This is a genomic window from Sphingomonas sp. 2378, from assembly GCF_038084995.1.
Taxonomy (GTDB): Bacteria; Pseudomonadota; Alphaproteobacteria; order Sphingomonadales; family Sphingomonadaceae; genus Sphingomonas.
The window spans coordinates 55,945-171,016 of the sequence record NZ_JAXCMJ010000001.1 but is presented as its reverse complement, the minus strand read 5'-3'; the positions used below and the strand labels follow the sequence as shown (position 1 = coordinate 171,016).

Genomic DNA, 115,072 nt, shown 5'->3' with positions numbered 1-115,072 from the left:
CGCGCACGCGACCTGTCCCATCGGCCATGTCATGCAAAACCCGAACAGGATCAGCCCGAGCGCGCTCGCCGCATGGCCCGCAGCGAGCAGCCGCGCCTTGCCGAAGCGATGCGCCAGCGCGGTCCAGGCGAGTACGCCGCAAAATTGCCCCGCTGTCATCGCCGTCAACAGCAGGGAGACGGCGCCCGGCCGCGCGACGACATAGCTGCCGACATAGATCAGCATCCGGCCGAAGCACGGCATCGCGAACCCGGTGACCAGCGCCAGCGCCGCCATGCCCAGCACCATGGAATCGCGCAGCGGCACCCTGATCCCGTCGCCCTTCAAATCCTTCGTCGCGGTGGGCCCGTCACGCCCGCCCGACGCCCACACGCACAGCGCCATAGTCAGCGCGAAGGCGAGGCCGACCGCGATCCCCGTGCCCGCCAGGGCGGTGAAATGCCGCGTCCGACCGGCCTGCTGCACCATCGGCGTCAAGACGGTCGCGATGACCAGCGCGCTGGCGGTGCTGAAGAACAGCCGGTATCCCGAAACCCGCCCGCGCGCGCGGCTGTCGCGGCTGACCTGCGTCATCAAGGCGTTGTGCGGCACATCGACGACCGCATAGGCGCTGCGGAAGATAAGGATCGTGGCCGCCACCATCCAGATCCGGTGCGCGCCCAATCTCGGCATCGCATAGATCAGCGCGAACGCGGCCCCGCATGGCAGCGCCGCCATGGCGATGGTCCAGCGATAGCCTCGCCCCGCCGCGCGACAGCGGAGAACCAGCCGCGCCGCAAGCAGGTCGAACACCAGATCGCCCAACGCCGCGAACAGCAGCATCCCCGCCGCCCGCGCGCCGCTCAGGCCGAGCACGTCCGTCAGGAGATAAAGGATCGTCAGGTCGGCGCCACCGAACACCAGCGCCTTGCCGAAGTTGCCGGACGAATAGGCGATCATCCGGATTTCGCTGCCGATGGTCGTGGTCGGCGATGTCGTTCTGGCGAGGAAAATGGGAAATTACATCCTGTTGTCGCGTCCGCCGCCGAGCGTTATTCCGCGATCATGTCATCCTGGCGACAGTGGTCGGCAACGGCAATGGATGCGCCGGAGGATGGAGGCGAGGGGACTTCCGGAGAGGGGCCTTCATCGCTTGCCCGTGTAGCGATAGAGTTCGGCGGGGCGGAAGGATGCGCCGGTCTCGCGCTCGCCGGTGGCAGCGATCCGGCCGCTGTCGATCAGGCGGCGGCGGAAGGCGGGCTTATTGAGCGGACGGCCGAGGATCGCCTCATGCACGTCCTGAAGCGCGCGCAGCGTGAAGCGTTCGGGCAGCAGCGCGAAGGCGACCGGCGACCAGTCGAGCTTGCCCCGCAGCCGCCGGATCGCAAGGTCGAGCATCGCGTCATGGTCGAAGGCGAGGGGGACCGGCGTACCATCGACCGATGCCGTTATGGGACCATCCTCGGGCGCCGAGACACGGGCGAGCGTCAGGCCGGGTGCGGCGGTGAAGCGTTCGGCGGGAAGCAGCGCAAAATAGGCGACGCTGATGATCCGCATGCGCGGGTCGCGGTCCACCGCGCCGAAGCTATAGAGCTGTTCGAGATAGGCTTGGTCCATCTGCGCCTTGGCACCCAGCACCCGCCGCGCCGCATCGTCCAGGCTTTCTCCGATGCCGACGAACCCACCGGGCAGGGCCCATGCACCTTCATGGGGGCGCTCGGTGCGCCGATGAAGCAGTACCGCCGGGGCGCCGTCCACAACGCTGGTCAGGATCAGATCGACGGCAACGGAGGGCCGCTCGAACGTCCCCGGATCATAGCGGTCGAGGAACAGAAATTCGTCCATCAACCGGACCTTATATGCATTATGCACTTTACCTATGCGTAACATACGCCTATGTCAATGGATGAGAGGAGACGTCGGATGCGTTTCGTGGTCGTCGTGGACATGCAGCGGGATTTCGTCGCCTCGGACGGCGCCTTGCCGGTGGCGGGCGCGGAAGGGATCGTCGCGCCGATGAACGCCTGGCTGGCGTCGCTCCAGCCTGCGGAGGTGGCCGGAGTGCTGTTCACCGCCGACACCCATGTCCCCGCCATCTACGCCCTGTCGGAAGAGGCGAAGCAGTTCCCGCCGCATTGCGAGGTGGGAACGCCGGGCTGGGCGCTGGTGGTCGATCCGAATGTCGTGGATGCGGCCATCCCCACCTACCGGCTGGAAAAGGGGGTGTTCGACATGTGGGCGGAGCCCGGCCTGGTGGTGGAGCGGATCGGTACGGCGGACACGACCGACCGAGAGGCACTCTTCAACGGGTTGCACGCCCAAGGGGTGGAGCATGTCGAAGTGGTCGGCGTCGCGGCGGATTATTGCGTGCGCTGGGCGGTCGAGGGGCTGCTGGCGCGGGGCTTCCGCGTCACTGTTCCGGCGGGGCTGACACGGGGCATCGTCCGGCAGATCGATATGGTCGCGCTGGAGGAATGGACGAGCCGCAACCTCGCGATTGCATGACGATCGCACGCCGCGAGCGGCCGTGGATCTGGGCATCTTCGGCCCGTATCGCCAGACGCGCGGATCGAACGCTAACAGCTTGATATTCATCAAGGCGGAATCCCGCGCTCGCGCCTACATGTGCTATTGATCGGGATCAGCCCTATGATTTCGACAACTTGCTGTCGCGGCGATCCCGGCGGTCGGTAGAGGGAGAACATATCTGCTCGACGACGCACCCGTGGTCATCTGCGTCCCTGCTCGGAACGAGGCGGCGATGTTGCCCGGTCTGCTGGCGGCGATCGCCCAATTGTCCGGCGACTTGGGCGCGTTGGATGTTTGCATCCATCTCGATGATTGTCGGGACGGCAGTGCGGCACTGCTGGATCAGCTTGCGCCGACCTTGCCCTTTCGTCTGACCGTGGCGCAGGGGGGGCGCGACGGGCCGCCCAATGCGGGGGCCGCCAGACGCGCGGCGGTGGCGATGGGGCTGGCGCTTCTGGTCGGCGGCGAAGGCCTGGTATTCACGACGGATGCCGACAGTCAGCCGTGTCGCGACTGGATCATGGCGGGGCGCAAGGCCCTGATCGAGGCCGAGGTCGCCGCTGGCCGCATCGTCCGAACCCATGCCAGGAACGATCCCCAAGCCTCCAGGATCGAACATTATTATGATCGGCTGCATCGATACCGCCGGAGCATCGACCCGGTGGCGTGGGAGGCGCGCGACACCCATCATTTCGGCGGCGGCGCCAATATCGCGATCCGGGCCTCGGCCTATCGGATGATGGGTGGTTTCCTGCCCCTTCCGTCTGGAGAGGATGCGCGATTGCTCGACGATGCGGCGCGCGCCGGGCTTCGTGTCCGCCGGGATGGCGCGATGGTGGTGGAGACATCTTCCCGCCGCGAGGGGCGGATTGCGGGCGGACTCGCGGGACTGTTGCTCGCGCTGGATCGGGGCGAGCCGCCCCGCATGGCCGATCCACGCGCCGCTGCCTGGCAGTGGCGGGCCCAGGCGGAGGCTCGGCGGGGCTTCGCCATGATCGACCGGGTGGATGTGCGACTGACCCTGGGCGAGCGATTGGGCCTGACGGCGGATCACATTTTGGGTGTCGCACGGGACTGCCCCAATGACGAGGCGTTCGCGATGCGCGTCGTTCCGGCGTCGCCCAGTCACAAGGCCATGATATCGTTATGCGAAGCGGAGGATATCCTGACGGGACTGGAAATCGAATGGCGCGAGATGGCGGCATGAACGCCATGGCCGAGGCTTTGCGAAAGGTGATCGCTGCGCATGGTTGGGCGGACACGCCCCCCGTCGATCCGCCGACGCCCGACGCCTATGTCGGGCTGCTGACAGGTCTGTACGAATCCGGTCGTCGCGATCTGCCGCTCGCCCGATTGTTCGAAGGGCATGTCGATGCGGGCCAGATCGTACAGCGCTACGGATCGGCCCGCCAAGTGGACCGGTTGAGGCATCTGGTGCGGCAGGGCGCGATGCTGGGGGTATGGAATGCCGCTCTCGCGAGCGAACCCCTGCGGCTGGAGGGCGATCGACTGAGCGGCGGGAAGAGCTATGCATCGGGCGCCGGCGTGTTGAGCCATGCGCTGGTCACGGCGGATACGCCCGGCGGCCCGCAACTCCTTCTGCTCGACCTGTCACGAATTGTCCCGGTGATCGATCGCGACTGGTGGCGGGTGACCGGCATGCAGCGGTCTGAGACACATCAGGTCCGCTGGCACGACGCGGTGATCGAGGACGAGGATCGGATCGGTGCGCCCGATCTCTACGCGCGCGAACCGTTTTTCAGCGGCGGGGCATTGCGGTTCGTGGCGGTCCATGCCGGGGGTGTCGCCGGAATATTCGACCGGACCTGCGACCATCTGGTGCAGGCTGGGCGCGCCGACGACCCCTTCCAGTCCGCGCGACTGGCCGAGTTGTTCGGGCTGGCGGGGACGGCGGCGGCGATCGTGCGGCGGACGGCCACGCTTTGGTTCGAGGAAGCGGAGGATGAGGCGCGGCTGGCGCGGGTCGCCTCCGCGCGTCTGGTCGTCACCGATGCGGCCGAGCGGGCGATCGTGATCGCTCGCGAGGCGGTCGGCCTCGCCGGACAATTCCTGTCGCATCCGCTTTCTGCCCTGCTCAGCGATCTGGCGGTCTATCTGCGCCAGCCCGTACCCGATGTCCAACGCCTTAGGGTCGGGCGGGCGGTGCAACGGGGTTTGCTGGCGCCTTCCTTGTGAAGCTCGGGCTTAGAGGCGTTCGCCGGGCGGTCATCGTCGCGCCGCATCCCGATGACGAGGTGATCGGCGCGGCCGGTCTCATCCAGGCGTTGCGGCGACGCGGTGCGAACGTGTCGGTCATCGTGGTCAGCGACGGCGCGGCCTCGCATCCGAACAGCCCGACATGGCCCGCCCATCGCCTGATCGCCGCGCGAGAGAAGGAGAGCCTGCACGCCCTTCGTCGACTGAAAGTAGGGCGCGATGCCGTGACATTCCTCCGGCTGCCCGATGGCGGTCTGTCGACGCATGGCGATCGGTGCCGCGAGGCGCTGCACCGGGCGCTTCGCAAGCATCGGAAGCCGGATGTGCTGGTCGGGCCCGCCGCGACCGACGCGCATCCCGATCACCAGGCGGTCGCGCTGGTGCTTGGGCAGTTTCGGTTCGGCGGACGGCGTCTGACCTATCAGGTCTGGCCGCCCCAGCGCCGGACGGTGGCCCGCTGCCGGACCGTGTCTCTGCCCGGGGGCGCGGCGGCGAAGCGGTCGCTGATCAGGGCGCATCGGACCCAACTCGGTGCGATTGCCGACGACCCGCATGGCTTCGCGATCGCCCGGCATGAACTGGCGATCTTCGCCCATCCGGTCGAGCGCTTCGTGGAAAAGCGGCGATGAAGGCCATCGATCTCGGCGGCTTTTCCGAGAAGTTCGCGACGGACGACGACCCCTGGTGCACCTTCTCCAACCGGGATGAAGCGGTGAAGCGGGCCGCGATCCTGCATGCTCTGGGGGAGGGGCCGCTGGGCCGGATTCTGGAACTGGGCAGCGGCAACGGGTCGAACAGCCGGGCCATCGCGCCGCGCGCGCTCCGCCTGGATGCCACCGAGGGAACGGCGGAGGGCACGCGTCTGACGGCGCGGGCCATTGCGCCCTGGCCGCGCGGTCGAGCGATTACCCTGGCCTTGCCGGCTCGCTTCCCGCGCTCGGCCTATGACGCGGTCGTGATCGCGGAGCTTCTCTATTATCTGTCGCCGCGCGCGATGCGACAGGTCGCGATCGATGTCGCCCAAGCGCTCCGTCCCGGCGGACGGCTGGTGCTGGCACATCACCGGATCGACTATTATGATTTCGCCCAGCATGCCGCCGATATTCAGCTGCGTTTCCTTCGCATGACCGGTGTTTCGTGGCGGGTCGCGACCGTGCGGCGCACCGCCCGCTGGCATGTCGTCGTCGCCATGCGGGGTGCCGGCCCGTGCGGCAAATGATCGCGCCAGGGCCGTAAAGTGGCGGTCGCGCCGCGATAGGCATTTGCATGTGGGCCAGAAGCGCCTAGACGACGCCATCCCCGGGGGGCCGCTGATGCGCGGTTGAGAGGTGGGCAGCAGCCCACGACCCGCTGAACCTGATCCGGGTCATACCGGCGTAGGGAGGGGCGCGGCTTATCGGTCGTCCCTCCGTGTGAAGTGGACGCGAAAGACGATGCCGGTTGTGACTTCCCGCGATCAGCCGATGATCCGCCGTGGCGCCCTGCTGTTGTCGGCGGCGTGGCTGGCCCTGCCCATGGTGGCATCGGCGCAACAGGCGGGCGATGCCCTGAGCGATATCCGCGTGATCGGCCACCGCGATCCCGAAGGCCTGCTGCCCGATCAGACCGAGCCCAAGGCGGTCAGCGAGATTTCCAGCGACTTCATCGTCAAGCAGGCGCCGACGCTCAACGCGTTTCAGCTCGTCAACCTGCTGCCGGGCGCGAATGTCGCCTCCAGCGATCCCTATGGCCTGTCGACCAGCTCCAGCCTGACCCTGCGCGGGCTGGGCCAGGACCAGATCGGCGTGCTGATGGAGGGGGCGCCGCAGAACGATATCGGCTATTACTACGCCTATCCGTCGCAGTTCGCCGATCCGGGGAACGTCCGGCGGGTGGTGCTGGCGCAAGGGTCGGTGGATCTCGACTCCCCCACGGTCGGAGGAGCGGGCGGCCTGTTGTCGCTGACGCTCGACGATCCCAAGGCGACGCGCGGGGTACTCGCCGATCTGTCGCTGGGGTCCTATGATCTGCGCCGGGTCTTCGTCCGCGTCGATACGGGTACGATCGGGGGCAGCGGCCTGAAGGCGTTCGTCTCCTATTCCAATACCCGCGCCGACAATTGGCGGGGGCCGGGCTATGACACGCGCCAGCATGTCGATGCCAAGCTGCTCGGCGAATGGGGCGGCGGCAACCGTGCCAGCCTGGCGCTGTCGTACAATGACGCCAATTCCTCCAGCTATCCCAGCCCGACGCTGGCGGACTGGCAGGCGCGGGGGCGTGGGTTCAACTATGCCGCGCGCTATGCGCCGGGGACCACCGATTACTGGCGGCTGTACCGGGCACCGTTCCGCAACCTCTACGCCTCGGCGCCGGTGCACCTGATCCTGAACGATCGTCTGACGCTGGACAGCACCACCTATCTCCAGTTCGGCTATGGCAATTCGCCCTATGGCACGCAGCTTGCGACCACCGGTAATTTCCTCGGCAACGAGGCGCTGGCGGAGCCGATCGCGCTGCCCGGCGCGGTGGACGGCGTCGCGACGGTGCTCGGCAATTATACGGGCGACCAGATGCGGACGGGGGAGGTCGCCAAGCTGACCCTCCAGGCGGGTATGCACCGGCTGACGGCGGGCCTGTGGTTCGACTATGGCACCGACCGCGTCACCCAGACCTATGGCGCGGTCGGGGCGGATGGCTCTCCGGCCGACCCCTGGGGCTTTCCCAGCCGTGCGATCCGCACCGCCGATGGCCGTCTGCTCGCCTATGAAAACCAGCGCACGGTGACGGTGACGAAGAGCTTTTTCCTGGCGGACAGCATCGCGCTCGCCCCGCGGCTGACGGTCGATATCGGGTTCAAGGGCGTCAACCTGCTGCGCAACGGCCGCAACTATCTGCCCGGACCGCAAAGCCGCGTGCGCCGCGACAGCTTCGTCGCCCTGCCCCGCGCAGCCGTCCATTATGCGATCGACGATCGGCAGCAGTTGTTCGCCAATGTCACGACCAACTTCCGCACGCCCAACGAGTTCACGCTGTACAACAGTTACGATGGCGGCGTGGTCTCGACGCGCGGCACCGATGCGGTGAAGAACGAATATTCGGTGTCGCAGGAGCTGGGCTATCGCTATATCGGCCCGAACCTGTCGGCCTCGGTGACGGGCTTTCATTACAAGTTCCGCAACCGCCAGCTCGCGACGGTGGTCGACAATGGCGGCGCCCTGGTCAATTCTACGCTGAACGCCGGGGGGCAGATATCCTACGGCGTCGATGCCGAGATCGACTATCGCCCCGTCAAGGGCGTCAGCGTCTATATCTCGGGCGAGTATCTGCGGGCGCGGATCGACGATGATCTGCCGGTCGGCGACGACTTTCTGCCGACCCGGGGCAAGCGCGCGGTGTCGAGTCCGACGCTCCAGTTCGGTGCGGGCGGCACCTATGACGATGGGCATTTGTTCGGCAGCATCGCGGGCAAATATGTCGGACGCCAATATGCGACGTTCATGAACGACGAGAGCATCGCGGGCTATGCGACGCTCGACCTGGCAATCGGCGTCCATCTGGCGGACTGGATCGACGGCAAGCGGACCGATCTGCGGCTCAACGCGATCAACGTCACCGACCCCCATGTCCTGGCGGGCGTGCAGTCGGTCAGCACCAACGCCCGCGATGCCGTGGGGCGTAGCGGCACGATCATCCCCGGCCAGGCACCCGCTTATTATATCGGTGGCGGCGCGGCGGTCACGGCGACCCTGTCCCGCGCCTTCTGACCATGACCGCCGCCGCCTCGACCACCGATCATCTCGTGCATGGCATGGGGCTGGCCCTGGAAGCGCCAGTCTGGCCCGCCATCACGTCCCATGAGGCGACGGAGGTACTGGCCCGCTATCCGGGAGCCGCGCCGATCGAGGCGTTGCGCTGGCATTCGCCGCGCCCCTTCTCGGCGGCGACGCTGATCGAGACGACGGGCGACACGCTCCTGTTGAAGCGGCATGATCGCCGGGTGCGCACGGTCGCGGGACTGGCGGAGGAGCATGCCTTCATCGCCCATCTGTCGGGCGCGGGGATGCCGGTGCCCGAGGTCATGCTCATCCGGGATGGAGCGAGCGCGGTTGCGCTGGGGGATTGGACGTACGAACTCCATCGGCGGGCGGCGGGGGACGATCTTTATCGCGATCGGCAGTCGTGGACGCCGTTCCGATCCGCCCAGCATGCCCATGCCGCCGGTGTTGCGCTCGCGCGGCTGCACGGTGCGTCGCGAGGGTTCGACGCACCGGCGCGGATCGTGCAGCCCCTGGTCGCCAGCTTCCATATCCTGTCCGCCACCGATCCGATAGCCGCGATGGAGGCCTATGTCGAAGCGCGTCCGGCGCTCGCCACGTTCCTGGCGGGGCGGCGGTGGCGGAGCCGGTGGTCGGCGCTGTTTGCGGCGTTCGGCGAAGGACTGGCGCCGCTGGTCGCGGGGCGGAGGCCGTTATGGACGCACAATGACTGGCACCCCTCCAATCTCCTTTGGACGGCGCAAGGCACGGTCGAGACCGTGTTCGACTTCGGCTTGGCCGACCGGACCTGCGCGGCCTATGATCTGGCGATCGCGATCGAGCGAACCGCCTTTGCATGGCTGGAATTGGGCACGGGTCAGGACGACGCCATCGCCGATCCGACGGCGGCGCTATCCCTGATCGCGGGATATGAGACGATAACCCCGTTGGGGGATGAGGGAAGGGAGGCGATCCTCCGGCTGCTGCCGCTCGTCCACATCGAGTTCGCGCTGTCCGAAATCGATTATTTTGCCGGGATTGTCGGCGACCCGGCGGCGGCATCGCTTGCCTGGGACGGGTATCTTTTCGGCCATGCGGAATGGTTCCTGTCGGCGGCGGGGCGTGACTTTCTCGCCGCCTTGCGCAACGGCGGAAGAACCCGATGACGCCGCTCGAAATCGCGGCGGTGGCGATCAGCTTTCTGGCGATCTGGCTGACGGCACGGCGCAACATGCTGTGCTGGCCGCTGAACCTCGTTGCCTGCGCCTTGTACTTCAAGCTGTTCCTCGACGTGCGCCTCTATGCGGACATGGTGCTTCAGGCGGTGTTCGGTATCGGCATCCTCTATGGTTGGATCGTCTGGAGCCGCGACCGGCGCGATGCGGCGGTGGTTACGGTCGTACCGCTGCCCCGGTTCGGGGCCTTGGCCGGTCTGGCGGTCGGCGCGCTGGGTGCGCTGGGAATCGGGTGGTTCACCAGTCACCATACCGATGCGACATTGCCCTGGCTGGATGCGACGCTCAGCAGCTTCAGCCTGGTCGCGCAATATTGGACGGCGCGTCGGCACCGCGAGAGCTGGTTGCTCTGGATCGCGGTGGATGTCGTCTATGTGGGGATGTTCGTCTTCAAGGGCCTGATGCTGACCGCTGGACTATACGCGGTGATGATCGGTCTGGCGGTCATCGGCTATCGGGACTGGCGGCGGGCGCAAGGCGTCGCCGCCCGGTCGTCATAGGTTCGTCTGCATCCGCAGGTCGAGCGCGGAGAGGCTGGCCGCGAGTTCCTCGTTACGGAACGGCTTGCTGAGCCGCGCCATGCTCGGGTCGATCCCGTGCGTCTCGGCATAGCCGGATACGATCAGCGCCTTCATGCCCGGAACCCGGTCGGTCAGTTCACGGACCAGCTGCGCGCCGCTGATCCCCGGCATCAAATGGTCGGTCACCAGAAAATCGGGATGCAGCCCGGCGCGGACAAGGTCGAGCGCCTCTGCGGCGGAGCTGGCCTCGACCACCTCATAGCCCAGATCGGCGAGCATATCGGCGGTGCTGAGCCGCACCAGTTCCTCATCGTCCACCAGCAGGACAATGCCCCCGCTCTGCACCCCCGGCGCCTCACCTGCGTCGGGACTGGCGGCGGCGACCTTCAGGTTGCTGGGCGGCAGCCACAGGACGATATGCGTGCCGACACCGGCCGCACTTTCGATGGTCAGGCCGCCGCCAAGCTGCGCAGCCAGCCCATGCACCATCGACAGCCCCAGGCCGGTGCCCTTGCCGACGCCCTTGGTCGAGAAGAAGGGCTCGATCGCGTGCTGCAACGTTTCCTCGTCCATGCCGACCCCGGTGTCGGCGACGCCCAGACAGACATAGCGGCCGGGGGCGATGTCCCTGGCCTCCATCGTCCCGACCATGCAGGTCTTGACCGAGATGTTCAGCTCGCCACCCTCCGGCATCGCGTCGCGCGCGTTGACCGCCAGGTTGAGCAACGCCATTTCCAGCTGGTTGGCGTCGGCCAGGGCAGGGGGCAGGTCGGGTTCCAGGTCGATCCGCACCGCGATGGTCGGCCCGATGGTCGACTCGATCAGGTCCGTCATGCCGTGGATCAACTCTGCCATGTCGACCGCGATGGCCTGAAGCGGCTGGCGACGAGCGAAGGCGAGCAGGCGCTGGACCAGCGTCTTGGCACGCTCCGCCGATTGCAGCGCGCCATCGATCAGGCGGCGTTCGCGCTCGGTCCCGATCCCCTTGCGCATCAGCATGTCGAGCGAGCCGATGATCGGGGTCAGCAGATTGTTGAAATCATGCGCGACACCGCCGGTCAGGCTGCCCATCGCCTCGACCTTCTGGCTCTGCCGCAAGGCTTCCTGCGCCACCTCCAGTTCGGCGCGGGCCGCCATCGCCACCGACACGTCGTTGGCCTGATGGAAAGCGCCGATCACATGCCCGGCATCGTCCCGTAGCGGCGTGTAGGAGATTTCCCAGGACGGCGTCCCGAACTCGGCGCGACCAAAGGCTTCGATCACGGTGAAGCTCTCGCCGGTCAGCGCGCGGTGCATCAATTCCCGCATGGTCGCGCGCTGTGCATCCTCGAACTGATCGGGAAAGACATCGCCGATCCGCGTCTCGAAGCCGTTGACGCGGCGGAACTCGCTCTGGTGCGCGCGATTGAAGGCGATCAGGCGATAGTCGGTGTCGAAGGCGCAGATGGGCGAGGACGTCGCCTCGACAATGTCATGATAGCGGCGAAGATCGGCGGTCCGCTCGATCACCTGCTGCTCCAGCGTGCCCTTCAGCGCGCGCAGGGCGGCCTCGGCGCGGGTACGCTCGACGGCGGCCTTCACCCGCTCGCCGACCTCCTGGACCAGATCCTCCTCGGCGGCGCTCCATATGCGCGGGGTGGCGTTCTGGACGGCGAGCAGGCCGACCCATTCGTCCTCCTGGAACAGCACCACGTCGATGAACGCGCCGACCTCGCGCGCCTGCAGCCCGGTCCGCGCGCCATCGCTGAGCCTCGGGTCGCCGCCGACGTCGCGGACGACGACCGGCGCTCCGTCACGATAGGCGGCAAGCAGGTCGGGACCGAAACTCTCCAGCGAATGCCGACCGACGATGGAGGACACGCCGCGCGCATAATCGCGCTCGACCGTCATCCAGCCGCGCGTCGTGATCTCGGCATAGAAGACACGGCTGGCCGCCATCTGCTGCCCGAGCCGTTCGGCGGCGACCTCCATGATCGCGGTCGGGGTTTCCAGCGTGCGCAGGTCGTCGGCCAGCCTGAGCAGGAAGGAGGATCGCCTGGCGGCGATGACCCCCTCCGTGGTCTCGGTCAGGACGCCGATCACCCCGGAGGGGGTGCCGGTGTCATCGATCAGTGCGGAGTAATCGAGATGGAACCAGGCAGGCTCGGCGCGCCCGTTGCGGTTCAGCATCACTTCGCGTTCGCGATATCGAACGGTACCCCCGGCCAGGCATTCGGCCACGACATGGTCGTCGAACAATATGTCGTTGGGCCAGCCGTCCCGCATCCGCGACCCCAAAAGTCGCGGGTGCCAGTCGCCCGCGATCGTCGCATAGGCATCATTGTAGAACAGGACGCGGTCCGCACCCCACAGCATCGTCATAGCGATGGGCGAGCGAAGCAGCATGGCGAGCGTGGTTCGCAGGCAGCCGGGCCATGTTTCGATCGGCCCAAGGCCGGTCGCCGACCAGTCCTGCCGATCGATCAACGCCGCGCAACATCCGCCACCCCGCAGAAAGGGCGGCATCCAGCGCGACGTCGATGGCGATGCATTCCCGGTATCAGGGTCGGCAGGCCCGCACGGCGCGATGGCTTCGGATGGGCGGACGGTTGCCATGGTGCGCAACTACTCCATGCCGCGCAATTACGTAAGTCGGATTCCACGCGGCTACGATGGGGGAGATACCGATTTCTACCCCCGGAAAGATCATGTTGCATTTAATTAGGTAGGTATCTATCTAAATCAGGGTGACTGATTCCACTTCCCTTCGCCGCCACTTCTCCGCGCGGCTCGTGCCGATGGCGCGGGCGTATCGGCGCTATCTCGATCGCGGGCTGGCCGGCCTGTCGCTGTCACACACGGCGGCGCTGGCGGTGATGCTGATCGGCCGGACCGAGGAGGGGATGCGGCAGGGGGCACTTGCGGACCAGCTGGGGATGGAGGCGCCATCGGTGGTGCCCCTGATCGACCAGTTGGAGCGGAGCGGCTTGGTGGAGCGTCGGGTCGATGCGACGGACAAGCGCGCAAGGCTGCTGCACCTGACGAACGAGGGACGGACCGCCGCCGCCGAGGTCGAAGAACGGACCGCACAGATCCGCTCCGAGCTGTTCGCCGAGGTCGATGACGTGGACCTCAAGGCGGCCAGCCGCGTGCTCGACCAGCTTTATGCGGCATTCGGCGACGACCGGGAATGATCGCGATGCCCCGGATCGGCCTGCGCGAGACGGTCTTCTCGCTGAATTGCTTCGCGGCGGCGATGCTGGCCCTGTTCCTGTCCTTCTCGCTGGGGCTGGATCGGCCCTTCTGGGCGATGATGACCGTCTATATCACCAGCCAGCCGCTGAGCGGCGCGGTCCGGTCGAAGGCGGTGTTCCGGCTGATCGGGACGGTGATCGGGGGGCTCGTGACCGTGTTGCTGGTGCCGATGCTGGTCAACGCGCCGGTGCTGCTCAGCCTGGCGCTCGCGCTGTGGGTGGCGGGGTGCCAGTTCGTGTCCCTGCTCGACCGGACACCGCGAGCCTATGTCTTCATGCTGGCGGGCTATACCGCCGCGCTGATCGGCTTCCCCTCGGTCCTGCATCCGGAGGCGATCTTCGACACCGCCGTGTTGCGCGTGCAGGAGATCGGTATCGGCGTGCTGTGCGCGGCGATCGTCCATTCGGTCGTGTGGCCGCGCAGCGTCGCGGGGGTTTACGGCGCGCGGGCCAGGGCCGTCCTCGCCCATGCCGAAAGCTGGATCGCCGATATCCTGGCGGTCGAGGCGAGCGCGCGGACTTCGCCTGAGCGGCGACGGCTGGCCGCCGACGTGACCGACCTTCACGTCACCGCGACCCATATCCCCTTCGACACCGCACGCATCCGCCCGACCCGCGCGTTGCTGACCGGCTTGCAGGACAGGCTGGTACAGTTGATCCCGCTGGTATCCGCGCTGGAGGACCGGTTGCGCAGCCTGACCGCCGAAGGTCCGCTGCCCGCAGGCGTGGCGGAGTCGGTGGCCGGGGTACGCGACTGGGTTCTCGATCCGACGCTCGACGCGCCCGTCATTCCGCCGCCACCGGCCGCGTCGGACTGGTGCGGGCTGGTGACGCTCAACCTCACCATGCGCCTGGCCGAACTGGTCGAGGCGCTCGGCACGACCCGCGTGCTGGTCGCGGCGGTGGCCGACCCGGAGGCACCGCGGCCTGTGATCGCCGAGGGCGGGGGCAGGCCGCTCCACCGCGATTACGGCCTTGCCCTGTTGTCGGCGACGGCGACCTTCCTGACCATCATCGGCTGCTGCGCGGTCTGGATCGTCACCGCCTGGCCCGAGGGCGCGGTGGCGGCGATGATCGCGGCGGTGGTCTGCTGCTTCTTCGCTACGCTGGACGACCCAGTACCGGCACAGCGCGGCTTTCTGATCTGGACGCTGGTGTCGGTGCCGCTGATCGCCGTCTATCTCTTTGCCATTCTCCCGGCGATCGACGGGTTCGTCATGCTCTGCCTTGCGCTCGCCCCTTCGCTGCTCGCCATGGGGGCGGCGATGGCGGTTCCGTCCTGGTACGGACGGATGATGCCCATGCTGATCAGCTTCGCGGGCGGGCTGGCGCTGACCAATATGTACAGCGTCGATGCGGCGGGCTTCTTCAACGGCAACATCGCCCAGGTCGTCGGGATCGTCGCGGCGATGACCATGACCCGGTTGGTGCGGAGCATCGGCGCGGGCACGGCGATCCGCCGCCTCCGCCATGCGGGCTGGCGCGATCTGGCCGCCCTGGCCGAGCGTCCGGCGCTGCTGCCCGTCTGGCGCAGCCGGATGCTCGACCGGGTCGGCCTGCTCGCCGGGCGTGTCGGCGAGGTGGAGGACGAGGACCGCGACGATGCCGTCGCCGCTCTGCGCGAACTGCGGATCGGCTATAATCTGGTCCAGCTCACGCCCGGTCCCGAGCATCAGGCGCTGCGCACGTCGCTGGCGGGCTGGTTCCGGCAACTGGTTGAGGGCCGGGACCCCGCGCCGCCGCCCGATCTGCTCGACGCGATCGACCGCGCGATCGCCCAAAGCCCCGAGCCGGATCGGCTGGCGGCGCTGGTCGGCCTGCGCCGCAACGTCTTTCCCGCCGCGCCGGGCTGGACTGAGGAAAGGCTGGCGGCATGACGGGCGACCTGGATCTGGCGGGCGTGTTCGTCCACCCGCTGCTGATCGCCGCCATCCTGGCCTTCATCGCGGCCGAGATCGTCGGCTGGGCGCTGGCGAAGGTACGGCTCTACCGCTTCGTCTGGCATCGCGGCCTGTTCGATGTGGCGCTCACCATCATCCTCTGGGCCGGGATCGCCGGCCTCATCACCGGCGGCACGCCCGCTTCGGCATTTTTCGGTTGAACACGCTATGACATTCCATTCCTCCCTGCGCGTCGCGGCGCGCATCGTCGTGACCCTGATCGTGGTGGCGCTGGCGCTGCTGGCAGGGCGCCGCCTCTGGGCGCATTACGAGACCGAGCCCTGGACCCGTGACGGCCGGGTGCGCGCCGATATCGTGCAGGTCGCCCCCGACGTCTCGGGCCTGGTCACCGACGTGCTGGTGCGGGACAATCAGCAGGTGGTCGTCGGCACGCCGCTGTTCCACGTCGACACGCCCCGCTACCGGCTGGCGGTATCGCAGGCCGAGGCCGCCGTCGCGTCCCAGGCGGCGCAACTGGCCCAGGCCCGGCGCGAGGCGCAGCGCAACCGGGCGCTGGGCGACCTGGTCGCGGGCGAGGTGCGCGAACAGGGCAATGCCAGGGTCGTGCAACTGGCCGCCGCGCTCGACCAGGCGCGGGTCGCGCTCGCCACCGCGCGTCTCAATCTGGCGCGGACCGAGGTGAAGGCCAGCGTCGCCGGGACGGTCAGCAACCTCGATCTGCGACCGGGCGACTATGCCAGCGCGGGGCATCCCGGATTCGCGATCATCGATCGCGGCTCGCTGCACATCATCGGCTATTTCGAGGAAACCAAGCTGCCGCGCGTCCATGTCGGCGATCCCGTCCGCGTCCGCCTGATGGGCGACGATCACGACATCATGGGGCATGTCCAGAGCATCGCCGGGGGCATCGAGGACCGGGACCGCAGCGCTGGCGCGAACCTGCTCGCCAACGTCAATCCGACCTTCAGCTGGGTTCGCCTGGCGCAGCGCATTCCGGTGCGCGTCGCGATCGATCGCCTGCCTGCGGGCGAGACGCTGGTGGTCGGGCGAACAGCGACCGTCGAGGTCCTGCCGCGCAAGGCGGGGGCCGCCGCATGACGCTGCGTCGCATCGCCGCGCTTCTGACCGGTACGCTGCTTTCCGCATGTTCGACCGTCGGCCCCGATTATCACCGCCCGTCATCGGCGGTGATCGACAAGCCCGGCGCCGCCGCGCCCTTCGTTGGTGGGAACGAGGCGACCTTCGCCGCGCTCCAGCCCGTGCCCGATCGCTGGTGGCAGCTTTATCGGGACCCGACGCTCGACCGTCTGGTGCAACAGGCGCTGGCCGCGAACACCGACCTTCGCGTCGCCGCCGCGAACATCGCGCGGGCGCAGGCTTCGGTCGATCTGGTCGAGCAGGATCGCCGCCCCCAGGCGAGCCTCCAGGCCGCCCCCGGCTATGCCCAGCGATCGGCGGAGGAGGAATTGCTGCCGGGTGCGGCCTTGCCCAGCAACTTCGTCTATTCGGCGACGGCGGGCATTTCCTATCAGGTCGATCTGGTCGGGCAGGTCCGGCGCGCGGTCGAGGCGGCCAATGCCGATCTGGCCGCGACCCATGCCGCCTATGATGCGGTGCGGGTCACGGTGGTCGCCGACACGACGCAGGCCTATCTCGACGCCTGTTCGGCGGGGCGCGAGATCGGCGTGGCGGAGCGGGCACTGGCGCTGCAATCGCGGACCACGGCCCTGACCCGGCGGCTGGTGCGCGGGGGGCGGGGTATCTCGCTGGATGCCACGCGATCCTCGGCGCAGGAGGCGCAGGTGCGCGCGACCATGCCGGGGTTGCAGGCGGCGAGGCGTCTGGCGCTCTATCGGCTGGCGACCCTGACCGGGCGTCCTCCGGCGGAGTTCGACCGCGATGTCGCCACCTGCACCACCGAGCCGCGATTGAGCCAGCCGATCCCGATCGGCGACGGGGCCGCGCTGCTCCGGCGACGGCCCGATGTGCGCCGGGCCGAGCTGGAACTGCGCGCCGCCACCGCACGGATCGGCGTGGCCACCGCCGCGCTCTATCCGCAGGTTTCGCTGGGGGCGTCGGTCGGCTCGGTCGGTCTGGCCGAGCGGGCGCTGTCGAGCGACACCTATAAATTCTCGCTGGGGCCGCTGATCAGTTGGCAATTCCCCAATCGCGGTCGAGTCCGGGCGCGCATCGCCGCGACCGAGGCGGAACGCGATGCGGCCTTTGCCCGCTTCGACGGCACGGTGCTGGGCGCGCTGCGAGAGACGGAGAGTGCGCTGACCGTCTATGCCCGCGACCTGGACCGCACCGCCGCGCTGCGCGATGCGAACGCCCAGGCGGCCAAGGCGGCGCGCGACGCGGAGACGCTGTTCCGCGCAGGGCGTACCGGCTTCCTCTCGGTCCTCGATGCCCAGCGCACCGCGATCGCCGCCGAACAGACGCTCGCCGCCGCCGAGACGCGGTTGTCGACCGATCAGATCAGGCTGTTCCTGGCGCTCGGCGGCGGGTGGCAGGGCTAAGGGCGCTCACCCCACCCAGTCGCGGCGCAGACGGGGCCCGGCCAGCCCGATCAGCAGCGCGGCGAGCGCGTAGAGGACCAGCGCATAGAGCATCGAATAGCGCAGCGCATCGTTGCCATAGATCGGCGTCAACGCATCGGACAGCGCCCCCATCGCATAGATGCCGCCGCCCAGTCCGATCAGGTTGTTGATCAGCAGGAACAGTGCCGCCGCCGTCGCCCGCGCATTCGCCGCGACGAGATTCTGCACCGCCGACAGCACCGGCCCCAGCCAGACATAGGCGAGCGCCTGGGGCAGCAGGAACAGCGCGAAGGCGACCCGCACGTCGCCGCTATAGATCCCGCCCGCGAAGAACGGAATGCTGACCATATAGGCGATGGCGGGGACATAGCCGAACCACGCCCGGTCCCGGGCACCCAGCTTGTCGGCCAGCCAGCCGCCGCCCAATATCCCGCTGGTCCCGCTGATCAGCAGGATCGCCGCCAGGAAATGCGACGTGCCGATCAGGTCCAGCCCGAAGCTGCGCCGCAACAGGCTGGGCAACCAGAAGGCGAGACCATAGCCCAGCATCGAACTGCTCGCCGCACCGAAGGAGAGCAGCCAGAAGGACGGCTTGGCGGCCAGGGTACGGGCGACGTCGGCAAAGCGGGGAGCCTCGTCCGCCCTGTCCGTCATCGCCCGGTCCGCCGGTGCGACACGCGGACGGTCGCGGACGACGCGACGGACCAGCGGTGCGATCAGGACGCCCGCCAGCCCGACCGCGATGAACGCCACGCGCCAATCGACCCGCGCGGCGATATAGCCCCCGGCCAGCACTCCCGCCGCCGACCCCAACGGAATGCCCAGCGAATAGACGGACAGCGCGAAGGCGCGCCTGCGCGGCGGGAAATATTCGCTGATGATCGCATAGGAGGGGGCGACGCCGCCCGCCTCGCCGATGCCGACGCCCAGCCGCGCGAGGAAGATATGCCAGAACCCACCGGCCAGCCCGCAAAGCGCGGTAAAGCCGCTCCACAAGACCAGCGACCCCGTGATGACCCAGCTTCGGCTGGTCCGATCGGCCAGCCAGGCCAGCGGCACGCCCAGCGTCGAGTAGAGAAGCGCGAAAGCGATCCCGCCCAGCAGTCCGAGTTGCCGGTCGCTGAGGTGGAGTTCCTGCTGGATGGGCGCGGCGAGGATCGCCAATATCTGTCGGTCGACGAAGTTGAAGATATAGACGAGCAACAGCATCGCCAGGACCAGCCCGGCGCGGCGGTCGCCCTGCTCCGTGGCGCTCATGCGGGCCACCAGCGGGACAGGAAGGGGTTGATCGCCGCCAGTGCCTCCGGCTCGTCGAGCAGGGGGGCGTGGCCGCGCCGGGGCACGTCCTGCGCGACGAAAGGCCCGTCGTGACGGCGCGCCATCTCGGCCACGGTTGCAGGGGAAAGCAGGTCCGACAGGGCACCGCGCACGACCAGCGTCGGCGTCGCCGACAAGGCATCCCATAGCGGCCAGAGATCGGGCGGCACCGTGCCGGGCGTGTCGCCGCCGATGCTGTCGGCAATGGCGGGATCATAGGCGAAGGCGATGCGGCCGTCCCTCTCCATCCCGCACGTCCGCCTGGCGAAGGCCAGCCAGTCGGCGGGACCGAAGTCGGGAAAGGCGGTCGCGTTGATCGCGGCGCAAGCGTCCGCCGCCTCATCCCAATCCGCGAAACTCTTCGCCGGTCCGACATAGCCCTGGATACGGCGCAGGCCCACCGGATCGAGTTCTGGGCCGATATCGTTCAGCACGATCGCCGCCACCCGCTCGGGTGCCTGGAACGCCATCAGCATCGCCATCAACCCGCCCATCGAGGTGCCGATCAGCGCGACCCGATCGATCCCCAGATTGTCGAGCAAGCGAAACATGTCGGCGGCATAGACGTCCGGGCGATAGCGGCTCGGATCGGGATCGTGACCCGATCGTCCGCGGCCACGCTGGTCGGGCACGATCAGCCGGTATCGCCCGGCCAGATGCGGCACCAGTGGGTCGAAATCGTCGCCATTGCGCGTCAGCCCGTGCATCAGCAGCAGGGGCGGCCCATCGGCGGGATGGATATGCGCGAACAGATCGACCGCGTCGTCCGCGCTGCGATAGCGATAGGGTAGGGGGGCGGTAGTGGATGCGTTCATCCCATGCTCCTTTACGGGAAAAACCGGGCCGGTCACCCGGCCCGGTCAGGACCGGGCGCTCAATATTTGAACGAGGCGGTCACGAACACCTGTCGCGGGTTGCCGTAAAAAGCGGTCAACGTCCCCTCGCGGCCCAGCGTCGGGCGCAGCGTGCCGTTGGCATTGGGGATCAGCGCCCCCGTCACCGCATCGGCCTGGATGAAGGTATAGCCCGAAGTCTTGTAGAGCTTGTTGGTCAGGTTCTTGCCGTGCAGCCCCAGCGTCCAGCGCCCGCCCGGCGCGGTATAGACCAGATTGGCGTCGAGCAGCGTATAGCCCGCCTGGTCGATATAGGGGTTGGGGATCTCGAACTGATAGGTCCGGCTGCGATAGGAGGCGGTGGTGCTGGCATCCACCTCGCCCTCGCCGACCGGCAGATGATAGGCGAGCGTGCCGCTGGCGGTCCAGGCGGGGGTATTCTGGACCTTGCGATATTGCGCCACGTCCACCGGCCCGCGTCCGGCGATCTGGGTAATATATTCGCGGTACTTGGCATCGATATAGCCCAGCGAGCCCGACAGGTTCACCCGGTCCCCCGCCGCCGCCAGATCGCGGCCCAGCCGGGCATTGGCCTCCAGCTCGACACCCTGAAAACGCGCCTTGCCCGCATTGGTGATGATCCCGCAAAAGGTCGGGATACCGCCCACGACGCAGCCCGCCGAGCCCGGAATCTGCACGTCGCGATAATCCATCCGGAACAGCGCCAGCGCGGTATAAAGCGCGCCGCCCATCCAATTGGCCTTGTGCCCGATCTCGTAGCTGTCGACCGTCTCGGGACGGAAGCTCAGATAGTTGGCCACCTCGGTATCGGTCGGACGACCGGGAATGGCGGCGGGCGCGTTGACGCCTACGCCGCGCGGGTCGAAGCCGCCGCCCTTGAAGCCCTGCGAGAAGCTGGCATAAAGATTGTGGTCGCGATTGGGCTGGTAGCTGACCGAGATGCGCGGGGTGAATTTGTTGAAGTCGCGCGATCCCCGGAAATTGGTGCTGGGCGCCCCCGATGCGACGCCCGCACCGCCGAACACCGGCGAGCCGCCGCCCAGATAATTCTGCCGCAGGATGCTCGCCGTCCGCTTGTCCCAGGTATAGCGCCCGCCGACCGATACGCTGAACTGTTCGGACAGCTTGTAGGTGAAGTCGCCGAATACCGCGAAGGTGTCGGTATCGACATTGGCCTGGGTGAAGGCGGTCAGCCCGCTGAGGGTCGTGAACAGCCGCACGTCGAACTGCGTGTCCGCCTTGGCCCCGAGATAATAGCCGCCCAGCAAGCCGGTTAGCGGCCCGTCATTGTCGTAGAGCAGCTGGAATTCCTGGCTGAACTGCTGGTTGCGGTAATAAGCGGGCACGTCGACATCGACCGAGGGCAGCGCGTCGAAATCGATCGGCGAGGCGCTGTCGTCGCGCCGCCAGCCGGTGATCGAGCGGACGGTGAACCCGCCGCCCAGCTCCGCGGTGGCATTGGCGGCAAGGCCATAGGCCTCGACGAACTGGCGCGGATCGTTGAGGCCGCCGCGCGTATCGAACACATCCGACAGCACCGGCGCACCCGACACCTGGCCGGGGATCAGGCGGTGGCCGCCGCGCGGGTTGCTATTGTCCTTGGTATAGTCGCCCGAGATGCGGATCAGTACCGGCTGTCCGTACCCGCCCATCTCCAGCGTCGCGCGGCCCGCCCATATGTCCTTGTTGTAATTGTCCTGCCCCGTGGTCAGGTTGGTCCCGAACCCGCCGCGCGACAGCCGCGCCGCCGACGCCCCGACCCGCACGATGTCGGTGATGGGCGTCGACACGGTGATGACCCCATCCGCCTGATCATAGCTGCCATAGGTGCCGCGCACCTTCAGCGAAAATTCCTGTGGCAGCGACTTGGTGACATATTTGACCGCGCCGCCGATGGTGTTGCGGCCATAGAGCGTCCCTTGCGGCCCGCGCAGCACCTCGATCCGGTCGACATCGTAAATGTCGAGCACCGCGCCCTGCGGCCGGTTGAGATAGACATCGTCCAGATAGATGCCGACGCCCTGCTCGAACCCCGACACCGGGTCCTGTTGTCCGACGCCGCGAATGAAGGCGGAAAGGGTGGAGTTGGTCCCGCGCGACACCTCGACCGTGATGTTGGGGGTGGTCGCGCCGATATCGGTGATGTCGATGGCGCCCGCCTGGGCCAGTTGCGCGCCGCTGAAGCTGGTGACGGCGATCGGCACATCGACCAGCCGTTCCTCGCGGCGGCGGGCGGTGACGACGACGTCGCCGTCATTGGTGCCGCTGTCCGTTTCCGCCTGTGCGTCGGGAGTGGTGGATCGCGGTGCGTCCTGTGCCGCACCGGGGGCGGAAAGCCCCGCCACGCCCAGGATCACGCACGCCACGCCGCCCAGCAAACGAGCCTTGCCCATCTTCCATCCCTCCCTGACTTTTATCTTATGAGGGGAAGCATATTGATAGTTGAACCGACTTTCAACTTCCCATTTGCATGGTGCCGCCCGACAGGATAGCGAGAGCGATGCCCATGACCGGAACCGATCCGCATCCCGATACGGACAAGACCCCGCGTACCGAGCGAGGGCGCCGGACGCTTCGTCGTCTGCTCGACGCGGCGGAGATCGAATTCGGGCAGAAGGGATTTCACGACGCCTCGATCACCGGCATCACCGCCCGCGCCGGGACCGCGCTCGGCACCTTCTATACCTATTTCGACTCGAAGGACGCGATCTTCCGCGCTCTGGTCCAGGATCTGAGCGACCGGGTGCGGGTGACGGCGGGGCGCGCCCAGGCGGAGGAGACGCCGCCCTTCGAGACCGAGCGGCGCGCGCTCGCCGCCTTTCTGGGGTTCGCGCGCGAGCATAAGGAGGTCTATCGCATCATCGATGAGGCGGAGTTCGTCGATCCCGCCAGCCATCGCCGCCACTATGAGAGCACCGCCGCGCGCATCCTGGACCGCCTGAAACGGGGTATGGACAGCGGCGTCTTTCGCGAAGGGCTGGGTGAGGAACATGCCTGGGCGATTATGGGCATGAACGTATTTCTGGGGCTTCGGTACAGCATCTGGAACGAGGAGCGATCGGTCGAGTCGATCGCGGAAGTGGCCAATGCGCTGCTACGCCAGGGTATCGGGGCGAAGGGCTAGGCCCGTGTCACCCGTCGCCCCGGACCTTTCTCCACCGGGCAGGCGCAACCGGAAGGTCGCAGGGACCGTCGCCAGCAGATCGAGCGTGCCGCCATGTCCTCGCGCGATCTGGCGGGCGAGGGTCAGGCCGATGCCGGTTCCGGTCGCTTTGGTGGTCGCGAAGGGGCGGAAGATCGCGGTCGCCTGTTCCGCCGGAATGCCGGGGCCGTTGTCGCTGATGTCGATGGTCAGCGCCCCTTCGCGGCAGCCGACGACCAAGGCGACCTCCGGCTTCGTGCCGCTTGCCGCCTCCACGCCGTTTTGCAGCAGGGCCCAGATCGCCTGATTGAGCTGGTCGCGGTCGATGGCTGCGCAGAGGTCCGGCGGCACCGTCACGGTCAGCACCGCCTCCGGCCAGCGGCTCGCGAACAGGCGTGCCAGATCGTCGATCAATTCGACCAGGTGGACGGGCTGCTTCATCGGCGGGGGCAGACGCGCAAGCGAGCGATAGGCCTGGGTGAAACGCTGCAATCCCTCGGCGCGGCGGGCCAGCGTCGTCAGGATTTCGGGCAGGAGCGTGGGGTCGTCGTCCTGCGTTTCGATGGCCGCGATCCCGCACTCGGCGAGCGAGACGATGGGGACCAGGCCGTTGAGCATCTCATGGCCCAGCACCTGGATCATCTCGGCACTGGCGCGCGCCTCGGCGGTGTGTTCCTCGCTCTCCACATCGATCAGCGCGACGACCGAGCGCGCGCCCACATCGACCCGGTCGGCACGCCAGTTACGACCGGCATGGCGGACATGCGAGCTCTGGCCGTCGAGCAACGGCGGGGGCGCGGGCAGGACGCGATCGTCGGTGTCGAACAGGCGGCGCGCGGCCCGGTTGAGCGCCCGCACCGTAGCGCCATCGACCGACAACAAGGGGGCGGGGGAAGCGTCGAGCAGCATCCGGTGCAGGATCGTCTCGCGCTCCTCGGCCACCACCGGCACGGGGGGAAGCACGGCCGGACGTCGCGCCGCCAGCAGGTTGAGCAGCAGCAGCCATCCGATGGCCAGGACGCCCCCCGTCATCGCCAGCCACAGGCCATGCGTCGCGGCCATGCCGACCACGCCCCCGGCGGCGGCGAGCGACAGGCCGATGGTGATCGCGGACCGCTGGACGCTAGAGGCCATGCTGCGCCATGCGTCGGTACAATGTCCCTCGGCTGATCCCCAGCGCGTTCGCGGCGCGTGAGATATTGTGCCGATGCTCTTTCAGCGCGGCGACGATCATCAGCTTTTCGGCATCGTCGAGACGAAAGGGCGTGCTGGTATCCTGTTCGGGCACGACCGATGCGGTCATCGCCGGGCGGATCGCAGCGGCATCCACCACGCCGTCGTCGGACAGCAGCACCGCCCGCTCCACCGCCGCCGCCAGTCCGCGCACTTCATCGGGCCAGTCGGTCGCGGTCACGATCGCCTCGGCGGCGGGGGTCAGCCGGGCGGCGGCATGGCCATAGCTTTCCCCGGCGACCCGCGCGAAATGCCGGGCCAGGATCACCCCATCCTCGCGCCGTGCCGACAGAGGCGGGACCGCGATCTCCAGCGTGCAGAGGCGGCGGTACAAAGCGGGCGACAGCGCGGCGACCCCGTCCGCCACGCTGATGCACCGCAGCCCCGGCAACAGCCGGTCGAGCAGCCGCGCCTGCGCCACCGCATCCAGCTGGTCGGGATAGCGCAACACTACGGTCCCCCGTGCCTCGTCGAGCGACCGCCACTGATCGGTATCGCGCAGGTCGATCCGGGGCGGCGGCGTCGCGGCGTCGCCCGATGCGGCATGAACCGCCATCGCAGTCAGGGTCCGCCCCGATCCCGAGCGCCCGGTGACGCAGATATTGGCGACGGTCGGTCCGACCCGCTGGATCATCGCCCGCACCTCGGCCATGGCGGGGGAATCGCCCAGCAACATCGCGCCGCCGCCCACCGGGCGCGAGGCGGGGGCCGCGCCGCCCTCCCGCTGCCCGATCACGGCCGCGCATTTGGCGAGCAGATCGTCCTTGCGCCACGGCTTCATCAGAAAATCCCGCGCGCCCGCCTGCATCGCGGCGACGGCGATGCGGATGCCGCTATGCGCGGTGATGACGATGATCCGCGCGGCCGGATCGTCCGCCATGATCCGGGCGATACAGGCCAGCCCTTCTTCTCCGCTGCTACGCCCCGCCCCGAAATTCATGTCGAGCAGGATCAGGTCGTAGCGGCGCCCGGACAGCATCGAATAGGCGGAATGCGGATCGGTGGCGACTTCGACCTTGTGTCCGGCCAGGCGGAACAGGATGTCGGTCGTCCGCGCCACGACCGGATCGTCCTCGACCAACAATATCCGCCAGGCGCTTGACAGGTCCGGCGACTGTCCGTGCGCGGACATCTTGTCCCATCCTGTCGGATCGCCGAAAGCCATTGTCGAAGATAAGTCTTTGTTCATAGCGATTTGGCGTTTCCGGTGCTGGACAGTGACAGTGTCGCCATGATGACCGAACAGCCAATACGCGCAAGGGGCGCTCGACATGGCGACAAGCATGGCTTTTCGCTCGTCTTGATCCGGGCGTTCAGTCGGACGAGGTCGAGACGAATGCCGAGGGGGCGACGATCGTGATGGTCGCCCACTCACCCAGCCATGCCGATATTGCCAGGTGTCGCATCGACATGCTCGATGGGCGTATCGTCGCCAGTGCGATGCGCGTGATCCGATCCGGGGGGATGTCATGATGAACGGCTTCGCGCTCACCTCGCTCTACCGCTCGCTTACCCGCCACAAGCTTTACGCGGCGCTCAACATCGGCGGACTGGCGGTGGGGATCGCGGTGTTCCTGATCCTCGGCCTCTATGTCCGGTTCGAGACGAGTTTCGAGCGATGGCTGCCGCATCATGACGAAATCCATGTCGTGCGGACCGAACTCCATCTGCCGGGCAGCCCGTTCAACGGCGCCTATCCGGTGACCATGGCCGGGCTGTTCGAGCAGATGCGGCAGGAGTTTCCCGGCCTGGTCGGCACGCGCCTTCGCGGCGGCAAGCTGGGGGGCAGTGTGATCCGCGAGGATGATGCGATCGCGGCCGACGTCGTCCAGGTCGATCCGTCCTTCTTCGACGTGTTCGACATTCCGATGGTGCGCGGAGACGGGCGCCGCGCGCTCTCCGAGCCGTCGGGGGCGTTGGTGAGCCGAAGCGAGGCTCAGCGATTGTTCGGCGATGCGGACCCCATGGGGCAAACCATCACCATCGCGGTCGACGCGCCGCAGGTCTATCGTATCGCCGGAATCTTCGAGGATCTGCCGAAGACGACCGAGCTTCAGGCCTCGATCCTGATCCCGATGCCGCGCACGCCGCCGCCCGCGGTGCAGTGGTCGTGGTACCGATGGGGCATGGTCGACGGGGCCACCTATCTTCGCTTCCCCAATGCGGCCGCGGCACGGGCGTTCGCCGCCAAGATGCCCGCCTTCATCCGTCGGCACGCCGGACAGGATCTAGGGCCCGATCCCACCAGGATCATCTCGCTTTCGCTGCTGCCGATCGCTCGACTGCACCTGGAGCCGCCGGGCGGGGCGGAGAGCAATGGACGCAGGCTGACCGTGGCGACGCTGGGGATGGTCGGCGTGCTGACGCTGCTGATCGCGATCATCAACTATGTGAACCTGGCGACGGCGCAATCCGGCCTGCGCGCGAGAGAGGTGGCGGTGCGCAAGGTACTGGGGGCCAGCAGGGCGGCCCTGATCCGCCAGTTTCTGGGGGAAGCGGCTGCAACGGCCGCGATGGCCAGCCTGCTCGGCATGATCCTGACCGAAGTGAGCCTGCCCGTCATCAATGCCGCCGGCGGCCTGTCGCTCCGCTTTCCCTATGCCCTGGCGCTGCCCCTGCTGGTGGCGTTGGTGCTGATCATCGCGCTGGCGGCGGGAGCCTATCCGGCGGTGCGGCTGTCGCGTTTTTCCGCCGCCGCCGTCCTGGCGTCGGCGCAGGCGCCGGGCGGCGGGCGTCGTGGCACCCGCACTCGCGAGACGCTGGTCGTGATCCAGTTCAGTCTCGCCATCGCCTTCCTGATCGGCACTGTCGTGCTGGTCGCGCAGACGGCGCATGTCCGGCGGTCGGATCTGGGTTTCAGGCGCGACGGCCTGATGATCGTGGCGTCGCTGGCCGACAAACGCGTCTTCCCGGATCAGGCCCGCCCGATCGTGGCGGCGCTCCGTCGCGTGCCCGGGGTCATAGCGGTAGGAACCAGCGGATCGGCGCCGGGGATGGTCAATTATGGCGTGGACTCGATCGACCTGCCGGGTCGGCCGCCTCTGACGATCGGCAACGTCATCGTGGGACCCGACTTCTTTCGCACCTACGGCCCCAGGCTGCTGGCAGGGCGCGTGTTCGATGATGCGCACGGTGCCGACGATGCCAGCGACTGGACCAAATGGAAGAGCGGGCGCAACGTCGTCATCAACCGCAAGGCGGTCGAGCAACTCGGCTTCCGAACGCCCCAGGATGCGATCGGCAAGACCGTCGGCCGCCTCGCGCCCCGAACCATCATCGGCGTGATCGACCAACTCCGCTTCGCTTCGCCGCGCACCGCGGAGACGGCGACATTCTACCAATATGTCCGCGACGTTCCGTACCCCGCCGTCGCCGCGATCCGGTATACGGGTAGTTCCGCTGCAATGCTGGGCCGCATAAGGACGGTATGGCGACGCCTGTCGCCGCAAGTGCCGCTGGTCGTGGAGACGGCGGACCAGCGCCTGTCGGAATTCTACAAGGCCGACGATCATGCCACCCGTCTGTTCGCGATTGGGGCGGGGTTGGCGGTGCTGATCGGCTGTGTCGGATTGTGGGGGCTGGCGTCGTTCAACACGGCGAGGCGCGTGCGCGAGATCGGCATCCGCAAGACTTTGGGCGCATCGTCCGCCGACATCGTGAAGCTGCTGGTGGGGCAATTCCTGCGCCCCGTGCTGATCGCGAACGTGATCGCCTGGCCGCTGGCATTCGTCGCGATGCGGACATGGCTGTCCGGCTTCGACGATCGCATCGCGCTGTCGCCATTCTATTTCGCAGCAGCGAGCCTGCTGGCCATCGGCATCGCGGTGCTGACCGTCCTAGGCCAGGCCCTGACCGCCAGCCGGGCGACCCCGGCATCGGCGCTTCGCCAGGACTAGGGCCGACCGTAGCCGCCACCGCCCGGCGTCTTAATCACGATCCGGTCGCCGGGTTTCAGTTCGACCTGGTCGGTGCCCCGCATCGCCTCGATCCGGCCATCGGCGCGCTCGACATGCTGAGCGCCCGCCATGCCGTCCCCGCCGCCCGCCAGGCCGAAGGGGGCGATGGTCCGGCGTGAGGCGACCAGCGTGGCGGTCATCGGCTCCAGCGCGGTGATCGCCCGGATCACGCCGTCGCCGCCGCGATGCCGTCCTTCGCCGCCCGAGCCCCGGCGGATGGCGAAGCGGTCGAGGCGGACGGGGTAGCGGAACTCCAGGATCTCGGGATCGGTGATCCGGGTGTTCGTCATATGGGTGTGCACCGCCGAGGCGCCCTCGAAGCCGGGCCCGGCACCCGCGCCGCCGCAGATCGTCTCGTAATATTGATGCCGGACATTGCCGAACAGGAAGTTGTTCATCGTGCCCTGCGCTGCGGCGGACGCACCCAGTGCCCCCAGCAGGGCGTTGCACACCGCCTGGCTGACCTCGGTATTCCCGGCCACCACCGCGCTGCCGGGTGGGGGAGAGAGGAACGACCCTTCCGGAATGACGATGGTAAGGGGGGCCAGGCAGCCCTCGTTGAGCGGCAGGTCTTCGCCCACCAGACAGCGAAAGGCATAGAGCACCACCGCGCGTGTGACGGCGGGGGGCGCGTTGAAATTGCCTGCGCTGGCCGGGCCGGTGCCGGTGAAGTCGATCGTCGCGGCCCGCGCGGCCCGGTCGATCGTGACCCTGACCTTCAACGGCGTGCCGTCGTCCATCGCATAGTCGAACGCGCCGTCCGACAGGTCGCTGAGCACGCGGCGGATGCTTTCCTCCGCATGTGCCATGACATGGCCCATATAGGCGCTGACCATCGGCCAGCCCTGGGCCGCGACCATCTCATCCAGTTCGGCGATGCCGGTCGCATTGGCGGCGAGCTGCGCCCTGATATCGGCGACATTGGTGTCCGGACTGCGTGCCGGATGGCGCGCCTCGCCCAGCAGACGGCGAAACGCTTCCTCGCGAAATTCGCCGCCGTCGACCAGCAGGAAATCGTCGATCACGACGCCTTCGTCCTCCAGCGTCCGGGAGTTGGGTGGCGTCGATCCCGGCGTCAGCCCGCCGATATCGGCATGATGGCCGCGATTGGCGACGAAGAAGCGAATGGCTCCGTCCTCGCCGAAGACCGGCGCAATGACCGTGACATCGGGCAGGTGGGTGCCGCCGTTGAAGGGATTGTTGAGTGCCACGACATCGCCGGGCTTCATGCTCCCGCCCCGGCTCGACAGCACCGCGCGCACGCTCTCTCCCATTGCGCCAAGATGCACGGGCACGTGCGGCGCATTGGCGATCAGATGCCCCGATGCGTCGAACAGCGCGCAGGAAAAGTCCAACCGCTCCTTCATGTTGACGCTGACAGAGGTATTGCGCAGCACCACGCCCATCCGCTCGGCGATGCCCATGAACTGGGTGTTGAACAGCTCCAGCCGGACGGGATCGACCACCGCCGGATCGGGCAAGGTCCGTCGGCTGGCGCCGTCATGGGTCAGCAGCAATTCGCCGCTCTGGCCGACCTCCAGCGTCCAGCCGGGCTCGACCATGGTCGTCGCGATCGCCTCGCGGATCAGGGCGGGGCCGGTGATGCGGTCGCCGGGGCGCAGATGATCGCGGTCATGGATCGGCGTCGGGTGCTCCGCGCCGCCGGTCCAGACGGCGACGGTGGCCAGCGGCGGCGGCAACGGGCCGTCACGCGGGGGCAGGGGCGGGGGAGCCACCGGCTCGCCGGACAGGATCGCCTCCACGACCAGCGTTTCGATCACGATGTCTCGCTCGGGACTGACGAAGCCGAAGCGGGCGCGATGGGCCTGCTCGAACGCGGCGCGCATCGTCGCGGCATCGGCCAGCGTGACGCCCAATGCCGTATCGGTGCCCGAATAGCGCAGATTGACGGTCACGACCCGGCTGGCGTCCCCGCCGACCTCCGCCGCCGCCGCATCGCCCAGTTCCGCCGCCAAGTCATCGAGCGGCGCGCCCAATGGCTGCTCGACCGAGCGTTGCCGGATCGCGACCCGATCCGCCAGCCCCATGCCATAAGCCGACAGCACGCCCGCCAGCGGATGGATCAGCACCCGGCTCATCCCCAGCATCTCGGCGATGCGGCAGGCATGCTGGCCGCCCGCGCCGCCGAAACACTGAAGCGCGAAGTCAGTGACATCCTCACCCCGCTCCAGCGCGACGCGCTTGATCGCCGCCGCCATATGCGCGACCGCGACCTCCAGAAAGCCTTCGGCGACCCGGCGGGGATCGTCCATGCCGGTCGTCGCGGCCAGTTCGGCGAACCCGCGCGCCGAAGCCTCGGCGTCCAGCGGCTGATCGCCATTCGGACCGAACAGGGCGGGGAAATGGGCGGGCTGGATCTTGCCGACCAGGACATTGGCATCGGTCACGGTCAGGGGGCCGCCGCGTCGATAGCAAGTGGGGCCGGGATTGGCCCCGGCGCTGTCCGGCCCGACCCGGAAGCGCGCGCCGTCATAATGCAGGATCGACCCGCCGCCCGCCGCGACCGTGTCGATCGCCATCATCGGCACGCGCATCTCGACCCCGGCGATCTCGGCGTCCAGTACCCGCTCGAACCGTCCGGCATAGAGGGCGACGTCGGTCGATGTGCCGCCCATGTCGAAGCCGATCACCCGGCCGATCCCCGCCGCTTCCGCCGTCCGCGCCGCCGCAACGACGCCGCCCGCCGGGCCGGACAGGATCGCGTCCTTGCCTTGAAAGACCGAGGCCTCCGCCAGCCCGCCGTTCGACTGCATGAAATGGAGCGGTACGCCGTCCAGCGCGCCGGCGACGCGATCGACATAGCGACGCAGGACGGGGGACAGATAGGCATCGACCACGCTCGTCCGCCCGCGCGCGACCAGGCCGATCAGCGGGCTGACCGCATGGCTGGCCGAAACCTGTACGAAGCCGGCGGCCCGTGCGAGGGCGGCGACACGCTCTTCGACGGCGGGATGCGCCCAGGCATGGGTGAGCGCGATGGCGACCGCCTCATAGCCCTCGGCGCGCTTGGCGGAGAACATCGCGGCGACCTCCGCTTCGTTCAGCGGCGTCACCTCGCCACCGTCCCGGTCGATCCGACCATCGATCTCGACCACGCCGTCGTAAAGCGGTTCGGGCAGGCGGATGGCGAGGTCGAAGAGACGGGGACGCGCCTGGTTGCCGATGGTGAGCAGGTCGGCAAAGCCGCGATCGACGACCAGCAGCGTGCGGGTGCCCTTGCGCTCCAGCAGGGCGTTGGTCGCGACGGTGGTGCCCATCTTGACCTCGGCGATGAGCGCGCCGGGCAGCAGGTCGCCGTCGGACAGGCCCAGCAGTTGGCGGATGCCCGCCACCGCCGCATCGGCATAGCGTTCCGGGTTTTCGCTCAGCAATTTGGTGGTGGTCAGCGTGCCGTCCGGGGCTCGCGCGACGATGTCGGTAAAGGTCCCGCCACGATCGACCCAGAATGACCAGCGCGCCATCGCCAACACCTTGCCCATAAATTATCGATGAATCGTCGCTATCATATTGACAGCGTGATTGGCCAGAGCGATCCTCGCCGCATGTGGGAGGCTGTATGACGACTGGCAGGCGGGCAATCGTTTCCTCGGCGCATCTGGCCGATGGCTCTGCGCCCGCTTTGTCGGAGCTGGAGTTCAGCCTGACCCTCGCGGCGGCGGCCTATCAGCGCTGGATGACGCGCTGTGCCGCCGCGACCGGACTGTCGCTGACGCCGATCGAGGTGTTGATCCTCCACACCGTCCGCCACCGCGACCGGCCCAAGCGGATCGCCGATATCGCGCTGGTCCTGGATATCGAGGACACGCACCTCGTCACCTATGCCGTGCGCAAGCTGGAAAAGGCCGGGCTGATCGCGACCCGGCGAGAGGGCAAGGAAAAGCTGCTCGTCGCGACCGAGGCGGGGCGTGATTTCTGCGCGGGCTATCGCGACATTCGCGAGCGTATCCTGTCCAGGGCGGTCGAGGCCGACGGGCCCGACGCGGCCGCTTTGTCGGAGGCCGCCGACCTGCTGCGCCGCCTGTCGGGCCAGTATAACCAGGCGGCGCGTGCCGCCGCGACGCTGTAGGGCGGGGCGGCCATGCTGGTCCTGTCGGGCATCGCGATCATCATCATCGGCTTCGCGCTGGGGGTGAACCCCTTGCTGGTCGTGACGGTCGCGGCCTTTGCCAGTGCGGCGGCGGCGGGGTTCGGGCCGGTCGAGGTGATCGCGATGATCGGCAAGGCCTTCGTATCGAGCCGGTTCATGGCGGTCGCCTGGCTCGCGCTGCCGACGATCGGATTGCTGGAGCGGGCCGGGTTGCGGGAGCGGGCGCGCGACGTCGTGCGGCGTCTGCGCGGGGCGACGACGGGGCGGGTGTTGCTGGGCTATATGATGCTTCGTCAGATCACCGCCGCGCTGGGGCTGACCTCGCTGGGCGGGCATGTCCAGATGGTCCGCCCGATCATAGCCCCGATGGCCGAAGGCGCGGAGGAGCGGGATGAGGCGAGCCCGCTCGACCCAGAGACGCGCGACCATATCCGCGCTCATGCCGCCGCCGTCGACAATATCGGGGTGTTCTTCGGTGAGGATGTGTTCATCGCGGTCGGATCGATCCTGCTGATCCGCTCCATATTGGAGCAGGAGGGGATCATCGTCGCGCCGCTGCATGTCGCGCTCTGGGCGATCCCGACCGCGATGGCCGCGCTGCTGATCCATGGCGCGCGCTTGCTGATGCTCGACCGGCGGCTGAAGGCGCGTCGCGGGTGATCGGGCTCGACGCGCTGGGGATCGCAGCGGCGGCGCTGCCCGCGACGGTGGCGATCCATCATGCGCTGGATCGCAGAGAGGCGACGCGGTGGCGTAATGTCGGCTTCTGGGGCGTGTTCGCGATCCTGCTCGGCGCGGGGCCCTGGTTGCCCGATCTGTTGAACGGGTGTCTGGTGCTGGCAATGGTCGGACTGGCGACATGGGGCCTGCGCCCGTCGCCGGTGGTGAGCAGCGATCGACCTTCGTCCGTTCGCGGAGGTCCATGGCTTTTCGTCCCCGCGCTCGCCTTGCCCGCCGTGACGCTGGCGGGGACGTTGCTGGTGCCGGATGGCCGGATCGCCGGGGTGGCGCTGATCGATCCCAAGCAGGTGTCTTTGGTCGCGTTGGCGCTCGGGGCGTTGTTCGCCCTGCTGCTCGCGATCCGGCTGACCAGGCCGCCCGCGACCGCCCCCGCGGCGGAGTCCCGGCGGCTGTCGGATGCGGTGGGCTGGGCGATGATCCTGCCCCAGATGCTGGCGGCGCTGGGCGGGGTGTTCGCGATGGCGGGGGTCGGCAAGGTGGTCGCCGACGGCGTGACCAGCGTCATCGCGCTCGACACGCCGCTGACCGCGACCATCGCCTATTGCGTCGGCATGGCGCTGTTCACCATGGTGATGGGCAATGCCTTCGCCGCATTCCCGATCATGACGGCGGGGATCGGTTTGCCGATCGTCATCCACCGTTTCGGGGGCGACCCCGCCGCCGTCGCGGCGCTCGGCATGTTGTCGGGATTCTGCGGGACGCTGATGACGCCGATGGCGGCGAACTTCAACATCGTGCCCGCCGCGATCCTGGAGCTTCGCGACCGGTTCGGGGTGATCCGTGTGCAATGGCCGACTGCCCTGCTGCTCCTCGTCTTCAACATCGCGGTGCTGGCCGCCTGCGGCTTTTCCGGAAGGATATCATGACCCCCGAACTCGCCGCCCGTTTCGCGCGCATCGCGCTGGGCCATGTGACGCGCGAATATCCGCACAAGGCGGATCATGTCTATGTCGGCGACGACGATCTCTATAGCCCGCTTCGCATTCATCCGATCTTCTATGGCAGCTATGACTGGCATAGCTGTGTCCATGGCTATTGGCTGCTCACGCGGATACGCCGCCTCTATCCCGATATCGCCGAAGTCGGTGCGATCGATGCGTTGTTCGCCGATTCCCTGACGCCGGAGAAGGTCGAGGCCGAACGCGCCTATCTGGATCGGCCGGACTCGCGGGGGTTCGAGCGGCCCTATGGCTGGGCCTGGCTGCTGATGCTGGCCAGCGAACTGGCCGTGGCGGACTGCCCCCATGCCGCGACGCTTCGCCCCTTGGCGGAGGCCTTCGCCGCGCGGTGGCGGGACTATCTGCCGGTGCTGACCTATCCGGTGCGGGTCGGCACCCATGCCAATACCGCCTTCGCGCTGGTGCTGATCGACCGCTATGCTCGGGTGATGGGGGATGAGGGCCTGCGAAGCCTGATGACCGCGCGCGCCAAGGCCTGGTTTGGGGAAGACCGCGCCGCCCAGGCCTGGGAGCCGAGCGGGCAGGACTTTCTTTCCCCGGTCCTGATCGAGGCGATGGCGATGCAGCGGTTGTTGCCGCCGGGGGACTTCGCCACCTGGTTCTCCGATTTCCTGCCCGGTCTGACCGACGGACAACCCGAAACACTGTTCACCCCCGCGCGGGTCAGCGACCGGAGCGACGGGCAGATCGCCCATCTCGACGGCCTGAACCTCAGCCGCGCCTGGGCGATGCGGAGCCTTGGGCCCGCGTTATCAGGGCCCGCCGCGACGCTGCTGGACGATTGCGCCGCCCGCCATATCGACGCCGCGCTCGATGCGGTGGCGGGGGATTATATGGGCGAGCATTGGCTGGCGAGCTTCGCCACGCTCGCGATGACCGGATTGGACTGACGACGTAGCGGTCGACCCTTATGGGAACCCCGCGCCGCCATGCGCGCCGACGGCGGTGCCGGTCGAATAGGTGGTTTCGCCCGATGCCAGCGTGACGAACAATGCGGCCAGTTCGGCGGGCTGTCCGGCACGGCCAAGCGGGGTGTCCTGCCCGAACTCGTGCATCTTGCCGGGAAGCTGCCCGCCCGCGACCTGAAGCGGGGTCCAGATCGGGCCGGGGGAGACGGCGTTCACCCTTATGCCCTTCTTCGCGAGTTGCTTGGCCATGCCGCGCGTCAGGTTCTGGATCGCCGCCTTGGTCGAGGCATAGTCGATCAGATCCTCGCCCGGATCATAGGAATTCTGCGAGATGGTGTTGATGATGACCGACCCCGGCGGCATCGACGGGATCGCCGCCTTGGAAAAGCGGAACACATGGAACACGTTGGTTTCGTAGGTACGGACGAACTGCTCGTCGCTGATTTCCGAAATATCCGCCTTGGACTGTTGATAGGCGGCATTGTTGACCAGCAGATCGAGCCCGCCGAGCTGCGCGATCGCCTTGCGGACCGTGTCTTCGCACGCCTTCTGCGTCCGGATGTCGGCGGGCAGCAGGACCGCCTTGCGCCCCGCCTGACGGATCAGGTCGGCGACTTCCCGAGCATCGGGCTCCTCGCTGGGGTGGTAGTTGATCGCGACGTCCGTCCCCTCGCGTGCGAAGGCGATGGCGGCGGCACGGCCGATGCCGCTGTCGCCGCCGGTCAGCAGCGCCTTGCGACCGGTCAGCTTGCCCGATCCGCGATAGCTGGTTTCGCCATGGTCGGGCCGGGGCGTCATCTTGCTGGCCAGGGCGGGCCAGGGCTGGCGCTGTTCGGGGAAAGGCGTGCGGGTATAGGCGTTGCGGGGATCGCGAAGGCTGGGGGTGGTCCCTTGGGCCGCGCCACCGGCTTGCGCGATCGCGGCGCCCGGGCTGGCGGCTGCGGCCAGCCCGAGGGCGGCACCGCCAAGCACGCTGCGGCGGGAGGTATCGACGTCGCTCATGTCATGTCCCCTGTTGGGAAAAATGGAGGTCAGGCGGCGACTTCGCCCTCTTCGCCGCCATCCCAATAGCGGATGCGCTCGGCATGGACCTGGATCATCATCACGCCCGGCGTATCGATCCCGTCGGGAAAGTAGCGGTCCAGGTCCTTGGTCCAATGCTCCTCGAACCGCGCCCGGTCCTGGATCAGCGCGGCGCGCCCCTCGATCGCGATGAACAGCGGCGGGCCGCCCAGCATCCCGACCGCGCCGGTATAGCAGAGCATCACTTCGGGATGTGCCCGGATCTCGGCGATCTTGCGCGACTGTTCATAGGCGAAGAAATAGCTGTCGCCGTCAAAGTCGACATCGCCATTGTTGCTCATGGGGCGAGCCGTGATCCCGCCGGTCGCGGAGTGGGTGCCGAGCATCGCGAAGTCTAGCTTCGCCATCTTCTTGGACAGGTCCGATCGCGTCCATTGCGCCATGCGCTTGTTCTCCTGTCGGTGATGTCGAGCATGGCGAAGTGCCAACCCCATGAATCTCCGATGGAACTGCAACGGGCGGATGCGGCGATGGTTCATTTGCGATCGGTCGGAGGAACCGTGCGACTGTCATGCCGTTTGCCCGTCATGATGGATGGGCCCAGTAGCATCGGTGATATCCTGTCCACGCTGGACGATCTGGCGGACGATCATGACCGCGTCTCGCTGGGCGATGTCCTCGAAGCGTTCGGGAACCGATCGTTCGGGCCGTTCCTGTTGCTGCCCGCACTGATCGACATCTCGCCGGTCGGTTCGATCCCCGGTTTGCCGTCCCTATTGGCGGTCGTCATCATCCTGGTCGCGGTGCAACTGGCGTTCGGGCGGCGGCATTTGTGGTTGCCCGAGTTCCTGAAGCGGCGCTCCGTCGCCAGCGACAAGGTGCGCAAGGCGGTGAAGAAGGCGCACAAGCCCGCCGCCTGGGCCGACCGCTGGTTTCACGGTCGGCTTCCGGCGCTGACCCATGGGCCGTTCCCGCGCATCGCGGCGGTCGCCTGCATCATCCTGGCGCTGACCGTGCCGCCGCTGGAGCTGCTGCCGCTCGCCACCACCGCGCCGATGGCGGCGATTGCCACCTTCGGCCTGGCGTTGATGGTGCGCGACGGACTGGTGATGATCGTCGCGCTTGCCCTGGCGGTCGGCGCGGTGGCGGTCGGGATCGGGTTGGCCGTCAGCAAATTATAGGCGGCCCTTCACGGGATCAGGCGATCACGGGGACGGAGCGACCTGCTTTGGCTTGACATACCGGTCGAGCCAGTCGGTCATCTGCCACAACGTCTCTTCGGTCGATTCCAGCGCGCGATAGCCGTGCGGTTCGTTGGGCAGAACGACATAGCGCACCGTCGCGCCATTGCCCTTCAACGCGGCATACATGCGCTCCGACTGGATGGGGAAGGTGCCGCTATTGTCGTCGGCCCCGCCATGGATCAGCAGAATGGGCGCCTTGATCCGGTCGGCATAGGTGAAGGGGCTCATCTTCGTATAGGTGTCGGTCGCCTGCCAATAGGTGCGCTGCTCCGCCTGGAAGCCGAAGGGGGTAAGGGTGCGGTTATAGGCCCCCGACCGCGCGATCCCCGCCCGGAACAGGTCGGTATGCGCCAGCAGATTGGCGGTCATGAACGCGCCGTAACTATGGCCGCCCACCGCGATGCGGCTCCGGTCGGCGACGCCCAGCTTGACCACCGCGTCGACGGCGGCCTGCGCATCCTCCTGAAGCTGTTTGACATAGGTGTCGTTCGCCTCCGCCCCGCCTTCGCCGATGATCGGCATCGCCGGGTCGTCGAGCACGGCATAGCCCTGGGTCAGCAGGAACAAATGGCTGATCCCGCGCGGACGGACGAAGCGGTTGCCCTGATCCACCGTCTGGCCCGCGACCTTCGCGTCGGTATATTCCGCCGGATAGGCCCAGAGCAGCGTCGGCAGCGGCCCGTCCCGCTTCGCATCATAGCCCGCAGGCAGATAAAGCGATCCCGACAACGGCAGGCCATCGGCGCGGTTATAGGTGATGGTCCGCTGCGTCACGCCTGCGAACACCGGGGCGGGATCGGCGAAATTCGTGACCGGCTTGGCGCCGCCGCCCCTGATGCTGCGGATCATGTAATTGGGGGGCAGCTTGGCGCTTTCGCGGCGGGTCAGGATGCGGCCCGATGTGTCGTCGAGCAGCGCGACCACGTTTTCGTAATAGGGCGGTTTGGCGCTCCACAGCCGCTTCTGTTCGCCGCCGATCAAGGGCAGGGTGGCAAGGAAGGGGAAGGCGCCCGCTTTGGTCGCGCCTTCGCCGGTGACATAGACGCCGTCATGCTTCGGGGTGAAGCGCATCACGCGCTTGCCCGCCCCATTCTCCTCCAGCATCGGGCGGCCCGGATCACCATATTGGTCCTGATAATTGCGGGTCAGCACGAGGCGCGCCTCGCCCGGTCGGCCCGGCGCGATCGCCAGCCGATGTTCGGTCCGCGAACGCCATTCGCGGTCGACCACCAGCGCGAAGCCGTCGTCGCCCCACCATGTCGCGGCATAGCGGGCGGGCATCCGCGCCAGTTCGACCGGCTCGGCGGTGAAGGGCGCGGCCTGCATCATCAGACTGTCGTGATAGGCGATCCTGACACGGGGATTGCCACCATCCAGCGCCTCCGCCCAGACCAGGGTCGCAGGCGCGTCGGCGCGCCATTCGGCCTCGCGCGGACCCTTGACCGTCGCGTCGAAATCGACCGGCAGGTCATCGGCGAGCGGCCGGTCGACCAGCGTCTTCACCGCCTGTCCGTCGATGGTCGATACCGCGATCTCGGTCGGGAAGAAGCGCGCGGGCAGCAGATAGGAATAGGGTCGCTTGAGCCGCTCGGTCAGCAGATAACGGCCATCGGGCGACACGCTGACGTCGGTGATCAGGCCGGGCGTGCCGATCGGGCGGGCGGTGCCGTCCAGATCGATCCGAACGAGCTGGCCGGTGAAATAATAGTCGAACAGCGCCTCGTCATGCGCATTGCCCAGCAGATCCTCATAGGTCCGCGCGGCGGAGCGGCGGCCGCTGCTTTCCTGCACGATCGGGCCGGTCGGCGTGGTACCGGCGACCGGCGGCGCGCCCCGGTTCGCGACCACGGTATAGGCGATCAGCGACCGGCTGTCGGGTGTCCAGACGAAAGGCGTGCCGAACGTGCCGTTGAGCCCCGTGGCGACGGCGCGGGCGCGACCGTCGCGTTCGGCGATCCAGAGCGACAGACCATCGGGCGCTTGCGCGTAGAAAGCCAGACGACTTCCGTCCGGCGACCAGTCCGGCGCGGCGAAGCGGGTGCCTGCGGGCAACTTGACCTCCACCGTTCGCCCGGTACCGACATCCTTGAAGCTCAGCGCATTGAGCCACTGGACGCGGACCTCCGCCTGGCCGTTGGTCGCGGGATCGATGCGATAGCCCCCGAGGCGCAGGATGGGCTTGGACAGATTGGCGATGGAGGGCAGGCTCTCGCGCCCCAATATCGCCAGCGTGCGGTGATCGGGGCTGACCGCGACGGCGGGGGTAGGGGGCGTTTCCAGTGCCTTCGCGATCGCATCCGGCGCGCGGTGATAGCCCGTGCCCGGCGTCTGGGCATGGGCGGTGGTGGCCAGAAGGACGGCCACCAGACAAACTCCGACGCGCATTGGGAACCCCTTGTTTTACTATGCGAAGGGGTGTGGCACGTCAGGCCCTATCGCCGCAAGGCCGCCGCCAGCGTCAGCCCCGCCGTCAGTTGCAACAGCCCATAGGCGCGTCGGCGCAAGGGGTGACCGGAAAAGGGGCGGACCAGCGCGTCCACCGCCCCGACCTCCGAGCGCCAGAGGTCGACATGCCGCGCCGGCTGCAAGAGGCCCAGCATCCCGTCGCCGATCATGAAGACGGCGGCCATTTCGGCTGCGCGGCGGATGCCGATCCCGGTCGAGCTTGGTTCGGTCATATCCATTCTCCAAAGCCCTTCAACGCCTTGGCGTCGCGATCGTCGCAAAATCGGGAACGCTTGGTGTGCATGGCTCGTCTGTTCGGTCGGCTCGATAAGTCTGACGAAGATAGTCGGCTTTACAGGTCGGGCCTTATCCGGCCTTATGCGCGGGTACCGGGCGGCTGACGGCGAATGTCGCTACCTGGACCGAATTCAAGGAGTGGAACGAATGGCTTCCGAGATCGAAGAACGGCAAGGCCCTAACGCCGGGGAATGCCCGGTCGCACATGGCGGCGGTGGCAGCGGCGGGGCCGGTAAGCGCGGTGGTCGCGGCGGCCATGGCAACAAGGACTGGTGGCCGGAACGGCTCCGTCTGGAGGGGCTGAACCAGCATAACCCGCGCTCCAACCCGCTGGGCGAGAATTTCAACTATGCCGAGGCGTTCGCCGAACTCGATCTCGACGCGCTGATCGCCGATCTGCACGCGCTGATGACCGACAGCCAGGATTGGTGGCCAGCGGACTTCGGCCATTATGGAGGCCTGTTCATCCGCATGGCGTGGCACTCGGCCGGCACCTATCGCACCACCGACGGGCGCGGTGGGGCCGGCGGCGGGCAGCAGCGTTTCGCCCCGCTCAATAGCTGGCCGGACAACGCCAATCTCGACAAGGCGCGGCGTCTGTTGTGGCCGATCAAGCAGAAATACGGTGCGAAGATCAGCTGGGCCGATCTTTACGTCCTGACCGGCAATGTCGCGCTGGAATCCATGGGCCTCAAGACCTTCGGTTTCGCGGGCGGCCGCGCCGACACCTGGGAGCCGGAAGAACTCTATTGGGGGCCCGAGGGAAGCTGGCTGGGCGACGAGCGCTATTCGGGCGAGCGTCAGCTTCACCCGGCGCTGGGTGCGGTCCAGATGGGCCTCATCTATGTCAATCCGGAGGGGCCGAACAGCAATCCCGATCCGGTCGCCTCGGCGCACGACATCCGCATGACCTTCGCGCGGATGGCGATGAACGATGAGGAGACGGTCGCGCTCAACGCCGGTGGTCACACCTTCGGCAAGACGCATGGCGCGGGCGATCCGTCCTTCATCGGTCCCGAGCCGGAAGGCGCGGTGATCGAGGATCAGGGTCTCGGCTGGCGGTCCAAACATGCCAGCGGTTCGGGCGGCGACGCCATCACCTCGGGCCTGGAAGTGACGTGGAGCCAGACGCCGACGCGCTGGTCGAACAACTATTTCCGCAACCTGTTCGAATATGAGGACCAGTTCGAGCTGGTGAAGAGCCCGGCGGGCGCCTGGCAGTGGGAGGCCAAGTCCGCCCCCGCCGACGTACCGCATCCGCACGACCCGTCGAAGAAGCAGCATCCGCGCATGCTGACCTCCGACCTCGCGATGATCAAGGATCCGGAATATCGCAAGATTTCCGAGCGCTTCTACAAGGACCCGGACTATTTCGCCGAGACCTTCGCGCGCGCCTGGTTCAAGCTGACGCACCGCGACATGGGTCCGGTCGAGGGCTATCTCGGGCCGCTCGTGCCGCAGGAGCCGTTGCTTTGGCAGGACCGCGTCGACCCGCTGGATCATCCGGTGGTCGATGAGGCCGATATCGCGTCGCTGAAGGCGAAGATCCTGGATTCGGGCCTGTCGGTTCCCGCGCTGGTCGGTGCGGCCTGGGCTTCGGCCTCGACCTATCGCCGGTCGGACAAGCGCGGCGGCTCGAACGGTGGCCGCGTGCGGCTTGCTCCCCAGAAGGACTGGGAGGTCAACAACCCGGCCCAGCTGGCGGAGGTGCTGGCGAAACTGGAAGCGATCCAGGGCGCGTTCAACGCCTCGGCGACCGGCGGCAAGAAGGTGTCGATGGCCGACCTGATCGTGCTGGGCGGTTGCGCGGCGGTCGAGAAGGCGGCGAAGGATGGCGGGGTCGAGGTGACCGTGCCCTTCACGCCGGGCCGGATGGACGCGCGTGAGGACCAGACGGATGTCGAGTCCTTCGCGGTGCTGGAGCCGTTGGCGGACGGCTTCCGCAACTATCGCCAGGGGCCGCAATTCATGGTGCCGGAGGAAGCGCTGGTCGATCGTGCCCAGTTGCTCGACCTCAGCGGGCCGGAAATGACGGTGCTGGTCGGTGGCCTGCGCGTGTTGGGCGCCAATGCGGTCGGCGTGGCGGATGGCGTGTTCACCGATCGGGTGGGCACCTTGTCGAACGACTTCTTCGTCAACCTGCTCGACATGAACACCGAGTGGGAGCCGACCGACAACGACAATCGCTTCGCGGGACGCGACCGTCGGACCAAGGAGCACACCAAGTCGGCGACCCGCGTCGACCTGATCTTCGGATCGCATTCGGAACTGCGCGCATTGGCCGAGGCCTATGCCTGCTCCGACTCGAACGGACCGTTCGTGCGCGATTTCGTGAAGGCGTGGGACAAGGTGATGAACGCCGGTCGCATGGACATCTGATCCATCCGACCTTCGTGACGGAAGAGGGGGCGTACCGCGATGGTGCGGCCCCTTTTTCATGCCCTCTGGCCGCGATGCTATGCCCAAGACCTTGTTCTCAAACGGTTAAAACCAAATCCCTATCGGGCAGATAGAAATTGTTGATCCGAAGCCGGCCGATCGCGCGGTAAGGTCGGACAAGCCCGCTGCTCGGCAATAGGCGGGTCAGAACAAGGATTTCAGGGAATGATACAGGGCCGCACCATCGCCCTTCTCGGGGTTTCGCTCCTCTCGCTGGTCGCGCAGACCGCCTATGCGCAGACCGCCACCTCTTCGCCCACGCAGCAGGGCCAGGCGGAGGATCAGGCCGCACAGACCGCGCCGACCGCCGGGGCCGCGACGACGGGCGACGAGGGCAACGACATCATCGTCACCGGCACGCGCACCGAAGGCCGCACCCGGCTGGACAGCGTATCGCCGGTCGACGTGCTGAGCGGCGCCAGCCTTCAGCGACAGGGGACCACCGAACTCGCCTCCGCTCTGGCGGCGGTCGCTCCCTCGATCGACTTCCCGCGCCCTTCGGCGAACGACGCGACCGACGCGATCCGCCCCGCGACGCTGCGTGGCTTGTCACCCGACCAGACGCTGGTCCTGATCAACGGCATTCGCGGCCACAGCTCGGCCAATCTCAACACCAACGGTACGGTCGGGCGCGGTTCGGCGGCGGTCGATCTCAACACCGTGCCCACCGTCGCGCTCGACCGGATCGAGGTGCTGCGCGACGGGGCGTCGGCGCAATATGGCTCGGACGCGATCGCGGGCGTGGTCAACCTGCGTCTGCGCGAAGCCCGCTCGGGCGGCGGCGCGTCGGTGACCTATGGCTTCTACAACACCCAGGTGGATACCGCCGCCAACAGCCGCCACGTCAATGGCGAGCCGGTCGTCACCGCATCGGCCTGGCAGGGCATCGGTTTCGGCAGCGACGGCTTCATCACCGTCTCGGGCGAATATACCAAGCGCCAGCCGACCAACCGCGCCGATATCGATCGCCGCGTCACCCCCAACCGCATCACCGGCCGCTATGGCGATCCCGAGGTCGAGCAGTTCACCGGCTTCGTCAATGCGGGCACCTCGCTGACCGATAATCTCAGCCTCTATGCGTTCGGCGGCTATCAGGATCGCGACACGCGCGGCGCGGCCTTCCCGCGCAACGCCAATGCCTCGACGACGCTGGCGGGCTATCCCAACGGCTTCCTGCCGATCATCAACACCAAGACCAAGGATATCAATTCCGCGGTCGGGCTGCGGGGTGATTTCGGCGGCTATAATGTCGATCTGTCGTTCAGCTATGGCCGCAACACGGTCGATTTCCGGACGCTCAATTCGGCCAATTACGCCTATGGCGCGGCGACTCCGACAAATTTCTATGACGGCCAGGTCGCCTATGACCAATATGTCGCCGGACTGGACGTCACGCGCAAGTTCGACGTGTTCCAGTCGCTCAACGTCGCCTTCGGCGTCGAAGGACGGCGCGAGGGGTACAAGATCTCGCCGGGCGAGCAGGCCTCCTACGGTTATCCGACAACCGGCGCGGTGGCGGGCGCATCGCCGGGCGCGCAGGGCTTTGGCGGGTTCAGCCCGGCCAACGCGACCAAGCGCGACCGTCACAGCGGCAGCATCTATCTGGATGTCGAGGCGCAGGTCACCGACAAGCTGCTTATCGGCCTGGCCGGGCGAGGCGAGGATTATTCGGACTTCGGATTGACCGCGACGGGCAAGGTCTCGGCGCGCTATGACGTGACCGACTGGTTCGCGTTGCGCGGCACCGCCTCGACCGGCTTCCGCGCGCCGTCGCTGCAACAGCAATATTTCACCCAGATCGCCTCGGTCGTGACCAATGGCGTGCCGATCCTGACCGGCACTTTCCCTTCGGTCAGCGTGGTCGGCACGGCGCTGGGCGGCCTGCCGCTGGAGCCGGAAAAGTCGACCAACCTGTCGGTGGGCACGGTGATCCGGGCGGGGGGCTTCGACCTGACGATCGATGCCTATCGTATCCATATCCGCAACCAGATCGGCCTGTCGGAGAATATCACGACGTCGAACAGCCAGTCGGCGGCGGTCAATGCCGAGATCGCGCGCCTGCTGGCCCAGACCAACACCGGCGCGACGGCGGCGCGCTTCTTCATCAATGGTCTGGCCAGCACCACCAAGGGCATCGACGTGGTCGCGCATTATCGCCTCCGCACCGAAAGCGTAGGGAGCTTCGACTTCACGCTGGCGGGTAACGTCAACACGATCGAGGTGACGCGCGTGCCCACCTCGACCGCGACGCTGAACCCCGCGCCGACGCTGTTCGCGCGCAGCCGCATCCTGACGCTGGAGGAAGGAACGCCGGGCGAGAAGGTCACCGGCACGATCGACTGGTCGCTGGACCAGCTGGGCGCGCTGGCCCGCGTGACCTATTATGGCAACGTCAACCAGCCGGGCACGACGCCCGCCGCCGACGTGCTGACGGGCAACCGGGCGATCACCGACCTGGAACTCCGCTATACCGCGCGGAAGGGCGCGCAGATCGGGCTGGGCGTCAGCAACCTGTTCGACGTCTATCCGCGCGCGACGCCGATCGCGAACAACTCGACCGGCGTGCTGGGCTTCCCCTATTTCTCGCCCTTCGGGTTCAGCGGGCGCTACGTCTATGCGCGGGCCGGCCTGAACTGGTAAGGCGGGCCTGAGCGGGGGAAGGGGGGCGACCCGTCAGTCGTCCCCTTCCTCCATCTCACGGTCGATCTCATCCATGAAGTCACGTGCGGCCTCGCGGTCGGCCTCGTCCTCGAAGGCGTCTTCCAGATCGGGCGCGGCGCCCAGCATATAGGCGAGGCACCACAGGGCGAAGCGACGCCCGCTATCGCGCTCCAGCCCGAATTGCAGCCGCAACCGCTCGATACCGGCGGTAAGCTGTTCGGGCGTGAGGTCGGCAATCTCTTCGGTGCCGAAGAAGCGGACGAGCAACTGATCGAAATCCATGCCGCCTGATAGCCGAAATGGGCCCCGCTCCCAAGGGGCCCGGTGCGGCGACGCTTAACGAAAGCTGGTCGCGCGGCGCACCATGGCGTCGACCGGGACGTCGTGCAGCACCCGGTACCGCGCCTCGACCAGACTGAACAGGCCGAAGCCCAGCAATCCGGCCCCGACGATCAGGTCGAAGGGGTTGGTCAGCCAGGACAGGACATGCGCCATGCCCCCGGCTTCGCGCGCCTGTTCCTCCAGGCCCGCCTTCACCAGCAGGAAGCCGCTGATGAGGAAGACGAGGCCCCGCGCCGCATAACCCGCGCGACCGCTCCACATCACCCAGGCCCGGCGGGCCATGTCCGGCTCCAGATAGCGGAGGAAGGAGCCCTTCGCCGCCTTCACCAACTGAATGACCCCGAGCAGGGCCAGCACCGCCGCGCCGACCAGCACCAGCGCCCAGCCGCCGGGCAGCTTCAGGGCGGTTTCGGTCCCTTGCCGAGTCCCGTCACCCGAAAGCGCGGCTCCGCGCATCAGCTGAACGGCCTGCCAGGCCAGGAACAGATGGACGATCCCGCTGACCCCGGCCCCTGCGCGTTCGGCGATCCCCTTGCGATCCGATCCATGCCGCTCGATGTCGAGCGCCGCGTCCGCCAGCCGCCAGATGCCATAGGCGACCAGCCCCGCCGCCATGACGCCCAGCAGGAACTGGCCGCCGCCCTTGCCCAGATACTCCAACGCGCCGCTAGGGTCCTCCGCGCGTCCCGTGCGCAGGATCAGCACGGCGATGACGATGTAGAGCAGCCCCCGCGTGGCGAAGCCGATCCGCGTCAGGTTGGTCAGGCGTGCGCTCGCGTTCATGGCATCTCCTTCGATTTGCAGGAGACAACCGAAAGAGCGGCGGTCCGTTCCGCCCTGGAAACGGACTGGGCGCGGGGCCTAGCTCCAGTGGCGAACCGGACCCGTATCGACATGGACGAAACCGTCATGCGGATAATAGCCGACACCCCCGGCACGCAGCGCCAGTGCCGCGTCGCGCAGCCGGTTCAGTGGTACGCCCGGAATGGCGATGTCGGTCGCCTTGCCCAGCATATGCTGGCTCTTGCTGGCGACCCCGTGGGAACGGGCGTGCATCGCGCCGTTGGTCTTCGGGCTGCGATAGGCCGACACCAGCCGCAACGGCTTGGTCGGCGCGATGTCCAGACGATCACGCAGGCGGACCAGCAGGTCGAGCAGCTTCGGGTCCATCGTCCGCGTCGCGCCGGTGCGCCAGTCGCGCATCGCATGGTTCAACTCGACGAGGCCATCGGCGCGGTAGCGGCCATCGGCGAAGAAGCACACGTCGCATCGCTCGCGAGTGTTGGCGTTGACGAAGGCGAGACGGCGTTCGGGCGTGCGTGCCGACACGCGTTCCGACAGCGCCGCCATCACCAGCGCGGCCGCGCCACCGCCAATCAGGTCGCGGCGGGAATAAGGGGATTGAGACAAATGCGTTTTCCGGTCGAGGAGGGAAGCCCCTTATTACAACAGGATGGTTGACGACTCCTGACCCCGTTCCGCCCTCTCGTCGCACCATGCCCACCGCTCGCCGGATTGGGGCCCCTTCGGTTGATCGGGAGCCGACGCCGTTTCGGTGCGTTGCTGCTTTCCGGATAAGGGAGTGACCTGTGCAGAAGCGGATGGGGACGTCGTTGGTGCTGGCCATGATGCTGGCAGGATGTAGCGGGCAGGGCACCGCGGATCGGAATGCGAGCGCCCCCGCCAAGGAGCAGGCCGGACCCGCCCAATGGAGCGACAAGACCAGATCGCAGCTGCGCGAGGCGATCGATGCGCGCGCCGCGCACGGGCTCGACCATATGCCCTTCGACGCCAGTGTCAGTGATGACGCCGCCCTGACCACCCAAGCGCTGCGCTATGCGGCGGCGCTGGCGCGCGGAGCGACCGATCCGACCAAGCTCTATGACGTCTATACGGTCCCCCGCCCGTCGCCCGACCTGAAGGCGGGTCTGGCGGCGGCGCTCAAGGCCGGGGATTTGGCCGGCTGGTTGAACGGCCTTGCGCCGCAGGACGCCAATTACAAGAAGCTTTCCGCCGCCTATCTCAAGCTGGTGCGTCAGCCCCAGCCACAGGATAGCGCGACCCCGATCGTCGACAGCGGCGAGGCGATCAAGCCCGGTGCGAACGATCCCCGCCTTCCCGCCATCGCGCGCGAACTTGTCATTCTGGACTATCTGCCCCGCGATATCGCGCCGGGCGCCACCTACACCCCGCAGATGGTTGCCGCCGTTCGGCAGATGCAGGCGGATTACGGCATGAAGCCTGATGGCGTCATCGGTGACGAGGCGCTGGCGATCCTCAATATGTCGGACGCCGACCGCGCGCGCGCAGTGGCGATCGCGATGGAGCGGCTCCGCTGGCTGGAACGCACGCCGCCCGCGACCCGGATCGACGTCAACATTGCGGCGGCGCGGCTGACCTATTGGCGCGACGGCAAGATCGTCGACAGCCGCAAGGTGGTGGTCGGCGAACCCGACACCGAGACGCCGCAGCTCAGCTCGCCCATCTTCCGCCTGGTCGCCAATCCGACCTGGACGGTGCCCCGTTCCATCCAGGAGAAGGAGATCGCCAGGAAGGGCGCGGGGTATCTCAAGGCGAACAACATGGTCTGGAAGGACGGCTGGATCGTCCAGCAGCCCGGCCCCAAGAACTCGCTGGGCCTGGTCAAGTTCGACATGCAGAACGACCACGCCATCTATCTGCACGACACCCCCGCCAAGGTGATGTTCGGCATGGTTCAGCGCCAGCGCAGCCATGGCTGCGTTCGCGTCGACGACGCACTGGGATTCGCGGAGATGCTCGCCAGGGACGAGGGCGTGCTCGATCAGTGGCACCAGGCGCGGCAGACGGGCAAGGAGAGCTTCGTCAAACTGCCGCGCCAGATTCCGGTCCGGCTGCTCTACCAGACCGTGCTGTTCGACGACGACGGTGAGCCGATCGTCCGCAACGACCCCTATGGCTGGGACGATCGCATCGGCTCGGCACTGGGCTTCAAGGCGGGCAAGGCGTTGCGGGTCCAGACCGGCGCGGCCGATGTCGGACCGTAAGGCGTCTCGGGCGGTCTGATCGGCCGAGACGTTCACCGCGTCGCGGCTGGGGCATGGATGGCGGAAGAGGTGACCGCCTCAATATACCCCAGGAATGGCTAAAATGCTCTACTTTTGCTCCGTCTTGTCGAGGCGATACCCCGACTTATACCCCTATGCCGTTTTGCGACCCGGCGATGTGCGGGCAGTATAGCAGATCAGCGGAGGGGGAGCGATTCGTCCGCCACAGAGGCTATGAACGTTCCAGCACATAGCCCCAGCCGCGCTCATTGCTGATCGTCACCTCGCCGCCCAGGCTGCGCAGCCAGCTCCGCAGCCGGCATATCCTGACCTTGGTCACGTTCGTCTCGGCCGCCTCGCTGACGGTCAGCATGGCAAGGGCGATGTGTGAGGCACGCCCCCGCTTCACGAGGTGGTAGAGCGTCTCCACCTCGCCCCGTGGGCGATGGTACCGGACGCCCCGCCAATAGACCGCCGCCGGGTCGCGCTGGACGATCAGGCCGAACCGCTCCACACGGTCCGGCCGATCCGCTCCACAATGGGGACAGGGTTCACTCAACGGCTTACCCCAGCAACTCGACGCCGATGGCGTGCCACGTCGTGCCGCCCGACGTCCCGATGGTATAGGCCGGGGCCGCGGTGATCGTCCCAAGGCTATCAGACGCGCCGGCGTCCGACGTGGTGGACGTGTTGGCATGGCCGATGCGATTGATGCCGGTATCGAGGTTGCTGGAGTTCGATCGGCTTCCGCCAAAGTACGCCGCCCAGGACGTGCCGTCCGTCTTTTGCAGCGTCCAAGCCGGGACGATCGCATTGCCCGATGCGCCGGTGCCGCTGGCCGACACCGCGCCGATCCCGCTGACGCCGCGGTAGCAGAGGACGACGACGTTGGTGGCACCGGTGAACGTCGGCAGCGTTTCGCCATCCGCCGTCGCATAGCGATAGCACAGCGTGTAGCCGCTGTTGCTCGCCCAATCCGTCGCAATCTGCGTCCAGCCCGATGGCAGGACCGGTGCGGGACTGCCGCCATCGCGATAGGCAAAGGCCAGCAGGAGGTCGCCCGTCTTCTGATTGGTGACCGCCGCAGGCGTGGTGTTGCCGATCGAGCCGTTGATGTACGAAATCGCCGAAGTCGGGCCCGGCGTCGGCGCGGCAAGGCCGGTCGGGACACTGGCGCTGCCGTCGCGCAGCATCACTTCGCTCCACACTAGGTTGTCGAGCGAACCGGCATCGACTCTGGTCTTCACAGCGTCCAGCTTGCGCTTGAAGTCGGACAGCTCTGAGTAGGTCGCCGGGGCGTTGTCCTGCACGCCGTGGGTGTAGAACTCGATCGTGGTGCCGCGCAGGATCACCTGATCGAGCAGGTTGCAGAAATCATCATAGCTGATGTTGTGCAGCGCGTGGCCCAGGCTGAACATGCCAGTATCCGCCAACCCGAACCGGGTGAGCGTGCCGCCTTGGTTGCGCGTGGTGCGCGCCGTCTTGATGCCGATCTCTCGGGCACGCTTCGGCAGCTTCATCGTGTAGAATTCGGGAGACGTGTCCACGAAATACACCGGCTTGGTCTGCGCCGGAACATTGGCGCTGAGCGTCACCTGAGTGGCACTGTCGACCGACACAACCGTGGTGATAGGGCTGTTCGGGATGTTGTGACCGACCGCGCGCATCCCGGCGGTGATGCCGGTGGTGTCGGTGACGGTCATTACGTTGGTGCCATCGGTGGTCGAGGTAGGCAACCGGACACGGTTCGACGGCGGATTGGTTTCGATTTGGCCGTGCGTCCAGCAGATATGCCCGGTGCCGCGCGGCATATTGTTGGCGGCCGACCAATCCCGGTTGAGTTGAAGACTGGCCTCCCACGCCGCCATCGTTCCGAAGCTGGACGAGATATTATCGTTGTGCGTGCTGTCCCAGCCGCAGTCCCATCCGGCGTCGTACATCTCCCGCAGCATCGCGGTGGACATATAGTTGCTGTTCTGGGTGATCTGGGACGGCACGTAGAAGACGCCGCGCAGACCGCGCTTGGTCATCTCGGGATACGCATTGGTATACTGGGTGAGGATGTTGTCATCAAAGCTGAAGATGATCGTCGGGCGACCACCGGCCCGCGCCAGCAGTGCGTCGTACTTCGTGACCTGCGAATAGGGGATGTTGCCCCCGTTCTGCACCTTCAAGCCGACCGTGCTGAAACCGGCGGACGCGAGGCCGGGGATCTCCGAAACATTGTATGCGCCCCAACGCTTGCCGATGTGAATGGGGCTGGGCGTTTCATAGTTGACGCCCGTGTCGGTCGCCCCGGTGTTGAAGGCCCCGGATGCCGACGAAGTAACCTTCTGGTCGGAACCGGCCCGGATCATGATGATTTCAGCGGACCCGCCCATGCGGCCTTCGTCCATGCCCAGGTCGCCGCACCATGCGATTACCCCAAGCTGGCTCGTGTCGAAATTACCGATATTGTCCTTAACTGCGCGGGCGTTGGCCGATCCGGTCGAGGTCATCTGGAGGCGGTTGGCGCCATACTCGACCCCGTCGGTTGCAAGCGCCAATTCTGCACCAGCAGCGGTCGTCCAGCCGGTCAGGGTCTCGAACGACTCGATGATGAGGGGCTGCGGCAGCACGACATGCAGCGAACGCGCCTCGGTGGCCGCACCGTTCACCGTACCCGTGACGACGAGCCGGAAGTTTATGTCATCCTGTGTGGCTGTGCGCGTGGCCCCGGTAGCCCCCGCGATAGGCGTCCGGGCGCGCGGTGCCGCTAGTGCTTCCCGATACCATTGGTAGCCGGTCATGCCGGATGGGGCGGTGTAGGTCTGCCCGACCGAACCGTCACGGGTTGCCAAAACGTAGAGCCCTGTGAAGGTTGGCGGAACCGATGAGGCATTTACCGTGACCGTTGCGCTGGTGCCGGTGGCACCCGCCGAAGCCACTGCCAAAGCGATCGTCCCCGAGGTTGACGCCGACAGCCCGACCACGACCTTCCACCCGCTGGCCTGATCGCCAGCAACCGCCAAACGACCATCGTTGGGGGTGATTGTCGGGGTGACACCAGCCGGCACGCCGCTGATGTTCGCGACGAGCGTCCCCGCCGCCGCGCCTGCCGTGAACGACAGGGGGCCGGAGAGGGTGAGCGATGGCGTCGGGGCCACCCCGCCAAGTTGCCGCCCGACCGGGGCCAGAATGCCGAGCGAGGCACCAACCAGAGCCACGCTCAGCGGAACGAAGACCCGTGCCAAAGCGGTGTTGGTCAAGCCGTGCTGCATGACGACTTCGGTCATGTCGGCTTGGCTCAGCGGCGCGCCGGCAGCGAGCGCCCCGGCTTCGCTGGGATTCGCTGCCGCGGCAACGCCCGCCCTGACCGCTGCCGACGCGAGTTCATCGGCGACGGTGAGACGCCGTGGGTTGTTCAGCGGGAAACGCGGGTCGAACAGCAGAATGGTCTTCATCGACTATCCTTCAAGATATCGGGGGAGGATTGGCGGGCTCGGCGCGCAGGGATCAGCGCGGCCAAGCGTCCCAGAGCAGCCGGCGCTTGCCATCGCAGTCAGCGAGGTCGAACCGACCGTCGCGGATCGTGGCGTCGTCGTCGGCCGCCGTGGCGCTACCGTCCGGCTGGCGGTGCTGCGCCGTTGGTCGGCACGGCTCCCCCGCTGCGGCCGGAGGTGGCGGGATCTCGGGCGAGTGCGGCATCGAGGGCATCGATGTCGCGCACCCGGTCAGCGTCGCGGCACAGAGCGCGACCAGCATCAGTTTGCGCATAATGGGTCACCGTGTCTTTCGAATGGATGATGAGGGGCTGGCGGGCGGCCAGGGCGGCGGCATAGGTCTGCACGGCGGTCGCCAGCCGCTGGGCGAAGCGGGCCTCGTCCGCCAGTCTGGCCTTATCCGCGTCGGCGATCGCAGCGGACCATGCCGCCCGTTCGTTCGTCAGCGTCTGGAGATGGTCGGCCCTGAGGTGGTCGAGCCGAGCAGCCCACATTCCGAGCGCCAGGACGATCAGCGCAGGCCAGAACCGGCGCAGCAGTATCAGCCACGACATCGCGGATACTCCGGCAGGTCTACCGTCTGCCCCGCGAGATGGTGCGTGCAGTCCCCCAGGAACTGAATGCGCCCATCGGTCACAAAGGAGTGGCAGACCTCGGGCGGGTCGCCCGGTTCCGGGATGAAGGCCGGGTTCACGGCGCGCCCGGTTCGCACCAATACACTCGGCGTGAACGTCGGCTTTTCATGGTTGCCGTTGAAGCCCCAGACGGGCTCGCTCGCCGTGGATTCGACGACGACCAGATGCTCGTAGCCGCAGCCCGGACACCAAAATGCAACGCGGCCTGGCCGGAATTCCGCCAACACCGGCGATAGAAGCTTCGTCATGCCTCATTCCTTGACAGAGGCGAACCCGAAGCGGATAGCCGCACCGGCTTACCGATCACGGGCAGGCCAGCAGGCCAGCGGCGCGCGACGCAGCGGTTTTTCGCGATGCGGGTGACGGTCACGGCATCGCTCTGATTGCCGCCCAGTACCCAATATGCCGTGTCGTCCTCGCCGACGTAGAAGCCGACGTGTCCACCGCCTTCGCGCTCGAACACCAGCACCGCGCCCGGCGCCAGCACGTCGACCGCGATCGGTTTGCCCCAGGTCGCCCACGCCTTCGCACGGACCGCGATCGGGGGAGGCGTCAGCCCGGCTTCGGTCACGCACTTCGCGGCGAACAGGCCGCACCACGGGACGCTGTCGGCATTGAACACCATCCCCAGCACCTTGGTACCCAGCGCCTTCGCCCAGCCCATGATGGTCGGATTGTTCGCGGGACCGGGCGTTTCGCGCACGCCAAGTTTCGCCCGCGCGGCGGTCAGCCACGTTGGTTCGGTCATCGTCAATGTCCTTTTGTTGGAGACGGTTATGGTCGGACCGGCTATCGGTGAGTCGTGCCGGACCTATCCCCCGATGGTCACTGGCCGTAGGGGCCGCCCATTCTCCCTCGTGGCGGCCCCTGCATTATGCGCCCGGTGGTGTGTTCGTCCCTGCCAGCGCCTTCAGCATCGCCTGCGCGCCCTCTCGGATGGCGGAGCCGAACTGCCCTTTTGCCATGCTGATGATGCCCAGGCCGATCGCGGCGACACCGATGCCGGTGACGCCTGCCTGGAGGAGGTCGAGGCTATGCGCCTGCGTCCACAGCGCGGCGACCAGCGCGCAGAGCATCGAGACCAACACGTCGAGCACCACCTGCCGACGTCCCTTGGTCTGAAGAAAGACGATCGCCCGCGTGATGGCGACCGCGATGATGGAAATGAGGACCGGGCCGGGGTGGTAGCTGTAACCGAGGAAATCCCAGGTCACCGGCGCAGTTGCGATAGGGGTCGCTGCTGCCGCCCCTGCCACAGCCGCGAACCTCACCGGAAAACGACCGCGACCAGCGCAGCGGCGAAGCTGAGGCAGATGACGATCAGCGCTCGAGCGAGGACCGGCCAGCGGCTCCACATGTCGACGGGCAAGGGGGCCTTGCGCAGCTGGTGTTCGATGCCTGGCTCGCCGAGCACGACCATGCCCATCCACGTGAAGCCGCAGAGCAGCGAAATCGGATCGACCATGCGCTTCGCCATCAGCGCGCGGGCGGTCAGCGTGGGATCATCGGGGTTCCAGCCCCACAGGCTGACCGCCTCGGCACCGCATCGGATCATCAGCGCGGATCCCGCCAGCAAGGTGATCATCCGATAAAGGCTGACGGGGTCGAGCGGATGATCGTAACGCCGCTGCCGCCAGATGAGCGACGCCTGCCTGCCGACCAGCATCGTCCCGACGAAGAAGCCTGCCGTCATCAGGAACAGGTTCCATAGCAGCAGCTGCGAGTTGTTGTTGAAGCTGGGGGGCGCGATCGTGGGCGAGTTCGCCACCATGGCGGCGGACAGGCTGTTCGCTGCATCCGACGCACGGGACGAAAGCGCCCCGAGCAGGGCAAGCGCGGTCATTGCGCGACCGCCCGGGCCGCGATGATTGCATTATTCATCGATGTCACTCCGTTGGTGGCAGGTCAGCCGTGCTGCACGTCAACCCAGGCGCGACCGTCGCGGATCGCCCAGACCTTGCCGATGCGGCGCATATATTGGGGCAGGGTGATCTCGTCGGTCTTCACCGCGACCGCCTTGATGCCCGCACCGCTCGCAGCCGCGACGATGTAATCGCCGACCTCAAAATCGCCGGTGACGTTGCAGGGCACCTGACCGCAGAAGGCAATGCGATCGACGCACTGGCGGGCCTTCTCGTGCGCGGCCTCCCATACGGGCAGGGCTTCGGTATAGGCCTCGGTCGCTTTCTGCCATTCCGCACGGGCGACCTGGTAGCTGGCGACCTGCGCGGGATACGCGGCCATAGTTTCGCGCCACGCGTCGACTGCCTCGTCATGGGCGTCCTCTGCCGGTGGGGCGGGCAGGACTGGCTCGAAAGGCTCCGTTCCGGGTTGCTCCGGCTTCGGCCCCACCTCGGCATCCCAGGTGTCGCCGCCAACGAGCGCAGGATCGGTGCTCTTGATCACGAAGCTGATCGAGTTCGCCCAAGTCTTTGTCAGACGACCGTCAGCATCGACGCCGCATACGTCGCCCTTTGCGATCGCGCCGCACCCATCCGCCTTGACCATATACTCGGCATAGTCAGCACCACCAGCGTTCAACGTCCCGCCCAGATTGAGGGACCGCTGTGTGTCGGCATGACGGCCAAGATACAGCAGGGCCCCTGCCGCACCCCAGCCCTGCTGGCCCTTATCGAAATTCAACAGAGCTGCCAGTTCGCGGCCATCGCTGGCTTGCCAGACTTGAGAAGAGCCGCCGCTCCCGACTTTTACCGTAACCCGATAATTCGTCGAGACCGAAGTGCCGACTTGGAAATTGCCGTTAAAATCTATGCGCGCTCGCTCGCCACCGGCAGTCGCCAAAGCGACGCCCCCATAGCCAGACAGCACAACGCCTGGGCTCGCGGCAAACGCGCCCGCCTTGAAAGTCAAGCCATAGTGCGCAACCGGTAGCCCGTTTATCTGGAAGGTGTCGGCGACATTGCTTGCGATGAAGCTGCCGCTTGATACATCAATATTCCCGGGGACGGCCATGCCACTGGAACTGACATAAACCCGGTCCACACCGCCGGTCACCAGCGCCATGCCGTTATCAGCGTGTCGCCGAATTCCTGTATCTTGGTCTACCAAGAAACTTATCCCTGGCGCGGCGAGAAACCCATCATTGAAGCGGCCAGCCAGAGCACCGGATACCCATTGGTTGACCTGTGTGAGGAAGTTGGTCAGCGCGGTCGCGGCCGTCTGCGCGAAGCCCTGGTTCGGCTGGACCGAATAGGCCTGGCCGCTGGCGGTCCCCCCCAAATAGGGGGACCCCAAGGTGATAAGGGTATTGCTGTCGACCGATAGCACCTCATAGACGCGGCCATCCGGTAGATTGATGGCGTGACCGATTTGGACGTTATTGATCCATGCGGTCCCTGTGCCGGTGACGGTGGCAGATCCATTGGTCAGGGCCACAGCCCCCCCGCGATACCATGCCATTGCTGATCCTCATTGTTCGGTTGAGATTACGGTCAAGATCTGGCGAACGGGCTCGACATTGATCGAGCGCTTCCGAATCCGAGCAAAATAGGTGAAGCTGTTCCCGGCCAGCGGATCGGACAGCGTAAAAGATGCGTTGACGCTGTCATTTTGATAGCCGGGTTCAAATTCCCCCGCCCCCGGCGAACATTCATATCTGCCGGTCAGGGTCTGCGAAGCGAGCAGAACCCCCGTCGCGTCTGCTCCGCGGTATATTTCAAGAGTGAACACAGGCACGGCGGGAGCGGGGTTCGGGCACGCTGTGGTGATGCGGCGGTTGCCCATATAGTCCAACGAAACCACTAGCGATCGCGGCTTGCCGTTCGATTGGAAGGGGCCCACGATGATGGAGGCATCCGGTGCAAGCGAAGACGATGCCGAACTGTTGCGGAAGGTCCCAGCTGAAAGGGAGCCCCCAAAATAGGCATCGCCGTTGATCGCCTCATAGCTGATCGCGTTCGCGCGCGTGCAGGAAGTAATCGCCATGGTTGGGCCGAACCAGCTGATGAACTCGTTGCTCGCCCCGAAGCCGGTCCCCTGCACCCGCATATAGGTGCCGTTATTGAAGACGATCCGCCCGGTTCCCATGCGAAGGTCGGTGTCGATGAAGGAGAAGGATGCGGGACCGTTTTGCGACCCGGCGAGTACGAAGCCCTGCAGTCGGCCGTTGGTGTCGATCGCCAGCGTATATCGCCCCTCAAGCCGCCCGGTTCGATCCGCCAGCGCCGAAAATGCCTGCGACACCGTCACCTGGCCGAAGTCGCCGATTGACGCCCGGAACGTGGTAAACTGGCCGGACAGCGCTTCGAGATTGCTCGTCTGTGCCGTGATAGCCCCATTGACCTGAGCGAGCGCGGAATTGGTCGACGCCTTATAAGCCGACAGGTCACTGGCCGTCGCGCTATCCCCGGCAATGCGGGCCGCCTGCTCCGTGCTCACCAGGGCCGATACCGCGCCGACCTGAACGCCAAGCTGCGTCGACAGCGACGCAAGCGCATCCCGATTGCTATCGGTCTTCGCGGTCAGCTCCATCTTGGCCGATGCAACGGCGGTCAGGGCCAGCTTGCTTGCGTCCCAGCCCGCCAACGCAGCCAGAATGTCGTTCGCCGCTGCGGCGTCGCTATCCCCAGGCGCTCGACGGCTGGCGCTTACCGCGCTCGTGATGGTTGCGGCGTCAAGCGAGCTCAGGGTTTGTTCGGCCAGCGTCAGTCGCGCGCCGATGCCATCCACGACCGTGCGGCTGGCCTTCTGCTCGATCACGGCGTTGATGGCGTCGATCGACTGCTGGATGGACGTAACCGAGCCCTGCAGGCCCGTGACGATCGTCGCGTCTGCCTTGAGCTGGATCGATGCCTGCAGGCCGGAGATATTGGTCTCGGCCGAGGTGAGCCTCACAAGTAGCGACGTGAGATCGGCGCTGCTTCCGCCAAGCTGGGCGCTCAGGATCGCCTCGTTGACGTAGTTGACGCTGGCCTTCAGGTTAATAGAGGCCAGCGCAGCGTTCAGCGTCACGGACAGCTTGGTGATCTGCTCGGCGCGGCTCTCGATCGCGAACAGCTTCGCCACGCCCGATTCTGGGTCGGTGTATAGCCCCGCATCGCGGAAGACGTTCTGGACGATCGCCTGGCCGGTCGCCAACTGCGCGACGGCAGCGGCGAGCGACGCAAGGTCGTTCTCAAGCTGGCGGCGCGAGGCGTCCGATGCCGCGTTCATGTCGGGCAGCTTGAGCTTGCCCAGGACGCGCTCCGTGCTCCCAATCTTCGCGACCAGCGAGCCGTCCGGGTTCAGCGTGAGGGCGCTGTTCAACAACTCGCCCGACGGGACGATCTCACCAGCCGAATTCTTGATGTTCTCCCCGATCGTTCCGCCCACGGTGGCACCATCTTCCGGCTTGGTGCCATCAGGGTCACGGACCTGGCTCCAGTCGATCAGGTTGGTCGACGACAGCGTCGCGTCGATCTCCTCGGTCGATTTCAGGGCGGGGGTCGGCGGGGCCTGACCCGTAGCGGCCAAGGCGAAGGCGTGCTTTTCCAGCGTCTCACCGCGCAGGATCAGCGATACCCCCATCGTTTCCGGGTTCAACGAGCGGCGCAGGACGACAGCAGGCTGCTCGACCAGCCCGGCTTCTGGAATGTCGATGATCAGCAGGTCGCCCGGACCGTACCGGCGCAATCGCGGTTTGCACGGCAGGTCTCGCGCGCGCTCGCGGATGTCGATCTCACGCTGCAACTGCCGGATGCTCTCTTCGCTGTCACCGCGCGCCTGCGCCAAGCGAAGTGTGCGATCCTGCGCATCGTCGGCAAACCACTGGTCGCGGACACGCTGCCGCGCGGCGTCGATCTTCGCCTGATCCGCCTCGGCCAGTCGGGTGGCCTCCGCCAAGTTCTTGGTTTGCTCGTAGTAGAAAGCGACGCGCTGCTTCAGTTCGACCTGCCGCGCGAGGCTGTCTTCCAATGCACGGTTGTTGCCAAGTTGCGCGACATCGAGGGCGACCTTCGCCTGCTCATCGGCGATCTCACGGGCGGCCGACGCGGTACGACCCGCTTGGATCGTCGCCATATCCCGATTGGCCGTAACGCGCGCTTGGTCGAGCGTAAGGCCGGTGCGCTGATAGGCTTCGACCCGCCCGGCTGGCATGTCACCCGCGCCTGCCTGTGGGTCGAACGCGAACATGGCGGGGTAGCCCTGCGCTGGCGGAAGGCCAACACGTTTCGCGTGAGGTCTTCCGCATGAGCCGGGAATCTGTGCAGGCTGCAGGTCATTATGCCGCGACGAGGGGGCGGCTGGTCAGCGCCAATCCGTACCCGTGCCAGTCGCAAAAAGCCGGGTGGTGGCGTGATGGCTATTACCGTCGAACGCTCCCTCGCATTTGCTTCGGTGCCGCATGACCGCCTCCGGTTTCGCGATGAGCGAGAGCGCCTACAGCTGGCAGTTTCAGCCGGAGGTGCAGCAGCTGCGGGCCGAGGGGCGGGCGCCGTCTTTCGGGGCGTGGTGCATGATCCTCGTCTGCCGCTTGTCGATCGAGCGGCACCGGACCGGCGAGGACTGGACGCCGGAGCGGTCCGATGCGGTGCACAGTCACCTCGATCCACGCCTGGATGCCCACGGCGAGCCGCCGCCGCCGTTCGCGCGCTGCTGGATCCGCGCCGAGGCGGACCATCACCAGTTCTTCGAGCGCAAGGGCGAGACCCAAGCGAAGCGCCAGGATGCAACCGCATGGCTCGACGCTCTCCGGGCGCTCTGGCGGAGATATGTTCCTGAGGAGGGGAAGAGCAATGCCTGACCGTCAGCATGATACACTGCTGCGGCTGCCCGATGTCCGCGCGCGGACGAAGCTGTCGCGTGCGACAATTTACCGCAAGATGGCTGCCGGGGCGTTCCCGCCCGCCACGCCGATTAGCACGCGCATGGTCGCGTGGTATGAGGCGGACATCAATGCATGGGTCGCCAACCCGATCGGCTGGCGGGCCGCCGCCTGAATGATAGGCGGGGCGCTCAGCTGCCCCGCCGCCGCCCGCCAAGCACATCATTTGCCGGGGCCAGCCCCTTCATGAGCATGTCAGCCCACTCTTGGGATAGCTCGCGGCGACGCTCCATATGTCCCGCCCGGTCATAGGCGGCTTTCACCTTATTGGCCGGGACATGCGCCAGCATCAGCTCAATCACGTCATCATCGCCGACGCGGCGCTGGCGCTTCGCCAGCGCGTTCATCGTCGTCGAGAATGCGGCGCGCCAGCCATGCGGGACGTGTCGCCCGTGATACCCGACCCGATTGTACAGATAGCCGATCGCATTCTCGGACAGGGGGCGGTGGCTATGCCGCTGGCTAGGGAAGACCAGGCGGCCACGGCCGGATAGCCGCCGCACCGCGAGCAGCGCGTCGACCGCCTGCCAGGGCAGCGGGATCAGGTGCTCGAAAGCTTCCTCGGCCTTCAGGTCGCTGACCAGCTTCATGCGCGCCGCCGGGACGCGCCACAGCGGCATGAATGGGCCATACCGCTCCCCGGTCCAATCGATGCCCTCGAATTCCTCCCATTCGGCCCCACGGATCATGCCAGGCCGCGATTGGGTCAGTGCCAGGAGACGTGAAGCCAGCTTCGTGACCGGCGATGCGCCCGACGCCTCGGCCGCGATCAGCACGCCGCGCGCTTCGTCGACATCGGTCAGCGCGGGCTGGCGGCCCTTCTTCGGCAGCGGGCGTAACGCCTTTCCGACCGCCGCCGCCGGGTCGAGCGCGACGACCCCCTCAGAGATATACATCGCGAAGACCGCCGAGATTCGCTGGCGTAGCCGCTTCGCCGTCTCAATCGAGCCGCGATCCTCCACCGCGCGCAGCGCCTTCAGCACGGCCGGAGCGTCAATCTCTGTCAACGCGCGGGCACCGAAGGCCGGAAAGACGTCGCGCTCCAAGCTGGTAATAACGTCGTCGGCGTGGACCGGCGCCCATCGCCCCTTTTGCAGATCAAACCAAGCGCGCGCCGCCGCCTCAAAGGAGACTGCCCGTGCCTCGTCGAGCGCCTGCTGGTCGCGCCCCTCACGCGCGCGCCGCCGCGCGCCGGATGGGTCGATATGATCACGGATCTGGCGGCGCGCTTCATCGCGGCGTTCGCGCGCCTCAGATAGCTTGACCTCGGGGTACGGCCCAAACGTCAGCAGCTTTTCCTTGCCATCGAAGCGGAATTTCATGCGCCAGGACTTCGACCCGGTCGGCGCAACATGCAGATATAGGCCGCCGGAGTCGGCCATTTTGTACGGCTTGTCCCGCCGCTCCGCCTTTTTCACCGCCGTGTCGGTCAGCATGTCCATACCCCGCTATCGGCCTGATGGTCGGGGTATAGCGGCATGCCTTGGAGGCGATACCCCGTCCCATACCCCCGATACCCCCGCGCTTTTGCGGAACAAACCGAGACAACCTGAGACATCGAATATCAAAATCCCATCGCGTTTACGAGGGGATTGAGACGTTATGAGGCGTATTGATGCAGGGTTCTGGCGGAAGAGGTGGGATTCGAACCCACGGATGGCTTGCACCATCGCCGGTTTTCAAGACCGGTGCCTTAAACCGCTCGGCCACTCTTCCGGGATCGGCGCGGGAGGTGCGTTTACGCCAAGCGCGCGGGCAAATCCACTATGGATTGCGCGATCATTTTCGCACGTGCTGCCCATGTCGGGCGCGGTTGAGCGTGCCGTCGTTGCGGTGACGCGAGGTTCCGGCGGAGCCCGCGCTATGGCAAACAGAGGGCATGTGGGGGACGATGATCCGGCGTGTGAAGCGCCTCGGCTTTTTCTTGGGTCTGGCGCTGCTGTCGCTGAGCGGCGGCGCGGCGCAGGCGCAGGACGAGGCCGGATTTCAAAGCTATCTTCAACAGTTTCGCGGTACGGCGCTGAACCAGGGCGTCAGCCGCGGGACGCTGGATTCGGTTCTGCCGACCCTGACGCTCAATTCGCGGGTGATCGAGTTGGACCGGCGGCAACCGGGCGGCCCCGCCAATAGCGGGTTCAGCCCCTTCGCGCCTTATAAGGCGGCGCATGTCGATGCCGCCCGGATCGGTCGGGGGCGGACGAAATATCTGGCGCAGCGCCCGCGCCTGTCGCGGATCGAACGCGAGACGGGGGTCCCCGAATCGATCATGGTCGCCATTTGGGGGCATGAGACCAATTACGGCTCTTATACTGGCAATTTCGACCTGATCCGATCGCTGGCGAGCCTGGCCTATGAAGGGCGTCGCCGTCCGCTGTTCGAGGGTGAGTTCATTGCCGCCCTGAAGATGATGGACCGGGGCGTGACCCGCGATCAGCTCAAGGGCAGTTGGGCCGGAGCGACGGGCAATCCGCAATTCCTGCCCTCCATCTATCTGCGGCTGGCTCGGGACGGCGATGGCGACGGGCGCGCCGATATCTGGAACAGCGAGGCCGATACGCTGGCCTCGATCGGCAATTACTTCGTCAACGCTGGTTGGCGCGCGGGACAGCCCTGGGGCTTCGCGGTGACGGTGCCTGTCGGGTTCGACCAATCGATGGTCCGCAACCGGTTGGTCAGCCCGCGCTGCCCGCGTGTGTTCGAGCGGCATAGCGGTTGGCGGACCATGGCCGAATGGCGCGCGATGGGCGTCGTGCCGCAGGGGGCGGCCTGGCCCGACGACCGGGTGCTCGCGACGCTGATGGAGCCGGACGGTCCCGGCGCGACGGCCTATCTGCTGACCGGCAATTACCGGGTCATCCTGGATTACAACTGCTCGAATTTCTACGCGCTGTCGGTGGGATTGCTGGCCGATGCGATTGCAGGTTGAAGCCTTCGCCCTGATCGCCGCGATGCTGACGGCGGCACCGGTGGCGGCGGAGACCGTATCGGCGCCACGCTATGGCAGCTATGATGCCACCGGTCGGGCGAGCTGGTACGGCCATGAACTGGCGGGACGACGGACTGCGACCGGCAAGCGGTTCGATCCCGACGACGTGATGATCGCGCATCGCAGCCTGCCGCTCGAATCGATGGTCGAGGTGACCGATGTCGATACTGGCCGGACCATCGTGGCGCGGGTCGGCGACCGGGGGCCGGGGCGTGCCGACCGGGTGGCCGACCTTTCGCTGGGGGCTGCGCGGCTGCTTGGAACCAACAAACGCGCGGTGGCGCGGATCAGGCTTCGCGCCCTGACGCCCGGCGGCGCGGGGCCGGGCCTGATCCTGGCGGGAGCCAGCGCAGTGGCGCCGGTCGCTCGCCCGATCACGCTCGATCCCCATGCCCAGTACCGCGTGCAATTGGCGAGCTTTTCCAGCCGCGATCGCGCGCAGGCGCTCGCCCGCCGCTTCGATGCGCAGCTTCGCCCCGCAGGCCGCCTATGGCGCGTCGAAAGGAGCGGCATGACCGCGGATTCCGCCAAAGCCCTGCGTGACGCGGCGGCGCAAGCCGGTTATGACGACGCCCGCATCCTGATCCATCAGGATTGACCTCTCGGCTCCCTTTGGTCACGGAACACCCATGAAGACCCTGTACGCATCTTTTGCCGCTCCGCTCGCCCTGGTCGCGCTCGCCAATCCCTCGGTCGCCGCCGCGCCGGAGTTTCAGACGACCGCGCCGGTCGCCTTCATGAAGGACCTGTCCTCGGGCGCGGTCCTGTTTCAGCGCGACGCCGACCGCCGGATGCCCCCGGCGTCGATGGCGAAGATGATGACGGTCTATGTCGCCTTTGATCTGGTCAAGAAGGGCCAGTTGAAGCTGAACGACATGGTCACGGTGCAGCCGGAAACCTGGGCCAAGTGGCACGGCCCGCAGGCGGGGTCGACCATGTTCCTGTCGCCGAACGAGCAGGTCAGCGTCGCCAACCTGCTCTACGGTATCGTCACCCTGTCGGGCAACGACGCCTGCGTCGTGCTGGCCGAGCATATCGCGGGCACCGAGCAGAATTTCGTCGAGCGGATGAACCGCACCGCCAGGCAGATCGGCCTGAACAACAGCCATTTCGGCACCGCCAATGGCTGGCCGGACGGCGGCGTGACCTATGTCACCGCGCGCGACCTGGCCGATCTGGCCGACCACACGATCCAGGACTTCCCGCAACTCTACAAGCAATTCTATTCGCGCCGGGATTTCACCTGGGGCAAGACGATGGGCGGCAACGCCATCACCCAGGCGAACCGCGATCCGCTGTTGGGCCGCGTCGCGGGAGCCGACGGCCTGAAGACCGGCCATACCGAGGAAGCGGGCTATGGCTTCACCGGTTCGGCCGAGCAGAATGGTCGCCGTCTGGTGATGGTGATGGCCGGACTGAACAGCTCGAACGCGCGCGCCGACGAGTCGGTCAAGTTCATGAACTGGGGCTTCCGCGCGTGGCAGGCCAAGCCCGTGGTGGCGCAGGGCAGGAAGGTCGCCGACGCCGAGGTGCAGATGGGATCGTCCAGCAAGGTCGGCCTGATCGCGCCGCGCCAGTTGACCGTGACGCTGCCCGCCGGGCTCGATCCGGCGATCAGTGCCAAGGTCGTCTATCAGGGCCCGATCAAGGCGCCGATCAAGGCGGGTCAGCATATCGCCGATCTGGTCGTCAGTTCGCCTGACATGCCCGCGCAGCGCCTGCCGCTGGTCGCCGACAAGGATGTGGGCGAGGCGGGCTTTTTCGGCCGCGCCTGGGCCGGACTGACCTCGCTCTTCGGTTGAGCCGAACATGACCCTGCCGGTCGGCAATGATGCGGCGCAGGCCGCCTTTGCCGCCGCGCTGGGCGGCGCCAAGCTGCACCATGCCTGGCTGATCGCCGGGCCGGAGGGTGTGGGCAAGGCGAGCTTCGCGCGGGCGGCGGCGACGCGGCTGCTGGCGCGGGCGAGCGGGGCGGGGGCCTTGCCGCCCGGTCTGGCAGTGCCCGACGACCACCCGACCGCCCGACTGATCGCGGCGGGATCACATCCCGATTTCCGCGTCATGGCGCGGTTGCCCAAGGATGCGGAAAAGCCCGATCAGGATCTGGCGCGCTCGATCACCATCGCGCAAGTCCGCACGCTGCAACCGATGTTCGCCACCGCGCCCGCCATGGGGCCGGCGCGGGTCGTGCTGATCGACGCGATCGACGATCTGGAGCGGGGCGGGGCGAATGCGCTTCTGAAGAATCTGGAGGAGCCGCCGGCGGGAACGGTGTTCCTGCTGGTCAGCCATGCGCCGGGACGATTGCTGCCGACGATCCGGTCGCGGTGTCGGTTGCTGCGTTTCGAGCGGCTGGCGGACGCGGACGTTGCGCGCGTGCTGCGGATGGAGTTGCCCGAGGCGGACGAGGACGAGATCGCCGCGCTGGTCGCGGTGGCGGACGGTGCGCCGGGCCGGGCCTTGCGCTTCGCCGGACTGAATATCGCCGGGCTGGACAGCGCCATCGCGCGGATCGCTGAAACTGGCGACCCCGGCAATGCCGAGCGGGTCAAGCTCGCCAAGGCGCTGGCGGGCAAGGCTTCGCAGGCGCGGTACGAGGCGTTTCTCGATCGAGTGCCCGCCTTCATCGCGAACCGGGCGCGTGGGCGATCGGGGCCGGGGCTGAAGGTCGCGCTCGATGCCTATGCGGCGGCGCAGGATCTGGCCGGGGCGGCGCGCGGGCTGTCGCTGGATGCGCAGGGAACGGTGTTCGAGATGGCGGGGATCATCGCAACGTTGCGGTGAGGTTTTCCCTTGGGCTTCGACTACGCTCAGCCCGAACGGCTGGTGGAATCGCCCCTCATCCCTACATCCGTTCAGCCTGAGCGAAGTCGAAGGCCACGCCCAGCCGTGGCCGCAAGCTTACAACCCCACCCGCTCGAAATGCCCGGACTCGAAACCGCCGATCGCCAGTTCCACGATCCGCGCCGCCACCACCTCCGGTGCTTTCACCGACGCAGGGTCTTCACCCGGATAGGCCTTGGCCCGCATCTCCGTCCGCGTCGCACCGGGATCGAGGATCGCGGTGCGGATTCGGCTGATCTCGGCGGTTTCGTCGCCATAGGCACCCAGCAACGTTTCGAACGCCGCCTTGGACGCGCCGTACGCCCCCCAATAGGCGCGCGGCTTGCGCCCGACCGAGGACGTGACGCCGATCACCCGCGCCGCATCCGAGCGCCGGAGCATCGGGTCGAAGGCGGAGATCAGCGCGGCCTGCGCACTGACGTTCAGGGTCAGGACGCGGGCGAATTCCTTAGGGTCTATGGCGGGCACGGCGGCCAGCGAGCCCAGCATCGCGGCGTTCAGGACCATCACGTCCAGCGCCTGCCAGCGTTCGCCGATCGCGGCGGCGAGGCGGGCGATCGAGTCGTTTTCCGCCAGGTCGAGCGGGGCGATCGTCGCCGATCCGCCCGCGTTGAAGATGGTCTCCTCGACCTCCTCCAACCCCTTGGGGGTGCGCGCGGTCAGGACGACATGCGCCCCCGCCGCCCCCAGCGCGATGGCGGTCGCGGCACCGATCCCCCGGCTGGCCCCGGTGACGAGGGCCAGCTTGCCCGACAGCGCCCCCGCCATCAGGCGACCCGCTCCGCCAGCAACTGGAACTGATCGACCGGCGCGGTTTCGTCATGGTCGGTCAGCGTCGTCGGATAGTCGCCCGTGAAGCAGGCGTCGCAATAGCTAGGCGTATCGCCGCGCGCCGCGTTCAGCGCCTTGTACAGCCCCTCGATCGACACGAAGGACAGGCTGTCGGCATGGATGAAGTCGGTCATGCCGCCCAGGTCCAGCTTGGCGGCGAGCAGCTTGGCGCGCTCGGGCGTGTCGACGCCGTAGAAGCAGCTATGCCGGGTCGGCGGGCTGGCGATGCGCATATGCACCTCCACCGCGCCGGCTTCGCGCATCATCTGCACGATCTTGAGGCTGGTGGTGCCGCGCACGATCGAATCGTCGATCAGGACGACCTTCTTGCCCTGGATCAGCGCGCGATTGGCATTGTGCTTCAGCTTGACGCCCAGATGCCGGACCTTGTCACCCGGCTGGATGAAGGTGCGACCGACATAGTGCGAGCGGATGATGCCCAGTTCGAACGGAATGCCCGACGCCTGGGCATAGCCGATCGCGGCGGGGACGCCCGAATCGGGAACCGGGATGACCAGATCGGCATCGACCGGCGCTTCATGCGCAAGCTGCGCACCGATTTCCTTGCGGACCGAATAGACCGACTGGTCGCCGGCGATCGAATCGGGGCGGCTGAAATAGACCCATTCGAAGATGCAGGGGCGGGGGGCGACCGACTGGAACGGGTGGATCGAGCGGATCTCGTTGCCCTGCACGATGACCAGTTCGCCCGGCTCTACCGCGCGCTCGAAGGTCGCCCCGCACACGTCGAGCGCGACCGTCTCCGAGGCGAAGATCACCGAACCGTCGAGGCGGCCCATGACCAGCGGCCGGATGCCCAGCGGATCGCGGCAGGCGATCATGCCCTCGGGCGTCATCACGATGAGGGAGTAGGCGCCCTCGACCTGCTTCAGCGCGTCGATGAACCGGTCGAGCAGGGTGCGGTAGTTGGAAGTGGCGACCAGATGGATGATCGTCTCGGTATCGCTGGTCGACTGGAAGATCGAACCGCGACGGACGAGTTCGCGACGCAGCTTCATCGCGTTGGAGATATTGCCGTTATGCGCGATGGCGAAGCCGCCGGTCGACAGATCGGCATAAAGCGGCTGGACGTTGCGCAGCGCGGTTTCGCCGGTGGTCGAATAGCGGACATGGCCGCAGGCGACATCGCCCGGCAGGCCGCGAATCACGTCGTCACGGTCGAAATTGCCCGCGACATGGCCCATGGCGCGGTGCGTATGGAACAGCGTCCCATCGAAGCTGGTGATCCCCGCCGCTTCCTGGCCGCGATGCTGGAGCGCGTGCAGGCCGAGGGCGGTCAGTGCCGCCGCGCCGCTGGCGCCGGACACGCCGAAGATGCCGCATTCCTCGCGGAGTTTGTCGTCGTCGAAGGGGTGGGTGGTCAGCATGGGAGAGGCGCTCGCAACGTTCGCAACTAAGGGGCAGACGGGGCGCATATAGGAACGTGATCTGCGTTTGTCGCCTGTTTGTCATGGTTGCCGGGATCATTTTGCCGAAAGCAGCGTTTGGGTCCCAAGGCAGGAGATGCCATATGGCGCGCGATCACGGAGCCCAGATCAAGGATGACGGGCTGTACGAGGAACTCCGCAAGCAGGGGCAGTCCAAGGAGAAAGCGGCGCGCATCGTCAATGCCAAGGCGAAGGGCAGCTTGGAGCATCGCTCCACCCATCTGGAGGACCGCACCAAGGACGAGTTGATGAAGGAAGCCCGCGAGATCGGGATCGCCGGGCGGTCCAGGATGGACAAGGCCGCGCTGATCAAGGCGATTCGCGACCACGGGTGAGGTGGCGGACCTGGCAACGCTGGCAATGGATGACTTCACCGCCATTCCGCTTTAACGTCACCCCATGGCCGACCATCGAGACACCGGGCTGACGCTCGATCCCAAATTCGACGCGAACGGATTGCTGACCGCGATCGCCACTGACCGCGCGAGCGGCGAGTTGTTGATGGTCGCGCATATGAATGAGGAAGCGCTCGACGCCACCCGGAATAGCGGCGAGGCGCATTTCTGGTCGCGCAGCCGGGGGCGGCTCTGGAAGAAGGGCGAAAGCTCCAACAATGTCCTGCGCGTCGTGGAGATGCGCATCGACTGCGACCAGGATGCGATCTGGCTGATCTGCGATCCTGCGGGCCCGGCCTGTCACACGGGGCGACGCAGTTGCTTCTACCGGCGGATCGAGGGTGACGGGTTGGCGCCGGTCGCGTGACCTGGCACTGGGCGATCCTGTTGCTCGCCGGGCTGACGGCGGCTTGCGGTTCCTCGGAAGGCGAAGCGGACGGGAATGCCGCCGGTGAGCGGCTGGAGCGGGCGAGCATCGCCGCCGGTCTGGTCGCCGATCCCGCCGCCGCGCCGCTCGACGGCATCTGGTCGCGCGACACGGACCGCATGTGCATCGTCCCCCAATCGGGCGGGATGCGGCGAATCGGCGTGATGCTGGACTATGGCGAGGGGCAGGGGTGCACGGCGCGCGGCACATTGCAACGGAGCGGGCCGGATTTGAACGTCGCGCTGGGGGGCTGCCGCTTCACCGCGAATTTCGATGGCGAGACCATCCAATTCCCCGCCCGCCTGCCGACCGAGTGCAACACGCTATGTACCGGTCGCGCCAGCCTTTCAGCTTTGATCGTCGAACGGATCAGCGCCTCGACCGCCGAGGCGCTTACCCTGCGCAACGCCGAGGGGACCGCTCCCTGCGGCGCGTAAGCAGGTCGATTGACGTTCACGTAAACGGCATTTAGCCTCTACGGCCATGTCCAAGCCCGTCGCTCCCGCCGCCACCCCCTCCCGGAGCGACCGCGACGATTATTCCATTACACAACTCTGCACCGAGTTCGGCGTCACCGCTCGCGCATTGCGTTTCTATGAGGACGAAGGGCTGATCTCTCCCGAGCGGCGGGGAACGCAGCGCATCTATTCGCAACGGGATCGCGCCCGGTTGGCGTGGATCCTGCGTGGCAAGCGGGTGGGGTTCAGCCTGGCCGATATTCGCGAGATGATCGACCTCTACGATCTGGGCGACGGTCGGCGACAGCAGCGGGAGGTGACCGTCGCCCGCTGCACCGCCAAGATCGACGCGCTACAGGCGCAGAAGCGTGACATCGATGCCGCCATCGCCGAGTTGACCGAATTCGTGGCCTTGGTCCAGTCGCATCAGGATTGAAGCGACGATCAGGGCTTTTTCGGATCGATGGTCGCGCTGCTCGTCCGGCGGACGCCGCCCAATTCGCCCGGTGCTGTCGGTGTCGCGCTGGCTTGCGGCGTCGGGCTTGGCACGGGGGCGGGGGGCATGACCGTCATTACCTGTCGCTTCATGCACCGGGGACCACGCAGCGCCGGATAGAGCGTGCAGTTCCAAAGCGTCCGCTCCAGCCCCGCTGCAGTATCACGGAGATAGCTGAACGCCATCGCGTCCATCTGTCCCGATGTCAGCGGTACGGTGGATGGCGGCGCGACGCCGTCGCGCCAGGCCATGACGGTGCAATGCTTGCGCTCTCCGCACAGCTTCAGAGCGAACGCCGCGAACCCCTCGGGCGCGAGGCCACCGGGTAGCGTCACAAGGAACATGTCCGGATCGCTCGCGAGCGGAGCCGCCGTGCCCGTGGCGACGGCGCCCTCGGCCAGCGCCGCGCCCGCCTCACCGCTCGCCTCGGCCCCGGCGCGATGCGGGGGTGAGAAGGGTGCGAGTTGGGCGATGACCGGCTCGCCCGCCACCGGGTGCCGGTTGAAGGCAGGGGGCGTGCCCCACCAGCCGGACCAGCGGAAGAACAAATGGCTGCCGACCGCTGCGACCTTGTCGAGGCTAGCCTGCCAATAGGGCACGACCCAATCGGTATGATAATGGGTGGCATGGCCGACGGGGCGGAAGACCTTGCCGTTCAGCGCCATGGCGGCGACCTCCCGCGCGCGAGCCCAGGCGGCTTCGGGCGGCTGCCATTTGGTCAGCGCGCCGTCGCAGGTGAAGGTGAACTGGCAGCCGGTGGAGCGCTCCTGCCCCTCGAACACCACGCCGCACACCGTCTTCGGAAAAGCGGGATGGCGGAGGCGGTTGAGCACCACCTGCGCCACCGCCTGCTCGCCCTTGGCATCGTCGCCTGCTTCATAGAGCACGCCCGCCGCCAGGCAGTCGAGCGCCCGCGCCTTTTCCTCCGCCGTACCGCGAAAGACGAAGGGGCGGGCCGCCGGATTGGGATCGGTCGAGAAGGGGACGCCTTCGTTATACGCCCGCGCCTCGTCCGGGCTCATGTCGATGAAGGCGACCGGCTCGACCGGGGGTAGTTCGGCGGGGGGCACCACGCGCTGCGGACGCGCCGACCGCTGGGGCGACGCGTGCGAGGCGTGGGGAATGGCGGGAGCGTTCGCCACGAGCAAAGCCGGTACGACGCTGGCCGTACCGGCGATCACGACCAATGGGGCGAACAGCGCCGTGCGGAGGCCGCCGCGCGGCGTGGGACTGTCGCTCACTGTTCGGGCAGGAAGTCCGGCACCGACAGGTAACGCTCGCCCGTGTCATAGTTGAAGCCCAGGACGCGGGTGCCGTCGGGCAGGTCGGGCAGCTTCTGAAGGATCGCCGCCAGCGTCGCGCCGGAGGAAATGCCGACCAATATGCCTTCCTCGGTCGCGGAACGACGCGCCATGTCCTTGGCGACATTGGCATCGACCTCGATCACACCGTCGATCGCCTGGGTGTGGAGATTGGCGGGGATGAACCCTGCGCCGATGCCCTGGATCGGGTGCGGGCCCGGCTGGCCGCCCTGGATGACCGGCGAGGCGGCGGGTTCGACCGCATAGACCTTGAGGCCGGGCCATTCCTTCTTCAACGTCTCGGCCACGCCGGTGATATGGCCGCCGGTGCCGACGCCGGTGATGATCACGTCGATCGGCGAATCGCGGAAGTCGTTCAGGATTTCCTGCGCCGTCGTGCGGACATGCACGTCAACATTGGCAGGGTTCTCGAACTGCTGCGGCATCCAGGCGCCCGGCGTGTCGCGCACGATCTCCAGCGCGCGTTCGATCGCGCCCTTCATGCCCTTTTCACGCGGGGTGAGGTCGAAGGTCGCGCCGTAAGCCAGCATCAGGCGGCGGCGCTCGATCGACATGGATTCGGGCATGACCAGGATCAGCTTGTAACCCTTGACCGCCGCGACCATCGCAAGGCCGACGCCGGTATTGCCGCTGGTCGGCTCGACGATGGTGCCGCCGGGCTTCAACTGGCCGCTGGCCTCCGCCGCCTCGACCATCGCCAGCGCGATTCGGTCCTTGATCGAGCCGCCGGGGTTGGAGCGTTCGGACTTGATCCACACCTCCGATCCGGGGAACAGCCGCTGGAGCTTGATATGCGGCGTGTTGCCGATCGTTTCCAGGATGGTGTTGGCCTTCATGGCTTGGCTTCTCCGTGGGTTGGTTCGGTTGCAAGGATCTCGGGAGGGTCAAAGGTTCGCGCGCGCCGGAGTTCCGGGAACAGCCGCGACCAAAGCAGGGTGACGCCGATCGCACCGACCCCGCCGAACACCACCGCGCCCACGGGGCCAAGGATCGAGGCCATCACCCCGCTCTCGAACTCGCCCAGTTCGTTGGAGGCCGAGATGGTCAGTTGCGACACCGCGCTCACCCGCCCGCGCATCGCATCGGGGGTGTGAAGCTGGATCAGCGACTGGCGGACATAGACCGACACCATGTCCGCGCCGCCCGCGACGATCAGCGCGATCAGGCTGAGGATGAAGGCGGGGTGGAGGAAGAGGGTGACGCCGCCCAGCGCGACCGTGCCGCTGGACAGGCCCAGCAGGTTCGTCACCTGGCTGGCGATGCCGAAGGTCAGGATGGCCAGGCCGAACACGACGACCGAAATCAGCATCTTCACGCCGACATTGGAGGTCATCGGCTTGAACGAGAACCAGATGGCGGTGGTCGCCGCGCCGATCCCCATGCCCGCCGCCAGCACGCCCAGCCCCTGCGACCCGACATGCAATATGTCGCGGGCATAGACCGGCAGCAACGAGGTCGCCCCCGCCAGCAGCACCGCGAACAGATCGAGCGTGATCGCCGCCTGCACCAGCCGGTTGCGGCGGACATAGCCGAACCCCTCGACGATTCGGGTCAGTGGGCGGCGGTCGGTCTGTGCGGCGGGTTGCGGCACCGGGCCGATCAGGAAGATGCAGAGTAGCGCGATGCCGAACAGGACGGTCGCGACCCCGTAGGCGAATTCGGGATGAATGGCGTAGAGCAGCCCGCCGACGCTGGGCCCCGCGATCGTGCCGACCTGCCAGGCGATCGAACTGACCGCGATGGCGGTGGGCAGGCTTTCGCGCGGGACCAGATTGGGGGCGAGCGCCGAATAGGCCGGGCCGGAAAAGGCGCGTGCGATGCCGAACGCCGCCGCGGCGGCGAACAAGGCCCCGAGCGTCAGATGCCCCGACCAGGTCAACAACCACAGGGTCGCGGCGGTCAGCACCAGCAGGGCGGTCGTCGCCCGCACGATCCAGCGCCGATCGACGCTGTCGGCGACCAGTCCGGTGATCGGAGTCAACAAAAACAGCGGCACGAACTGCGCGAAGCCGATCATGCCGAGCATGAAGGCGGCCTGTTTGACGTCCATCGTCTCGCGCGCCAGATTGTAAACCTGCCATCCGATGACGATCGACATCGCCGATACCGCGATGGTGCCGCTGAATCGCGACAGCCAGTAGCTGCGGAAATTGGCGATGCGGAACGGGTGTTTGGGTCTATCCATAATCGACGGGCGTTGTAGGCTGCGGTCCGCCGACAAGGCAACCGAGGCAAAGCTATTCGCCCCTAAATCCCCGCTGTCCGAGTGGGAATTGATAGGGGGAATTGAGTTTCATGACAAAGCACGCCAATAGGCGTCCATCCTTCCCTAACGGAAACAAAGGTGTTCCCGACTGTGGCAAAAGCTCCAAGCCGTACCAGCGAGCCCCCCATCCCCAATCGGGAGCGTCCCGCCGAACCGCAACCGTTCCAGGCCAGCAAGGAACAGTTGCTGGATTTCTACAAGCAGATGCTCCTGATCCGCCGCTTCGAGGAAAAGGCGGGCCAGCTTTACGGCCTCGGCCTGATCGGCGGCTTCTGCCACCTGTATATCGGCCAGGAGGCCGTGGCGGTGGGTCTCCAGTCGGCGCTCGACGGCGACAAGGATTCGGTCATCACCGGATATCGCGACCATGGCCACATGCTGGCCTATGGCATCGATCCCAAGGTCATCATGGCCGAGCTGACGGGGCGTGCCGCCGGCATCTCCAAGGGCAAGGGCGGGTCGATGCACATGTTCTCGACCGAGCATAAATTCTATGGCGGCCACGGCATCGTCGGCGCCCAGGTGTCGCTGGGCACCGGCCTGGCGTTCGGGCACAAGTACAGCAATGACGGCGGCGTCTGCCTCGCCTATTTCGGCGACGGCGCGGCCAATCAGGGCCAGGTGTACGAGAGCTTCAACATGGCCGAGCTGTGGAAGCTGCCGATCATCTTCGTGATCGAGAACAACCAGTACGCCATGGGCACCGCGGTCAACCGCGCCTCGTCCGAGGACCAGCTTTACCGTCGTGGCGAGAGCTTCCGCATCCCCGGCATCCAGGTCGACGGCATGGACGTGCTGGCGTGCCGCGGTGCCGCCGAAGAGGCGCTGGCCTGGGTCCGTGCGGGCAAGGGTCCGGTCATCCTGGAGATGAAGACCTATCGCTATCGCGGTCACTCCATGTCCGACCCGGCCAAGTATCGCAGCCGCGAGGAAGTGCAGGGCGTTCGCGACAAGTCGGACCCGATCGACCACGTCAAGAAGCTGCTGGAAGCGCAGGGCGTGACCGAGGCCGACCTGAAGGTGCTGGAGCAGGACATCCGCAAGCAGGTCAACGAAGCGGCGGACTTCGCCGAGCAGACCCCCGAGCCCGATGTGGCTGAACTCTACACTGAAGTGCTGGTGGAGCGTTACTAAGATGGCGATCGAGATCAAGATGCCGGCCCTGTCCCCGACGATGGAAGAGGGCACGCTCGCCAAGTGGCTGGTGAAGGAAGGCGATACGGTCAAGTCCGGCGACATCATGGCCGAGATCGAGACCGACAAGGCGACGATGGAATTCGAAGCCGTGGATGAAGGCGTGATCGCCAAGATCATGGTCGCCGAGGGCACCGACAATGTGAAGGTCGGCACCGCCATCGCGCTGCTGGCCGAGGAAGGCGAGGACGTTGCGACCGCCGCCTCCTCAGGCAGCCGTTCGGGCGATGCGGCCAATGCCGCGCCGAAGAACGAGGCGACCGATCAGGCTTCGCCGCCGATGCCGGAAGGCGCGGCCGCCGCCGAGCAGGAAAGCGGCACGCAGAAGCTGGTCGCCGCCGCCGAACAGGAAGCGCCCGCCTCGCCGGAAATCCCGGAAGGCACCGAGATGGTGAAGCTCACCGTTCGTGAAGCGCTGCGCGACGCGATGGCCGAGGAAATGCGCGCCGACGACCGTGTCTTCGTGATGGGCGAGGAAGTCGCCCAGTATCAGGGCGCGTACAAGGTGACGCAAGGGTTGCTCGACGAGTTCGGCGACCGCCGCGTGATCGACACGCCGATCACCGAATATGGCTTTGCCGGCGTCGGCACTGGTGCCGCCATGGGTGGCCTGAAGCCGATCATCGAGTTCATGACGTTCAATTTCGCCATGCAGGCGATCGACCACATCATCAACTCGGCCGCCAAGACCAATTACATGTCCGGCGGCCAGATGCGCTGCCCGATCGTGTTCCGTGGTCCCAATGGTGCCGCCAGCCGTGTGGGTGCGCAGCACTCGCAGAATTACGGCCCCTGGTACGCTTCGGTCCCCGGCCTGATCGTGATCGCGCCCTATGACGCGGCCGATGCCAAGGGCCTGCTGAAGGCGGCGATCCGCTCGGAAGACCCGGTCGTCTTCCTCGAAAACGAACTGATGTACGGCCGTTCGTTCGACGTGCCCAAGCTCGACGATTTCGTCCTGCCGATCGGCAAGGCGCGGATCATGCGCGAGGGCAAGGACGTCACGCTCGTCTCCTACTCGATCGGCGTGGGCGTTGCGCTCGAAGCCGCCGAGAAGCTGGCCGCCGAGGGCATCGATGCGGAGGTCATCGATCTGCGCACGCTGCGTCCGCTCGACACCAAGACGGTGCTCAAGTCGCTCGCCAAGACCAACCGCCTGGTCGTGGTCGAGGAAGGCTGGCCGACCTGCTCGATCGCGTCGGAAATCACCGCCGTCGTGATGGAAGAGGGCTTCGACGACCTCGACGCACCGGTGCTGCGCGTGACCAACGAGGACGTGCCGCTGCCTTACGCCGCGAACCTCGAAAAGCTGGCGCTGGTCGACGCGAACAAGGTCATCGCCGCCGTCAAGAAGGTTACCTATCGCGGCTGAGCGATCGGGTAATCCGTGTTGGAAAGGGGGCCTTTCGGGAAACCGGGAGGCCCTTTTTCATGCGCGCCATCCGTGCGAAGGGCAGGGACATGACCGATACGCCCCACACAAACACGCCCCATCCCGCCATCGAAGCGGTGATGCGCGAACAGGCGCTGGCGGTCGGTTATGCGCCCGCGTCGGCGCGCGAGGGGTTCGCGGCGCTGCTCGATCTCGACCATCAACTCGCCTCGATCCTGCAAAGCACGACCGAGCCGATGATCGGCCAGATGCGGCTGACCTGGTGGTATGAGGCGCTGGAGAAACTCGACCACGAACCCGCGCCCGCGCACCCCGTGTTGCAGCGGCTGGCGGCTTCGGTGCTGACCGCCGGAATGAAGGGCGCGGACCTCGCTCCGATGATTGAGGCATGGGAAGCGCTCCTCGATGATGGCGAGCCGTTGGACGACGAACGCATAGTGCGTCACGCGGAGATGCGAGGTGGCGTCCTGTTCGCCAGCATAGGGAGGTTGCTGGGGCAGGCAGCAGGGCTGGAGCCGCTGGGGGCTGGTTGGGCCAAGGGTGATCTGGCGCAGCATGTCTCGGATGAAGCGGCTCGAGCGCGAATCGGAGCGGCGGCTCTGGCGGAGTTGGACGCAGCGCTGGCGCGAACGTCGCCAAAGCCGGTGCGTGGTTTGAGTGGTCTGTCCGTTCTGGCCCGTGAAGGCCTGCGTCACCCGGATCGTCTGCCCGGCCACCCGCTGCGCGCCGCGCGATTGGCGTGGCATGGCCTGACCGGGCGCTGAGCGCCGCTTGCATCAAGCAGGTGCCGTACCCCGGCGAAGGCCGGGGTCCCGTTGCACTACATTATCGACGCGGGACCTTTGCCTCCCCCGCCTGTCCGTGGCGCACCACAGGCCAACCGCAAACAGGGCCCCGGCCTTCGCTGGGGTACGGCAGAGATGATGGCAGGTGCCAGCACCCCCCGTTCAGCCTGAGCGAAGTCGAAGGCCATGGGAATCGCCTTGCCGGTGGCACCGCCCACCGGTTAACCCAAGATCAGTCGAACGGGGGGAGACGGAACGGATGTGGCGCTATCTGGCGGGGGGCTTGGGCACGCTCGTGCTGGTCGGGGCAGGGCTGTTCCTGTGGGGCAGCCGTCCCGATGCACCATCCCCGCTTCCCGCGGCGAGCGCGGCGGCGGGCGTGCCGACGCAAGCCGCCGAGGACGACGCCGCTCTCCCCGAAGCCTCGGCCAAGACTCGCGAACAGAAACGCTTCGACCGCTACGACAAGGACCGCGACGGCAAGATCACGCGCGAGGAATATCTCGCCGCGCGGCGCAAGGCTTACGCCAAGCTGGACCGCGACGGCGACGGCAAGCTGAGCTTCGACGAATGGGCGATCAAGGCGACGACCAAATTCGCCGCCGCCGACCATGACAAGTCAGGGGCGATGAACCCGGCCGAGTTCGCCACCACCGCCGTCAAGCGTCGACCGGCTGCTCGGCGGGACTGTCCTCCGGCGCAAAGGGCACCGGCTGAGGCACCGGAGGCGGCCCCGGCGGAAGAGAGTTGAGCCAGCCGGGCAGGGCTTCGCGCGCCCGGTCGGTGTACATCTTCTTGCGGTCGGCCTTCTTGGTCCGGCCCGGAATGGGCGGGAACAGGCCGAAATTGACGTTCATCGGCTGATAGGTTTCGGCCTCGGCCAGTCCGGTGATGTGGCCCAGCAGCGCGCCCAGCGCGGTTTCGACCGGCGGCGGTGTGATGGTCTTGCCCGTGAGTTCCGCCGCCGCGAACCGCCCTGCGAGCAGGCCGATGGCGGCGCTCTCGATATAGCCCTCGCACCCCGTGATCTGGCCCGCAAAACGCAGGTTCGGCCGCGACTTCAGCCGTAGCGTGGCGTCGAGCAGTTCCGGCGAGCGGATGAAGGTGTTGCGATGCAGCCCCCCCAGCCGCGCGAACTCGGCCTTTTCCAACCCCGGAATGGTACGGAAGATGCGGATCTGTTCTGCATATTTCAGCTTGGTCTGGAAGCCGACGATATTCCACAGCGTCCCCGCCGCATTGTCCTGGCGAAGCTGGACGACGGCATAGGGCCAGCGTCCGGTACGCGGATCGTCCAGCCCGACGCCCTTCATCGGCCCGAAGCGCAGCGTGTCGACCCCGCGCTCGGCCATGACCTCGACCGGCATGCAGCCGTCGAAATAAGGGGTGTTCTTCTCCCACTCGCGGAATTCGGTCTTCTCGCCGTCGAGCAGCGCTTGGTGGAAGGCCAGATACTGGTCCTTGTCCATCGGGCAGTTGATGTAATCCTTGCCCGTGCCCTTGTTCCAGCGGCTCTGGAACCAGGCCACGTCCATGTCGATCGACTCGCGGTGGACGATGGGGGCGATGGCGTCGAAAAAGGCCAGCGCCTCCGCGCCCGTCGCCTCGCCGATCCCGCCCGCCAGCGACGGCGCGGTCAGCGGGCCGGTGGCGATGATCGCCGGACCCTCCGGTAAGGCGTCGATCCGCTCGCGCACGATGGCGATGTTGGGATGCGCCGCCAGCGTCGCCGTCACCCCGCCGGAGAAGCCGTCCCGGTCCACCGCCAGCGCCGAACCGGCGGGCACGGCGTGAACATCGCCCTTGGCCATGATGATCGAGCCGAGTGCGCGCATCTCCTGATGCAGCAACCCGACCGCGTTGGATGTCGCATCGTCCGAGCGGAAGGAGTTGGAGCAGACCAGCTCCGCCAGGTCGCCGCCATGATGGGCAGGCGTGGTGTCCGCTCCGCCTCGCATTTCGGACAGGCGCACCTTCAGCCCCGCCTCGGCCAGTTGCCAGGCAGCCTCCGAACCGGCGAGGCCGCCGCCGATCACATGAATGTCATAGGTCATCACCCGGCCTTAAACGCGGACGGCCCCGGTTGGAAGGACTTGGCGCGCGGGATGCGGCTCCCCACTTCGCCGATATGACCACCATCTTCACCATCGGCTATGAGGGCGCGACCGTCGACGGCTTTCTGGCGACGTTGAAACAGGCCGGGGTCGCGCGGCTGATCGACGTGCGCGCCTTGCCGCTGTCGCGGCGGCCGGGCTTTTCCAAATCGCCGCTGGCCGCCGCGCTGCGCGAGGTGGGGATCGACTATGTCCATCTGAAAGACCTGGGCACGCCCAAGCGCGGGCGCGATGCGGCCAAGAAAGGCGATGTGGGAACGCTGCGCGCGGTCTATGACGATCAACTTGCCCTGCCAGAGGCGCAGGTCGCGGCGGCGCGGATGCTCGACCTGGCGGGGGAGAAGCCCAGCGCGCTGCTCTGCTACGAACGCGATCCGTGCCATTGCCACCGGACCCTGTTGCTGGAGGTGGTGGGGCAGGGGATGACGGTGGTCGACCTCTACGTCTGATCCATCAGGCGACGGTCGCGACGAAGGCCGCCGTGCGATCGCGGAGCGTGGAGATGGTCCGCTCCAGCGCTTCGGCCAGCGTCAGGAGCGATCCGGCATCGCGATCGATCCGGGTCGCATCCTGCTCGACCTGACGGACCTGCTCCGCGACCCGGCGGGCCGATGCGACCGATTGATCGACATTGGCGGCGATGGCGGTGGTGGCGAAGCCTTGCGCGGCGACCGCCTCGTCGATCGATTGCGAGATGACGCCGATCGCGTCGACTTCCCGGTTAAGCTGCGCCTGTTCGACGACCAGCGCGTGGAGATTGGCCTTCACCTCGCCGACATTGCGCGCCGCGTTCTGCGCGGCCTCGCGGGTTTGCCCGGCCAGCGCCTTCACCTCATGCGCGACGACCGCGAAGCCGCGTCCCGCCTCGCCCGCGCGTGACGCCTCGATCCCGGCGTTCAGCGCGAGCATATTGGTGCGTGCCGAGACATTCTCGATCAGGGACAGAAGCGTGTCGATCGTGGAGGCCGCGTCGGCCAGCGCCTCGGCGCGGCGATCCGTCGCGGCGATCTGGAGGCGCACGGCATTGCGAATGGTGCGCGATCGCTCCATGTCGTGGGTGATCGCGGCGAAGGCCCTGGCCAAGTCATGGCCGCGCGTCGCGATATCGGTCAGGGCCGTACCGGCATCGGCCATCGCCTCGGTCATGCGACCGGCACCGGCATGGGTCTCGCCGGCATAGCGTGCGAGATCGCTTGCCATCCGGCTCATATCGACCGTCCCGCGCAGGAGCGTGTCGGCCAGGGAAGCGATGTCGGCGGTGAACGACCGTGCGGCGTCGTCCATATAGCGGGCCCGCGCCATGCGTTCCCGCGCCAGGGCCATTTGGGCATCGGCGGCCAGGCGCGCGATCTTCGCGGCGTCGAGAAGCCCCGCAAAGACTCCGCCCACGGTCAGGATCAGCGCATCCGGCGCTCCCCAATCGGCGTGCAGCGCGAGCTTTTCCGAAAGCGGCGCATTTTCGTCGCAGCAGGGATAGGGGCGGACATAGGCGGTCAGCGTTGCGCCGAAATCGGGGTTCTGGAGCAGCGCATGGCCGAACGGGTTGTAGAGCAGCCCCTTCACATCGCGCTCGGTGATCGCGCCGACCGGCCGCCGTCGCATATCCAGCACGGGGAGCAGCCGCATATCCGGATATTGTCGGAACAGCCCGATCGCATCGGTCAGCGAGGCATCGCTTCCGATCACCGGACTGTCGGTGCGGGGGGATCCGGGCGAGAAGACGGGCGGCTTCATGGTTCGCCGTTTTACCGCCCGAGGGTAAAGGCGATGTTAGAAACGCGTGACGTTTCGATGACGAAACGGCAGTGCGGGGCCGCGCCGACGGCTGTGGGGTCAGCCCGTTACAGGCAACCGGACGGTCCCGTCATCGTCCCGCTTCATCGGGCCATAGGCGACGACCGCCGTGAGCGGCAACGGTGCGTAAAGATGCGGGAAGAGTTGCCCGCCCCGGCTCTCTTCCCACTTCACCGCTTCGCCCATCGCCTCCAGGTCGACCGCCGCGATGTGCAGGTCGGTCTGGTCGGCGAAATGCTTGTCGACCGTTTCGGTCAACTGTGTGGCGGTGGAGAGGTGGATATAGCCGTCGGCCATATCCACCGGCGCCCCCGCGAAGACGCCCTCATGCTCCAGCACGGCCATCTGGTCGGCGGTCAGCACCTTATAGGCGGTGGCGGGGAGGCTCATTCGCCATCCTCGGGCCCGGCGGCCAGATTTTCGCCCACGACCGCATCGGCTTCGGGGGCGAGTTCGGGGGTGCCGTCGGCGAGGTTCATCTCGGCATCTTCCTCGGTCTCCTCGATGCGCGCGGCGGAGACGACATGCTCGCCCGCCGCGACGTTGAAGAGCCGCAGACCCGCCGAGCCGCGCCCGATGACCCGGAGGCTCGCCAGCGACATGCGGATCAGCTTGGCCTGATCGGTGACCAGCATCAACTGATGCCCCTTGGCGGCAGGGAAGCTGGCGACGACGTCGCCGTTGCGGGCGATATTGTCGATGTTGGTGATGCCCTGACCACCGCGACCCGTGCGGCGATATTCATAGGCCGAGGACAGCTTGCCATAGCCATTGGCGCACACCGTCAGGATGAACTGCTCGCAATTGCGCAGTTCCTCGTACCGCTCGACCGACAGTTCCGGCTCGCCTTCCTTCTCGCCCTTCCAGGGGGCGAAGCGCAAATAAGCCTCGCGCTCTTCCTGGGTGGTGCCGACGCGGTGCAGGACCGACAGCGAGATGACCTCGTCCCCGTCCTTCAGCGTGATGCCACGCACGCCGGTCGAGGTACGGCTCTGGAACTCGCGCACATCGTCGCCGGCGAAGCGGATCGCGCGGCCGCAACGGGTGGCGAGCAGCACATCGTCCTCCGCGCCGAGCAGGGCGACGCCGATCAACCGGTCCTCGCTCTCGTCGTCGAAGCGCATCGCGATCTTGCCGTTCGAGGGCACGTTGGTGAACGCATCCATCGAGTTGCGGCGCACCGCGCCCTTGGCGGTGGCGAACATGACGTGCAGCTTGCCCCACTCCGCCTCGTCCTCGGGCAGTGGCAACACGGTCGAGATCACCTCGCCCGGTGCGAGCGGCAACAGGTTGACCATCGGCCGTCCGCGCGTGGCGGGCCCGCCCTCGGGCAGACGCCAGACCTTGTAGCGATAGACCTTGCCATGGTTCGAGAAGAACAGCACCGGCGTATGGGTGCTGGTCACGAACAATTCGGTGACGACGTCCTCGTCCTTGGTCGCCATGCCCGAGCGACCCTTGCCGCCCCGGTTCTGTGCGCGGAAGGCATCGAGCGGGGTGCGCTTGATATAGCCCTGCATGGTCACGGTCACGACCATGTCCTCGCGCTCGATCAGGTCCTCGTCGTCGATGCCATCGGCGGCGGCGGCGATTTCGGAGCGACGCGGCGTCGCGAACTGGTCGCGGATCGCGATCAACTCGCCGCGCATCACTTCGTACAGCTTCACGCGGTCGGCCAGGATCGCCAGCAACTCGGTGATCGAGTCCGCCAGCCCCTTCAACTCGTCGCCGATTTCGTCACGACCCAGCGCGGTCAGGCGGTGCAGGCGCAGGTCCAGGATCGCGCGAACCTGGGTTTCCGACAGGCGGTAGGTGTCGCCAAAGCCTTCGCTCTCGACCGCCTCGACCAGGCGAATGTACGGCGCGATCTCGGCAATCGGCCATTCGCGGGCGAGCAACGCTTCGCGCGCAGCGACCGGCGAGGCCGAACCACGGATGATCCGCACCACCTCGTCCAGGTTCGTCACCGCGATGACGAGGCCCAGCAAGATGTGCGCCCGCTCGCGCGCCTTGGCCAGTTCGAACTTGGAGCGGCGGGTGATCACCTGCTCGCGGAACTGGACGAACGCCTGGATGATGTCGCGCAGGTTGAGCAGTTCGGGCCGCCCGCCGCGAATGGCGAGCATATTGGCCGGGAAGCTCGTCTGGGCGGGGGTGTGCCGCCACAACTGGTTGAGCACGACCTCGGGGGTCGCGTCGCGCTTCAGGTCGATGACGATGCGAACGCCTTCGCGGTTCGATTCGTCGCGAATGTCGCTGATCCCCTCGATCCGCTTTTCCTTGGCGGCCTCGGCGATCTTTTCGACCAGGGCATTCTTGCCCTGCTGATAGGGGATTTCGGTGAGGACGATGGCCCGGCGATCGCCGCGCCCTTCCTCGATCTCGTGACGCGAGCGCACGATGATCGAACCGCGCCCCGTCTGATAGGCCGATCGCGCACCCGAGCGCCCCAGGATCAGCGCGCCGGTGGGGAAGTCCGGCGCGGGGACGATCTCGTTGAGTTCCTCGACCGTGATCGCGCCGTTTTCCATGTACGCCAGGCAGGCATTGACCACCTCGCCCAGGTTGTGCGGTGGGATATTGGTCGCCATGCCGACCGCGATACCGCCCGCGCCATTGACCAGCAGGTTCGGATACTGCGCGGGCAGGACCGAGGGTTCGCGTTCCGAGCCGTCATAATTGGGCTGGAAGTCGACCGTATCCTTGTCGAGATCGTCGAGCAGCGAATTGGCGACCTTGGCCAGACGCGCTTCGGTGTAACGCATCGCGGCGGGCGGATCGGGGTCCATCGAGCCGAAATTGCCCTGGCCGTCGATCAGCGGCACGCGCATCGACCAGTCCTGCGCCATACGAGCCAGCGCGTCATAGATCGCGCTGTCGCCGTGCGGGTGATATTTACCCATCACGTCGCCGACGATGCGCGCCGACTTGCGGTACGGCTTGCCCGCGACGAAGCCGCTTTCGGCGGCCGAATAGAGGATACGGCGATGGACGGGCTTCAGGCCGTCACGCACGTCGGGCAGCGCACGTGCCACGATCACGCTCATCGCATAGTCGAGATAGCTCGACTTCATCTCGTCGACGATGGAGATCGTCGAAATATCGGAAGGTTCCGCGAGGGTCGTCTCGTCGGCCAAAGTCTGTTGCTTTCCGGGTTGGTGGTCAGATGGGAAGCGTTGTTCCTAGCCCAGCAAAAGCCGCCTGACCACCCCCGCGCAACCCATTCGCGAGGGGCCGTTCGGGAGCGAAGACGGACGCGCGAAGGGGGTGGCGGGGATGGGCCCGGCGCCCATGCTCCCCCCTCGGCAGCGGATCGCGGGACTTTGGAGGCGCTGGCCGCCGACGGGAGTGGAGCGGCGACCAGCCCTGTTCTTATGGCTTTTCAACGGTTTCGGGCGAATGTCTCGGATGTTACCATGTTGTAATCTAAATGATAATAAGCGGTTGGGCTGCTCTCGGGCCGAGGGTGTCTGTCCCGACCTCCGTTCAGCCTGAGCGAAGTCGAAGGCCAAGGGATGACGGCGACCGCGCCGCGATGGCCGGGCGTGCGCTTCGACTTCGCTCAGCGCGAACGGATGATGGGGTTCGGTTGGCCGTCCGCCTAAGGCTGGACCTCTTTGCCCTCCCAGTCGAACAGCTTGCCGCTGTCGGGCGCCTTCAGCCCGTCGATCACGTCGAGCAATTGCACCGCCGCACGGTCGGGCGCGAACAGGCCGCCGGGGCGGACATGGCCCTGAAACGGCCGAGACAGCGCGGTATCGACCGTGCCGGGATGCAGCGCGACGACGATGGAGCGGTCGTTGCGCCGCTTATGCTCGATGGCGAGCGTGCGAATGAACTGGTTGAGCGCGGCCTTGGACGCGCGATAGCCGTACCATCCGCCCATGCGATTGTCGGAGATCGACCCGACCCGCGCCGACAGCGCCGCGAAGATCGTCCGGCCGGTGCGCGGCATCAGGGGGAGCAGATGCTTGGCGACCAGCGCCGGGCCGATGGCATTGACCGCGAAATTGCGGGCGAGCCACAAGGGGTCGAGTTGGTCGATCGCCTTTTCCGGGCCGTGTTCTCCGTCATGGAGCAGGCCGGTTGCTACGATGACGAGATCGGGGGCTGGGCCCTGCGCGATGCGCCGCGCCGCCGCCGCGATGCTGGCTTCGTCCTCCAGATCGAGATGCGCGTCCCCGGCCATGGACCGGGCAAAGCGGGCGACCGCCACACCTTCTTCCTCCAGCGCATCGGCGATGGCCGCGCCGATCCCGCCCGATGCGCCGATGACGACGGCCTGCTTCCATTCGGTCATCGCACGAACCTCCATGTCGTCGGCGTGCTCGCCTCGGCATCGAACGCATAGCCGTCGCTGTCGAAGCCGCGCATCGCGTCGGTATCGGTGATGGCATGCTCGATCATCCAGCGCGCCATCGCCCCGCGCGCCTTCTTCGCGTGGAAGCTGACGAAGCGGTCGCCTTCGCGGAAATCGACCGCGATGACGCGGATCGCGGGGGGCAGCTTGCCCTCGACCGAATGCCAATATTCCTGGCTGGCGAGGTTCAGGATGGCGCCCGATCCTTCCGCCTCGACTTCCTTCGCCAGATGCTCGGCGATCCGGTTCCCCCACCAGTCGGTCAGCTTGTCGCCACGCGGAGCCCAGCGGGTGCCCATCTCCAGCCGATAGGGCCGCATCGCATCCAGCGGCCGGAGAAGGCCGTAAAGACCCGACAGCATCCGCAAATGATCCTGCGCGAACAGGATCGCGGGTTCGTCCAGCGTCTTGGCCTCCAGCCCGGTATAGACGTCGCCGGCAAAGGCGAACATGGCGGGACGTTCGGGCGCGGTCGCGAAGTCGCGGAACCGATCGGCATTCAGCTTGGCGAGCGCGGGCGAAATGCGCATCAACGCACTCAGCTTGTCTTCGCCCAGCCCGGCGGCGGCACCGGCCAGCATAGCGGCCTCTGCAGCGAAATGGGGCTTGGTGGGTGCGAGGTCGGGCAGGGGGCTCTTGTAATCGAGCGTCTTGGCGGGGGAGATGACGGCAATCATGATGGCCGCCGCGCTAGCGCCGGGAGCGTTCGCGTTCAATCCGCGTTCAGCGGTTGAGGGGTAGGGGAGGACCGGATCATCGCATTGCTTGAACGGGACGCGCGCTGTCCCTATCAAGCCCGTCAGATACGGTTCTGGACCCGACAGGCTCTATTCTTGGAGAAAATTCGCATGAAGATCATCCCGAAGCTCGCGCTTGCGGCTGTGCTGGCGACGAGTGTGAGTGGAGTTGCCCTGACCGTTCCGGCTGCGGCACAGAAGAAGAAGGAAGAAGCGGGCGGCCTGAAGCTGAGCCCCGAGGCGCTGAAGGCCGCGCAGGCCGCCCAGCCCGTGCTTCAGCAGAAGAACTACGCCGCCGCCGAACCGCTGGTCGCCGCCGTCGAAACCGCCGCCAAGACCGAGGACGACAAGTATATCGCGGCGGCACTGCGCTACGAACTCGAATCGGGCAAGCTGTTCGCGGCCCAGCAGGCCAATCCGAACGCGCCGGTCGATGAAGCCGCGCTCGCCAAGCCGCTCGACGCGCTGATCGCCAGCCCCTCGACCCCGGCGGCGGACAAGCCGCGCTACCTATTCCGTCGCGGCGCGCTGGCCTATAACGGCAAGCAGTATCCGATCGCCCTGCAATATTTCAACCAGGCCAAGCAGCTCGGCTATAACGATCCGAACCTGCCGATGCTGATCGTCAAGGCGAAGATGGATTCGGGCGATGTCGCCGGCGCCAATGCCGAACTGGCGAGCGCGATCGACCAGATGACGGCTTCCGGCCAGAAGGCCCCGGAGGACTATTACAAGTACGCCATCGGTCGCGCGAACAAGGCCAAGATGGTCCCCGAGACGTTGTCCTGGATGCGCAAGTGGATCATTGCCTATCCGACCGCGCAGAACTGGCGCAACTCGCTGGTCATCTATGGCTTGCAGCCGGGTTCGCTGGCGACGCTGGACAAGAACCAGCGCCTCGACCTGTTCCGACTGATGCGCGCCACCAAGTCGCTGGCCGACCAGAACGACTATATGGAATATGCGCAATATGCGACGGACAAGGGCCTGCCGGCGGAAGCCGAGACGGTGCTGAAGGAAGGCATCGCTTCGGGCAAGATCCCCGCGGGCAATGCCACCGCCAAGGCGATGCTGGCCGCCGCGGCCGCCAAGAGCCGCCAGGAGGGTTCGCTCGCCCCGACCGAGGCGCGCGCCAAGTCCGCCGCCGACGGCAAGCTCGCCGCGCTGACCGCCGAAGCCTATTATGGCCAGGGCAATTACGCCAAGGCCGCCGAGCTGTACCGCGCCGCGCTGCAAAAGGGCGGCGTGGATGCGAATGAGGTGAACACCCGCCTCGGCATCGCGCTGGCGGCACAGGGCGACAAGGCCGGTGCCAAGGCCGCCTTCGACGCGGTCCAGGGCCAGCCGCGTGCCGATCTGGCGGGTTTTTGGAAGACCTATCTGGACGCCCAGGCATAAGGCCGACGACCCCCGCGCCGACGAGGCGCGGGGGTTTTTGGTGGTGGCCCGTTAATGACGCGGGCCGGGCCCAATAACCCTGGCTCCGTTGAGCCTGAGCCAAGTCGGAGGCCATGGGCCTCACCCTGTTGAGGGCGAGGAGCATGCACTTCGACTTCGCTCAGTGCGAACGGAGGGTGGAATTTGGGCCGATGGGTGCCGTTCTTACTCGCGCATCCCTAACTTCCGTTCAGCCTGAGCGAAGTCGAAGGCCACGGGATTCTATGCCGTCCAAGGCGGGTTCGAGACCACACTTCGACGACCGCCGTATCGACGGCAAAAAGCCCGCCGCCTCAACCCCACGAAAAAAGCCGACCATCCCCACGGACGATCGGCTCTTCATTGCGCAAGAAAACCCCGCTCAGTCCGCTTCGATCGGTATTCCCGACACCTGCTTGGCGGTCCGGATAGTCAGCGACGTCTTGACGCTCGCGACATTGGGGGCGGGCGTCAGGTGCGTCGTCAGGATTTCCTGGAAGCTCTTCAAGTCCGACGCGACGATCTTCAGGATGAAGTCGATCTCACCGTTCAGCATATGACATTCGCGCACTTCGGGTATGCCCGCTACATGCGCCTCGAACGTCGCGAGGTCGTGCTCGGCCTGGCTGCGCAGTGACACCATCGCGAAGACGGTGATCGGGAAACCCAATCGCGCGGCGTCCAGATCGGCATGATAGCCCCGGATCGCGCCCGCTTCCTCCAGCGCGCGGACACGGCGCAAACAGGGGGGCGCCGTCAATCCCACTCGCTCGGCCAGTTCGACATTGGTCATACGGCCGTCGGCCTGCAACAGCGCCAGGATTTGCCGATCGATGCGATCGAGCGCCATTACACGATACTCCACATAAAAAGCCGATTCCCTATGCTCTGATCCGGCGGACTATAAGAAAATTACGCACTACCGCAATTCTCTCATATTGCAACGCCATGGATCTGGATATTTGCAGGTTACCAGTTGGAAGGATAAGGACGTTAAGACAGGCTGGTTACGGCGATACAGCCATGCGAGAAGGGAGCTAAGTGCGGTTCGACGATAGCCTGGCGACGATTTTATCGGCTGACATGCGCTCGCCCTTCGGCGCGCAGACCGCCTGGCGGCAGCTTGTCGACCTGATGGCGCGTGGCCGTGTTCCGGCCGACTCGCCGATGTTGAACCGGCTTCACCAGTTGCGCGATTCGGTGCCGGAGGATGTCCGCGCGGCCAGCGGGCGCATGTTGAGCGCCGGTCATCCGCCCGCCGAACTGGTCGCCTTCTTCTCGCAGGACAGCTTGTCGGTCGCGGCTCCGGTTCTTCGCGGCGTCACGCTGGCCGACGATGAATGGCTGGCGCTCCTGCCGCTGCTGTCGCCCGGCGCACGCTCGGTGCTGCGCCATCGGCGCGATCTGTCAGATACGGTCGAGCGTGGGCTGGAAAGTTTCGGCGCGGTCGATTTCGTCCTCCCCAACCTGGCTGAACCGATGCCGGTGGAAGGGGAAGAGCCGGTGTTCGAAACCGCACCGGTGGTGGCCGAACCTGCTGCCGCCACGCCTCGCGAAATGTCGATCGAGCCTGAGGCGGCGGACCCGGCCTCGCTCTCTGACGATGCGTTTCCAGAGGAAGACAGCCTGCCGCTGTCCGTGCTGCTTGATCCGGTGCCGACCCAGGCGGCGACGCCTTTCGTCGCCTTGGGCCAGGTGGCGCGCGGGCTGCCCTTCATGGCGGAAGCGCTCCGTCATGCCGAGGCACCCGCTGCACCGCCACGCTACGAAATCGCCGATCTGGTCGCCCGGATCGAGGCCTTCAATCAGCGGCGCGAGGCAGCGCCCGACACCCCCCATGGCGATGCGGGACCGGCGCATTTCGATTTCGAAACCGATGTCCATGGCCTGATCCTGGGCGTCGAGGGGGTCACGCGCGGCCCCCTGGTGGGGGTGAGCATCGCGGAGACCGCCGCACAAGGGTTGGCGCAATTCGATGGCGTCGCGATGGGGGCGTTCCGTCGCCGCTCGCCCTTCCGGGACGCCCGGCTGGAAATCGGCGGGTCTTCCGCGGCGGCGGGGTCGTGGCGGGTGTCAGCCATGCCCTATTTCGACCCGGCGACGGGTAGCTTTGCGGGCTATCGCGGCAGCGGTCGGCGACCACGCCGGGACGAGATCGCCAATGTCCGCGAGACGGCGGCCGTGGCCGAGACGGCCTCATCCGATTCGCTCCGGCAATTGGTGCATGAGTTGCGCACCCCGGCCAATGCGGTGGCGGGCTTTGCCGAACTGATTGAAAGCGAACTTCTGGGCCCCGTCGCCCCCGTCTATCGCAACCGGGCCAGCGCGATCCGGTCGATGGCGGCGGACCTGCTCGCGTCGGTCGAGGATCTCGACACGGCGGCGCGGATCGAGGGGCGGGTGCTGGAGCTTCGCCCGACGGTCGTGCCGTTTGCGCCGTTGATCCAGCGCATTCTGGTCGAACTCAGGCCGCTGGCCGAGTTGCGGCGCGCGGAAATCCGGTTCGACCCACCCTCCGTGGCCATCGCCGCATTGGCCGACGACCGTGCGAGCGAGCGGCTGGTGACGCGCCTGTTCTCGGTGTTGCTGTCGAACTGCGTGGTCGGCGAACGCCTGACAGCCAGCCTTTCGGTGGAGCAGGGCATGGCCGTTCTGCGCGTCGACCGCCCGCTGTCGCTGACCGTCGAGACGGAGGCGGCGTTGCTGAGCGAGGCGGGGGACGAGGACCAGCGTGACGGCGCGCCCTTGCTGGGCACCGGCTTCTCGCTGCGCCTGATCGACAAGCTGGGGGCCGAGATGGGCGGGGGGCTGACCATCGGGTTGCACCGGGTCGTTCTCGCTTTGCCTCTCGGCGGCGATCAGCGCGCGGGGCAGGCGTCGATCCTCTGACCGTGCCGACGGCCGCTTGCCCCTGGCGTCCCGATCCCGCGAGTGCGGCGGAACGCATCGACTGGCCGGAGGAGTTCGGTCGTCGTTTCCTGGTCACCGTCGATGTCGAGGAGGAGTTCGATTGGACGGCTCCGCTCGACCGGCGACATCGCTCGACCAGGGCGATGCGAGCGTTTGCGCCGGCGCACCGCCGCTTTGCCGAGGCCGGGGTCGGGCTGACCTGCATGGTCGACTATCCGGTTGCGGTCGATGCGGCGTCGATCGCGGCCCTCTCCGAATGTCTGGACGATGGCCGGTCGGAGATCGGGGCACAGCTTCACGCCTGGGTCACGCCCCCGCATGAGGAGGTGGTCGATCCGTTCACCAGCCATGCGGGCAATCTGCCTCCCGCATTGGAGGCGGCAAAGCTCGATCGGTTGACCGACGCCATCACCGCCTCGTTCGGGCGGGCGCCGCGCATCTTCCGCTCCGGGCGCTATGGGCTGGGGCCATCCTCGCTGCCGCTGCTGGCCGAGCGGGGTTATCGGATCGACAGCTCGATGCGGGCGCTGCACGATTATGGCGGCGGCGGCGGCATGGACTTCAGCGGGATCGGCCCGCATGGCTTTCGCCGTGACGGGTTGATCGAGCTGCCGCTGACCAGTGTCTATACGGGCTTGCTGCGCGGGCGGGGGCAGGCCCTCTATCCCCGTGCGGGGCTGCTTCCCCATGGCCGGGGCGCGATGGCGCGGCTGGGGCTGTTGTCCCGCGTTCCCCTGACGCCCGAAGGGGTGGGTATCGGGGATGCGCTCGCCGCGATCGATCGGGCGCTGGCGGATGGTGTGCGGCTGCTGACCTTTTCCTTCCACTCGCCGACCCTGGAGCCGGGGCACACCCCCTATGTCCGCAATGCGCGGGACCGGGAAATGTTCGATCGCTGGTGGGATGCGGTGTTCGAGCGCCTCGCGCGGCACGGGGTGACCACGACCACCGTTTCCGAAATTCTCGCCGTGCTGGATCGCCCGAAGGGTTGAGCCGGGCGGCGGTCGAACCGCCCGGCTCGTCTGGCCTTAGCGCTTCATCGCCTCGATCAGCTTCTTCACGTCCTGGCTGCGGCCGCGCGGCAGAATCAGGACATCGTCGCCGCTCGCCACGATGATGAGGTCCTCGACATCCACCGCCGCGACGCGGACCCGGTCGGTGCGGATCAGGCAGTTGCGGGTGTCGATGGCCAGCACCTCGCCGCGATGGCTGTTGCCGAACATGTCCAGATCGCTGATCGCGTGAAGCGCGTCCCAGCTTCCGACATCGTTCCAGCCCATCGATACGGGCACCACGGCCACGCGGTCCGCGCGCTCCATCACCGCATAGTCGATCGAATCGGACGGGCAGGCGGCGAACTCCGCCTCGTCGGGGACCAGGCGCTTGTCCTCGCGCCGCGCCGCCCGCATCGCCTTTTCGGCGGCGACCAGCATTTCCGGCGCATGCTGGCCCAACTCCTCCAGATAGCGGTCGGCGCGGAACAGGAAGATGCCACCGTTCCAGGCATAGTCGCCGCGTGCCAACATCGCCTCGGCGCGCTCCAGTCGGGGTTTCTCGACGAAGCGCGCGACCTGATGCACGCCCTTGGCGATCTCGCGCCCGACCTGGATATAGCCGTAGCCCGTCTCGGGCTTGTCGGGGGCGATGCCGAAGGTCGCCAGCCACCCCTGCGACACCATGGGCAACGCCGAGCGGATCGCGGCGTGGAAGGCGTCGAGATCGGCGATCACATGATCCGAGGGCATGACCAGCAGCACTTCCTCGGGCCGGGCGGCGAGGGCGGCCAGCGCGATGGCGGGCGCGGTGTTGCGCGCCACCGGCTCCAGGATCAGCAGTTGCGGCGCGGTTCCGGCTTCGACCAGTTGCCGCTCGACCAGATCGGCGTGCCGCTGTCCGGCGACGACGATGGGGGCCGCGAACCCGTTGGAATTGGTCCGCTGCGCCGTCAGTTGGAGCATGGTTTCATCGGAGGTGATGGGAAGAAGCTGCTTGGGCATCTCCGGTTTGGACATCGGCCACAACCGGGTGCCGGACCCGCCGGAGAGGATGACCGGCACGATCTGATTATTCATGAATGCCCCTTCAAATTGCCGTACAGCCAGTGGGATCGGTGTGTACGATCGTCTCGTCACGCGCCACAACGCATTTCTTCACGTTTCGTTTGTCATTTATTGCAAAAATTATGGACGGTTGCGCGACGGGGCGCATGGGGACGATCGCCAGATAGATGATCCGCCTGTTTAAACATTATGTCCCACACGCCGCGCTCCTGCTCGGGTTGGTCGATTTCCTGCTGCTGATCGTGGCGGCGGAGCTGGGCTGGTTGATCCGCGCGCGACAGATCGGCTTCCCCCCCGGAACGCTGGTCGAGCGCTTGCCCCAGGTGCTCAGCTTCGCCCTCCCGCTCCAGATCGCGTTGTTGGCGGTGGGGGGCTATGCGGCGGCGTCGTTCCTCTCGTTGCGCTTCGCGGCGGCACGGTTGATGGTGGCGGTTTCGATGGGGGTGATCCTCCTGTCGCTGATCTTCTTCTTCTTTCCAGGGCTGTCCTATTGGCGCTCCAGCCTGTTCTTCTCGATGCTGATCGCCATCGTCCTGCTGGTGCTGGAGCGGGCGCTGATGGGACGGATGCTGGGCGGCGATCGGTTCAAGCAGCGGGTCATCCTGATGGGCGCGGGCGACCGGGCCGCCGCGATCATGGCGCTGGCGCGGCAGCCGGGATCGAACTTCGTGGTCGCCGGGGCAATCGCGATGAACGACGCGGAGACGGCGGTTCCCGATGCCGTCCCGCGCAGCGCCATTCCCAATCTTCAGGAATTCGTCATCGAGCGGGAGGCGACGGAGGTCGTGCTGGCCTTGCAGGAACGTCGCAACGCCTTGCCCTATCAGGACCTGCTGCGCGTTCGCACGACCGGGGTGCAGGTATATGAACTTTCCAGCTTTCTGGAGCGGCAGACGGGTCGCATCGATCTCGCCTCGGTCAGCCATAGCTGGCTGATCTTTTCGGAAGGCTTCGCCTCGGGCCGGATGTGGTCGGCGATGTTCAAGCGCACCTTCGATATCACGGTGAGCCTGATCCTGCTGGTCTTAGCGGTGCCGGTGATCCTGTTGACCGGGATCGCCATCCGGCTGGAGTCGCGTGGCCCCGCCTTTTATCGCCAGCGCCGGATCGGCCTGTTCAACCAGCCCTTCGACATATTAAAGCTGCGTTCGATGCGTCAGGATGCGGAAATCGCAGGGCAAGCCGTCTGGGCCGAGAAGGACGACCCGCGCATCACGCGGATCGGGCGGTTCATCCGCAAGGTGCGGATCGACGAATTGCCGCAAATCTGGTCGGTGCTGATGGGCGAGATGAGCTTCGTCGGCCCGCGCCCCGAACGCCCGCAATTCGTCGAGCAATTGGAACAACAAATCCCCTTCTATGCCGAGCGACATATGGTGAAGCCGGGGATCACCGGCTGGGCACAGCTCAACTATCCCTATGGCGCGTCGATCGAGGATGCGCGGCACAAGCTGGAATATGACCTGTATTACGCCAAGAATTATTCGCCCTTCCTCGACGCGCTGATCCTGTTGCAGACGCTGCGGGTGATCCTCTGGCCGACGGGCGCACGATAGGCGTGAGTGAGGCGACGAAGCCGCCTTATGCCGGACGTGATCGGCGTCGCTCGACCCCCTATCCGATGCTGCGGCGCAAGCGTCGCATCTGGCGACGGCGTTCGATCCGGCGGCGGATCAGGATCGTCGCGGTCCTGGCGGCCATCGCCCTGGCGATCGCGGGGCTGCTGACCCTGCTTTACAGCGGCAGTCCCCCGGTCGATCCGGCGCAGGCGCTGCGGCGCGCGACCCTGGCGCTGGAGGCGGGAAATTACCATGCCGCGCACGATCAGGCGCGGCAGGCCGCCGGGGCCGACCCTCGCTCGGGCCAGGCGCAGATGATGCTCGCGCGGACCAGCCTGTTGCTGGGGCAGGGGGTGACGGCGGAGGCCGCGCTCGACCGTGCGCTGGTCGATGGAGTGCCGAGGGTCCGGACGCTCGCCGATCGGGCGGAGGCCCGGCTGTTGCTGGGCAATGTCGCCGGGGCGCAGGACGCGGTGAACCGGATGCCCGCCGAGCGCGATGCCGCGATGATGCGTGTCGCCGCACAGCTTCGCGCACGGCAGGGCAAGGGCGGTGCCGTGCTTCGCCGAAGCCTGGAGCAACTGGTCGCCCGCTTTCCCGATGATGCGCGGGGCTGGACCGATCTGGGGCGCAGTCGCTTCGGGGCGGGGGACATGGACGGCGCGACGCAGGCGGCGGCGCGGGCGGCGGCGCTGGCCCCCGCCGACCCCGCCGCGCTGACCTTGCAGGGGGAGGTGGTGCGCGCCCGCTACGGCCTGACCGCCGGTCTTCCCTGGTTCCGGGCGGCCCTGGCGCGCGATGCCTATTATCATCCCGCCCTCATCCAATATGCCGCGACACTGGGCGATTTGGGTCGGGCGTCCGATGCGGTAGCGGCGACGCGGACCGCGCTGATCTCCGAACCCGGCAGTCCCGAGGCCCTGTATCTGCAAGCGGTGATCGCCGCGCGGGCGGGCCAATATGCGCTGGCGCAGCATGCGCTGCAATTGACTGGGGGCGCCTTGGCCGCCCGGCCTTCGGTCGCCTTGCTGGACGGCGCGCTGGCCTATGCGCAGGGCCGCCCGCAGCGAGCCGTGCGGGTCTGGTCGCGGCTGGTGACGATGCAGCCGATGAACGTCGCGGCACGACGCTTGCTGGCCTTGGCGCAGATCGGGATCGGCGACCGAGCGGCGGCGCTGGCGACGCTTCGCCCGATCCTGTCGCGCGCGGATGCCGATGGCTATGCGCTTCGCTTGGCCGCCATGGCGCGAGCGGGGGATGGCAGCGCACTGATCGACCGGATCGCCAAGGCGCAGCGGGGCGATGCCGCCATCTTCCGTTCGGACCGTCCGGTCGGCGACCTGTCGCTCGCCGCCGTCGGCTCGCCGACCGACCCGACCTATGCGCTGGGGCTGATCCGGGGGCTCGCAAGCCATGGCGCTCAGGCGGCCGCCTTGCAAAAGGCGCAGGCGCTGGTCCGTGTCAGCCCCGGCGCAGCGGTCGCGCAAATGGCCTATGGCGATATGCTCGCGGTGACGGGACGCATGACCGAGGCGGTCGGGCCCTATGCCCGCGCGGCCAATCTGACCTTTGACGAGCCCGCCATGCTGCGGCTGATCGACGCCTATCAGCGTATCGGCCAGTCCCGCGCGGCGGCGACGGCGCTGGGGCTGTATCTGTCGCAAAACCCGCAAAGCGTGCCCGCCCGCCGGCTGTTGGCGGCGTGGCAGATGGCCGCAGGTCAATGGGACGACGCCATCGAGACGCTGGAGGGGTTGCGGACGCAACTGGGGCCAGGCGACATTGCGTTGCTGCACGATCTGGCCATCGCCTATGCCGAGAGCGGCGACGGGGTGGTGGCGCGGCGTTATGCTGCGGCGGCCTATCGGCTCGGCCCGATGAATGCCGGGGTGGCGGATGCTTACGGTGTCGCGCTCGCCGCCGATGGCGAGGAAGCGGGCGCGCGGCAGTTGTTCGACAAGGCACTGGCTTTGGCGCCCGGCGATCCCGTCATCCTGAGGCATCGCGCTGCGCTATAGGCCCGGTGCTTGGCAGGAGGCGGGGGGCGTGGTTAGAGGCACGCCATGACCGACCTCGACCCCAGAATATTCGAACGCATCGCCGCCGCGCTCGAACGTCTTGCCCCGCCGCCTCAGCCTTCCGCCGATCCGCTCGCGCATCCGGCCTATCTGTGGCGGAACGGCGTGCTTACCGCCGCGCGCGGTTTTGCGCCGGTGCCCTTGTCGCTTCTTCAGGGATTGGATCGTCAGCGCGAATCGCTGATCGCCAATCTGGAGCGACTGGCGGACGGCCATGCGGCACAGGACGTACTGCTCTGGGGCGCGCGGGGTACGGGCAAGTCCGCGCTGGTCAAGGCGGGCGTCGCCGCCGTGCAGCACCAGCGCCCCGGTCGGCTGGCGCTGGTATCCGTCGATACGCTCGACAGCCTGCCCGAACTGTTCGGCGTTCTGGAGGGCGTCGACCGTGCCTTTGCGGTGTTCATCGACGATCTGGGGTTCGACGGCGCAAGCGAGGCGCGGGCGCTGCGCTCGCTGCTCGACGGCGGGGCGGAGGCGCGCCCCGCACACGTCCGGTTGCTGGTCACGTCGAACCGGCGCCACCTGCTGCCCCGCGATCTGGGCGAGCAGGACAGTGCGATCAATCCGCGCGACGTGGTGGACGACCAACTGGCGCTGTCCGATAGGTTCGGGTTGAGCCTGGGTTTCCATACGCTCGACCAGGACGGCTATCTGGCGATCGTACGGGCCTATGCCGATCGCTACGACCTGCCGTTCGACGGGGCGGAGGCGATCAACTGGGCGACGCGCCGGGGCAACCGTTCGGGCCGTGTGGCGTGGCAATATGTGGTCGACCTGGCGGGCCGGATGGGGCGGTCGCTGTAATAATTTCAGCGACAGATGAAAAAGCGCTTGCGCCCGTCCGAACCGCTGGCTATTGGCGCGCCTCCAGCACGGATCGGCCTTCCCGAAAGGCTTAGAAAACCGATCCGTACTCTCTAGTCGGGGAGTAGCTCAGCCTGGTAGAGCACTGCCTTCGGGAGGCAGGGGCCGGAGGTTCGAATCCTCTCTCCCCGACCATTTCACACCATTGTAATCACCTCCAAAAGGAGGCCCCGCCGGCACCTCGGCGGATCGGCTTATTCCGGTGTCAATCCGGTGCGATTGGCGAGCCGTCCCCATTTCCCACTGATATGTTCGCTCGCGGCGTTGCGCGCTCATATGCGAAGAGGGCGACCTTCCGGTCGCCCTCCCGCTTGATGCTGTGTCCTGGATACGGTCGATATGAACCGGTGGGCCCGTTGTCGCACGCCGGGGCCTCCTAGTCAGGAACGGTGCCGATCCCCGTCAGCCATCAAGTATCTTAGAGATCGTCAGAGTTTGGGACCGCCCATGCCGCGTTCGAAAAGCGGAATACTGCCAGTTCGTAGTCAGGCTCCACCGCTGCGACGATTGGCATCAGGTAATTCCTCACGGCTTCGGAACTGTCCGTCGGCATAAGGCCACAATATAGCCCCTTCGGGAGCTTATAGATATGACCGCTATCGCCTCGGATCTTCCGATCGAAGCCAGCACCTCCCATCAAGTCGTGCAGGTCATTGTAGGCCTCACCAGGCGGTGGCCCATTAAGCTCGATGCGCACTGCAAACATATTCATCAATGTACCCTTCTGTGACGTCGGGATATTTCCGACCAACAAAAGAATAATTGAGAGGTGGCCTTGTCCGCATGTATAGTAATTTTGTCACATCGCCGCGGTGACCGGCGGTGGAATCCCGATATGGTACAAGGTTGGGCCAATCAGAAAAACTCGGCCTTCCAGAGCGACGAGAAAATTCGACGAATCACTCGATTAACAGTCGAACGGAAATGGCTGTTTTCTGCGGGCCTTCCCAGCGATCGTGTAAAGAAAAACCGCCCCGCAATGGCGTTGCGAGGCGGTCACGATAGAAGCGGGCCAGGGCTTGGAAAGTCACTGGCCACGCTCCACTACGGATCGATCAGTGCGTGCTGTGCAGCGACGGACGGTCGGCGGACAGGCCGGACGGAGCGAGCTTGGTGTTCAGAACCCAGCCGACATTGTCGTTCTCATCCGCGACTTCCCACCACAGGCCGTTCTTCGTCCCGGTCGGATAGACGGTCGATCCGGCCGGGATCGTGCGAATCACATTGCCCGAGGCCGCCGCGCTGCTCCGTAGGGCGATATCGGCCTGCGCCGTGAAGGTCTTGGCGGGCGCGGCCTCGGCCGTTCCGGCGGCCCCCGGCGTGATGAGGCCCAGGCCGCTCACCAGCTTCGAATAGGCCTGGATGAACGACAGGGTCACGATGCGGCCGATATCGGTATTGTCGTAGCCGCCACCCACGGCCCCGGCGACCGCGAAGAAGCCGCCGCCGCCCAGCGACAGATTGTTCTTGGCGGCATAGCCCTCTTCGGTGGCGATCGTCTCGGTGGTGCGGACATTGGTCAGCGAGAGGACGGTGTTGGCCTCCATCTTCTTCGACTTGATGCCGCCCAGCAGGCCGCCGACGCGCCCGCCCAGCAAGCCGCCGATGCCCGCCGCCGCGCCGCTGCCGCTGGTATTGGAATTGGCGCCCTGTACCTCCGCGACCAGGACATAGTCCGCCGCCTTCACCTGACCCTGGCCGACATTCGATCCGCGTTGCAGGCCCAGATTGCCGCCAAGCGCACGTTCGCGTTCCGCCGCATTCAGACCCGCACCGCGATCGACCAGGTTGAAGCAGCCGGACCGCTGGACCAGCACCTTCAGCAGCTTGGACGGGGGTGCGAGGTTCCAGGCGCCCGTTACGCTCGACGTGTCGCCATCGACGATCGACAGCGTGCCCAGCTTGCGGGCGCAATGCGGCACGTCATTCGCGGTGGCTTCCTGCAAACGCTGCCCACTGCTCGGCTTGGCGAGCTTCTGGGCGGCGACGGGGCCGGAGACGATCAGGCCAAGGCTGGCGATGACGGTGGCGAGGGACGATTTGATCACGGTAAGCTCCCCAACAAACCGCACGGCCTTCAGGGATTGCCGCCCCCATGACCGTGCATCCTGCGCAGGCGTCTAGCACTCCGACGCAGGACAGGCTAGGCGCTGCGGGATCATGACCACGCCGCTCGACAAGATTCGCAATTTCTCCATCATCGCGCATATCGACCATGGCAAGTCGACACTTGCCGATCGCCTGATCCAGTTCACCGGTGGCCTGACCGACCGCGAGATGAGCGAACAGGTTCTCGACAATATGGAGATCGAGAAGGAACGCGGCATCACCATCAAGGCGCAGACCGTGCGCCTGGCGTACAAGGCGCAGGACGGCGAGACGTACACGCTGAACCTGATGGACACGCCGGGCCATGTCGACTTCGCCTATGAGGTCAGCCGGTCGCTGGCCGCCTGCGAAGGCGCGCTGCTGGTCGTCGATGCCGCGCAGGGCGTCGAGGCGCAGACGCTGGCCAATGTCTATCAGTCGATCGAGCATGACCATGAGATCGTGCCCGTCATCAACAAGATCGATCTGCCCGCCGCCGAACCCGAAAAGGTCCGCGCCGAGATCGAGGATGTGATCGGCATCGATGCCTCGGGCGCGGTGCTGGCCAGCGCCAAGTCGGGCATCGGCATCGGCGACATCCTGGAATCGATCGTCAAGAATATCCCGGCCCCGAAGGGCGATGCGACCGCGCCGCTGAAGGCGATGCTGGTCGATAGCTGGTACGACCCCTATCTGGGCGTCGTCATCCTGGTCCGCGTCATGGAAGGGACGCTGAAAAAAGGGCAGCAGATCAAGTTCATGCAGGCGGGCACCACCCACCTGATCGACCGGGTCGGCTGTTTCCGTCCCAAGATCGAGCAACTGACCGAACTGGGCGTGGGCGAGATCGGCTTCATCACCGCGCAGATCAAGGACGTGGCGCAGGCGCGGGTCGGCGACACGCTGACCGACGCCAAGAAGCCGACCGAGCAGGCGCTGCCGGGCTTCAAGGAAGTCCAGCCGGTGGTGTTCTGCGGCCTGTTCCCGGTGGATGCCAACGACTTCGAAAAGCTGCGCGAGTCGATCAGCAAGCTGCGGCTGAACGATGCCTCGTTCAGCTTCGAGATGGAAACCTCGGCAGCGCTCGGCTTCGGTTTTCGTTGCGGCTTCCTGGGCCTGCTGCATCTGGAGATCATCCAGGAGCGGCTGACCCGCGAATATGACCTTGATCTCATCACCACCGCGCCCTCGGTGGTGTACCAGATCGAACTGAGCCATGACGGCGGCCAGATCGACCTGCACAACCCCGCCGACATGCCCGATCCCAACAAGATCGCGTCGATCAGCGAACCGTGGATCGAGGCGACCATCTATGTCCCCGACGAATATCTGGGTTCGATCCTGAAGCTGTGCCAGGACCGGCGGGGCATCCAGAAGAACCTGACCTATGTCGGCGGGCGGGCGCAAGCGACCTATGAACTGCCGCTCAACGAAGTCGTGTTCGATTTCTACGACCGGCTGAAGTCGCTGTCCAAGGGCTATGCCAGCTTCGACTATCATCAGATCGGCTATCGCGAGGGTGACCTCGTGAAGATGAGCATCCTGGTCAACGAAGAGCCGGTCGACGCGCTGTCAATGATCGTGCACCGCGGCACGGCCGAGACGCGCGGGCGCGGCATGTGCGAGCGGCTGAAGGAACTCATCCCACGCCACCTGTTCAAGATACCGATCCAGGCGGCGATCGGCGGCAAGGTGATCGCGCGCGAGACGATCAGCGCCATGCGCAAGGACGTGACCGCGAAATGCTATGGCGGCGACGCAACGCGTAAGCGCAAGCTTCTGGAAAAGCAGAAAAAGGGTAAGGCCAAGATGCGCGAGTACGGCTCGGTCAGCATCCCCCAGGAAGCCTTCATCGCCGCCCTTCGCATGGGCGACGAAGCGTAAACCCTTTATTCCTCCCCAAGCTTTGCTTGGGGAGGGGGACCAGCGAAGCTGGTGGAGGGGCATAGACGCCATTCCAGACAGCATTTACCGCCTCCCCAAACGGGGAAAAAATCGTTCCTTGCGCGTTACAGCCAAAAGCCGCCATCACGGCGCTTCAGGGGGGACGCCTTCGATGAAACCATTTTCCATCCTCGCGCTATTCGGCGCGCTGAGTGTGTCGGTGCCCGCCGTCGCGCAGAATCGCGCGCCCCTGGTTCTTGCCGCCGCCAGCCTTCAAGAATCGATGACCGCCGCCGCCGATAGCTGGGCGAAGAAGGGGCATACTCGCCCCGTCATCTCCTTCGCCGCCTCCTCGGCTTTGGCGCGACAGGTGCAGGCGGGGGGCACGGCCGATCTGTTCGCCTCGGCGGACGAGGAATGGATGGACGTCCTGCAGAAGGACGGGCTGCTCGCCGACCGGACCCGCAGCGCCTTTCTGGGCAATCGGCTGGTCGTCATCGCGCCAGCGGGCAAGGGCGGTCAGGTGACCACGCGGACGCTGGCAAAGACGCTGTCCGCGGGGCCGCTCGCCATGGCCGATACGGATAGCGTGCCGGCGGGCAAATATGGCAAGGCCGCGCTCGAAAAGCTGGGCGCATGGAGCGCCGTCGCCCCGCATGTCGTGCGAGCGGAGAATGTCCGCGCCGCGCTGGCTTTGGTCGAGCGGGGAGCCGCACCTTACGGCATCGTCTATGCGACGGATGCCAAGGCGTCGCCGCGAGTCCAAGTCGTCGGCCTGTTCCCGGCGGCCAGCCATAGCCCGATCACCTATCCGCTCGCCCGGTTGAAGGCCTCCACCAACCCCCAGGCCGAAGGCTTCCGCCGCTTCCTGCTGTCGAGCGAGGGCAAGGCGATCTTCCGGCGTTACGGTTTCTCGACGCGATGACGGCCTGATGCTGTCACCCGAGGAATGGGGGATCGTCCGGCTATCGTTGCTCGTGGGCGGCACGGCGATGCTGGTGACCCTGCCGATCGCGTTCGTCCTGGCATGGCTGTTGGCGCGGGGGCGGTTTCCGGGGCGGGTGCTGCTCGACGGCATCGTCCATCTGCCATTGGTAGTCCCGCCGGTGGTGACCGGCTGGGTGTTGCTCCTCGCCTTCGGGCCGGAGGGGCCGATCGGTCGCTGGCTGAGCGAATGGTTCGGGGCGACCGTGCTGTTCCGCTGGACCGGCGCGGCGATCGCGGCGGCGGTGATGGCTCTGCCACTGGTCGTGCGGGCGATTCGCCTTTCGATCGAGGCGGTTGATCCCCGTCTGGAACAGGCCGCGCGAACGCTGGGCGCGGGGCGGGCCCGAGTCTTTGCAACCATCACCCTGCCATTGTGCGCGCCGGGGATATTGGCGGGCCTCGTGCTCGGTTTCGCCCGTTCGATCGGGGAGTTCGGAGCGACGATCACCTTCGTCTCCAACGTTCCGGGGGAGACGGCCACCCTGCCGCTCGCCATCTATTCCGCGCTCCAGCGGCCCGGTGGCGAGGATATGGTGTGGCGGCTCGCGACCGTGTCGGTGGTGTTGTCGCTGATCGCGCTGGTCGCGTCCGAATGGCTGGCGCGGCGAATGGGGCGGGGTCTGCATGTCCTTTGACGTCGACGTTTCCGTCCTGCGTGGGGATAGCCGGATCGCGGCGCGCTTCGCGACCGGCCCGGGCGCCACCGTGCTGTTCGGTCCGTCGGGCGTGGGCAAGACCAGCATCCTGCAAATGGTGGCAGGGCTGCTCCGTCCCGAAACCGGCCATGTCCGCGTCGCGGGCGAGACGCTGTTCGATGCGGACGCGCGTATCGATGTGCGGCCGGAGCGGCGGCGGATCGGCTATGTCTTTCAGGAGCCGCGACTATTCCCACATATGCGGGTCGCGGCCAATTTGCGTTACGGACAGGGGCGCGGGGAGGGCGATAGCGACGGGATCGTCGCGATGCTGGGTATCGGCCATCTGCTCGACCGCTGGCCGCGCAGTTTGTCGGGTGGGGAGGCTCGCCGGGTGGCGATCGGGCGGGCACTGCTCAGCGACCCGCGTGTGCTGTTGCTCGATGAGCCGCTATCGTCGCTCGACCGTGCGCGCCGAGGGGACATACTCGACGCGCTGGTGGCCGTGCGGGACCGGACGGGTATCCCGATCCTGATGGTCACGCACGACCCGGACGAAGCCGAACGCATCGCCACCGATATCGTCCGGCTTTAGATCAGCTCGAACGTCTTGCGATCGCCATCGACCGAACTGGTCGCGACCCACAGGTCATATTCTCCCGGCTCGATTACCCAGTCATCCTCGCCCCAGAAGCGCAGGTCGTCGCGGGTCAGCGACAGGCGGACGGTCCGCGACTGGCCGGGGTTCAGCGTCACCCGTTCGAACCCCTTCAATTCGCGCACCGGACGGGTCCGGCTGGCGACCTTGTCGTGGACATAGAGTTGCACCACCTGCGACCCCGCCCGTGAGCCGGTGTTGGTAATGGTCGCGCTCACCTCCATCCTGTCGGTCATGCGCGGCGGCACCGTGACGTCGGAAACCTGCCACTGGGTATAGCTGAGGCCATAGCCGAAGGGATAAAGCGCCTCGTTCTTCGTCTCGCGGTAGCGGGCCTTATAGTCCTGAGCCCCGGTGTCGGGCGCGGGGCGGCCGGTATTCTTGTGATTGTAGAGATAGGGTTGCTGTCCGCTCTCGCGCGGAAAGCTGACCGAGAGTTTGGCGGACGGGTTCACATCGCCGAACAGTATGTCGGCGATCGCGTTGCCGCTCTCCGACCCCAGGAACCAGGTGGCGAGGATTGCGGGAGCATCCTTGACGGCACCGTGCAGCGCCAGTGCGCGACCATGGCGGAGCAGGACGACCACCGGCTTGCCGGTCGCGGCGACGGCTTCGGCGAGGTCCATCTGCGCTTGTGGAATGGTGATCTCAACCCGCGACTGCGCCTCGCCCGACATGAGTTGCGTCTCCCCGACAGCGAGCAACACCACGTCCGCCGCGCGCGCCGCCGCCACCGCCGCGTCGATCCCGCCGGGGATGGCCGCCTCGACATCCGAACCCTTGACCACATCGACCGTCAGCTTGCGATTTCGAAGACCCTCCGCGACCGAGACGTTCAGCCGGGCATCCGACATGAAGGCCCAGGTGCCGACGACATTGTCCCGGTCCTCACCGAACGGCCCGATCAACGCGATGCGCCCCGGATCGGCCTTGAGCGGCAGCAGATCGCCTTCATTCTTCAACAGTACGATCGAGCGCGCGCCCGCCTCGCGCGAAAGCTTCAGCATGGCGGGTGTCGATACCTGGCTCCGCTCCGCCTTTCGGCTGATCGAGCGATAGGGATTGTCGAACAGCCCGATGGCGTCCTTCAGCGAAAGGACACGCCGCACCGCCTCGTCCAGTCGGGCCATGGGCACCTCGCCCTTCTCGACCAGATCGGGCAGCCACAGGTTGAACAGGTTGGAGGCCATGGCCATGTCCATCCCCGCCAGGAACGCCTTCTTCGCGGCGTCGCGGCCGTCGGCGGCATAGCCATGCGCGATCAATTCCTCATCGGCGGTGTAATCGCCGACGACCATCCCCTTGAAACCCCATTGCTTGTGAAGAAGGTCGGTCAGCAGCCAGTGATTGCCGGACGACGGCACGCCGTGGATGTCGTTGAACGCCGACATGATCGTCGCGACCCCGGCATCGACACAGGCCTTGAAGGGGGCGAGGTGAACCTCGTGCAGGGTCTGGGGCGAAATCTCGGTATAGTTGTAATCCATGCCGCCGCTGACCGCGCCATAGGCGGCGAAATGCTTGGCGCAGGCGGCGACGCTGGTCGGGTCGCGCAGGTCACGCCCCTGAAAGCCGCGCACCCGCGCGACGGCGAGCCTGGTGCCCAGATACACATCCTCGCCTGAACCCTCCGCGACGCGCCCCCAGCGCTGGTCGCGCGCGACATCGACCATGGGGGCGAAGGTCCATTGCATGCCCAGCGCGGTCGTCTCGATTGCCGCCGCTCGGGCGGTGCGCTCGGCCAGGTCGGGGTCGAAGGCGCAGGCCTCCGCGATCGGCAGCGGATAGGCGGTGCGAAGGCCATGGATCACATCGCCCGCGAAGATCAGTGGGATCTTCAACCGCGTCTGCATCATGGCATCCTGTGCCGCCTTCGCTCCCGCATAGCCGACGCCGTTGAACAGCATCCCGATCTCGCCCTTACGGATGCGCGCCAATTGCGCGGCGGCGTCGTTACGCGCGGGCAGGCCGGGGTTGAAGGGCAGGCCGATGGGCCGGATCTGGTCGGAGAAGCAGGACAATTGCCCGGCCTTCTCGGCCAGGGTCATCCGCCCGATCAGCGTTTCGATCCGGTCGGATTGCGCGAGCGCCCGACCCCCCAAGGACAGCCCGGCGATGGTCGCGCCAGCCTTGAGCATCTGGCGACGATCCAGGGTGGGGGACATGGCACGCTCTCCTGCAACATGATGATTTTGTCATGTCGCTACCGCCGAGGGGCGGCGGGGGCAAGGTCGCCGCACCAGAGTGCGCCGTGGGTCAGGCGCGGGGCGCTGCAATGGGCGGGATGGGGAGGCGGGGTGCCGGGCGCCCATAGTTTCAGGCGGCGCAGCGTCTCGGGCATGTCGGAGTCGATCACGGGCAGGGGATTGCCGTCGCCATAGCGCGTCACGCTGCGATAGCGCAGCACGGGGGCATAGCGCTGCGACGTGCCGAGCCGGTTCACCGTGATCCAGAAGGCAAAGGGCGCGTCCGACGTCGGTTCGGCGGAGATGATCGCGCCGCGCAAGGGCCCGTTTTCGATATAGCGAACCGCCTGATTGTTGTTGCGACCGGTCTTCAGATCATAGACCGGCACGAACCGGTCACCTGCTTGGTCATAGCCGAGGACCATGGTCCCCACGACCTGATCCCCATTGCCGCCGTGAAGGCTGGCGGCTTGCACCCATAGCAAAGGATGATTGGGTTCGGGCCGGATGATGCGCACGTCTTCGAGATAACGCGGTCGGTCATAGATGGTCGCCTGTCCGGCTCTGACCAGCATCGTGTCGAGCGACGGGCGACAGCTTTTCCCGTCGTCGCGCGTGACGCAAAGATGGAGTTCGCCGGGGACCTTCTCCGTGCCTGCGCCGAACGGGTCGGGGGTCTCCGGCCCCTGGGTTACGAGCAATTGCCAGCCCGGTTTCAGGTCGAACGGCCGTGAAATCTCGACCGAGGGCGGGGCGGTGTTGGCGGCTATCGTCAGGGCGAAGACGGGAAGCATGGAAGACAGGCGACGATAGCTCATGTGGATGACCCTGTTGAATGCGGCGTCGGACGACGACCTGCCCGCGTTGTCAGGGGCAGTCTGCGCGGAGGCGAATGGCCAACGGATGAAGTCCGGGTGACATTCCGGCCAGTCAAAGGCTGACATTGGGCGGGGAGCGACGTTTCCTCCCCTGGAAGGGGAGGAATGAAGATTGTGCAGCTTGAATGTCGATGGGGCCTATAACAGCGTCGTCAGCAGGACCCCGACGATGATGGCGACACCCGACAGGATCTGCCGCGCGCCCAGAGTCTCACGGAACAGCCGGTGCCCGGCCATGGCGGCGATCGGAGCTTCGATGATGCCCAGCGCCCGGACCGGCGCGGCGGGCGACAGGGCGAGCGCGACGAACCAGCCCGCCGAGGCGCAGGCGCCGCACAGCCCGGCCCCCAGGGACGGACGCCATCGGCGCAGCACTTCGGTCAAGGCGGCGGGATCGCGCCAGGCCAGGATCAGGCCGAGCGCGATACTCTGCATCGCCTGCACCACCGCGACACAGACCAGCGCGGCGAACACCGGGTGCGAGGAGTCCAGCGCAAGCGCCGCATGGCGGAACGCGTTGAGCGAGAAACCGAAGAAAAGGCCCGACGCCAGTCCCATCGCGACCCCGATCAGCGAGGCGCGACGCTGTTCGGGTGGTGGCCAGGACAGGGCGACCAGACCGATGGTGGTGATGACGACACCGACCCATGCGATGGCGCTGATCCGGTCGTGATAGACAATGAGGCCGAGCAGGGCGGCCAGCGGCAGCGAGCTTTGCTGAAGCGCGGTGCCGACCGCGAAACCCGAGCGGCGCATGGCGTCGAGCAGCGCGGCGGTGGCGAGTACCTGCGCCGTCGCGCCGACGATGGCCGACAACCAGAAAGCCCCGGACCAGTGAAGATCCGCACCCGGCGTGAAATGACGGGCGACGGTGACGAACAGGATCGAGAAGGGCAGCCCGAACAGGAACCGCACCAGCGTCGCACCCCATGGCCCCGAGGACGACATGACACCGCGTTGCAGGGCGTTGCGGCCGACCTGGAAGGTCGCGGCGGCGACCGTGGCGGGAATCCATAACGGGTTGGACATGGGTTATTCGTCCTGAACTTGCCTCGAACGAAAAAGAGCGGCCCGTTGCCGGACCGCTCCTTCGGTAGCAAAGCCTGGCCACGCGGTCGGACATCGTCGGCTGTGCCGACGCTGCCGCCCACCGTGGCAAGTCCGTGGATTGCTCGCGCAATCCACGGCTGCCCGCGTCTTAGCGCTTCGAGAACTGGAAGCTGCGACGCGCCTTGGCGCGGCCATACTTCTTACGCTCGACCGTGCGGCTGTCGCGGGTCAGGAAGCCGGCGGCCTTGACCGGAGCACGGAGAACCGGCTCGTACTTGGTCAGCGCCTGGCTGATGCCGTGCTTGACCGCACCGGCCTGGCCCGACAGACCACCGCCCTTGACGGTGCAGATCACGTCATACTGGCCTTCGCGCTCGGTGATGCCGAACACCTGGTTGATGACGAGACGCAGCGTCGGACGCGCGAAATAGACTTCCTGATCGCGGCCGTTGATCGTGATCTTGCCCGAACCCGGCTTCAGCCAGACGCGAGCCACGGCGTCCTTGCGACGGCCGGTGGCATAGGCGCGGCCGAACTTGTCCAGTTCCTGCTGACGCAGCGGGGTGGTGCTGACGCGCTCGACGGGAGCGGCGGCGGGGGCTTCACCCTCGACGGCGGGCTGTGCGGTCGCGGCAGCGGCCTGCTGGTTCAGCGTGGCGCCGAGATCGGCGAGCGACTGGCGGTTGTCGGACATTATGCGCCCACCTTGTTCTTGCGGTTCATCGACGCGATGTCGAGGACTTCGGGGTTCTGAGCGGCGTGCGGATGCTCGGTGCCGGCGAAGATGCGCAGGTTGCGCATCTGCTGACGACCCAGCGGACCACGGGGGATCATGCGCTCGACGGCCTTTTCCAGGACGCGCTCGGGGAAGCGGCCTTCCAGGACCTTGGCGGCGGTGATGCCCTTGATACCACCGGCATAACCGGTGTGCTTGTAATACACCTTCTGGCCCAGCTTGTTGCCGGTGAAGCGCACCTTGTCCGCATTGATGACGATGACATTGTCACCGCAATCCACGTGCGGGGTGAAGCTCGGCTTGTGCTTGCCGCGCAGGATGTTCGCGATGATGGTGGCGGCGCGGCCGACAACCAGGCCGTCGGCGTCGACGATATGCCACTTCTTCTCCACCTCGTGCGGCTTGGCCGCCTTGGTGGTCTTCATGAGCGCCTTCATGGGCGTGAGACCTTTCGGTTTGAAATGCAACACGCCGCCCTTTGTCTCGGGCGGCGCGAACGAGGGTCCAATGCTGTTCGGCGCTCAAAATGTCAAGCAAAGTGCGGCTTTGCTGACGGGTATTATGATACCTTGATGGTGTGCGCGCCGCTGCCGACCCGGTGTGCGGCGGCGGCGGCGGCGATCAGCAGCAGCGCGGCATTGGCCTGATGCGACACCGCGATGTCGATCTGCACGCCCGAGAGCAGGGTCGCGACGCCGAGGGCGATCTGGACCAGCACCAGCGCGATGACCAGCCATCCGGCGCGCAGCGCGCCCGCCCGGATCGCTCGCGCCGCCAACCAGATCAGCCCGGCGGCGGCGGCGAAGGCGAACCAGCGGTGGATGAACTGCACCACCACCGGATTGTCGAAGGCATTGGCGATGGCCGGGCTCATCATCGGCACCCCCGCCGGGAACCATGCATCGCCCATCAGCGGCCAGCTTGAAAAGGCATAGCCCGCGTCCAGCCCGGCGGTCAGCGCGCCGAACATCAACTGTACGAACAGTAGCGCCAGCGCGACGATCCCAGGCAAGGTCAGCCGGGCAGGGGCCGATAGCGGGTTCCGGTGAAGCGCCATCAGGTCCAGCGCGGTCCAGACGATCCCGGCAAGAATGACCAGCGCGGTCAGCAGATGGACGGTCAGGCGGATATGGCTGACATCGGTCCGCTCGACCAGGCCCGAGGCGACCATCCACCACCCGATCGCGCCTTGCAGCCCGCCCAGCGCAAGCAGCGCGATCAAGCGCGGCTTATACCCCATGGGAATGGCCTTCCGCGCCCAGAACCAGATCAGCGGCAGGGCGAAGGCCATGCCGATCACCCGCCCCAGGACGCGGTGCAGATATTCCCAGAAGAAGATCGCCTTGAACCCGCCCAGCGTCATGTCGCGGTTGAAGATCCAATATTCCGGAATACGCTTGTAGTTGTCGAACTCCGCCTGCCATTGCGCCTCGGTCAGCGGGGGGACGATGCCGGTGATCGGCTTCCATTCGGTGATCGACAGGCCGCTATTGGTCAGTCGCGTGATCCCGCCGACCACGACCATGGCGACGATCAGACCGGCGACCGCGAACAGCCAGCGGGCCAAGGCTCGGGGGCGGGCGGTGATCATGAAGGCAGGGCTCGGTTGCAGCATGATCCCGTCATAGAAGCCCGCGCGGTCGTGCGATAGTGGACCGAATGCCTCGTGCGGCTGCGGCGGCGGACCTTGCTCCACCGGTCCACAGAGCCTAAATCCCGATCATGGCGCATATGCATAACCATCACGAGCCCGAAGGGGCCGATCTGGCCGACGCGGCAAAGGCGACGCTGGAGCGCGCGGGCGAGCAGTGGACGGCAATGCGCGCCAGCGTGTTCGAAGCGTTGGCCGGGTTCGAAAAGCCCGCCTCGGCCTATGACATCGCCGATGTCATGTCGAAATCGCAGGGGCGACGGGTCGCGGCGAACAGCGTGTATCGCATCCTGGACCTGTTCGTCGGCGCCAATCTCGCCCGGCGGGTGGAGAGCGCCAATGCCTATGTCGCCAATGCGCATCCCAATTGCATGCACGACTGCATCTTTCTGGTCTGCGACAAGTGCGGCCAGACGACCCATATCGACGACGACCGCCTGACCGGCGCGGTGCGCGAGGCGGCCAAGGGTGCCGGTTTCAGCCCCGAGCGCCCTGTGATCGAGGTGAGGGGACGCTGCGCGGCCTGTGCGGCGAATTGAACCGTCCGCTTGATCGGAGAAGTTAGGCCCGATCGACATTCCTTCTGGCTTCCTTTCTCCCTCTCCCGAGCCGGGGAGAGGGTTAGCGCAGCTTGGGTGGGAGGCGGTGCGCGCCAACGGCTCGCGCTCTTCGAGCGTTCACCCCTCACCCAGCTCTGACTAAGTCTTTGCTCGGCAAAGACCAAGTCGGCGCGACCCTTCCCCCTCTATGAGGAGGGGGAGGAAACGGCGCTGAACGCGGGTCTGTCGTGACCGCCTACCTCAATTCGGCGCTGCGACGGCACAGCTGAAACTCTCGGATCGATACGGGGCATTGACTTGCGCGACGAAACGCGGAATGAGTCTGGTAACGTTACCAGATAAAACGGAACGAAAAGGGAGAGGTTCGAGATGATGACGGGATCGCATAGCCGCAGCCTGCGTCGGCACAATCTTGGCGCGGTCAGCTTCGCGGTGCTTGCCATGGCCACGGTCGCAGCGCCCGCCTGGGCTCAGACGACACCCGAAGTGGCGACACAGGCCACCCCGACGCAGGATGCTGCGGCCATTCCACCCAATCAGGCGGCCGAGCCGAGCGAAGAGGTCAATAGCCGCGACATCATCGTCACGGGCTCGCGAATCACGACCGGCGGCTTCACCGCGCCGACCCCGACGACCGTCATCGGCGAGGAACAGATCGCCGCGAACGCGCAGCCGAACATCTTCACGACCGTCGCCCAGCTTCCCTCGTTGCAGGGCTCGACGGGCACCGCGACCAACACCTTCAGCACGTCGAGCGGGCAGCAGGGCCTCAGTTCCTTCTCGTTGCGTGGCGTGGGCGCGATCCGGACCCTGACCCTGCTCGACGGGCAGCGGGTGGTCGGCGCGAACGTCACCGGCGTGCCGGACATCAGCCTGTTTCCGCAGTTGCTGATCAAGCGGGTCGATGTGGTCAATGGCGGTGCCTCGGCCTCCTATGGTTCGGATGCGGTCGGCGGTGTCGTCAACTTCATCACCGATACCCGGTTCAAGGGGATCAAGGGCAATATCCAGGGCGGCCTGACCACGTACGGCGATGACGAACAGGTGCTCATCCAGCTCGCGGGCGGCACCAGCCTGTTGAACGATTCGCTGCACGTGATCGCCAGCACCGAATATGCGCACGAGGAAGGCGTCGGCGGCGGCGATTTCGGCATCGGCCTGGCGGGCGGGCGCGACTGGTTCCGTCAATCGACGCTTATCAACCGCAACGTCCTGAACGACGGGACGCCGCAATATCTGTTCCGCGACTATGCGCAGCCCTATAACTATACCAAGTACGGCCTCATCACCGCCGGGCCGCTTCAGGGTATCGCCTTCGACCGGTCGGGCAATCCGTTCCAGTTCCAATATGGATCGGGCGGGGTGCCTGCGCGCGACGCGGCGGGCAATGTTCAGGGCTGTTTCCCCGGCTTCTGCCTGGGCGGCGACCTGTCGGGCAATGTCGATGCGGGGCGTTCGCTCCAGTCGAAGATCCAGCGGGTGAACAGCTATGGCCGGATCGGCTATGACTTCGCACCCAATGGCGAGATTTACGGTACGATCAATATCGGTCAGGTGAAGACCAACAACCAGCCGGTCGGCGGCGCGAACCGCCCGAACCTGACCATCCAGTGCGCCAACCCCTATGTCCCCGCGCTGATCAAGACCGCGTGCGCGACCGCCGGGATCACCAACTTCCAATATGGCACCAGCAACGCGGCGCTGGGCGATACGCAGGTCTTCACCGATCGCCGCCAGTATCGCTTCGTCGCGGGCGCCAAGGGGCGCGAGTCGGTGGCCGGGTCCGAATGGTCCTACGACATCTATTATGAGCACGGGACCAACTACACCGATGTCGATGTCAGCAACATCATGCTGTCGCGCCGGTTCAACCAGGCGATCAATGCGACGACGCTGAATGGCGCGATCGTCTGCGCCGATTCGACCGCACGGGCCAATGGGTGCCAGCCGCTCAACATATTCGGCGGCAATCCGTCGCAGGCGGCGCTCAACTACATCATCCCGGAGAACGGCCCGTTCCAGCGCACCCGCCAGACGCAGGATGTGATCAGCCTCAACTTCTCGGGCTCGCCCTTCTCGTCCTGGGCGGGGCCGGTATCGATCGCGTTCGGTGGCGAGTTTCGCCACGAATATTACCGCGTCCGCGCCGACCCTTACGGCGCGGGTTTCGCCAACAGCCCGGCCAATGGCGCCTATCCTGCCGACCCGGTCCTGCTGGCCGACGGCAACAACTGGTATGCCGGCAACTACAAGAATGGCGGCGGCGCCTATAGCGTGAAGGAGGCCTTTCTGGAGGCCGACCTGCCGATCATCAATTCGGACGCCGGGGGCCGTGCCAATATCAACGGCGCGGTGCGCGTCACCGACTACAGCACCTCGGGCACCGTCTGGGCGTGGAAGATCGGCGGTACCTGGGACCTGCCGGTCGATGGCCTGCGCATTCGCGGCGTGACCTCACGCGACGTCCGCGCGCCCAATCTGTCGGAACTGTTCGCGGCGCCCGTCACGACGACGCTGCCGGGCTTTTTCGATCCGTTCAACAACGTCAACGTGCTGGCGCTTCAGAACACGATCGGCAACGTCAACCTGACCCCCGAAATCGCGCGCAACACGACGCTGGGCATCGCCTTCTCCAACTCGCAGGCGATACCGGGGCTGAGCCTGTCGGTCGATTACTACAAGATCAAGATTACCGACGTCATCTCCAGCCTGGGCGCGCAGGATATCGTCAACCTGTGCTTCCTGAACATCGCGCCCGAGACCTGCGGCGTGTTCAACCTGAACAATCCCAACGGCCCCAACTTCATCAACGTCCAGTCGTTCAACCTGGCCTCGATCCTGACCGACGGCTTCGATATCGAGGCGAGCTATCGCTGGCGCAATCCGCTGGGCCTGCCGGGCAGCCTGACGCTGCGCGCGCTGGCGACCAATATCAGGCGGTTCATCACCGACACCGGTTTGCCGAACACGATCCCCAACGACACGGCGGGCGTGAACATCGGCAATACGCCCAAGTGGAAGTGGCTGGCGGTGCAGACCTATGCCACCGACGACTGGTCGCTGCTGCTCCAGGAACGCTGGTTCAGCGACGGCAAACTGGGCAATCAATATATCGAGTGCACCACGGGTTGCCCGGCCTCGACCGCCAACCGCCCGACGATCGACAATAATTTCATCCCCGGCGCCTTCTATTTCGATGTGGGCGGCACCTATAACGTGACCAAGGCGGTCACCGCCTATTTCAAGGTCGATAACCTATTTGATCGCGAACCGGCGCGGTCGCCCTATTTCGTGAACCCTGCGCTCTATGACGTGCTCGGTCGCGTGTACCGGGCTGGCGTGCGGTTCAACTTCTGAGGGGGGATGTGATGAGAACGGCGCGGATCATCGGGGCGGCGCTGCTCGCCGTCCTGCCGGTGGCGGTGATGGCGGCGGACACGCCGCCCGCTGCGCCGGGATCGAACCCGATCATCCGGGACAAGTTCACGGCGGACCCCGCGCCTTTGGTGGTGGGGGACCGGCTGTACCTCTATGTCGGCCATGACGAGGCGCAGCGGGACGAGATGTTCAACATGAAGGAATGGCTGGTCTATTCCACCACGGACATGCGGACCTGGACTCCGCACGGGCCCATCATGAACGTGCGCGACTTCAAATGGGCCAAGAAGGACGCCTGGGCCAGCCAGACCATCTACAAAAACGGCAAATACTGGTTCTATGCCGCAGTCGAGCATGACGACAGCCATCCGGGCAAGGCGATCGCGGTCGCCGTGTCCGACACCCCGACCGGCCCGTTCGTCGATGCCAAGGGATCGGCGCTCATCACCAACCAGATGACGCCCAAGGGCACGCATAGCTGGGAGGATATCGACCCGACCGTCATGACCGATGACGACGGGACGACGTGGATCGCCTGGGGCAACCGGCAATGCTATATCGCCAAGCTGAAGCCCAACATGATCGAGATCGATGGCCCGATCGCCGAGATCACCCCGCCGCATTTCGAGGAGGGCCCCTGGCTGCACAAGCGGGGCAAGCTCTATTACCTGACCTATGCCTCGCTCGACCGGACGACGCAGCGGGACGAGCATATCTCCTATGCCACCGCCCCGTCGCCGAAGGGGCCGTGGACCTATCGCGGGTTGCTGACAGGGTCGGGCAAGTACAGCTTCACCATCCATCCGGGCATCGCGGAGTTCAAGGGCAAGTCCTATCTGTTCCTGCACAACGCGAATCTGGCGATCGGCGACCAGAGCGGAGCGATCGGGCGACGCGCGGTGACGGTCGAGCGGCTATACTATAATCCCGACGGCACGATGAAGCCGGTCGTGCAGACCGAAGCCGGTGTGACGGCATCGGCTCGGTAGCAGGGTGGCCTCACTCCTCCTGTTCCACCCCGGCGGAGGTCGGGGGCCAGCCGCTATGCGTCTCGAATGGTCGCCAAAGCGGTCGGTCGATGCTCGACCGGCTTCAGAGCAACTGGACCCCGGCCTCCGCCGGGGTGGAGCATCAGTTTCAGGAACGTGGCGGGGCGGTGGAGTCGCGTTCGATCAACTGATGTTCCAGCACGGTGACACGCGGCTGGCCGTTCGACGCCGGAACCCCGCCGCGAATTTCCTGGATCAGCCTTTGCAACGCTTCGGTCGCCAGCGCGCGGACCGGCTGATGGATCGTCGTCAGCGGTGGCCAGAGCGTCGTCGCGGCGGTGCTGTCGTCGAAGCCCACCACGGTCAGGTCGCCCGGCACCTCCAGATGCCGCCGATGCGCCACCGAGACGATGGCGGCAGCCATGTCATCGTTGCTGGCGAAGATCGCGGTCGGCGGTCGCTCGCCGCTCAGCAGTTCCTCGCCAGCACGCAGGCCCGAGGCATAGCTGTAATCGCCCTGGACGATCCGCGTTTCGAGGCCGCCTTCCTCCTCGACCGCGCGGCGAAAGCCCGCCAGACGCTCGATACTGGCCGACTGGCCGGGATTGCCATGGACGAAGCCGATGCGGCGATGGCCCAGCCCGATCAGGTGGCGGGTCATGTCATAGGCAGCACGGGCATTGTCGATCCAGACGGACACCGCATCGGGCGCGACGCCGCCGATCACCGCCATGGGCAGCCCTGCCTCGCGGATGATGTCGCGCACGAAATCGGACTCGCCCAGCGGCGGGGCAAGGATGACGCCCGCGATCCGCTGTTCGATCAACCCCTCTATGGCGTCGCGAGTCGGGGGGCGACCCTGTTCGCCCTTGAGCAGGAACAACTGCGCCGCGCGGGTCGAGGCTTCTTCGAACACGCCGACCAGCAGCTCGCTCATGAAGGCGGCGCTTGGGTTCGAATAGATGACGCCGATCCGGATTTCGCGCGAGGTCACGAGACTGCGCGCCATCAGGTTTGGCGTATAGTTCAGCCGCTTGATGACCTCGCGGACATGGACGCGAACCTCGTCGCGGACGCCCGCGTCGCCGTTGATGACGCGCGAGACGGTCATGGGCGAGACACCGGCCTCCT

The 115,072-nt window shown here is 66.6% G+C and carries 97 protein-coding genes, 2 tRNA genes, 1 pseudogene and 1 riboswitch (2 of these 101 running past the window's edge); of the genes and pseudogenes, 52 read left to right on the top strand and 48 right to left on the bottom strand.

Annotated features, from left to right (window positions below; translation table 11 throughout):
* A pseudogene (locus SM191_RS00770) lies at positions 1-939 on the bottom strand (MFS transporter) (its annotated part extends 300 nt beyond the left edge of the window); the annotation flags it as partial.
* A 186-nt stretch (positions 940-1,125) separates the two neighbouring features.
* The gene (locus SM191_RS00765) at positions 1,126-1,824 is read right to left on the bottom strand and encodes an NUDIX hydrolase (protein ID WP_341504519.1); all 699 of its coding nucleotides are present in this window, start codon (positions 1,822-1,824) and stop codon (positions 1,126-1,128) included.
* Positions 1,825-1,902: 78 nt separating this feature from the next.
* On the opposite strand from SM191_RS00765, the gene SM191_RS00760 reads away from it, so the two are divergent.
* From SM191_RS00760 to pnuC, 8 genes are all read left to right on the top strand, one after another.
* On the top strand, positions 1,903-2,484 hold the full coding sequence (locus tag SM191_RS00760; protein ID WP_341504518.1) for a cysteine hydrolase family protein: 582 nt from the start codon (positions 1,903-1,905) through the stop codon (positions 2,482-2,484).
* 220 nt (positions 2,485-2,704) lie between these two features.
* Positions 2,705-3,715, top strand: a complete 1,011-nt coding sequence (locus SM191_RS00755; protein ID WP_341504517.1) for a glycosyltransferase — start codon at positions 2,705-2,707, stop codon at positions 3,713-3,715.
* Complete coding sequence (locus tag SM191_RS00750) at positions 3,694-4,704, top strand: acyl-CoA dehydrogenase (RefSeq protein WP_341504516.1); 1,011 nt, start codon at positions 3,694-3,696, stop codon at positions 4,702-4,704. The genes SM191_RS00755 and SM191_RS00750 overlap by 22 nt, the downstream gene beginning before the upstream one ends.
* Positions 4,701-5,354, top strand: coding sequence for a PIG-L deacetylase family protein (locus tag SM191_RS00745; protein WP_341504515.1), 654 nt, complete (start codon positions 4,701-4,703; stop codon positions 5,352-5,354). The genes SM191_RS00750 and SM191_RS00745 overlap by 4 nt, the downstream gene beginning before the upstream one ends.
* A complete protein-coding gene (locus SM191_RS00740) occupies positions 5,351-5,944 on the top strand; it encodes a class I SAM-dependent methyltransferase (RefSeq protein ID WP_341504514.1) in 594 nt (197 codons plus the stop codon). The genes SM191_RS00745 and SM191_RS00740 overlap by 4 nt, the downstream gene beginning before the upstream one ends.
* Positions 5,945-6,015: 71 nt before the next feature.
* Positions 6,016-6,125, top strand: a riboswitch (TPP riboswitch).
* Between the two features lie 114 nt (positions 6,126-6,239).
* Positions 6,240-8,468: a TonB-dependent receptor gene (locus tag SM191_RS00735; protein WP_341504582.1), complete on the top strand. Its 2,229-nt coding sequence runs from the start codon at positions 6,240-6,242 to the stop codon at positions 8,466-8,468.
* 2 nt (positions 8,469-8,470) lie between these two features.
* Positions 8,471-9,625: a phosphotransferase enzyme family protein gene (locus SM191_RS00730; protein ID WP_341504513.1), complete on the top strand. Its 1,155-nt coding sequence runs from the start codon at positions 8,471-8,473 to the stop codon at positions 9,623-9,625.
* Positions 9,622-10,194 (top strand): nicotinamide riboside transporter PnuC, encoded by a 573-nt coding sequence (pnuC, locus tag SM191_RS00725; RefSeq protein WP_341504512.1) that lies wholly within the window; start codon positions 9,622-9,624, stop codon positions 10,192-10,194. Before SM191_RS00730 ends, pnuC begins: the two co-directional genes overlap by 4 nt.
* On the opposite strand, the gene SM191_RS00720 is transcribed toward pnuC, so the two are convergent.
* The gene (locus SM191_RS00720; RefSeq protein WP_341504511.1) at positions 10,189-12,720 is read right to left on the bottom strand and encodes a GAF domain-containing hybrid sensor histidine kinase/response regulator; all 2,532 of its coding nucleotides are present in this window, start codon (positions 12,718-12,720) and stop codon (positions 10,189-10,191) included. The two genes, pnuC and SM191_RS00720, sit on opposite strands and share 6 nt — an antisense overlap.
* A 221-nt stretch (positions 12,721-12,941) precedes the next feature.
* Between SM191_RS00720 and SM191_RS00715 the strand changes: the two genes are divergently transcribed.
* Genes SM191_RS00715 through SM191_RS00695 form a run of 5 tightly spaced genes read left to right on the top strand, consistent with a single transcriptional unit; the run spans position 12,942 to position 17,868 of the window.
* Positions 12,942-13,388, top strand: a complete 447-nt coding sequence (locus SM191_RS00715) for a MarR family winged helix-turn-helix transcriptional regulator (protein WP_341504510.1) — start codon at positions 12,942-12,944, stop codon at positions 13,386-13,388.
* The gene (locus SM191_RS00710; RefSeq protein ID WP_341504509.1) at positions 13,385-15,325 is read left to right on the top strand and encodes an FUSC family protein; all 1,941 of its coding nucleotides are present in this window, start codon (positions 13,385-13,387) and stop codon (positions 15,323-15,325) included. The genes SM191_RS00715 and SM191_RS00710 overlap by 4 nt, the downstream gene beginning before the upstream one ends.
* Positions 15,322-15,549: a DUF1656 domain-containing protein gene (locus SM191_RS00705; protein ID WP_341504508.1), complete on the top strand. Its 228-nt coding sequence runs from the start codon at positions 15,322-15,324 to the stop codon at positions 15,547-15,549. The genes SM191_RS00710 and SM191_RS00705 overlap by 4 nt, the downstream gene beginning before the upstream one ends.
* Before the next feature lie 7 nt (positions 15,550-15,556).
* Entirely contained in the window at positions 15,557-16,447 is an 891-nt protein-coding gene (locus SM191_RS00700) for an HlyD family secretion protein (protein WP_341504507.1), read from the top strand.
* Positions 16,444-17,868, top strand: a complete 1,425-nt coding sequence (locus SM191_RS00695) for an efflux transporter outer membrane subunit (RefSeq protein ID WP_341504506.1) — start codon at positions 16,444-16,446, stop codon at positions 17,866-17,868. Before SM191_RS00700 ends, SM191_RS00695 begins: the two co-directional genes overlap by 4 nt.
* A gap of 6 nt (positions 17,869-17,874) precedes the next feature.
* On the opposite strand, the gene SM191_RS00690 is transcribed toward SM191_RS00695, so the two are convergent.
* Genes SM191_RS00690 through SM191_RS00680 form a run of 3 tightly spaced genes read right to left on the bottom strand, consistent with a single transcriptional unit; the run spans position 17,875 to position 22,453 of the window.
* A complete protein-coding gene (locus tag SM191_RS00690) occupies positions 17,875-19,146 on the bottom strand; it encodes a spinster family MFS transporter (protein WP_341504505.1) in 1,272 nt (423 codons plus the stop codon).
* The gene (locus SM191_RS00685; protein ID WP_341504504.1) at positions 19,143-20,021 is read right to left on the bottom strand and encodes an alpha/beta fold hydrolase; all 879 of its coding nucleotides are present in this window, start codon (positions 20,019-20,021) and stop codon (positions 19,143-19,145) included. The genes SM191_RS00690 and SM191_RS00685 overlap by 4 nt, the downstream gene beginning before the upstream one ends.
* Positions 20,022-20,080: 59 nt before the next feature.
* Positions 20,081-22,453, bottom strand: a complete 2,373-nt coding sequence (locus SM191_RS00680; RefSeq protein ID WP_341504503.1) for a TonB-dependent receptor — start codon at positions 22,451-22,453, stop codon at positions 20,081-20,083.
* Positions 22,454-22,566: 113 nt separating this feature from the next.
* Between SM191_RS00680 and SM191_RS00675 the strand changes: the two genes are divergently transcribed.
* The gene (locus SM191_RS00675) at positions 22,567-23,184 is read left to right on the top strand and encodes a TetR/AcrR family transcriptional regulator (RefSeq protein WP_341504502.1); all 618 of its coding nucleotides are present in this window, start codon (positions 22,567-22,569) and stop codon (positions 23,182-23,184) included.
* Here the strand turns inward: SM191_RS00675 and SM191_RS00670 are convergent.
* Complete coding sequence (locus tag SM191_RS00670) at positions 23,155-24,336, bottom strand: sensor histidine kinase (protein ID WP_341504501.1); 1,182 nt, start codon at positions 24,334-24,336, stop codon at positions 23,155-23,157. The two genes, SM191_RS00675 and SM191_RS00670, sit on opposite strands and share 30 nt — an antisense overlap.
* A complete protein-coding gene (locus SM191_RS00665; RefSeq protein ID WP_341504500.1) occupies positions 24,326-25,567 on the bottom strand; it encodes a sigma-54-dependent transcriptional regulator in 1,242 nt (413 codons plus the stop codon). Before SM191_RS00665 ends, SM191_RS00670 begins: the two co-directional genes overlap by 11 nt.
* A gap of 340 nt (positions 25,568-25,907) precedes the next feature.
* Between SM191_RS00665 and SM191_RS00660 the strand changes: the two genes are divergently transcribed.
* On the top strand, positions 25,908-28,331 hold the full coding sequence (locus SM191_RS00660; RefSeq protein ID WP_341504499.1) for an FtsX-like permease family protein: 2,424 nt from the start codon (positions 25,908-25,910) through the stop codon (positions 28,329-28,331).
* On the opposite strand, the gene SM191_RS00655 is transcribed toward SM191_RS00660, so the two are convergent.
* On the bottom strand, positions 28,328-31,873 hold the full coding sequence (locus tag SM191_RS00655) for a hydantoinase B/oxoprolinase family protein (RefSeq protein ID WP_341504498.1): 3,546 nt from the start codon (positions 31,871-31,873) through the stop codon (positions 28,328-28,330). The genes SM191_RS00660 and SM191_RS00655 overlap by 4 nt on opposite strands.
* A 95-nt stretch (positions 31,874-31,968) precedes the next feature.
* On the opposite strand from SM191_RS00655, the gene SM191_RS00650 reads away from it, so the two are divergent.
* The 4 genes from SM191_RS00650 to SM191_RS00635 are packed head-to-tail and all read left to right on the top strand — an operon-like array spanning position 31,969 to position 35,089.
* On the top strand, positions 31,969-32,478 hold the full coding sequence (locus tag SM191_RS00650; protein ID WP_307000942.1) for a winged helix DNA-binding protein: 510 nt from the start codon (positions 31,969-31,971) through the stop codon (positions 32,476-32,478).
* Positions 32,479-32,490: 12 nt separating this feature from the next.
* Complete coding sequence (locus SM191_RS00645) at positions 32,491-33,159, top strand: DUF969 domain-containing protein (protein ID WP_341504497.1); 669 nt, start codon at positions 32,491-32,493, stop codon at positions 33,157-33,159.
* A complete protein-coding gene (locus tag SM191_RS00640; RefSeq protein WP_341504496.1) occupies positions 33,156-34,106 on the top strand; it encodes a DUF979 domain-containing protein in 951 nt (316 codons plus the stop codon). Before SM191_RS00645 ends, SM191_RS00640 begins: the two co-directional genes overlap by 4 nt.
* The gene (locus tag SM191_RS00635; protein WP_341504495.1) at positions 34,103-35,089 is read left to right on the top strand and encodes a DUF2891 domain-containing protein; all 987 of its coding nucleotides are present in this window, start codon (positions 34,103-34,105) and stop codon (positions 35,087-35,089) included. The genes SM191_RS00640 and SM191_RS00635 overlap by 4 nt, the downstream gene beginning before the upstream one ends.
* Positions 35,090-35,107: 18 nt before the next feature.
* On the opposite strand, the gene SM191_RS00630 is transcribed toward SM191_RS00635, so the two are convergent.
* Together SM191_RS00630 and SM191_RS00625 are read right to left on the bottom strand one after the other, a co-directional pair.
* Positions 35,108-36,109 carry an SDR family oxidoreductase gene (locus tag SM191_RS00630; protein WP_341504494.1) on the bottom strand — a complete coding sequence of 334 codons (1,002 nt, stop codon included), beginning with the start codon at positions 36,107-36,109 and terminating at the stop codon, positions 35,108-35,110.
* 29 nt (positions 36,110-36,138) lie between these two features.
* Entirely contained in the window at positions 36,139-36,573 is a 435-nt protein-coding gene (locus tag SM191_RS00625) for a pyridoxamine 5'-phosphate oxidase family protein (RefSeq protein ID WP_341504493.1), read from the bottom strand.
* A 144-nt stretch (positions 36,574-36,717) separates the two neighbouring features.
* Here SM191_RS00625 and SM191_RS00620 point away from each other — a divergent pair, with 144 nt between their 5' ends.
* Positions 36,718-37,311 (top strand): exopolysaccharide biosynthesis protein, encoded by a 594-nt coding sequence (locus SM191_RS00620; RefSeq protein ID WP_341504492.1) that lies wholly within the window; start codon positions 36,718-36,720, stop codon positions 37,309-37,311.
* Positions 37,312-37,335: 24 nt separating this feature from the next.
* Here the strand turns inward: SM191_RS00620 and SM191_RS00615 are convergent, their stop codons facing one another.
* Both SM191_RS00615 and SM191_RS00610 read right to left on the bottom strand, forming a co-directional pair.
* Positions 37,336-39,738 (bottom strand): S9 family peptidase, encoded by a 2,403-nt coding sequence (locus SM191_RS00615; RefSeq protein ID WP_341504491.1) that lies wholly within the window; start codon positions 39,736-39,738, stop codon positions 37,336-37,338.
* A gap of 68 nt (positions 39,739-39,806) precedes the next feature.
* Positions 39,807-40,052, bottom strand: a complete 246-nt coding sequence (locus SM191_RS00610) for a hypothetical protein (protein WP_341504490.1) — start codon at positions 40,050-40,052, stop codon at positions 39,807-39,809.
* 211 nt (positions 40,053-40,263) lie between these two features.
* Here SM191_RS00610 and katG point away from each other — a divergent pair, with 211 nt between their 5' ends.
* Together katG and SM191_RS00600 are read left to right on the top strand one after the other, a co-directional pair.
* Positions 40,264-42,495 carry a catalase/peroxidase HPI gene (gene katG, locus SM191_RS00605; RefSeq protein WP_341504488.1) on the top strand — a complete coding sequence of 744 codons (2,232 nt, stop codon included), beginning with the start codon at positions 40,264-40,266 and terminating at the stop codon, positions 42,493-42,495.
* Positions 42,496-42,720: 225 nt separating this feature from the next.
* Positions 42,721-45,195 (top strand): TonB-dependent receptor plug domain-containing protein, encoded by a 2,475-nt coding sequence (locus SM191_RS00600; protein ID WP_341504487.1) that lies wholly within the window; start codon positions 42,721-42,723, stop codon positions 45,193-45,195.
* A 33-nt stretch (positions 45,196-45,228) separates the two neighbouring features.
* On the opposite strand, the gene SM191_RS00595 is transcribed toward SM191_RS00600, so the two are convergent.
* The 3 genes from SM191_RS00595 to SM191_RS00585 form a co-directional block, all read right to left on the bottom strand.
* Positions 45,229-45,498, bottom strand: a complete 270-nt coding sequence (locus SM191_RS00595; protein WP_267433221.1) for a hypothetical protein — start codon at positions 45,496-45,498, stop codon at positions 45,229-45,231.
* 54 nt (positions 45,499-45,552) lie between these two features.
* Positions 45,553-46,341: a DUF1206 domain-containing protein gene (locus tag SM191_RS00590; RefSeq protein ID WP_341504486.1), complete on the bottom strand. Its 789-nt coding sequence runs from the start codon at positions 46,339-46,341 to the stop codon at positions 45,553-45,555.
* 78 nt (positions 46,342-46,419) lie between these two features.
* Positions 46,420-46,908, bottom strand: a complete 489-nt coding sequence (locus SM191_RS00585) for a DUF882 domain-containing protein (RefSeq protein WP_341504581.1) — start codon at positions 46,906-46,908, stop codon at positions 46,420-46,422.
* 239 nt (positions 46,909-47,147) lie between these two features.
* On the opposite strand from SM191_RS00585, the gene SM191_RS00580 reads away from it, so the two are divergent.
* Positions 47,148-48,584, top strand: a complete 1,437-nt coding sequence (locus SM191_RS00580; protein ID WP_341504485.1) for a L,D-transpeptidase family protein — start codon at positions 47,148-47,150, stop codon at positions 48,582-48,584.
* 232 nt (positions 48,585-48,816) lie between these two features.
* On the opposite strand, the gene SM191_RS00575 is transcribed toward SM191_RS00580, so the two are convergent.
* The 9 genes from SM191_RS00575 to SM191_RS00535 all read right to left on the bottom strand — a co-directional run bounded on the left by SM191_RS00575 (position 48,817) and on the right by SM191_RS00535 (position 58,833).
* Complete coding sequence (locus SM191_RS00575) at positions 48,817-49,098, bottom strand: hypothetical protein (RefSeq protein ID WP_341504484.1); 282 nt, start codon at positions 49,096-49,098, stop codon at positions 48,817-48,819.
* A gap of 49 nt (positions 49,099-49,147) precedes the next feature.
* A complete protein-coding gene (locus SM191_RS00570) occupies positions 49,148-52,027 on the bottom strand; it encodes a hypothetical protein (protein WP_341504483.1) in 2,880 nt (959 codons plus the stop codon).
* A gap of 155 nt (positions 52,028-52,182) precedes the next feature.
* Positions 52,183-52,620: a hypothetical protein gene (locus tag SM191_RS00565; RefSeq protein WP_341504482.1), complete on the bottom strand. Its 438-nt coding sequence runs from the start codon at positions 52,618-52,620 to the stop codon at positions 52,183-52,185.
* On the bottom strand, positions 52,608-52,949 hold the full coding sequence (locus SM191_RS00560; protein WP_341504481.1) for a DUF6527 family protein: 342 nt from the start codon (positions 52,947-52,949) through the stop codon (positions 52,608-52,610). The genes SM191_RS00565 and SM191_RS00560 overlap by 13 nt, the downstream gene beginning before the upstream one ends.
* Positions 52,946-53,449: a TIGR02594 family protein gene (locus SM191_RS00555; RefSeq protein ID WP_341504480.1), complete on the bottom strand. Its 504-nt coding sequence runs from the start codon at positions 53,447-53,449 to the stop codon at positions 52,946-52,948. Before SM191_RS00555 ends, SM191_RS00560 begins: the two co-directional genes overlap by 4 nt.
* 124 nt (positions 53,450-53,573) lie before the next feature.
* Positions 53,574-53,915, bottom strand: coding sequence for a hypothetical protein (locus tag SM191_RS00550; RefSeq protein WP_341504479.1), 342 nt, complete (start codon positions 53,913-53,915; stop codon positions 53,574-53,576).
* Between the two features lie 53 nt (positions 53,916-53,968).
* A complete protein-coding gene (locus SM191_RS00545; protein ID WP_341504478.1) occupies positions 53,969-54,544 on the bottom strand; it encodes a hypothetical protein in 576 nt (191 codons plus the stop codon).
* A 62-nt stretch (positions 54,545-54,606) separates the two neighbouring features.
* Complete coding sequence (locus SM191_RS00540) at positions 54,607-56,121, bottom strand: hypothetical protein (RefSeq protein ID WP_341504476.1); 1,515 nt, start codon at positions 56,119-56,121, stop codon at positions 54,607-54,609.
* Positions 56,122-56,130: 9 nt separating this feature from the next.
* A complete protein-coding gene (locus SM191_RS00535) occupies positions 56,131-58,833 on the bottom strand; it encodes a hypothetical protein (protein ID WP_341504475.1) in 2,703 nt (900 codons plus the stop codon).
* A gap of 211 nt (positions 58,834-59,044) precedes the next feature.
* Here SM191_RS00535 and SM191_RS00530 point away from each other — a divergent pair, with 211 nt between their 5' ends.
* Together SM191_RS00530 and SM191_RS00525 are read left to right on the top strand one after the other, a co-directional pair.
* A complete protein-coding gene (locus tag SM191_RS00530) occupies positions 59,045-59,443 on the top strand; it encodes a hypothetical protein (RefSeq protein ID WP_341504474.1) in 399 nt (132 codons plus the stop codon).
* Positions 59,436-59,639, top strand: coding sequence for a helix-turn-helix transcriptional regulator (locus tag SM191_RS00525; RefSeq protein WP_261270624.1), 204 nt, complete (start codon positions 59,436-59,438; stop codon positions 59,637-59,639). The genes SM191_RS00530 and SM191_RS00525 overlap by 8 nt, the downstream gene beginning before the upstream one ends.
* A gap of 16 nt (positions 59,640-59,655) precedes the next feature.
* On the opposite strand, the gene SM191_RS00520 is transcribed toward SM191_RS00525, so the two are convergent.
* Both SM191_RS00520 and SM191_RS00515 read right to left on the bottom strand, forming a co-directional pair.
* Positions 59,656-60,960, bottom strand: coding sequence for a tyrosine-type recombinase/integrase (locus SM191_RS00520; protein WP_341504473.1), 1,305 nt, complete (start codon positions 60,958-60,960; stop codon positions 59,656-59,658).
* A gap of 190 nt (positions 60,961-61,150) precedes the next feature.
* Positions 61,151-61,240, bottom strand: a tRNA-Ser gene (locus SM191_RS00515).
* A gap of 175 nt (positions 61,241-61,415) precedes the next feature.
* Between SM191_RS00515 and SM191_RS00510 the strand changes: the two genes are divergently transcribed.
* From SM191_RS00510 to SM191_RS00495, 4 genes are read left to right on the top strand one after another with little or no spacing between them, the layout of a single operon-like run.
* Entirely contained in the window at positions 61,416-62,450 is a 1,035-nt protein-coding gene (locus tag SM191_RS00510; protein WP_341504472.1) for a lytic murein transglycosylase, read from the top strand.
* Positions 62,434-63,108, top strand: a complete 675-nt coding sequence (locus SM191_RS00505; RefSeq protein ID WP_341504471.1) for a septal ring lytic transglycosylase RlpA family protein — start codon at positions 62,434-62,436, stop codon at positions 63,106-63,108. Before SM191_RS00510 ends, SM191_RS00505 begins: the two co-directional genes overlap by 17 nt.
* Positions 63,109-63,139: 31 nt before the next feature.
* On the top strand, positions 63,140-64,312 hold the full coding sequence (locus SM191_RS00500; RefSeq protein ID WP_341504470.1) for a D-alanyl-D-alanine carboxypeptidase family protein: 1,173 nt from the start codon (positions 63,140-63,142) through the stop codon (positions 64,310-64,312).
* 7 nt (positions 64,313-64,319) lie between these two features.
* On the top strand, positions 64,320-65,294 hold the full coding sequence (locus tag SM191_RS00495) for an AAA family ATPase (RefSeq protein ID WP_341504469.1): 975 nt from the start codon (positions 64,320-64,322) through the stop codon (positions 65,292-65,294).
* 117 nt (positions 65,295-65,411) lie between these two features.
* Here the strand turns inward: SM191_RS00495 and SM191_RS00490 are convergent, their stop codons facing one another.
* Positions 65,412-66,122, bottom strand: a complete 711-nt coding sequence (locus SM191_RS00490; RefSeq protein ID WP_307000922.1) for an SDR family NAD(P)-dependent oxidoreductase — start codon at positions 66,120-66,122, stop codon at positions 65,412-65,414.
* Positions 66,122-67,573: an amidophosphoribosyltransferase gene (gene purF, locus SM191_RS00485; RefSeq protein WP_341504468.1), complete on the bottom strand. Its 1,452-nt coding sequence runs from the start codon at positions 67,571-67,573 to the stop codon at positions 66,122-66,124. The genes SM191_RS00490 and purF overlap by 1 nt, the downstream gene beginning before the upstream one ends.
* Positions 67,574-67,716: 143 nt before the next feature.
* Between purF and SM191_RS00480 the strand changes: the two genes are divergently transcribed.
* The 4 genes from SM191_RS00480 to SM191_RS00465 all read left to right on the top strand — a co-directional run bounded on the left by SM191_RS00480 (position 67,717) and on the right by SM191_RS00465 (position 69,349).
* Positions 67,717-67,968 carry a DUF7218 family protein gene (locus SM191_RS00480; protein ID WP_341504467.1) on the top strand — a complete coding sequence of 84 codons (252 nt, stop codon included), beginning with the start codon at positions 67,717-67,719 and terminating at the stop codon, positions 67,966-67,968.
* 64 nt (positions 67,969-68,032) lie between these two features.
* On the top strand, positions 68,033-68,395 hold the full coding sequence (hisI, locus tag SM191_RS00475; protein WP_341504466.1) for a phosphoribosyl-AMP cyclohydrolase: 363 nt from the start codon (positions 68,033-68,035) through the stop codon (positions 68,393-68,395).
* Entirely contained in the window at positions 68,392-68,892 is a 501-nt protein-coding gene (locus SM191_RS00470; protein WP_341504465.1) for a hypothetical protein, read from the top strand. The genes hisI and SM191_RS00470 overlap by 4 nt, the downstream gene beginning before the upstream one ends.
* A gap of 46 nt (positions 68,893-68,938) precedes the next feature.
* Positions 68,939-69,349, top strand: a complete 411-nt coding sequence (locus tag SM191_RS00465; protein WP_341504464.1) for a MerR family transcriptional regulator — start codon at positions 68,939-68,941, stop codon at positions 69,347-69,349.
* 8 nt (positions 69,350-69,357) lie between these two features.
* On the opposite strand, the gene SM191_RS00460 is transcribed toward SM191_RS00465, so the two are convergent.
* The 3 genes from SM191_RS00460 to SM191_RS00450 are packed head-to-tail and all read right to left on the bottom strand — an operon-like array spanning position 69,358 to position 72,916.
* Positions 69,358-70,650, bottom strand: a complete 1,293-nt coding sequence (locus tag SM191_RS00460; RefSeq protein WP_341504463.1) for a cell wall hydrolase — start codon at positions 70,648-70,650, stop codon at positions 69,358-69,360.
* A complete protein-coding gene (gene cysK / locus SM191_RS00455; protein WP_341504462.1) occupies positions 70,647-71,567 on the bottom strand; it encodes a cysteine synthase A in 921 nt (306 codons plus the stop codon). Before cysK ends, SM191_RS00460 begins: the two co-directional genes overlap by 4 nt.
* Positions 71,564-72,916 carry an MFS transporter gene (locus SM191_RS00450; RefSeq protein WP_341504461.1) on the bottom strand — a complete coding sequence of 451 codons (1,353 nt, stop codon included), beginning with the start codon at positions 72,914-72,916 and terminating at the stop codon, positions 71,564-71,566. The genes cysK and SM191_RS00450 overlap by 4 nt, the downstream gene beginning before the upstream one ends.
* Positions 72,917-73,087: 171 nt before the next feature.
* On the opposite strand from SM191_RS00450, the gene pdhA reads away from it, so the two are divergent.
* The 4 genes from pdhA to SM191_RS00430 all read left to right on the top strand — a co-directional run bounded on the left by pdhA (position 73,088) and on the right by SM191_RS00430 (position 77,120).
* Positions 73,088-74,131 carry a pyruvate dehydrogenase (acetyl-transferring) E1 component subunit alpha gene (gene pdhA, locus SM191_RS00445; protein ID WP_341504460.1) on the top strand — a complete coding sequence of 348 codons (1,044 nt, stop codon included), beginning with the start codon at positions 73,088-73,090 and terminating at the stop codon, positions 74,129-74,131.
* A 1-nt stretch (position 74,132) separates the two neighbouring features.
* Positions 74,133-75,563, top strand: coding sequence for a pyruvate dehydrogenase complex E1 component subunit beta (locus SM191_RS00440; RefSeq protein ID WP_341504459.1), 1,431 nt, complete (start codon positions 74,133-74,135; stop codon positions 75,561-75,563).
* A gap of 89 nt (positions 75,564-75,652) precedes the next feature.
* On the top strand, positions 75,653-76,348 hold the full coding sequence (locus SM191_RS00435; protein ID WP_341504458.1) for a squalene/phytoene synthase family protein: 696 nt from the start codon (positions 75,653-75,655) through the stop codon (positions 76,346-76,348).
* A gap of 280 nt (positions 76,349-76,628) precedes the next feature.
* The gene (locus SM191_RS00430; RefSeq protein ID WP_341504457.1) at positions 76,629-77,120 is read left to right on the top strand and encodes a histidine kinase; all 492 of its coding nucleotides are present in this window, start codon (positions 76,629-76,631) and stop codon (positions 77,118-77,120) included.
* Here SM191_RS00430 and trmFO read toward each other — a convergent pair.
* On the bottom strand, positions 77,029-78,423 hold the full coding sequence (gene trmFO / locus SM191_RS00425) for a methylenetetrahydrofolate--tRNA-(uracil(54)-C(5))-methyltransferase (FADH(2)-oxidizing) TrmFO (protein WP_341504456.1): 1,395 nt from the start codon (positions 78,421-78,423) through the stop codon (positions 77,029-77,031). The two genes, SM191_RS00430 and trmFO, sit on opposite strands and share 92 nt — an antisense overlap.
* A 74-nt stretch (positions 78,424-78,497) precedes the next feature.
* On the opposite strand from trmFO, the gene SM191_RS00420 reads away from it, so the two are divergent.
* Entirely contained in the window at positions 78,498-78,932 is a 435-nt protein-coding gene (locus SM191_RS00420) for a DUF488 domain-containing protein (RefSeq protein ID WP_341504455.1), read from the top strand.
* A gap of 4 nt (positions 78,933-78,936) precedes the next feature.
* On the opposite strand, the gene SM191_RS00415 is transcribed toward SM191_RS00420, so the two are convergent.
* The 5 genes from SM191_RS00415 to SM191_RS00395 all read right to left on the bottom strand — a co-directional run bounded on the left by SM191_RS00415 (position 78,937) and on the right by SM191_RS00395 (position 85,314).
* Positions 78,937-80,217, bottom strand: a complete 1,281-nt coding sequence (locus SM191_RS00415) for a methyl-accepting chemotaxis protein (protein WP_341504454.1) — start codon at positions 80,215-80,217, stop codon at positions 78,937-78,939.
* Positions 80,218-80,316: 99 nt separating this feature from the next.
* Complete coding sequence (locus SM191_RS00410; protein WP_341504453.1) at positions 80,317-80,667, bottom strand: DUF952 domain-containing protein; 351 nt, start codon at positions 80,665-80,667, stop codon at positions 80,317-80,319.
* Positions 80,664-83,414, bottom strand: coding sequence for a DNA gyrase subunit A (gene gyrA / locus SM191_RS00405; RefSeq protein ID WP_341504452.1), 2,751 nt, complete (start codon positions 83,412-83,414; stop codon positions 80,664-80,666). Before gyrA ends, SM191_RS00410 begins: the two co-directional genes overlap by 4 nt.
* A gap of 464 nt (positions 83,415-83,878) precedes the next feature.
* Positions 83,879-84,577, bottom strand: a complete 699-nt coding sequence (locus SM191_RS00400) for an SDR family NAD(P)-dependent oxidoreductase (RefSeq protein ID WP_341504450.1) — start codon at positions 84,575-84,577, stop codon at positions 83,879-83,881.
* A complete protein-coding gene (locus SM191_RS00395; protein WP_341504449.1) occupies positions 84,574-85,314 on the bottom strand; it encodes a YaaA family protein in 741 nt (246 codons plus the stop codon). Before SM191_RS00395 ends, SM191_RS00400 begins: the two co-directional genes overlap by 4 nt.
* Positions 85,315-85,485: 171 nt before the next feature.
* Between SM191_RS00395 and SM191_RS00390 the strand changes: the two genes are divergently transcribed.
* Positions 85,486-86,772, top strand: coding sequence for a hypothetical protein (locus SM191_RS00390; protein WP_341504448.1), 1,287 nt, complete (start codon positions 85,486-85,488; stop codon positions 86,770-86,772).
* A gap of 400 nt (positions 86,773-87,172) precedes the next feature.
* Here the strand turns inward: SM191_RS00390 and SM191_RS00385 are convergent, their stop codons facing one another.
* On the bottom strand, positions 87,173-87,640 hold the full coding sequence (locus SM191_RS00385; protein WP_007404259.1) for an Lrp/AsnC family transcriptional regulator: 468 nt from the start codon (positions 87,638-87,640) through the stop codon (positions 87,173-87,175).
* A 191-nt stretch (positions 87,641-87,831) separates the two neighbouring features.
* Here SM191_RS00385 and SM191_RS00380 point away from each other — a divergent pair, with 191 nt between their 5' ends.
* Together SM191_RS00380 and SM191_RS00375 are read left to right on the top strand one after the other, a co-directional pair.
* Entirely contained in the window at positions 87,832-89,679 is a 1,848-nt protein-coding gene (locus tag SM191_RS00380) for a sensor histidine kinase (RefSeq protein ID WP_341504447.1), read from the top strand.
* 2 nt (positions 89,680-89,681) lie between these two features.
* Positions 89,682-90,692 carry a polysaccharide deacetylase family protein gene (locus SM191_RS00375; RefSeq protein ID WP_341504446.1) on the top strand — a complete coding sequence of 337 codons (1,011 nt, stop codon included), beginning with the start codon at positions 89,682-89,684 and terminating at the stop codon, positions 90,690-90,692.
* Between the two features lie 36 nt (positions 90,693-90,728).
* Here SM191_RS00375 and SM191_RS00370 read toward each other — a convergent pair whose 3' ends face one another.
* A complete protein-coding gene (locus SM191_RS00370; protein ID WP_341504445.1) occupies positions 90,729-91,772 on the bottom strand; it encodes a mannose-1-phosphate guanylyltransferase/mannose-6-phosphate isomerase in 1,044 nt (347 codons plus the stop codon).
* 155 nt (positions 91,773-91,927) lie between these two features.
* Here SM191_RS00370 and SM191_RS00365 point away from each other — a divergent pair, with 155 nt between their 5' ends.
* From SM191_RS00365 to SM191_RS00350, 4 genes are all read left to right on the top strand, one after another.
* Positions 91,928-93,316, top strand: a complete 1,389-nt coding sequence (locus SM191_RS00365; protein WP_307000894.1) for a TIGR03013 family XrtA/PEP-CTERM system glycosyltransferase — start codon at positions 91,928-91,930, stop codon at positions 93,314-93,316.
* 2 nt (positions 93,317-93,318) lie between these two features.
* Positions 93,319-95,337, top strand: a complete 2,019-nt coding sequence (locus SM191_RS00360) for a tetratricopeptide repeat protein (protein WP_341504444.1) — start codon at positions 93,319-93,321, stop codon at positions 95,335-95,337.
* Between the two features lie 45 nt (positions 95,338-95,382).
* The gene (locus SM191_RS00355; RefSeq protein WP_341504443.1) at positions 95,383-96,201 is read left to right on the top strand and encodes an ATP-binding protein; all 819 of its coding nucleotides are present in this window, start codon (positions 95,383-95,385) and stop codon (positions 96,199-96,201) included.
* A gap of 118 nt (positions 96,202-96,319) precedes the next feature.
* Positions 96,320-96,396 (top strand) — tRNA-Pro (locus tag SM191_RS00350).
* A gap of 920 nt (positions 96,397-97,316) precedes the next feature.
* On the opposite strand, the gene SM191_RS00345 is transcribed toward SM191_RS00350, so the two are convergent.
* Entirely contained in the window at positions 97,317-98,309 is a 993-nt protein-coding gene (locus tag SM191_RS00345) for an SH3 domain-containing protein (protein ID WP_341504442.1), read from the bottom strand.
* A 112-nt stretch (positions 98,310-98,421) separates the two neighbouring features.
* On the opposite strand from SM191_RS00345, the gene lepA reads away from it, so the two are divergent.
* From lepA to SM191_RS00325, 4 genes are all read left to right on the top strand, one after another.
* Positions 98,422-100,233 (top strand): translation elongation factor 4, encoded by a 1,812-nt coding sequence (lepA, locus tag SM191_RS00340; RefSeq protein ID WP_341504440.1) that lies wholly within the window; start codon positions 98,422-98,424, stop codon positions 100,231-100,233.
* A gap of 172 nt (positions 100,234-100,405) precedes the next feature.
* Positions 100,406-101,158: a molybdate ABC transporter substrate-binding protein gene (gene modA, locus SM191_RS00335; protein WP_341504439.1), complete on the top strand. Its 753-nt coding sequence runs from the start codon at positions 100,406-100,408 to the stop codon at positions 101,156-101,158.
* Positions 101,159-101,165: 7 nt separating this feature from the next.
* The gene (gene modB, locus SM191_RS00330; RefSeq protein WP_341504438.1) at positions 101,166-101,855 is read left to right on the top strand and encodes a molybdate ABC transporter permease subunit; all 690 of its coding nucleotides are present in this window, start codon (positions 101,166-101,168) and stop codon (positions 101,853-101,855) included.
* Entirely contained in the window at positions 101,845-102,450 is a 606-nt protein-coding gene (locus SM191_RS00325; protein ID WP_341504437.1) for an ATP-binding cassette domain-containing protein, read from the top strand. The genes modB and SM191_RS00325 overlap by 11 nt, the downstream gene beginning before the upstream one ends.
* Here SM191_RS00325 and SM191_RS00320 read toward each other — a convergent pair.
* The 6 genes from SM191_RS00320 to SM191_RS00295 form a co-directional block, all read right to left on the bottom strand.
* On the bottom strand, positions 102,447-104,678 hold the full coding sequence (locus tag SM191_RS00320) for a glycoside hydrolase family 3 N-terminal domain-containing protein (protein WP_341504436.1): 2,232 nt from the start codon (positions 104,676-104,678) through the stop codon (positions 102,447-102,449). The two genes, SM191_RS00325 and SM191_RS00320, sit on opposite strands and share 4 nt — an antisense overlap.
* A 38-nt stretch (positions 104,679-104,716) precedes the next feature.
* Positions 104,717-105,517: a hypothetical protein gene (locus SM191_RS00315; RefSeq protein WP_341504435.1), complete on the bottom strand. Its 801-nt coding sequence runs from the start codon at positions 105,515-105,517 to the stop codon at positions 104,717-104,719.
* 198 nt (positions 105,518-105,715) lie between these two features.
* Complete coding sequence (locus SM191_RS00310) at positions 105,716-106,606, bottom strand: DMT family transporter (protein ID WP_341504433.1); 891 nt, start codon at positions 106,604-106,606, stop codon at positions 105,716-105,718.
* 169 nt (positions 106,607-106,775) lie between these two features.
* Positions 106,776-107,321: a 30S ribosomal protein S9 gene (rpsI, locus tag SM191_RS00305; protein ID WP_267433259.1), complete on the bottom strand. Its 546-nt coding sequence runs from the start codon at positions 107,319-107,321 to the stop codon at positions 106,776-106,778.
* On the bottom strand, positions 107,321-107,800 hold the full coding sequence (rplM, locus tag SM191_RS00300; RefSeq protein ID WP_037568175.1) for a 50S ribosomal protein L13: 480 nt from the start codon (positions 107,798-107,800) through the stop codon (positions 107,321-107,323). Before rplM ends, rpsI begins: the two co-directional genes overlap by 1 nt.
* 122 nt (positions 107,801-107,922) lie before the next feature.
* Positions 107,923-108,978, bottom strand: coding sequence for a COX15/CtaA family protein (locus tag SM191_RS00295; RefSeq protein WP_341504579.1), 1,056 nt, complete (start codon positions 108,976-108,978; stop codon positions 107,923-107,925).
* A gap of 107 nt (positions 108,979-109,085) precedes the next feature.
* Between SM191_RS00295 and SM191_RS00290 the strand changes: the two genes are divergently transcribed.
* The 3 genes from SM191_RS00290 to SM191_RS00280 all read left to right on the top strand — a co-directional run bounded on the left by SM191_RS00290 (position 109,086) and on the right by SM191_RS00280 (position 113,941).
* The gene (locus SM191_RS00290) at positions 109,086-109,553 is read left to right on the top strand and encodes a Fur family transcriptional regulator (protein ID WP_267433261.1); all 468 of its coding nucleotides are present in this window, start codon (positions 109,086-109,088) and stop codon (positions 109,551-109,553) included.
* A gap of 390 nt (positions 109,554-109,943) precedes the next feature.
* On the top strand, positions 109,944-112,931 hold the full coding sequence (locus tag SM191_RS00285; protein ID WP_341504430.1) for a TonB-dependent receptor plug domain-containing protein: 2,988 nt from the start codon (positions 109,944-109,946) through the stop codon (positions 112,929-112,931).
* An 11-nt stretch (positions 112,932-112,942) separates the two neighbouring features.
* A complete protein-coding gene (locus SM191_RS00280) occupies positions 112,943-113,941 on the top strand; it encodes a glycoside hydrolase family 43 protein (RefSeq protein WP_341504429.1) in 999 nt (332 codons plus the stop codon).
* Between the two features lie 148 nt (positions 113,942-114,089).
* On the opposite strand, the gene SM191_RS00275 is transcribed toward SM191_RS00280, so the two are convergent.
* Positions 114,090-115,072, bottom strand: partial view of a LacI family DNA-binding transcriptional regulator gene (locus SM191_RS00275; protein WP_341504428.1) — the 3' portion only. Its footprint extends 58 nt past the window's final position; 983 of the gene's 1,041 nt are visible here — the last part of the coding sequence; its start codon lies off the right edge, out of view; it ends in the stop codon at positions 114,090-114,092.

Excerpts from the sequence above, each read along its gene's own strand:
- SM191_RS00765 (WP_341504519.1), bottom strand. The coding sequence starts at position 1,824 with ATGGACGAATTTCTGTTCCTCGACCGCTATGATCCGGGGACGTTCGAG.
- SM191_RS00760 (WP_341504518.1), top strand. The coding sequence starts at position 1,903 with ATGCGTTTCGTGGTCGTCGTGGACATGCAGCGGGATTTCGTCGCCTCG.
- SM191_RS00750 (WP_341504516.1), top strand. The coding sequence starts at position 3,694 with ATGGCGCGAGATGGCGGCATGAACGCCATGGCCGAGGCTTTGCGAAAG.
- SM191_RS00740 (WP_341504514.1), top strand. The coding sequence starts at position 5,351 with ATGAAGGCCATCGATCTCGGCGGCTTTTCCGAGAAGTTCGCGACGGAC.
- SM191_RS00735 (WP_341504582.1), top strand. The coding sequence starts at position 6,240 with ATGGTGGCATCGGCGCAACAGGCGGGCGATGCCCTGAGCGATATCCGC.
- SM191_RS00730 (WP_341504513.1), top strand. The coding sequence starts at position 8,471 with ATGACCGCCGCCGCCTCGACCACCGATCATCTCGTGCATGGCATGGGG.
- pnuC (WP_341504512.1), top strand. The coding sequence starts at position 9,622 with ATGACGCCGCTCGAAATCGCGGCGGTGGCGATCAGCTTTCTGGCGATC.
- SM191_RS00720 (WP_341504511.1), bottom strand. The coding sequence starts at position 12,720 with ATGCCGCCCTTTCTGCGGGGTGGCGGATGTTGCGCGGCGTTGATCGAT.
- SM191_RS00710 (WP_341504509.1), top strand. The coding sequence starts at position 13,385 with ATGATCGCGATGCCCCGGATCGGCCTGCGCGAGACGGTCTTCTCGCTG.
- SM191_RS00705 (WP_341504508.1), top strand. The coding sequence starts at position 15,322 with ATGACGGGCGACCTGGATCTGGCGGGCGTGTTCGTCCACCCGCTGCTG.
- SM191_RS00700 (WP_341504507.1), top strand. The coding sequence starts at position 15,557 with ATGACATTCCATTCCTCCCTGCGCGTCGCGGCGCGCATCGTCGTGACC.
- SM191_RS00695 (WP_341504506.1), top strand. The coding sequence starts at position 16,444 with ATGACGCTGCGTCGCATCGCCGCGCTTCTGACCGGTACGCTGCTTTCC.
- SM191_RS00690 (WP_341504505.1), bottom strand. The coding sequence starts at position 19,146 with ATGAGCGCCACGGAGCAGGGCGACCGCCGCGCCGGGCTGGTCCTGGCG.
- SM191_RS00685 (WP_341504504.1), bottom strand. The coding sequence starts at position 20,021 with ATGAACGCATCCACTACCGCCCCCCTACCCTATCGCTATCGCAGCGCG.
- SM191_RS00680 (WP_341504503.1), bottom strand. The coding sequence starts at position 22,453 with ATGGGCAAGGCTCGTTTGCTGGGCGGCGTGGCGTGCGTGATCCTGGGC.
- SM191_RS00675 (WP_341504502.1), top strand. The coding sequence starts at position 22,567 with ATGACCGGAACCGATCCGCATCCCGATACGGACAAGACCCCGCGTACC.
- SM191_RS00670 (WP_341504501.1), bottom strand. The coding sequence starts at position 24,336 with ATGGCCTCTAGCGTCCAGCGGTCCGCGATCACCATCGGCCTGTCGCTC.
- SM191_RS00665 (WP_341504500.1), bottom strand. The coding sequence starts at position 25,567 with ATGTCCGCGCACGGACAGTCGCCGGACCTGTCAAGCGCCTGGCGGATA.
- SM191_RS00660 (WP_341504499.1), top strand. The coding sequence starts at position 25,908 with ATGAACGGCTTCGCGCTCACCTCGCTCTACCGCTCGCTTACCCGCCAC.
- SM191_RS00655 (WP_341504498.1), bottom strand. The coding sequence starts at position 31,873 with ATGGCGCGCTGGTCATTCTGGGTCGATCGTGGCGGGACCTTTACCGAC.
- SM191_RS00650 (WP_307000942.1), top strand. The coding sequence starts at position 31,969 with ATGACGACTGGCAGGCGGGCAATCGTTTCCTCGGCGCATCTGGCCGAT.
- SM191_RS00645 (WP_341504497.1), top strand. The coding sequence starts at position 32,491 with ATGCTGGTCCTGTCGGGCATCGCGATCATCATCATCGGCTTCGCGCTG.
- SM191_RS00635 (WP_341504495.1), top strand. The coding sequence starts at position 34,103 with ATGACCCCCGAACTCGCCGCCCGTTTCGCGCGCATCGCGCTGGGCCAT.
- SM191_RS00630 (WP_341504494.1), bottom strand. The coding sequence starts at position 36,109 with ATGAGCGACGTCGATACCTCCCGCCGCAGCGTGCTTGGCGGTGCCGCC.
- SM191_RS00625 (WP_341504493.1), bottom strand. The coding sequence starts at position 36,573 with ATGGCGCAATGGACGCGATCGGACCTGTCCAAGAAGATGGCGAAGCTA.
- SM191_RS00620 (WP_341504492.1), top strand. The coding sequence starts at position 36,718 with ATGATGGATGGGCCCAGTAGCATCGGTGATATCCTGTCCACGCTGGAC.
- SM191_RS00610 (WP_341504490.1), bottom strand. The coding sequence starts at position 40,052 with ATGACCGAACCAAGCTCGACCGGGATCGGCATCCGCCGCGCAGCCGAA.
- katG (WP_341504488.1), top strand. The coding sequence starts at position 40,264 with ATGGCTTCCGAGATCGAAGAACGGCAAGGCCCTAACGCCGGGGAATGC.
- SM191_RS00600 (WP_341504487.1), top strand. The coding sequence starts at position 42,721 with ATGATACAGGGCCGCACCATCGCCCTTCTCGGGGTTTCGCTCCTCTCG.
- SM191_RS00595 (WP_267433221.1), bottom strand. The coding sequence starts at position 45,498 with ATGGATTTCGATCAGTTGCTCGTCCGCTTCTTCGGCACCGAAGAGATT.
- SM191_RS00590 (WP_341504486.1), bottom strand. The coding sequence starts at position 46,341 with ATGAACGCGAGCGCACGCCTGACCAACCTGACGCGGATCGGCTTCGCC.
- SM191_RS00585 (WP_341504581.1), bottom strand. The coding sequence starts at position 46,908 with ATGGCGGCGCTGTCGGAACGCGTGTCGGCACGCACGCCCGAACGCCGT.
- SM191_RS00570 (WP_341504483.1), bottom strand. The coding sequence starts at position 52,027 with ATGAAGACCATTCTGCTGTTCGACCCGCGTTTCCCGCTGAACAACCCA.
- SM191_RS00565 (WP_341504482.1), bottom strand. The coding sequence starts at position 52,620 with ATGTCGTGGCTGATACTGCTGCGCCGGTTCTGGCCTGCGCTGATCGTC.
- SM191_RS00560 (WP_341504481.1), bottom strand. The coding sequence starts at position 52,949 with ATGACGAAGCTTCTATCGCCGGTGTTGGCGGAATTCCGGCCAGGCCGC.
- SM191_RS00555 (WP_341504480.1), bottom strand. The coding sequence starts at position 53,449 with ATGACCGAACCAACGTGGCTGACCGCCGCGCGGGCGAAACTTGGCGTG.
- SM191_RS00545 (WP_341504478.1), bottom strand. The coding sequence starts at position 54,544 with ATGACCGCGCTTGCCCTGCTCGGGGCGCTTTCGTCCCGTGCGTCGGAT.
- SM191_RS00540 (WP_341504476.1), bottom strand. The coding sequence starts at position 56,121 with ATGGCATGGTATCGCGGGGGGGCTGTGGCCCTGACCAATGGATCTGCC.
- SM191_RS00535 (WP_341504475.1), bottom strand. The coding sequence starts at position 58,833 with ATGTTCGCGTTCGACCCACAGGCAGGCGCGGGTGACATGCCAGCCGGG.
- SM191_RS00530 (WP_341504474.1), top strand. The coding sequence starts at position 59,045 with ATGACCGCCTCCGGTTTCGCGATGAGCGAGAGCGCCTACAGCTGGCAG.
- SM191_RS00525 (WP_261270624.1), top strand. The coding sequence starts at position 59,436 with ATGCCTGACCGTCAGCATGATACACTGCTGCGGCTGCCCGATGTCCGC.
- SM191_RS00520 (WP_341504473.1), bottom strand. The coding sequence starts at position 60,960 with ATGCTGACCGACACGGCGGTGAAAAAGGCGGAGCGGCGGGACAAGCCG.
- SM191_RS00510 (WP_341504472.1), top strand. The coding sequence starts at position 61,416 with ATGATCCGGCGTGTGAAGCGCCTCGGCTTTTTCTTGGGTCTGGCGCTG.
- SM191_RS00505 (WP_341504471.1), top strand. The coding sequence starts at position 62,434 with ATGCGATTGCAGGTTGAAGCCTTCGCCCTGATCGCCGCGATGCTGACG.
- SM191_RS00500 (WP_341504470.1), top strand. The coding sequence starts at position 63,140 with ATGAAGACCCTGTACGCATCTTTTGCCGCTCCGCTCGCCCTGGTCGCG.
- SM191_RS00495 (WP_341504469.1), top strand. The coding sequence starts at position 64,320 with ATGACCCTGCCGGTCGGCAATGATGCGGCGCAGGCCGCCTTTGCCGCC.
- SM191_RS00490 (WP_307000922.1), bottom strand. The coding sequence starts at position 66,122 with ATGGCGGGGGCGCTGTCGGGCAAGCTGGCCCTCGTCACCGGGGCCAGC.
- purF (WP_341504468.1), bottom strand. The coding sequence starts at position 67,573 with ATGCTGACCACCCACCCCTTCGACGACGACAAACTCCGCGAGGAATGC.
- SM191_RS00480 (WP_341504467.1), top strand. The coding sequence starts at position 67,717 with ATGGCGCGCGATCACGGAGCCCAGATCAAGGATGACGGGCTGTACGAG.
- hisI (WP_341504466.1), top strand. The coding sequence starts at position 68,033 with ATGGCCGACCATCGAGACACCGGGCTGACGCTCGATCCCAAATTCGAC.
- SM191_RS00465 (WP_341504464.1), top strand. The coding sequence starts at position 68,939 with ATGTCCAAGCCCGTCGCTCCCGCCGCCACCCCCTCCCGGAGCGACCGC.
- cysK (WP_341504462.1), bottom strand. The coding sequence starts at position 71,567 with ATGAAGGCCAACACCATCCTGGAAACGATCGGCAACACGCCGCATATC.
- SM191_RS00450 (WP_341504461.1), bottom strand. The coding sequence starts at position 72,916 with ATGGATAGACCCAAACACCCGTTCCGCATCGCCAATTTCCGCAGCTAC.
- SM191_RS00440 (WP_341504459.1), top strand. The coding sequence starts at position 74,133 with ATGGCGATCGAGATCAAGATGCCGGCCCTGTCCCCGACGATGGAAGAG.
- SM191_RS00435 (WP_341504458.1), top strand. The coding sequence starts at position 75,653 with ATGACCGATACGCCCCACACAAACACGCCCCATCCCGCCATCGAAGCG.
- SM191_RS00430 (WP_341504457.1), top strand. The coding sequence starts at position 76,629 with ATGTGGCGCTATCTGGCGGGGGGCTTGGGCACGCTCGTGCTGGTCGGG.
- trmFO (WP_341504456.1), bottom strand. The coding sequence starts at position 78,423 with ATGACCTATGACATTCATGTGATCGGCGGCGGCCTCGCCGGTTCGGAG.
- SM191_RS00420 (WP_341504455.1), top strand. The coding sequence starts at position 78,498 with ATGACCACCATCTTCACCATCGGCTATGAGGGCGCGACCGTCGACGGC.
- SM191_RS00415 (WP_341504454.1), bottom strand. The coding sequence starts at position 80,217 with ATGAAGCCGCCCGTCTTCTCGCCCGGATCCCCCCGCACCGACAGTCCG.
- SM191_RS00410 (WP_341504453.1), bottom strand. The coding sequence starts at position 80,667 with ATGAGCCTCCCCGCCACCGCCTATAAGGTGCTGACCGCCGACCAGATG.
- SM191_RS00400 (WP_341504450.1), bottom strand. The coding sequence starts at position 84,577 with ATGACCGAATGGAAGCAGGCCGTCGTCATCGGCGCATCGGGCGGGATC.
- SM191_RS00395 (WP_341504449.1), bottom strand. The coding sequence starts at position 85,314 with ATGATTGCCGTCATCTCCCCCGCCAAGACGCTCGATTACAAGAGCCCC.
- SM191_RS00390 (WP_341504448.1), top strand. The coding sequence starts at position 85,486 with ATGAAGATCATCCCGAAGCTCGCGCTTGCGGCTGTGCTGGCGACGAGT.
- SM191_RS00385 (WP_007404259.1), bottom strand. The coding sequence starts at position 87,640 with ATGGCGCTCGATCGCATCGATCGGCAAATCCTGGCGCTGTTGCAGGCC.
- SM191_RS00370 (WP_341504445.1), bottom strand. The coding sequence starts at position 91,772 with ATGAATAATCAGATCGTGCCGGTCATCCTCTCCGGCGGGTCCGGCACC.
- SM191_RS00365 (WP_307000894.1), top strand. The coding sequence starts at position 91,928 with ATGATCCGCCTGTTTAAACATTATGTCCCACACGCCGCGCTCCTGCTC.
- SM191_RS00355 (WP_341504443.1), top strand. The coding sequence starts at position 95,383 with ATGACCGACCTCGACCCCAGAATATTCGAACGCATCGCCGCCGCGCTC.
- lepA (WP_341504440.1), top strand. The coding sequence starts at position 98,422 with ATGACCACGCCGCTCGACAAGATTCGCAATTTCTCCATCATCGCGCAT.
- modA (WP_341504439.1), top strand. The coding sequence starts at position 100,406 with ATGAAACCATTTTCCATCCTCGCGCTATTCGGCGCGCTGAGTGTGTCG.
- modB (WP_341504438.1), top strand. The coding sequence starts at position 101,166 with ATGCTGTCACCCGAGGAATGGGGGATCGTCCGGCTATCGTTGCTCGTG.
- SM191_RS00325 (WP_341504437.1), top strand. The coding sequence starts at position 101,845 with ATGTCCTTTGACGTCGACGTTTCCGTCCTGCGTGGGGATAGCCGGATC.
- SM191_RS00320 (WP_341504436.1), bottom strand. The coding sequence starts at position 104,678 with ATGTCCCCCACCCTGGATCGTCGCCAGATGCTCAAGGCTGGCGCGACC.
- SM191_RS00315 (WP_341504435.1), bottom strand. The coding sequence starts at position 105,517 with ATGAGCTATCGTCGCCTGTCTTCCATGCTTCCCGTCTTCGCCCTGACG.
- SM191_RS00310 (WP_341504433.1), bottom strand. The coding sequence starts at position 106,606 with ATGTCCAACCCGTTATGGATTCCCGCCACGGTCGCCGCCGCGACCTTC.
- rpsI (WP_267433259.1), bottom strand. The coding sequence starts at position 107,321 with ATGTCCGACAACCGCCAGTCGCTCGCCGATCTCGGCGCCACGCTGAAC.
- rplM (WP_037568175.1), bottom strand. The coding sequence starts at position 107,800 with ATGAAGGCGCTCATGAAGACCACCAAGGCGGCCAAGCCGCACGAGGTG.
- SM191_RS00295 (WP_341504579.1), bottom strand. The coding sequence starts at position 108,978 with ATGCTGCAACCGAGCCCTGCCTTCATGATCACCGCCCGCCCCCGAGCC.
- SM191_RS00290 (WP_267433261.1), top strand. The coding sequence starts at position 109,086 with ATGGCGCATATGCATAACCATCACGAGCCCGAAGGGGCCGATCTGGCC.
- SM191_RS00285 (WP_341504430.1), top strand. The coding sequence starts at position 109,944 with ATGATGACGGGATCGCATAGCCGCAGCCTGCGTCGGCACAATCTTGGC.
- SM191_RS00280 (WP_341504429.1), top strand. The coding sequence starts at position 112,943 with ATGAGAACGGCGCGGATCATCGGGGCGGCGCTGCTCGCCGTCCTGCCG.